The organism is Marinobacter sp. F4206, assembly GCF_019392195.1.
Taxonomy (GTDB): Bacteria; Pseudomonadota; Gammaproteobacteria; order Pseudomonadales; family Oleiphilaceae; genus Marinobacter.
The window spans coordinates 401215-516557 of the sequence record NZ_JAHXKI010000003.1 but is presented as its reverse complement, the minus strand read 5'-3'; the positions used below and the strand labels follow the sequence as shown (position 1 = coordinate 516557).

At 56.4% G+C, this 115343-nt stretch carries 96 protein-coding genes and 2 tRNA genes (2 of these 98 only partly in view); 33 read left to right on the top strand and 65 right to left on the bottom strand.

The genetic code is table 11. The annotated features are described in order from the left end of the window. Both KZO34_RS15530 and KZO34_RS15525 read right to left on the bottom strand, forming a co-directional pair. Positions 1 to 377, bottom strand: partial view of an HAD-IIB family hydrolase gene (locus tag KZO34_RS15530; RefSeq protein ID WP_219477748.1) — the 5' portion only. It extends 427 nt beyond the left edge of the window; the window shows 377 of its 804 coding nt (coding positions 1–377); it begins with the start codon at positions 375 to 377; its stop codon lies off the left edge, out of view. A 12-nt stretch (positions 378 to 389) separates the two neighbouring features. Continuing rightward, positions 390 to 1328, bottom strand: coding sequence for a hypothetical protein (locus KZO34_RS15525; RefSeq protein WP_219477747.1), 939 nt, complete (start codon positions 1326 to 1328; stop codon positions 390 to 392). A 74-nt stretch (positions 1329 to 1402) separates the two neighbouring features. Here KZO34_RS15525 and KZO34_RS15520 point away from each other — a divergent pair, with 74 nt between their 5' ends. Continuing rightward, positions 1403 to 2857: a protein adenylyltransferase SelO gene (locus KZO34_RS15520; protein ID WP_219477746.1), complete on the top strand. Its 1455-nt coding sequence runs from the start codon at positions 1403 to 1405 to the stop codon at positions 2855 to 2857. A 68-nt stretch (positions 2858 to 2925) separates the two neighbouring features. On the opposite strand, the gene KZO34_RS15515 is transcribed toward KZO34_RS15520, so the two are convergent. Then, entirely contained in the window at positions 2926 to 4440 is a 1515-nt protein-coding gene (locus tag KZO34_RS15515) for a fumarate hydratase (RefSeq protein WP_219477745.1), read from the bottom strand. A 31-nt stretch (positions 4441 to 4471) separates the two neighbouring features. Between KZO34_RS15515 and KZO34_RS15510 the strand changes: the two genes are divergently transcribed. Next, entirely contained in the window at positions 4472 to 5035 is a 564-nt protein-coding gene (locus tag KZO34_RS15510; RefSeq protein ID WP_219477744.1) for an enoyl-CoA hydratase-related protein, read from the top strand. 351 nt (positions 5036 to 5386) lie between these two features. Further along, the gene (locus KZO34_RS15505) at positions 5387 to 8254 is read left to right on the top strand and encodes an MECDP-synthase (RefSeq protein ID WP_219477743.1); all 2868 of its coding nucleotides are present in this window, start codon (positions 5387 to 5389) and stop codon (positions 8252 to 8254) included. Positions 8255 to 8797: 543 nt separating this feature from the next. Here the strand turns inward: KZO34_RS15505 and KZO34_RS15500 are convergent. After that, positions 8798 to 11476, bottom strand: a complete 2679-nt coding sequence (locus KZO34_RS15500) for a penicillin acylase family protein (protein ID WP_219477742.1) — start codon at positions 11474 to 11476, stop codon at positions 8798 to 8800. Positions 11477 to 11643: 167 nt separating this feature from the next. Then, positions 11644 to 12714, bottom strand: coding sequence for a CaiB/BaiF CoA transferase family protein (locus KZO34_RS15495; protein WP_219477741.1), 1071 nt, complete (start codon positions 12712 to 12714; stop codon positions 11644 to 11646). A 197-nt stretch (positions 12715 to 12911) separates the two neighbouring features. On the opposite strand from KZO34_RS15495, the gene KZO34_RS15490 reads away from it, so the two are divergent. Further along, positions 12912 to 13931: an AraC family transcriptional regulator gene (locus KZO34_RS15490; RefSeq protein ID WP_219477740.1), complete on the top strand. Its 1020-nt coding sequence runs from the start codon at positions 12912 to 12914 to the stop codon at positions 13929 to 13931. 7 nt (positions 13932 to 13938) lie between these two features. Here KZO34_RS15490 and KZO34_RS15485 read toward each other — a convergent pair whose 3' ends face one another. After that, entirely contained in the window at positions 13939 to 14796 is an 858-nt protein-coding gene (locus tag KZO34_RS15485) for a hypothetical protein (RefSeq protein ID WP_219477739.1), read from the bottom strand. 5 nt (positions 14797 to 14801) lie between these two features. Continuing rightward, the gene (locus KZO34_RS15480) at positions 14802 to 16226 is read right to left on the bottom strand and encodes a DNA recombination protein RmuC (RefSeq protein WP_219477856.1); all 1425 of its coding nucleotides are present in this window, start codon (positions 16224 to 16226) and stop codon (positions 14802 to 14804) included. Positions 16227 to 16721: 495 nt separating this feature from the next. Between KZO34_RS15480 and KZO34_RS15475 the strand changes: the two genes are divergently transcribed. The 4 genes from KZO34_RS15475 to KZO34_RS15460 all read left to right on the top strand — a co-directional run bounded on the left by KZO34_RS15475 (position 16722) and on the right by KZO34_RS15460 (position 20540). Next, complete coding sequence (locus KZO34_RS15475) at positions 16722 to 17102, top strand: hypothetical protein (RefSeq protein ID WP_219477738.1); 381 nt, start codon at positions 16722 to 16724, stop codon at positions 17100 to 17102. Positions 17103 to 17279: 177 nt separating this feature from the next. Beyond that, positions 17280 to 18077: an ATP-dependent zinc protease family protein gene (locus tag KZO34_RS15470; RefSeq protein ID WP_257900441.1), complete on the top strand. Its 798-nt coding sequence runs from the start codon at positions 17280 to 17282 to the stop codon at positions 18075 to 18077. Continuing rightward, a complete protein-coding gene (locus tag KZO34_RS15465; RefSeq protein ID WP_219477737.1) occupies positions 18074 to 19591 on the top strand; it encodes an inactive transglutaminase family protein in 1518 nt (505 codons plus the stop codon). The genes KZO34_RS15470 and KZO34_RS15465 overlap by 4 nt, the downstream gene beginning before the upstream one ends. Position 19592: 1 nt before the next feature. After that, positions 19593 to 20540 carry an alpha-L-glutamate ligase-like protein gene (locus KZO34_RS15460; protein WP_219477854.1) on the top strand — a complete coding sequence of 316 codons (948 nt, stop codon included), beginning with the start codon at positions 19593 to 19595 and terminating at the stop codon, positions 20538 to 20540. Between the two features lie 67 nt (positions 20541 to 20607). Here KZO34_RS15460 and KZO34_RS15455 read toward each other — a convergent pair whose 3' ends face one another. Continuing rightward, positions 20608 to 22197, bottom strand: coding sequence for a BCCT family transporter (locus KZO34_RS15455; RefSeq protein WP_219477736.1), 1590 nt, complete (start codon positions 22195 to 22197; stop codon positions 20608 to 20610). A 257-nt stretch (positions 22198 to 22454) separates the two neighbouring features. Between KZO34_RS15455 and KZO34_RS15450 the strand changes: the two genes are divergently transcribed. Next, positions 22455 to 24098, top strand: a complete 1644-nt coding sequence (locus KZO34_RS15450; RefSeq protein ID WP_219477735.1) for an FMN-binding glutamate synthase family protein — start codon at positions 22455 to 22457, stop codon at positions 24096 to 24098. 115 nt (positions 24099 to 24213) lie between these two features. Then, a tRNA-Pro gene (locus tag KZO34_RS15445) sits at positions 24214 to 24290 on the top strand. Between the two features lie 163 nt (positions 24291 to 24453). Here KZO34_RS15445 and KZO34_RS15440 read toward each other — a convergent pair. From KZO34_RS15440 to KZO34_RS15340, 21 genes are all read right to left on the bottom strand, one after another. Further along, positions 24454 to 24819 carry a MerR family transcriptional regulator gene (locus KZO34_RS15440; protein ID WP_219477734.1) on the bottom strand — a complete coding sequence of 122 codons (366 nt, stop codon included), beginning with the start codon at positions 24817 to 24819 and terminating at the stop codon, positions 24454 to 24456. Next, a complete protein-coding gene (ihfA, locus tag KZO34_RS15435; protein WP_007151838.1) occupies positions 24800 to 25102 on the bottom strand; it encodes an integration host factor subunit alpha in 303 nt (100 codons plus the stop codon). The genes KZO34_RS15440 and ihfA overlap by 20 nt, the downstream gene beginning before the upstream one ends. 3 nt (positions 25103 to 25105) lie before the next feature. After that, positions 25106 to 27478 carry a phenylalanine--tRNA ligase subunit beta gene (gene pheT, locus KZO34_RS15430; protein WP_219477733.1) on the bottom strand — a complete coding sequence of 791 codons (2373 nt, stop codon included), beginning with the start codon at positions 27476 to 27478 and terminating at the stop codon, positions 25106 to 25108. Between the two features lie 63 nt (positions 27479 to 27541). Further along, the gene (pheS, locus tag KZO34_RS15425; RefSeq protein ID WP_219477732.1) at positions 27542 to 28540 is read right to left on the bottom strand and encodes a phenylalanine--tRNA ligase subunit alpha; all 999 of its coding nucleotides are present in this window, start codon (positions 28538 to 28540) and stop codon (positions 27542 to 27544) included. 149 nt (positions 28541 to 28689) lie between these two features. Then, positions 28690 to 29043, bottom strand: a complete 354-nt coding sequence (gene rplT, locus KZO34_RS15420; protein ID WP_008170485.1) for a 50S ribosomal protein L20 — start codon at positions 29041 to 29043, stop codon at positions 28690 to 28692. A gap of 52 nt (positions 29044 to 29095) precedes the next feature. Next, a complete protein-coding gene (gene rpmI, locus KZO34_RS15415) occupies positions 29096 to 29287 on the bottom strand; it encodes a 50S ribosomal protein L35 (RefSeq protein ID WP_088828864.1) in 192 nt (63 codons plus the stop codon). A gap of 94 nt (positions 29288 to 29381) precedes the next feature. Continuing rightward, positions 29382 to 29921 carry a translation initiation factor IF-3 gene (gene infC, locus KZO34_RS15410; RefSeq protein ID WP_219477853.1) on the bottom strand — a complete coding sequence of 180 codons (540 nt, stop codon included), beginning with the start codon at positions 29919 to 29921 and terminating at the stop codon, positions 29382 to 29384. Between the two features lie 2 nt (positions 29922 to 29923). Then, positions 29924 to 31849, bottom strand: a complete 1926-nt coding sequence (gene thrS / locus KZO34_RS15405) for a threonine--tRNA ligase (RefSeq protein WP_219477731.1) — start codon at positions 31847 to 31849, stop codon at positions 29924 to 29926. Between the two features lie 162 nt (positions 31850 to 32011). Next, positions 32012 to 34612 (bottom strand): TRAP transporter permease, encoded by a 2601-nt coding sequence (locus tag KZO34_RS15400; RefSeq protein WP_219477730.1) that lies wholly within the window; start codon positions 34610 to 34612, stop codon positions 32012 to 32014. Positions 34613 to 34697: 85 nt separating this feature from the next. After that, a complete protein-coding gene (locus tag KZO34_RS15395) occupies positions 34698 to 35681 on the bottom strand; it encodes a TAXI family TRAP transporter solute-binding subunit (RefSeq protein ID WP_219477729.1) in 984 nt (327 codons plus the stop codon). Between the two features lie 185 nt (positions 35682 to 35866). Beyond that, positions 35867 to 38251, bottom strand: a complete 2385-nt coding sequence (locus KZO34_RS15390; RefSeq protein WP_219477728.1) for an efflux RND transporter permease subunit — start codon at positions 38249 to 38251, stop codon at positions 35867 to 35869. A gap of 47 nt (positions 38252 to 38298) precedes the next feature. Then, complete coding sequence (locus tag KZO34_RS15385; protein ID WP_257900440.1) at positions 38299 to 39444, bottom strand: WD40/YVTN/BNR-like repeat-containing protein; 1146 nt, start codon at positions 39442 to 39444, stop codon at positions 38299 to 38301. Positions 39445 to 39586: 142 nt separating this feature from the next. Beyond that, positions 39587 to 40975, bottom strand: coding sequence for a DUF1329 domain-containing protein (locus KZO34_RS15380; protein ID WP_219477727.1), 1389 nt, complete (start codon positions 40973 to 40975; stop codon positions 39587 to 39589). 176 nt (positions 40976 to 41151) lie between these two features. Next, complete coding sequence (pepN, locus tag KZO34_RS15375; RefSeq protein WP_219477726.1) at positions 41152 to 43794, bottom strand: aminopeptidase N; 2643 nt, start codon at positions 43792 to 43794, stop codon at positions 41152 to 41154. Between the two features lie 81 nt (positions 43795 to 43875). Then, positions 43876 to 44715: a DUF2797 domain-containing protein gene (locus KZO34_RS15370; protein WP_219477725.1), complete on the bottom strand. Its 840-nt coding sequence runs from the start codon at positions 44713 to 44715 to the stop codon at positions 43876 to 43878. Beyond that, positions 44712 to 45005 carry a YeaC family protein gene (locus KZO34_RS15365; protein WP_219477724.1) on the bottom strand — a complete coding sequence of 98 codons (294 nt, stop codon included), beginning with the start codon at positions 45003 to 45005 and terminating at the stop codon, positions 44712 to 44714. Before KZO34_RS15365 ends, KZO34_RS15370 begins: the two co-directional genes overlap by 4 nt. A gap of 173 nt (positions 45006 to 45178) precedes the next feature. After that, on the bottom strand, positions 45179 to 46033 hold the full coding sequence (locus tag KZO34_RS15360; RefSeq protein ID WP_219477723.1) for a rhomboid family intramembrane serine protease: 855 nt from the start codon (positions 46031 to 46033) through the stop codon (positions 45179 to 45181). 36 nt (positions 46034 to 46069) lie between these two features. Further along, positions 46070 to 47083 (bottom strand): metallophosphoesterase, encoded by a 1014-nt coding sequence (locus tag KZO34_RS15355; protein WP_219477722.1) that lies wholly within the window; start codon positions 47081 to 47083, stop codon positions 46070 to 46072. A 2-nt stretch (positions 47084 to 47085) separates the two neighbouring features. Beyond that, the gene (locus tag KZO34_RS15350; protein ID WP_219477721.1) at positions 47086 to 47970 is read right to left on the bottom strand and encodes an NAD(+) kinase; all 885 of its coding nucleotides are present in this window, start codon (positions 47968 to 47970) and stop codon (positions 47086 to 47088) included. A gap of 113 nt (positions 47971 to 48083) precedes the next feature. Continuing rightward, a complete protein-coding gene (locus KZO34_RS15345; protein WP_219477720.1) occupies positions 48084 to 49337 on the bottom strand; it encodes a DNA repair protein in 1254 nt (417 codons plus the stop codon). Between the two features lie 194 nt (positions 49338 to 49531). Continuing rightward, positions 49532 to 51592 carry an NADPH-dependent 2,4-dienoyl-CoA reductase gene (locus KZO34_RS15340; RefSeq protein WP_219477719.1) on the bottom strand — a complete coding sequence of 687 codons (2061 nt, stop codon included), beginning with the start codon at positions 51590 to 51592 and terminating at the stop codon, positions 49532 to 49534. Between the two features lie 144 nt (positions 51593 to 51736). Here KZO34_RS15340 and KZO34_RS15335 point away from each other — a divergent pair, with 144 nt between their 5' ends. Further along, the gene (locus KZO34_RS15335) at positions 51737 to 52792 is read left to right on the top strand and encodes an AraC family transcriptional regulator (protein WP_219477718.1); all 1056 of its coding nucleotides are present in this window, start codon (positions 51737 to 51739) and stop codon (positions 52790 to 52792) included. 182 nt (positions 52793 to 52974) lie between these two features. Here KZO34_RS15335 and KZO34_RS15330 read toward each other — a convergent pair. Together KZO34_RS15330 and KZO34_RS15325 are read right to left on the bottom strand one after the other, a co-directional pair. Beyond that, positions 52975 to 53051 (bottom strand) — tRNA-Asp (locus KZO34_RS15330). 138 nt (positions 53052 to 53189) lie between these two features. Further along, complete coding sequence (locus KZO34_RS15325; RefSeq protein ID WP_219477717.1) at positions 53190 to 54221, bottom strand: AraC family transcriptional regulator; 1032 nt, start codon at positions 54219 to 54221, stop codon at positions 53190 to 53192. A 259-nt stretch (positions 54222 to 54480) separates the two neighbouring features. Between KZO34_RS15325 and KZO34_RS15320 the strand changes: the two genes are divergently transcribed. Beyond that, complete coding sequence (locus KZO34_RS15320) at positions 54481 to 55356, top strand: MaoC family dehydratase (protein ID WP_219477716.1); 876 nt, start codon at positions 54481 to 54483, stop codon at positions 55354 to 55356. 24 nt (positions 55357 to 55380) lie between these two features. On the opposite strand, the gene KZO34_RS15315 is transcribed toward KZO34_RS15320, so the two are convergent. The 3 genes from KZO34_RS15315 to KZO34_RS15305 are packed head-to-tail and all read right to left on the bottom strand — an operon-like array spanning position 55381 to position 60090. Further along, positions 55381 to 56970: an ATP-binding response regulator gene (locus tag KZO34_RS15315; protein ID WP_219477715.1), complete on the bottom strand. Its 1590-nt coding sequence runs from the start codon at positions 56968 to 56970 to the stop codon at positions 55381 to 55383. Positions 56971 to 57015: 45 nt separating this feature from the next. Beyond that, positions 57016 to 57642 carry a response regulator FixJ gene (gene fixJ, locus KZO34_RS15310; protein WP_219477714.1) on the bottom strand — a complete coding sequence of 209 codons (627 nt, stop codon included), beginning with the start codon at positions 57640 to 57642 and terminating at the stop codon, positions 57016 to 57018. A gap of 39 nt (positions 57643 to 57681) precedes the next feature. Continuing rightward, positions 57682 to 60090, bottom strand: a complete 2409-nt coding sequence (locus KZO34_RS15305) for a Lon protease family protein (protein WP_219477713.1) — start codon at positions 60088 to 60090, stop codon at positions 57682 to 57684. A 221-nt stretch (positions 60091 to 60311) separates the two neighbouring features. Here KZO34_RS15305 and KZO34_RS15300 point away from each other — a divergent pair, with 221 nt between their 5' ends. Together KZO34_RS15300 and KZO34_RS15295 are read left to right on the top strand one after the other, a co-directional pair. Continuing rightward, positions 60312 to 60689 carry a PilZ domain-containing protein gene (locus tag KZO34_RS15300; protein WP_219477712.1) on the top strand — a complete coding sequence of 126 codons (378 nt, stop codon included), beginning with the start codon at positions 60312 to 60314 and terminating at the stop codon, positions 60687 to 60689. A gap of 134 nt (positions 60690 to 60823) precedes the next feature. Continuing rightward, positions 60824 to 61237 carry a YidH family protein gene (locus tag KZO34_RS15295; RefSeq protein WP_219477711.1) on the top strand — a complete coding sequence of 138 codons (414 nt, stop codon included), beginning with the start codon at positions 60824 to 60826 and terminating at the stop codon, positions 61235 to 61237. Positions 61238 to 61508: 271 nt separating this feature from the next. Here KZO34_RS15295 and KZO34_RS15290 read toward each other — a convergent pair whose 3' ends face one another. The 9 genes from KZO34_RS15290 to KZO34_RS15250 form a co-directional block, all read right to left on the bottom strand. Then, positions 61509 to 62258, bottom strand: a complete 750-nt coding sequence (locus KZO34_RS15290; protein WP_219477710.1) for a trimeric intracellular cation channel family protein — start codon at positions 62256 to 62258, stop codon at positions 61509 to 61511. A 209-nt stretch (positions 62259 to 62467) separates the two neighbouring features. Then, positions 62468 to 62794 carry a hypothetical protein gene (locus tag KZO34_RS15285; protein WP_219477709.1) on the bottom strand — a complete coding sequence of 109 codons (327 nt, stop codon included), beginning with the start codon at positions 62792 to 62794 and terminating at the stop codon, positions 62468 to 62470. A gap of 204 nt (positions 62795 to 62998) precedes the next feature. After that, on the bottom strand, positions 62999 to 63982 hold the full coding sequence (locus KZO34_RS15280) for a CobW family GTP-binding protein (RefSeq protein ID WP_219477708.1): 984 nt from the start codon (positions 63980 to 63982) through the stop codon (positions 62999 to 63001). 1 nt (position 63983) lies between these two features. Continuing rightward, positions 63984 to 65480, bottom strand: coding sequence for an amidohydrolase family protein (locus KZO34_RS15275; protein ID WP_219477707.1), 1497 nt, complete (start codon positions 65478 to 65480; stop codon positions 63984 to 63986). 51 nt (positions 65481 to 65531) lie between these two features. Then, entirely contained in the window at positions 65532 to 66023 is a 492-nt protein-coding gene (locus KZO34_RS15270) for a DUF1269 domain-containing protein (RefSeq protein WP_219477706.1), read from the bottom strand. Positions 66024 to 66228: 205 nt separating this feature from the next. Continuing rightward, a complete protein-coding gene (locus KZO34_RS15265) occupies positions 66229 to 66621 on the bottom strand; it encodes a response regulator transcription factor (protein WP_219477705.1) in 393 nt (130 codons plus the stop codon). Positions 66622 to 66658: 37 nt separating this feature from the next. After that, positions 66659 to 67354: a response regulator transcription factor gene (locus tag KZO34_RS15260; RefSeq protein WP_219477704.1), complete on the bottom strand. Its 696-nt coding sequence runs from the start codon at positions 67352 to 67354 to the stop codon at positions 66659 to 66661. Between the two features lie 146 nt (positions 67355 to 67500). Next, positions 67501 to 69321, bottom strand: coding sequence for a sensor histidine kinase (locus KZO34_RS15255; RefSeq protein WP_219477703.1), 1821 nt, complete (start codon positions 69319 to 69321; stop codon positions 67501 to 67503). 85 nt (positions 69322 to 69406) lie between these two features. After that, complete coding sequence (locus KZO34_RS15250) at positions 69407 to 70441, bottom strand: AI-2E family transporter (protein ID WP_219477702.1); 1035 nt, start codon at positions 70439 to 70441, stop codon at positions 69407 to 69409. Between the two features lie 278 nt (positions 70442 to 70719). Between KZO34_RS15250 and KZO34_RS15245 the strand changes: the two genes are divergently transcribed. The 4 genes from KZO34_RS15245 (at position 70720) to KZO34_RS15230 (ending at position 74003) form a co-directional block, all read left to right on the top strand. Continuing rightward, positions 70720 to 71268: an HdeD family acid-resistance protein gene (locus KZO34_RS15245; RefSeq protein ID WP_219477701.1), complete on the top strand. Its 549-nt coding sequence runs from the start codon at positions 70720 to 70722 to the stop codon at positions 71266 to 71268. 122 nt (positions 71269 to 71390) lie between these two features. Then, positions 71391 to 71579, top strand: coding sequence for a phospholipase D-like domain-containing protein (locus KZO34_RS15240; protein WP_219477700.1), 189 nt, complete (start codon positions 71391 to 71393; stop codon positions 71577 to 71579). Between the two features lie 168 nt (positions 71580 to 71747). Next, the gene (locus KZO34_RS15235) at positions 71748 to 72485 is read left to right on the top strand and encodes a DUF3299 domain-containing protein (RefSeq protein WP_219477699.1); all 738 of its coding nucleotides are present in this window, start codon (positions 71748 to 71750) and stop codon (positions 72483 to 72485) included. A 93-nt stretch (positions 72486 to 72578) separates the two neighbouring features. Next, positions 72579 to 74003, top strand: a complete 1425-nt coding sequence (locus KZO34_RS15230; protein ID WP_257900438.1) for a metal-dependent hydrolase family protein — start codon at positions 72579 to 72581, stop codon at positions 74001 to 74003. 110 nt (positions 74004 to 74113) lie between these two features. Here the strand turns inward: KZO34_RS15230 and cls are convergent, their stop codons facing one another. Further along, entirely contained in the window at positions 74114 to 75529 is a 1416-nt protein-coding gene (gene cls / locus KZO34_RS15225; protein ID WP_219477698.1) for a cardiolipin synthase, read from the bottom strand. Between the two features lie 269 nt (positions 75530 to 75798). Here cls and KZO34_RS18860 point away from each other — a divergent pair, with 269 nt between their 5' ends. Then, complete coding sequence (locus KZO34_RS18860) at positions 75799 to 76185, top strand: potassium channel family protein (RefSeq protein WP_374706539.1); 387 nt, start codon at positions 75799 to 75801, stop codon at positions 76183 to 76185. A gap of 36 nt (positions 76186 to 76221) precedes the next feature. Here KZO34_RS18860 and KZO34_RS15215 read toward each other — a convergent pair whose 3' ends face one another. Then, a complete protein-coding gene (locus KZO34_RS15215; RefSeq protein WP_219477696.1) occupies positions 76222 to 77610 on the bottom strand; it encodes a DUF2252 domain-containing protein in 1389 nt (462 codons plus the stop codon). 323 nt (positions 77611 to 77933) lie between these two features. Between KZO34_RS15215 and KZO34_RS15210 the strand changes: the two genes are divergently transcribed. The 4 genes from KZO34_RS15210 (at position 77934) to KZO34_RS15195 (ending at position 82837) form a co-directional block, all read left to right on the top strand. Beyond that, entirely contained in the window at positions 77934 to 78467 is a 534-nt protein-coding gene (locus KZO34_RS15210; protein ID WP_219477695.1) for an HdeD family acid-resistance protein, read from the top strand. 11 nt (positions 78468 to 78478) lie between these two features. After that, positions 78479 to 79735 (top strand): serine hydrolase domain-containing protein, encoded by a 1257-nt coding sequence (locus tag KZO34_RS15205; protein ID WP_219477694.1) that lies wholly within the window; start codon positions 78479 to 78481, stop codon positions 79733 to 79735. A gap of 119 nt (positions 79736 to 79854) precedes the next feature. Next, complete coding sequence (locus KZO34_RS15200; RefSeq protein WP_219477693.1) at positions 79855 to 81111, top strand: serine hydrolase domain-containing protein; 1257 nt, start codon at positions 79855 to 79857, stop codon at positions 81109 to 81111. A 370-nt stretch (positions 81112 to 81481) separates the two neighbouring features. After that, the gene (locus tag KZO34_RS15195) at positions 81482 to 82837 is read left to right on the top strand and encodes a metal-dependent hydrolase family protein (RefSeq protein WP_219477692.1); all 1356 of its coding nucleotides are present in this window, start codon (positions 81482 to 81484) and stop codon (positions 82835 to 82837) included. Between the two features lie 210 nt (positions 82838 to 83047). On the opposite strand, the gene KZO34_RS15190 is transcribed toward KZO34_RS15195, so the two are convergent. The 4 genes from KZO34_RS15190 to KZO34_RS15175 form a co-directional block, all read right to left on the bottom strand. Then, positions 83048 to 83731 (bottom strand): substrate-binding periplasmic protein, encoded by a 684-nt coding sequence (locus tag KZO34_RS15190; protein ID WP_219477691.1) that lies wholly within the window; start codon positions 83729 to 83731, stop codon positions 83048 to 83050. 120 nt (positions 83732 to 83851) lie between these two features. Next, positions 83852 to 84292: an amidohydrolase family protein gene (locus KZO34_RS15185; protein WP_219477690.1), complete on the bottom strand. Its 441-nt coding sequence runs from the start codon at positions 84290 to 84292 to the stop codon at positions 83852 to 83854. Between the two features lie 31 nt (positions 84293 to 84323). Further along, a complete protein-coding gene (locus KZO34_RS15180; protein ID WP_308318834.1) occupies positions 84324 to 84683 on the bottom strand; it encodes an amidohydrolase family protein in 360 nt (119 codons plus the stop codon). A gap of 265 nt (positions 84684 to 84948) precedes the next feature. Continuing rightward, positions 84949 to 85707 (bottom strand): hypothetical protein, encoded by a 759-nt coding sequence (locus KZO34_RS15175; RefSeq protein WP_219477689.1) that lies wholly within the window; start codon positions 85705 to 85707, stop codon positions 84949 to 84951. A gap of 433 nt (positions 85708 to 86140) precedes the next feature. On the opposite strand from KZO34_RS15175, the gene KZO34_RS15170 reads away from it, so the two are divergent. Then, positions 86141 to 86506, top strand: a complete 366-nt coding sequence (locus tag KZO34_RS15170) for a DDE-type integrase/transposase/recombinase (protein WP_308318833.1) — start codon at positions 86141 to 86143, stop codon at positions 86504 to 86506. 159 nt (positions 86507 to 86665) lie between these two features. Here KZO34_RS15170 and KZO34_RS15165 read toward each other — a convergent pair whose 3' ends face one another. The 4 genes from KZO34_RS15165 to pncC form a co-directional block, all read right to left on the bottom strand. Beyond that, complete coding sequence (locus KZO34_RS15165) at positions 86666 to 87136, bottom strand: flavodoxin family protein (protein WP_219477687.1); 471 nt, start codon at positions 87134 to 87136, stop codon at positions 86666 to 86668. Between the two features lie 83 nt (positions 87137 to 87219). Beyond that, entirely contained in the window at positions 87220 to 88977 is a 1758-nt protein-coding gene (locus KZO34_RS15160) for an alkaline phosphatase family protein (RefSeq protein WP_219477686.1), read from the bottom strand. 253 nt (positions 88978 to 89230) lie between these two features. Continuing rightward, complete coding sequence (recA, locus tag KZO34_RS15155) at positions 89231 to 90277, bottom strand: recombinase RecA (protein ID WP_219477685.1); 1047 nt, start codon at positions 90275 to 90277, stop codon at positions 89231 to 89233. A gap of 196 nt (positions 90278 to 90473) precedes the next feature. Further along, a complete protein-coding gene (pncC, locus tag KZO34_RS15150) occupies positions 90474 to 90974 on the bottom strand; it encodes a nicotinamide-nucleotide amidase (protein WP_219477684.1) in 501 nt (166 codons plus the stop codon). 82 nt (positions 90975 to 91056) lie between these two features. On the opposite strand from pncC, the gene mutS reads away from it, so the two are divergent. Together mutS and fdxA are read left to right on the top strand one after the other, a co-directional pair. Next, the gene (mutS, locus tag KZO34_RS15145) at positions 91057 to 93687 is read left to right on the top strand and encodes a DNA mismatch repair protein MutS (protein WP_219477683.1); all 2631 of its coding nucleotides are present in this window, start codon (positions 91057 to 91059) and stop codon (positions 93685 to 93687) included. A gap of 158 nt (positions 93688 to 93845) precedes the next feature. After that, positions 93846 to 94169, top strand: a complete 324-nt coding sequence (gene fdxA, locus KZO34_RS15140; protein WP_219477682.1) for a ferredoxin FdxA — start codon at positions 93846 to 93848, stop codon at positions 94167 to 94169. A gap of 82 nt (positions 94170 to 94251) precedes the next feature. Here the strand turns inward: fdxA and KZO34_RS15135 are convergent, their stop codons facing one another. The 6 genes from KZO34_RS15135 to KZO34_RS15110 all read right to left on the bottom strand — a co-directional run bounded on the left by KZO34_RS15135 (position 94252) and on the right by KZO34_RS15110 (position 101349). Further along, a complete protein-coding gene (locus KZO34_RS15135) occupies positions 94252 to 94884 on the bottom strand; it encodes a LysE family translocator (protein ID WP_219477681.1) in 633 nt (210 codons plus the stop codon). Between the two features lie 36 nt (positions 94885 to 94920). Continuing rightward, positions 94921 to 95955 carry a hypothetical protein gene (locus tag KZO34_RS15130; RefSeq protein ID WP_219477680.1) on the bottom strand — a complete coding sequence of 345 codons (1035 nt, stop codon included), beginning with the start codon at positions 95953 to 95955 and terminating at the stop codon, positions 94921 to 94923. Positions 95956 to 96099: 144 nt separating this feature from the next. Continuing rightward, the gene (locus KZO34_RS15125; protein WP_219477679.1) at positions 96100 to 97050 is read right to left on the bottom strand and encodes a DegV family protein; all 951 of its coding nucleotides are present in this window, start codon (positions 97048 to 97050) and stop codon (positions 96100 to 96102) included. A 109-nt stretch (positions 97051 to 97159) separates the two neighbouring features. Next, the gene (locus KZO34_RS15120; RefSeq protein WP_219477678.1) at positions 97160 to 97993 is read right to left on the bottom strand and encodes a metal-dependent hydrolase; all 834 of its coding nucleotides are present in this window, start codon (positions 97991 to 97993) and stop codon (positions 97160 to 97162) included. 254 nt (positions 97994 to 98247) lie between these two features. Beyond that, positions 98248 to 99624, bottom strand: a complete 1377-nt coding sequence (locus KZO34_RS15115) for a solute carrier family 23 protein (RefSeq protein ID WP_219477677.1) — start codon at positions 99622 to 99624, stop codon at positions 98248 to 98250. A 96-nt stretch (positions 99625 to 99720) separates the two neighbouring features. After that, positions 99721 to 101349, bottom strand: coding sequence for an acyl-CoA synthetase (locus tag KZO34_RS15110; RefSeq protein WP_219477676.1), 1629 nt, complete (start codon positions 101347 to 101349; stop codon positions 99721 to 99723). Positions 101350 to 101501: 152 nt separating this feature from the next. Here KZO34_RS15110 and KZO34_RS15105 point away from each other — a divergent pair, with 152 nt between their 5' ends. Further along, entirely contained in the window at positions 101502 to 103007 is a 1506-nt protein-coding gene (locus KZO34_RS15105) for a sensor histidine kinase (RefSeq protein WP_219477675.1), read from the top strand. Next, positions 103000 to 103653: a response regulator transcription factor gene (locus KZO34_RS15100; protein ID WP_219477674.1), complete on the top strand. Its 654-nt coding sequence runs from the start codon at positions 103000 to 103002 to the stop codon at positions 103651 to 103653. The genes KZO34_RS15105 and KZO34_RS15100 overlap by 8 nt, the downstream gene beginning before the upstream one ends. On the opposite strand, the gene KZO34_RS15095 is transcribed toward KZO34_RS15100, so the two are convergent. Further along, positions 103650 to 105056, bottom strand: coding sequence for an aminotransferase-like domain-containing protein (locus tag KZO34_RS15095; RefSeq protein ID WP_219477673.1), 1407 nt, complete (start codon positions 105054 to 105056; stop codon positions 103650 to 103652). The two genes, KZO34_RS15100 and KZO34_RS15095, sit on opposite strands and share 4 nt — an antisense overlap. A gap of 233 nt (positions 105057 to 105289) precedes the next feature. On the opposite strand from KZO34_RS15095, the gene KZO34_RS15090 reads away from it, so the two are divergent. From KZO34_RS15090 to KZO34_RS15080, 3 genes are all read left to right on the top strand, one after another. Next, a complete protein-coding gene (locus KZO34_RS15090) occupies positions 105290 to 106093 on the top strand; it encodes a PhzF family phenazine biosynthesis protein (protein WP_219477672.1) in 804 nt (267 codons plus the stop codon). 98 nt (positions 106094 to 106191) lie between these two features. Then, a complete protein-coding gene (locus KZO34_RS15085; protein WP_219477671.1) occupies positions 106192 to 107247 on the top strand; it encodes an NAD(P)-dependent alcohol dehydrogenase in 1056 nt (351 codons plus the stop codon). A 46-nt stretch (positions 107248 to 107293) separates the two neighbouring features. Next, complete coding sequence (locus KZO34_RS15080; RefSeq protein WP_219477670.1) at positions 107294 to 108475, top strand: BaiN/RdsA family NAD(P)/FAD-dependent oxidoreductase; 1182 nt, start codon at positions 107294 to 107296, stop codon at positions 108473 to 108475. 25 nt (positions 108476 to 108500) lie between these two features. Here KZO34_RS15080 and KZO34_RS15075 read toward each other — a convergent pair whose 3' ends face one another. From KZO34_RS15075 to KZO34_RS15065, 3 genes are all read right to left on the bottom strand, one after another. Then, positions 108501 to 109457 (bottom strand): hypothetical protein, encoded by a 957-nt coding sequence (locus tag KZO34_RS15075; RefSeq protein WP_219477669.1) that lies wholly within the window; start codon positions 109455 to 109457, stop codon positions 108501 to 108503. A 36-nt stretch (positions 109458 to 109493) separates the two neighbouring features. Then, positions 109494 to 110345 (bottom strand): universal stress protein, encoded by an 852-nt coding sequence (locus KZO34_RS15070; RefSeq protein WP_374706538.1) that lies wholly within the window; start codon positions 110343 to 110345, stop codon positions 109494 to 109496. 77 nt (positions 110346 to 110422) lie between these two features. Beyond that, positions 110423 to 111910, bottom strand: a complete 1488-nt coding sequence (locus KZO34_RS15065) for a SulP family inorganic anion transporter (RefSeq protein WP_219477667.1) — start codon at positions 111908 to 111910, stop codon at positions 110423 to 110425. 289 nt (positions 111911 to 112199) lie between these two features. Between KZO34_RS15065 and KZO34_RS15060 the strand changes: the two genes are divergently transcribed. Further along, positions 112200 to 113480, top strand: a complete 1281-nt coding sequence (locus KZO34_RS15060; protein ID WP_219477666.1) for an MgtC/SapB family protein — start codon at positions 112200 to 112202, stop codon at positions 113478 to 113480. Here KZO34_RS15060 and alkB read toward each other — a convergent pair whose 3' ends face one another. Beyond that, entirely contained in the window at positions 113481 to 114131 is a 651-nt protein-coding gene (gene alkB / locus KZO34_RS15055; RefSeq protein WP_219477665.1) for a DNA oxidative demethylase AlkB, read from the bottom strand. Between the two features lie 178 nt (positions 114132 to 114309). On the opposite strand from alkB, the gene djlA reads away from it, so the two are divergent. Further along, positions 114310 to 115095, top strand: coding sequence for a co-chaperone DjlA (gene djlA / locus KZO34_RS15050; RefSeq protein ID WP_219477664.1), 786 nt, complete (start codon positions 114310 to 114312; stop codon positions 115093 to 115095). Positions 115096 to 115101: 6 nt separating this feature from the next. Here the strand turns inward: djlA and KZO34_RS15045 are convergent, their stop codons facing one another. Beyond that, positions 115102 to 115343, bottom strand: partial view of a methyltransferase family protein gene (locus KZO34_RS15045; protein WP_219477663.1) — the final stretch only. 367 nt of this gene lie beyond the right edge of the window; only the last 242 of its 609 coding nucleotides appear in the window; the start codon falls outside the window, past its right edge; the stop codon is at positions 115102 to 115104.

Here is a 115343-nt window from a genome sequence, read left to right as displayed (position 1 = left end):
GTCACCTCAGCCAATTCCTTCGCCGACATATCCTCAAAGCCCCGAAACCGGGCACCTGCCTGCCTTTGCGCCCCAAGTACCGCAAGGACGTCATCTCTGGATGCCCCAAAATTCATCACCAGTTCATCCGAATTGCCAAAGGTATTGGCAGGAACGATCACCGCTGCACCGTTTTCGACAATGAACGGTGCTTCATTGCCCAGCTCCTGCCGCACCTTCCTGATTTCCGGGGCCGTTTTGCTGGAATTGAGGATTAGCGGAATGCCTGCACTCTCAAGTTTTTCGATGGCCGAACGGGCCGCGTCCCATTGATAGTTCTCGTGATTCAGCAGTGTGCCATCCAGATCAGAAATAATAAGAAGTCTTGGCTTTGTCATTAGAATTCTCCGTTAGGTGAATCGGAACCGCGGCAAACCGAGGGAATGATCCTCAGCCACCTCAATCAATACATCAGCCCTCTCTGGCATCTCCTTCAGACAGGCACGGGTAACGCGCTCGTAGTGCATGATGAATCGGTGCACCTCGTCATCACTCATTATGCGCAGGCCTTGTGCGCCACCATCGGGCTCGCCCTTTTTTGGTGCACTCCGGGATTTCTCGGCCAGCTTGTGTTCCTGGAGGGTGCGCCACTCCAGAACGCTCTCCATCGAAGGCGCTTTCAGCATCACCAGAGTGTCCAGCTGGTCGAACAGCTGGCGATAGGCGCCTTTAAGGCAGTCATTCACGTGTTTGCGCCAGATTCCCCGGGGATCTTCCTCGGCTTCCAGGCTGTTCATGGGCCGATCAAGGGCCTCATCCGGTTCGGCGCGCGCGTCCAGGCACCACCCTTCCAGCAGGATCACACTCGCCGGACCCGTGAAAACCGGCCAGTCCTGACGCGGAACCCGGTCGTCGATCGACTTGTCAAAAGCCGGGATTGGGGTCTGGTCATTTGCTCCGGCAGACCGAAGCTTTTCAATGATCTGACGGCCCAGCTCTATGTCGTGAGTGCCAGGCACGCCGCGGGTGATAAACAGAGGGTGAACGGCGTCTGCAAGTTCGCGACGCTCTGCTCTGGTAAGGTAGATATCATCCAGAGAAAAACTGGCCGTCGGACAACCGCGATGGGTGCTCAGTATTTCTTTCAGAAACAGGGTCAGCGTTGACTTGCCCGTACCCTGGGCACCGTGAATGCCAACCACAACCGCACCCGCGGACTGGCTGCGGAGCGCGACAATCTGGTCGACCAGCGGAAGGATGGTCTGTTCGACTGTTCTGGCGTATTTGCCCGGAAGCGCCTCCTGCTTTATCAGGGCATCGACGGTTTTTTTCAGCTCACGTTCAGACACGTTTTGGTTCCCGACCTTGATGAATCAAGTAAAGCGTTCAGCAGAATTCGTACCAATGGGAGTATAGGCATTTTATGACCAGCAACGTTTTTCGTGTTGAACATCGCTATCTGGAGCTCCCCGACAGTTTCTACGCCCGGGTCAAGCCGAGCCCGCTGCGAGAGCCCAAAATGGTATGTTTCAACCACGCGCTTGCCGACGACATGGGATTCCACACCGAGAACCCGGAGGAATGGATGCAGGTTGGCGCGGGCGCAGAACTGCTTGAGGGGATGGACCCCGTTGCCATGAAATACACCGGCCACCAGTTCGGCATGTATAACCCGGAGCTGGGCGATGGCCGGGGGCTTCTGCTCTGGGAAACCGTGGGGGCGGATGGCCGGCGCTGGGACTGGCATCTCAAGGGTGCCGGCATGACCCCCTACTCGCGCTTCGGCGACGGCCGGGCGGTGTTGCGTTCCACCGTTCGAGAGTATCTGTGCAGCGAAGCCATGGAAGGTCTGGGGATTCCGACCACCCGCGCGCTGTTCATGATCAGCGCGAAGGACCCGGTACGGCGCGAGTCCATCGAAACCGCGGCCGCGCTGTTACGTGTTGCCCAGAGCCACATTCGCTTCGGCCATTTTGAGTTCGCTGCCCATCATGAGGGGCCAGAAACGGTAAAAACCCTGATCGAGCACGTGATCTCACTGCACTTCCCCCACCTGATCAAGCTACCGGAAGAGGAAAGACACCGGCGCTGGTTCGAAGAGGTGGTGGAGCGCACTGCCCGACTGATTGCAGACTGGCAGGCAGTCGGTTTCTGCCATGGGGTGATGAACAGTGACAACATGTCCATTATTGGCGATACCTTTGATTATGGCCCTTACGCGTTCCTCGACGATTTTGACGCGGGCTACATCTGCAACCACACCGACCAGGGCGGCCGTTACGCGTATAACCGTCAGCCTCAGGTGGGCTTCACCAACTGCCAGTACCTGGCCAATGCCCTGTTACCGGTTATGGACGAGGATACGGTGCGCCGCGGCCTGCGCCGTTATGAGATCGCCTACAACGCCCGCTTTCTGCAAAACATGCGGGATAAACTCGGACTGCAGCAGGAGCACGAGTCGGATCTGGGCCTGATCATGGACACCTTCAGCATGCTGCATGAGCACCACATAGATTACACGGCGTTCTTCCGGGCGCTCTCCAATCTTCACGCCCATGGAAATGGTCCCATTCGGGACCTGTTTGTGGATCGCAGCGTGGCCGATGAGTGGCTCAGGCGTTACGAAGAGCGACTGGCGCTTGAAATCCGAGCCCATGGCGAACGGGAAACCGCCATGCGTTCGGTGAATCCCAAGTACATTCTGCGCAACTATCTGGCGCAACAGGTTATTCAGGAGGCCCAGAACGGGGACTACGAACCGATGAAGGCCTTGCTGAAAGTTCTTGAGCGGCCCTTCGACGAACAACCTGACAACGAGCAATACGCCGCTCCGCCACCAGACTGGGGCAAACACCTCAATATCAGCTGCTCGTCCTGACCCAGCAGCCACAAAAAAAGGGTGAAGCCGCGGCTTCACCCTTTTTTATTATTCTCCGGTCTGGAGAATCAAACGGCCTTGGCAGCGATGATCTTATCGTGCCATTCAGCAGGGCCAGTCTGGTGCACGGAGGAGCCGCGTGAATCCACTGCCACGGTGACCGGCATGTCCTCAACCTCGAACTCGTAGATGGCTTCCATCCCCAGCTCCGGGAACGCAACCACCTCGGCATGCTTGATGGCCTTGGACACGAGGTAGGCAGAGCCGCCCACGGCCATCAGGTACACCGCACCAAACTCACTAATCGCGTCGATCGCGACCTGGCCACGCTCGGCCTTGCCAATCATGCCCGTGAGACCAGTCTTCTCCAGCATGGTGTGAGTGAACTTGTCCATCCGGGTCGCGGTAGTGGGACCGGCGGGGCCGACCACTTCTTCGCGTACCGGATCAACCGGGCCCACGTAGTAGATGAAACGGCCCTTCAGATCGACCGGCAGCTCCTCGCCCTTCTCAATCATATCGACCATCTTCTTGTGGGCCGCGTCACGACCAGTCAGCATCTTGCCGGACAACAGAACGGTCTCACCGGGCTGCCAGTCTTTCACGTCTTCCGGAGTCACCGTATCGAGGTTCACGCGACGCACGTTGTCACCCACTTCCCAGGTAATTTCCGGCCAGTCTTCCAGGCGCGGCGGCGTCTGCAGGGACGGTCCGGTGCCATCGAGGGTGAAATGCGCGTGACGGGTCGCGGCACAGTTCGGGATGATGGCCACCGGCTTATTGGCTGCGTGGGTCGGGTAATCCTTGACCTTCACGTCCAGAACCGTGGTCAGGCCACCGAGCCCCTGGGCACCGATACCCAGATCGTTCACCTTGTCGAACAGCTCAAGACGCAGTTCCTCGGCTCTGTTCGACGCGCCGCGCTCTTTCAGATCGTGAATGTCGATCGGATCCAGCAGGGATTCCTTGGCCATCTCCATCGCCTTCTCGGCGGTGCCGCCAATGCCAATGCCCAGCATCCCCGGCGGGCACCAGCCCGCCCCCATCTGCGGGACCATCTTCAGAACCCAGTCCACCACCGAATCGGACGGGTTCAGCATGGCAAACTTGGACTTGGCCTCTGAACCGCCACCCTTGGCCGCAACATGCACTTCAACCGTATCGCCCGGAACCATCTTGTAATGAATGATGGCCGGGGTGTTATCGCCGGTGTTCTTACGCTTGCCGTCCGGATCATCCAGGATCGAGGCACGCAGCACGTTGTCCGGATGGGTATAGGCGCGACGCACGCCTTCATTGATCACATCATCCAGGGCCATCTCGCAGTCCCACTGGACGTTCATACCGATGTTGACGAAGACCGTCACAATGCCAGTGTCCTGACACAGGGGGCGATGCCCTTCCGCACACATGCGAGAGTTGATCAGGATCTGAGCCATGGCGTCTTTGGCCGCCTGGGACTCTTCCTTCTGATAAGCCTCATACACACCATCAATGAAATCTTTCGGGTGGTAGTAGGAAATGAACTGCAGCGCGTCCGCTACGCTTTCAATCAGGTCGTCCTGGCGGATTACGGTGGTCATAGGCGCCTCATCAGCTTGATATCGTTATTTCGTGTCATCGAAAATCAGGAGGCCAGAGTTTACCAGAAAATCGCTCGGGCGAGGGATTCGACGGAGGGCGAAGCCGGTCGTAGCGGCGGTTAATGGCCCTGCGGTCGGAATCGGTACCACCATGCTGCTTCACTGCGACCTGGTGTTCGCCGGCACCAACACTCGATTCCAGATGCCGTTTGCGAACCTCGGGCTGTGTCCGGAAGGTGGCTCCAGCCTGCTCCTGCCCTCCTGGATCGGGCGGGTACGGGCAGCCGAGCTGTTAATGCTCGGTGGCGCCTTCACTCCAGACGACGCAGCCCGCCTGGGACTGATCAACCGCGTCTGCGAGCCGGCAAAGACCGAGGCAAGGGCCCTCGAGGCCTGCTCGCAACTGGCCAAACAGGCACCGGCAGCCATCCGTGCCACGAAAGAACTACTGAACCGCCCTACGCTGAACCAGTTAACGGAAACCATGGTCGCAGAGGGAGAGCTCTTCGCCGAGCGGCTCAAGTCGCCGGAAGCGGCCGAGGCCTTCCGGGCGTTCGTGGAAAAACGGCAACCGGATTTTTCCGCCTTTGAATAAGCCCAACGCCCGGCGGATTTCCTGCCGTCGGGCATAGCCCACATTCCTCAAAAATCCCCATAAAACAGACAGCCACCGGCTCGACAAACGGTTCAGTGCCAACTATTTTGCACAAAGACCAATCTCCAACCGTGCGGGGAGGTTTCAAACAGTCAGAATCACACTTTCGGCTGATCAACACTTGCCATACTGTCGCTATAGTCAAAGCTACAGAAATTGGCTCAAAGCGCTGGCTACAATTTCAGACAACAGATTCAAGCAGAACAGGCCACTGACAACGGGCTTACCGGATCAGACCGGCCCCGTCAGCTGCCGAACATAACGACACAACAACAGGAAAAGGTTCCACCCATGTTCAAGAAAACTCTAATAAGTGTTGCCGTGGCGTCTTCCCTTGGACTTTCAGGCTGCTTCGATAGTGGCGATTCTGGGGCGAATGCTAATCCGGATTACAGGATCAATGACACAACCATTGACAGATCTATTGTCCGACCAATCTATGATCCTAACCCGATCGCCGAAGAACCGGCTTTTCCGATCAACTCGGACCTGATCCTGTTGCTGGGTGCAACTCAAAGTGCCAACTACGACTTTACTGGGCTGTCAACTGGAACCACTCCTGCAGACGATGCTGTTAATCGCCTTTCCGGCTTTTCGACATCCGGCGCATTCACACTTAAGTTTGACGGATCGCTGAACAAAGCCTCCGTCGTTGCAAATGCGACTGTCTTTGTACTTCCACTCAACGTGAATGATGCTGTGGAAGGCGTTCCTGAAGCACTACCGAACACCAATCCTTCTAGCATTAACGAAGCAGATCCGTTCCAAGCTCCAACGTCATGGCCGAGCTTCCGAGCTGATGTAGTCAGCGTTGACGGCGGGACTGATAACGCAATTCGAGTTGTTCCTTTAAAACCTTTACTCGAAGACCAAAAATATCTGGTAGTCGCAACCAATGACATTGTCGGCGCGAACGGAAAACCGATCGCAAGATCCGTGCAGGACGTCCAACTTGCCGACGGGGTTCTTGGTAACTCTGCGCTCGGGAACGTAAAGAGTCTGCTGCAAGCCTCTGACGCCCTCGCCAATGGCTTCTTGGCCGAGGCTATCCCGGATGACACGCCAGAATCCGCTCTTGCGTACACCTTTACGACAAACGCAGATACTGACGTACTTCGGGCGATGATGGCGCCAGCAGAATTTGGTACCGCACTGGGTCAAAAAGTCGGATTTACGGCCCAACTTAAGGCCGTTCAAGACAACTATCCGACACTGAATTTTTCACAGCTGACAACCAAACTAGGCGAACTCGCTGAGTTGGCCGCCGGCCTTGGAACCACTGTAGATCCTGCGGATCTTTCTGCCCAAGAGCTGAGTGCGATAACCGCTCTGGGACAGGCTCAGGCGTTGACGGCTCCCGCCGATATTGAGGCTGCAATCACAGCCGAAGTTGGAGACACACTTCACCTTCCTTCGCCTCGCCCCAACATCATACTCTCGAACGGTGATGCGATAGACCTTGCAACTATCGACAGTCTTGATCTTGCGACGAACCCGATTGCTCAGGCGGCCACACAGATTAAAGTCTCTCAAGGTGCTATCACCCTGCCTTACTTCCAGCACCTGCCAGGTGCGGATGGCAGAGGACTAGTTGACGGCTATTGGAAGGGGAGCACTAGCCTCGAAGCGGATCTTAACGAATCTCTGACAGGTAGCGCCTCCCAGGATGTTTTTCGATTCCTTCGAGACATCGACGGCCAACTCAACGTCAATGGCTACTTCCCCTTCCCGCAGAAACAGGCTGACATAACGGTTCCAACCACCGTTTACTATCCGGATCCTGCAAATGCGCCAGCTGCCTGTGGTGCAGGGACTGATCCGGTTGGTGTCACTATTTTTCAGCACGGCATTACTACCGATCGAAGCGCAGCAATGCTTCCTGCCATCCTGATTGCAAATCAAGCTTGTCAGGCAGTTGTTACCATCGATCTTCCGCTACACGGTCTTGGAGGTTCTGATGCAGCGCCCGGCCAAATTCCCGGCTTAGCCCCCCTGGACGGTGCAACTCTGAATGCAACACTTGATGCGGCAATAGGGTCAGGTAGTCTCCCTCCGGAGCTAGAGGCACAGCTGACGTTGATGAGAAACTCTGACTATGCCGGCGAACGTCACTTCAATTACACGGCCGATGAATCGCTAAACCCGGTCTCAGCAACAAGTATCGGAGAAGTCGAGTCTGGAAGCTTGTTCATCAACCCTCTCAATATGATGGGTAGCAGCGACAACCTCCGCCAAGCGGTTGTAGATTTACTGAACGTTACGGCCACACTCCAGACCATGGATATTAATGGTGACTTCGCTCCAGACCTCGCTGGCTTACCAGTGAACTTCGCTGGGAACTCTCTAGGAGGGATTGTCGGTGCAACGTTCTCAAGCCTGAACAATGATGCCACTCTCAACGCCAGCTTGGACGGAACCCTAAGCTTGGCAAGTGGTGGCACCTTGGGCTATCCGCCGCTTTCATCGGTGGTGCTGCACAATGCAGGCTCACAGGTGACTCGCTTGATCGAAAACTCACCAGCGTTCTCAACACCCATTCTGGGCGGACTGGCAGAACAAAACGTCACCCAAGGCTCCTCGGACTTTGAAAGTTTCTTCTACGTCTTCCAGTCAGTCGTAGATGCAGGAGACCCAGTATCCTTCGTGGAGGGGCTCGGCAGCTCCACGAGCAACCTCCTGCTGACTGAGGTTACCGGGGATACCGTTGTGCCGAATGAAGCTAACGTCAATACTCTAGGCGAGGCATTCTCTGCTCCGCTGGCTGGCACAGAACCGATGCTGGCACTGATCGACCAAGGCATAGACCCCACAGCTGGAAATACACTGGCTGACAATGCTGGATTAAGCATCATGGATAGCAGCACTCCGAACTCAGCGGGTATGCCACTGGCAAGCTTCTTTGATGGTACCAACCCTTGTAGCGACGCCAACCATGGCACTATTGTTTCACCAATTCAGCCCAATGAAGCATGCCCAGGAGGTGTTTCAGACACCACACCGGCATTCACTGCAATGATTGCACACACCGTGGGTGCAATTAGCGGCGGAGCGATTCCTGGTGCCGACGCTGGCGCTGTTGTTGGGGCTGACGTCGCTGCTGCCATCAACGCGTCTCTCGGTGAAAGTGAGACCCTGCCAAAGGCGCTTGACCAAAACTAAAACTGGTCACCCTGAAACGGGTTGCCCCGACCTAGGTCGGGGCTTTTTTGTTTCTGGCATTCCGCCCTGAAATAGGTTGTCGTATGGAGAATTAGCAGATAGGCGAGGTTTTTCCCGCCCGCAAGAAACACATTCAGCTCGATTACGATCTGGACTTCAGGTTGGCAGTTTTCGACCAAGTCGAAAAGGGGAAGTGGCGGTAAGGGAATTCTCAATCAAAATGGTGTAAAGGAGGTGATTGTCAACTTTTCCGGATCCAAGTTTTGTTCGCGAGAAGGCCCCGACGACATTAAATAATAGGCCCTATTCCAAATCCCAAAAGGTCAACTCATCGGCAAAGGCTTGCTCAATCTAACACAGCCCACCGTTAGCAAGCCGATCTGAATACCTCCTAATTCAATAGCCAGTTTTCGTCGTTTTTCAGCAGTGCTCTAGCGTAGGATACGGTATTCTCTAGGGACCTACTAAAAAGTAGTTCCATCCTTCTCGAACAGTTCGCCATGAACACGAGGGCCAACAAAGCGCTGGCCCCGTCAATTCTAATTACTGAGAGATTACGACCTCCCCTTGAGGGAGAACGTTTGCCTCTATTTCTGACTCAGAGAAGAGTAGAGGACGATATTCCTTATTGGAGTACTGTTCGCTCTGATCGCTAAAATAAGGAGACATAGCATCGGTTGACTGAGAGTAGCTCACGAGACCAAACGCCTTCGGTCCATTGTTCGTGAACTCTAGTCCGAAATGCCAACTAGTCCCCCTTGCCATCAGCCAACCGTCAATACCATTTGAGCCGTCCGAAAGCCCCGCAGTATCAGGTAAGGTTGTTGGTGCAACGCGGGGGAATCTAGTGTCCTCTGCATATGCATCCGTCACCACTCCAATGGCATTGAACGCGCCATCAATATTTCCATCACCGCCATGCCAAGGAATACGCTGAGTCTGGAAAACAGGCGTCCCGCCACTACCCGGCACCACCCCTCCAGAGGCTTGATAGTATTGGAGACTGCCCAATGCATCTGTCGGCAGAATACTTTGGGACTGCAATGCCACTACACCATCTGCAAGTGCTAGGAGCATCTTATCGTTGGCTGTACCTGCATTCTCCTGAGAAGGATCAGCAGGAGTTCCTACAGGGTCGTCAGGATTAAACGGTGTTGTTAGGTCGGTGCCAAGATCGCCCCTGTAATTTGCCATGAATACACGGAAAATGTGTGCTCCAACACTGTCTTTATTGTACAAACCATCCCAGCTACCCAATGACTCGCACCAAGACGAGAGGTCGACACCATTCACTGTTGTGCTACCTATGTCATCGCAGCGTTGGAGAAGTTCAGGCAAAAGCTGCTCGGCATACCAAGCTCGATTGTTCCAGATCACTCCAATCAGCTCTTCAGCACTGAACTTTCCGTCTTGGCCTGCTGGTAGCGGTGCACCAGGGAAACCTGCATCCATTGGGTTCTGAAGCATCTTGATGCCCAGTCGGGTACGAGGATTGATCGGTGCTCTCTCATCACCGAAAAGCGGCGAGTAGCCGGTCAGGAACTCGTCCGGGTTCGTAGACCAATAGCTGCTGTTCGAGTTCTGGACCCAGTCTGAGCGCACCAGCTTTGGCTTCTGCTCATAGGGAACCAGCGAACCACAGTCCGTTTCAACCCAGTCCTCTTGAGACAACCTTCCATCCAGAAGTGTCACACCTTGGTCAAAAAGACCGGAATAAGCCTCGCTAGCCGCCCGCCTGAAATTAACCAGCGCAATCGCTTTTTCGGAGAGATTAGGTACGGAGCTACTATCAATATAAAAGGCATTACCCTGATCATCGGCATAGGTGGTATTTGTCCAAAGAGTGGAACCACAGTTCTTGAAAACACCCTGGAACTCATCAAGATTACTTGCTCGACTCATCTGCAACCAAGTGTCGAGAAGCCCCCCGGTATTGGCATTCGCGTCGCGATAAGTGTGCGCTACGAATGAGGAGGTATTTAAGGCGCCATTATCGCCCCATGCCGGTAATTGGCTGCTCACAGCGTTCGCTGCAATCATTGGTCCATATTCGGAGAAGTAGAAAGTCCTCTCCAGAACTAGGGGTTCAGGCATACCGTCCATGCTTACTTCAATTTGATAAGTCTCGGTGGTAATTGGTTTCTCAATTCCATCCTTAACATACGTCAGATCTTCCCCTTGCTTGAGAACAAGTTCGTACCAAGTAAAACGGCGGCTGGTTGTAACGGTGTGGGACCAAGCTAGATTCTCATTGAAGTTGATCAACGGAATTGCGGTTCCCAGAAGACCAGCACCATGAACGTTCAAATAACCTGGAACGGTCATTTGTACCTCATACAAACGCCGGTGGCCGGTGTACGGGAAATGGGGGTTCGCTAAAAGAGCACCGCGCCCTTGCTCGGTCATGTTTTTTCCGATTCCCCAAGCGTTACTGGCCAGCCCCATGTCCGAGAAGTTCTTATTGGACTTGGCTTTGGCTTGAGCAGTTGCAACGACATTCTTGAGGAGAGTCTCCACCTCTTCCGCATTCGCAATCGAACTTACAACGCTTGGCGCCGGGCTTTCTCCTGGGGGCACCGCCAAGAAAACAGCACCAGTCGCAAATAACGCCCCACTGGCATATTGACCAACGATACGATAATGGGCAAGCAGATCCACAGGAGTAATAGGTTTTACCCAGTCCTGACCGGCACATTCCACTGGCAGGTCAGTCGGAGCGGTTTCATTGACGTAACGGTTATATCCGTCAGTGAACCCTTCTATTAGCGCGCGACTTTCGGGGCTTAGTGTCTCAAATTCGGACTCTGCTCCCGCATAAATCTGCTGCGCCTTATAACTGAAGTCATTGATGATGTTCAGCCCTACACTTGCTCCGGGGGCAAATTCGACATCGGGCCCGGGACCGAAATACTTGGCACGCTCGCTACGAGCCTTAACGATCGCTTCAGCCAGCATGCAAACGTTGTCTTGCGCCTGTGCATAACCGTGGCCAAAGGCCGCTGATTTCAGGTTGTCAGCAGTGATATGAGGCACACCGCCAGTAGTGCGCCGAATGGTAGCTTCTAATTGACCGTCAGCAGGGAAGAGATTGGTGTCAACAGAGTTTCCAGCGCCTCCCGATGAACTGCCACCATCAAAACAGCCAGAGAGGAAACCACTGCTCACCAAAATGAGTGCAAGCCCTCGCCCACACCACCATGTGCGTTTATTCCTGATCTTCATAGTGTCATCCTTATACTTGTTCACTACGGTTTCACCGTTGTCGGCGACACTAATAAAGCTAGCAGAGCCCTCTCGTTCGACCAGAAAAAACTGAACAGGAATTCACAAAACCGGAAAACAGGATGGGGCAGCACTTCTCGCTCGATTCGCCGCCCATGAGGGAAGGATTAATCAGAGCCCTTTGTGAACCTGACGGGGAACCCAAGTTGCTTTTGCAGTTGACCATCGCCCCGATCAACCTCAACCACCATGCCCCGCGCCTTCAACTGCGGATGCTCGGCCGCCTCAGCAATCGTCAGCACAGGCTCCACACACGCATCCTGGTCCGCAAAGATTTCCTGCCACTCCGCCAGCGTCTTTTCGGAGATCTTTTCCTTGAGCGCCGCTTTCAGGGCTTGCTGATGTTCCGGATTCTGGCTCAGGGCAAAACTCTTCATCTCACTCAGGCCGAGCGTTTCGCAAAGGCGTGCCGAGAATTGGGGCTCAAGGCTGCCGATGGACAGCCAGCGGTTGTCCCGGGTTCGGTAGTAATCGTAGAAGGAACCGCCATTCAGCAGCGCAGTCTCGGGTGCCTGCTCCTGACCACCGGCCAGGCAGGCGGCACCGGACATGGCATTCAGTGCGAAGGCAGCATCCGTCATGCTGATGTCGACAAACTGCCCTTCCCCGGTCTGCTGTCGCTCAATCACGGCAGCGAGGATGCCCATAACGGCGTGGTGCGAGCCTCCGGCAACGTCTGCCACCTGAATGCCCATGGGTGGTGGGCCGCTGTCAGCGCGACCACAGTGGCTGCTGACTCCGGCGAGCGAGAGGTAGTTGATGTCGTGGCCAGCCCGGTTTCGATAGGGGCCGGTCTGGCCGTAACCGGTGATGGCGCAGTAGATGAGCTTCGGGTTAATGGCCTTGAGTGCTTCGTAGCCAATGCCGAGGCGATCCATAACACCCGGCCGGAATTGCTCGACCACGATGTCATAGTCCAGCACCAACTCTTTCACTTTCTCAACCGCCTCAGTCTGCTTCAGATTCAGCTGCAGGGTTTCCTTGCCCCGTGTGAGATAAGAGAAGGCGGTGCTGATCTTCCCGTCGAAGGGCGGCATTACCTTGGTGAGATCCACCCTGTCCGGCGCCTCTACCCGCAACACTTCCGCGCCCATGTCGGACAGCATCATGGTCGCATAAGGGCCAGGCAACAGGGTGCTGAAGTCCAGGACTTTCAGTGAGGTCAGGGGACCTGCCATGCTGTTCTCCTTTCGTAGTCAGTTTCTTTTTATCGGGTGTAGCAGACTTCCTCATGCTGCACGGTTTTGCCAGGCGGGCCAACTGCCGGTTCCGTCATTCCAATTGGCCGATTCTTCCAGCTCACTGATATCCCTTCGGTTGCATTGTTCTACGGGGGTTTTATGATGGGTCTCGTTTACATGGAATGGCGAGCAACATGTCCAACCTGACGGTTTCAAAGCACTTTGTTCAGGCTGCCCTGGCGGGCGCCGAACAACTTGGCTTCGATACTCACGCAATGCTGCGGGCAGCCGACATCTCTCCGGACCTGCTGCGCATCGAGATGGCCCGGGTCAGCAGTGATCAGTTCAGCCAGCTAATGCAGGTGTTGTGGCATCGGCTGGATGACGAATTCATGGGACTGGGCCCCCGGCGGGCGCGCAGCGGCACCTTTGCAACCATGTGCGCCCTGGTGATCGACTGCCCCACCCTTGAAGCGGTTTACCGCCAGGCGTTCCAGTTCTCACGGCTGTTCGAACCCATGGTGACGATGGAACTGGTTACGGAAGGTCAGAGCGCCCAACTGGTCACCCGGATCGAGGGTGAGATTCACGATCCGTCCTACTTTCTGAGAGAAAGCCTGCTGGTGATCTGGCACCGGCTGGGAAGCTGGCTCATTGGCCAGCCGGTTGAACTGGAGCAGGCAGAGTTCGACTATCCCCGCCCGCCTCATGGCGACGAGTACCGCCACATTTTTCACTGCCCTTTGGTGTTCGAATCCGACCGGACAGCGCTGACGTTTGATAAGCGCTTCCTCACGGCCCCGGTCATCCGGGACAAGTCCGAAATGCGGCAGTTCCTGAAAACCTCACCGGCAGACCTGCTCTCCCGGCCGGATGAAAGCAACACCTTCACGGGCCGGATACGTGCGCTCATCGGGCGGGATTTTTCCAGGCCTTTGCCCGATTTCGAATGGATTGCCTCAGAATTACACACCAGTCCACAAACTCTGCGGCGGCGCCTGAAACAGGAAAATACGTCGTTTCAGGAGATCAAGGATCTGCTCCGGCGGGACATGGCGATCTACTACCTTGGGCGGCAGGAGCTGCCAATCAACGACATCGCCGGCAAGGTCGGGTTCACCGAGCCTTCAACGTTTCACCGGGCCTTCAAGAAGTGGACCGGTGTCACGCCGGGCGCTTACCGGGAAGGTGAACGGGGCAACCTGCAGGATTGATTCCCCTTCAGGACCCTGCCGGGTCCTGAAGGTTGCGGATCAGTCGCCCCAGCGTTTGCGCAATTTCCTGGGTCTGCCGGCGATTCATGGCCAATTGCAGCAGTCGCGAACCGTCTCTGGGATCGTAGACCCAGCACGTGGTGGCGGCCGCTTCACAGGCCCACTCGACCTGGGGATTAATGCCATAAACGGACAAACTCTGGTTTTTTCTGACCACACGGCCGTCGGAATCGCGGCGAATTTCCTGTACGTTGACGGCACTGTCGTCAGTGCTTACCCGGTATTCGATGTCCGCGGGCATATCCACCTGCACAATCGTCTGATCCTCGCGCCAGCCGGCCACTTCCAGCAAACTGTTGAGATGCAGGGACAGTGCTTCACGGTCACTATCCGCCAGATAGAGCTCCCGCAGCGATTCGATCTGTCGATCACCGGCAGGTTCAATCACAGCGATCTTGCCAGCGTCACCGTTGGCTGACTGTGGCGACACCGCCTGTTCACTGCGGGCTTTCTCCACGTCGGTTATCAGCTTGAGCGCTTCCTGATAATGACTCCCGTCGGTACCAGCTGAGGTCACATAGGCCTCCAGCGCTGACTGGGCTTCGTTCAGGTGCTTGGCCTGATACATGACCCGGCCGCGGTAGTAGAAATAATCCGCCGGCTTGTTACCTTCAAGCTGCTGCAATCGATTCAGGTATTCCCCTGCTTCACCCCAGCTTTCGGCAGCCACGGCTTCCTCGGTTGCCAGCATCAGGCGACGCATCTCATGCTCCGGAGCCAATGCGAATGCCTGCCCCGCCAGCAATGTCGACGCGAGAACCAGCCCACACGCCAGCTGACGACCTTTTCCATACGATACTGCCATGACACTTACTCCTGCTGATTATCCGCGCCAATCGCCGGCTCTTCCGTCTCTGACGGGTCCAATTCGTCCTCGATGTCGGGAACATCCCCGGCATCCACTTCCGCCTGGTCCATAATGCCCTTTGGAAGCTCTTTCTTAACCCTGACGCCAAGCTCAACAAACCGGTTCGCCTGGGAGATAAGGTTGCCGCGCCCCCGGGTAAGAGTATTCATGGCCGAATCGTACGTGCCCTGAGCCGTATGTAATTGGCCACCGAGACGCTCCATCGCTTCCACAAACACCCGCAACTTGTCGTAAACCGCGCCGGCCCGCTCCGCAATCCGACGGGCATTCTGGCTCTGCCGTTCATAACGCCAGATGTTCTCGATGGTCCTTAGGGTTGCCAGCAATGTGGTTGGTGTTACCACGATAATCTTTCGCTCAAAGGCTTCTGCGAAGAGGTTCTCGTCCTGCTGAAATGCTGCCACAAACGCGGGCTCGATTGGCATGAACAGCAACACGAAATCCGGCGAATGCAACCCGTTTAACTGACTGTAGTCTTTTTCGCTCAGGGTGCGAATGTGGTTTCTGACCGCCTCGACATGTTCTTTGAGTGCGTTCTCGCGGGCAACTTCATCTTCCTCGGTGACCCATTGCTGATACGCCAGCAAGGACACTTTGGAATCAACGATCAGGTTCCGGCTGTCCGGCAAGTGAACAACCACGTCAGGGCGCAGCAGTTGGTTGTCAGCATCCCGGTAGCTGCCCTGGGTTTCGTATTCCACCCCCTTGCGAAGCCCGGACTTCTCCAGCACCCGTTCCAGAATCAACTCGCCCCAGTTGCCCTGTATCTTTTTGTCGCCTTTCAGCGCACGAGTCAGATTCGACGCCTCTTCGGTGATCTGGCGATTCAGATCCTGCAGCGACTTGATCTCACTTCTCAAGGCCTGGCGATCGCGGGTCTCGGTGGTGTAGACATCTTCCACCCGCTTACGGAAATCCTGAAGCTGATCGCGGAAAGGATTTAGCAGGGTATCAAGGCTGGTGCGGGTCTGCTGGCTGAAACGCTCGCTCTTCTGCTCGAAGATCTTGTTGGCAAGGTTCTCAAACTCCTGTTTCAGCGTATCGCGGTTGCGCTCCAGCAGCTCAAGCTTCTCAGTCGTGGCGCGGCGTTCCTTGTCCAGGGTGACCTCCTGCTCACGCAACGCCACCCGAGCGGAATGCAACTCGCTGGACAGTTCTTCTGAGCGCCGCTGCAGGCTCTCCCGCTCTCCTTCCAGTTGACCAATCCGCGTTCTGCGCCCCTCCAGATCGGATTCCAGGCCGGCAACGCGGTTTTCCAGGCCTGTGGCACGCTGCCGCCAGTGCTCAAGATCCTGCTCGTGTTTTGCCAGCCGGTTTCCCTGTTCCTCCAGGGCCTTTTCCAGATGTTCGGATTGCTGTCGATCCATCGCATTATCGTGCTGGGCTTCCCGAAGCAGTCGCTCGACATCGGCTCGTTCCGTTTCCAGCGTCTCAAGATCAGCTGTCAACCTGCGTTTTTCAGAGGCGGTCCGAACAGCCAACCCCGCCAGCACGCAGACTGCTATCACCATCACTCCCATCCAGCCGGCCATGAGATCCGGCCGGGATACCATCAAATCGGTGACAGCCTCTGGCACTGCACGCACTCCTGTATCTGCTTGTGATTAGTAACGAAAGCGGAATTATGCTCAACGGCCACAGTCTACCTCATCAGCGGAACCTTTTTCGCATCGCCCCGTGGCAGGCACTATGGATCACATTCCTGATCTCGACTGGGTTGCAAATCCACAAACCGGCGGCATCTGTTTGTAGACGCGCCACGTAATATCGTCTACAAGGGTTAAATATCCTTGTGTCTTTAGGCATTACGTTTTTTTAACGGCCTGGAAGACACGAAAAGGATCGCAAACGGAATACGGATTATGCTGAAAGAACTCTGGCGAAAACTGGGAACAGACTTCATGCAAGCGGGCTGCAGGGCGAACGACGCCGATGCTGAGTTGTTTGGCGGCTGCGATTCCGGGCGATTCCGCATCCTGCCCCACATAACGCACACCGGGGAGTTTCACCTTGAACGGCTGACTAACCTGCTGAAAGCCCGCTATGGCAAGAGTTTCGAGCCGTCTGGACGCAAAACCGGAAGCGACGAAGCTATTCGTGATCTCATCAGTTATGCAGCCAGAATTCAGGACCAGGATGTGCAGCGGGAACTCCTGCTGTTCTATCTGAATTGTTCACCGGTCATTCAGGAATTTCTGCGCTCCGAAACCTCTCTCGGGGATGGCAATTTTCCATTCCGGTAATCACTTACGATTGACACGTGAGACCCATTCGAAAAAATTGCCCTCTTAACCAACTGTAAAGCAACTACACAGTTCGGTTGTTGTATACTCCTGCGCCTACTAATCTTCAGTAACATCAGACTGTCCGTCACTTCAGCCATGTACCGGCGTGACCGGCTGTCGGCGCAGGGGTTCTTAATGGGTTTAAAACAGATGCGGGCTGGTTCTTCTCTCTCAGCAGGTCTGCTGGCTGGCAGCATATTATTGCTGCTTGCCGGTTGTTCGTCGGATCGCTACCTGATGGTCCCCAAGCAAAACCTGAACAGCCTGAACACATCGGTGCAGGCCCAGCGCGCCACCCTCGTGACCATGGAAGGCAATGCCACCGTCCGACATGAACAGTTAATGGGGAAACAGCAGGAAACCACCGCAACCATTCTTGACGCCATCAGAACCCAGGTCGAGAAGCCAAGCTGCCCCTCTGTCAAACCCCAGGACATTTGCCCCAGCGCCGATGCATCACGGGGGCTTGCCGATCGATTGAAGGGCAAGCTCATTGTCGGCGAAGTGGAGAGGATCTATCTGGCGGATCCGGGGCAGGTATATACCGCCCGGATCGACAGCGGGGCTGAGACGTCGTCCATTGATGCCCGTAATATCACCCGTTTTGAGCGGGACGGCAGCAACTGGGTTCGCTTCGATGTTCCGGTACCGGGTACTGATGAATTGGTCACTCTGGAAAAAGAGGTTTCCCGACGGGTCAAGGTTGCCCAGGCCAGCGCCGAGAATCCCGAACGACGGATTGTGGTTGAACTCCAGTTCGCAATCGGCGATTACCAGCAGGTCGCTGAATTCTCATTAACGGACAGAGATGATCTGTCCTACGAAGTCCTGATCGGCCGCAACGTCCTGCGCGACGTCATGTTGATCGATGTCGGCAGGGAGTTCGCCACCAAACTTCCCGACTCAATCCTAAGCAACAGGAACGACTCGTGACTCCCCGCTCCCGCTTGCCCTTCTACGTCGCTGTTTTTCTCCTCATTGCCGCAGGCATTTCCCTGGCCATCTGGCGCCACATCGAGTTGGGGATTCCCTGGCTTGCCGGTGAACAGCGCCCGGTCTGGATGATCGAAGCCCGAGTGGATTTTGACGCCAGTGACGGTGCGGTGCTCGCTAGCCTGAATGTGCCGGAGAACCCACCCGGTTTCCGGATACTCTCTGAGCAGGCCGCATCTCCCGGTTATGGGTTCTCGATCATCGAGAAAAACGGAAGTCGCAGGGCGGAATGGACCAAGCGAGACGTATCCGGGCGACAGACTCTGTATTTCAAAACCCAGTTTATCCCAGACGATTCAACGATTGACCGGCCCCCGAGCCAGGAGCCCAAAGCCCGGAAAATGTTCTGGGAGGAGCCCCAGGCCACGGCCGTGCGGGAGATTCTGACCCAGGCAGAAGAACGGTCCAGCACGCCTGAAAGCATGACCCGGGAGTTGATCCGTCTCATGCAGCCAGATACCCGCACCCAGAACACAACCCTCCTGGTGGCCGAGGAAGACTACCTCGAACTGCTGGTCGACATGCTGAACCACTCCGGCATCCCGGCCCGGACCGCCGACGGGTTAAAGCTGGAAGACGCCCGACGCCGGCAATCGCTGATGCCTTTCCTGCAGATATTCAACGGAGAACAGTGGCTGACCTTCGATCCGAACACGGCTGAGCAGGGTGTGCCAGAAAGCCTGCTGTTGTGGCGCCAGGGCTCTGCCTCGCTGCTGGACGTGGTCGGCGGAGACAATTCCGAAGTGAGCTTCTCCATGCTCCGGCAGACGGTCCCCGCCCTGCAGCTTTCAACCATGGAGTTCGATTCCAAAGGGCTTGGCTTCCTCAGTTTCTATGAACTGCCCATCGAGGAGCAGAGCATGTTTCGCATGCTACTTCTGCTCCCCCTGGGCGCACTCATGGTCGCGTTCATGCGCATTGTGATCGGCATCCGTACCTCCGGCACCTTCATGCCGGTCCTGATCGCGGTAGCGTTCGTCCAGACAACCCTGGTCCCGGGCCTGATTGCCTTTCTGTCCGTGGTCTCGATAGGCCTGATGATGCGGGGCTACCTCTCTAGTCTGAACCTGTTGCTGGTATCCCGGATTTCAGCCCTGATCATACTGGTGATATTCATCACCGCAGGGCTCAGCATCATTGGCTACCAGATGGGCTTCAATACCGGAATGACCGTGACCTTCTTCCCCATGGTCATCATTGCCTGGACCATTGAGCGGATGTCCATCCTCTGGGAGGAAGAAGGCGCCCACGAAGTCGTTATTCAGGGGGCTGGCAGCATGTTTGTCGCCATCTGCGCCTACCTCCTGATGAGCGCACCGCTGGCAGGTCACCTGACCTTCAACTTCCCGGAACTGCACTTTGTGATCCTGGGCCTGATCCTGTTGATGGGCCAATACACCGGATACAAGTTGAGCGAACTCAAGCGGTTCACGCCTATGAGGGTCTATGACTGACATGGGCTGGATATCACCGCGACGCCTTAACCGCCTGGGCATGCTCAACATGAACCGGCGCAATGTGGATTACATTGCCCGTTACAATGAGCGGTCCTCTTACCCCCTGGTCGACAACAAGCTCAAGACCAAACTTGCCGTGGCTGAATATGGAGTCAAGACGCCCCGTCTGCTGCAGGTGGTTCGCCAGCAGCATGAAATTTCAGGTTTCCGGCAGTTGGCGGAAGATCTTGGCGGTTTCGCCATCAAACCAGCCAAGGGTTCAGGCGGAAAGGGTATCACCGTCATCACCGGCCGCGATCAGGACGAATACGTCAAGGCGTCGGGATCGAGGATTTCCGCTTCCTCTCTGGAGCGCCACCTCACCAACATCCTCGCCGGCCTGTACTCGCTGGCAGGCACGCCGGATGTAGCCATAGTCGAAAGTCTGGTTGAATCGGTACCCACACTGGCTCGGTATTCCTTCCAGGGCGTTCCCGACATTCGTATTGTGGTATTTCGCGGCTACCCGGTAATGGCCATGCTGAGACTTGCCACAAAGGCCTCTGACGGCAAGGCTAATCTGCATCAGGGCGCTGTCGGTGTTGGCCTGGACATCGGTACGGGCAGGAGCCTGAATGCCGTTCAGTTCAACAAGCCAATAACCCTGCATCCGGACACTGGCCTGGCCCTGGAGAACATCGAGATTGAAGCCTGGGGCGAAATGCTGGAAATGGCGTCCCGCTGCTATGAATCCACCGGGCTCGGCTACATGGGTGTGGATCTGGTGGTGGACGCCCACGAAGGCCCCCTGCTACTGGAACTGAATGCCCGGCCCGGCCTGGCGATCCAGATGGCCAACGGGATGGGCTTGCTGCCGCGCTTGCGGACCATTGAGCGCCTGAAACGTCCTCATTTCACGCCGCAGGAGCGCGCCAATTACGCCATGGAGGTATTCGCCGCGCTCTAGCGCGGGGGAGAGGGGCATAAAAAAACCGGGGCGAAAGCCCCGGTTTTTTTCGACTACGATGAGGCTCTTAGAGCTCGCCTCTCGCAACCAAAAGCTTGCGCTCATGGGTCAGGCCCTTCAGCAAGCCCCACGTCATGATCAGCAGGATTGCTGTAAATGGCAGGCCGGCACTGATCGCCGTCGCCTGGATGGCACCCAGGGCGTCTTCGCCACCACCAAAGATCAGCGCTGCGGCAATCGCACCCTCCATGACTACCCAGAAAACGCGCTGAGCGGTCGGTGCATCAGTCTTGCCACCGGCGGTGATGCTGTCGATAACCAGTGACCCGGAGTCCGACGACGTTACGAAGAACACCAGCACCAGAATGATACCCACGAACGAGATAATGCCGGTCAGCGGCAGGTTCTCGAACATCTGGAACATGGCAAGAGGAACGTCCGTCAGGCCGTTCGCTGCCAGTGCACCGATACCGTTCTGGATCTGTTCCAGCGCCGTGCCACCAAAGGCGCTCATCCATACCACGGTGATCACCGTCGGGATAATCAGTACTGCGGTAACAAACTCCCGAACCGTGCGGCCTCGCGAAACGCGGGCGATAAACATACCTACGAACGGTGACCAGGAGATCCACCAGGCCCAGTAGAATACAGTCCAACCTTGGAACCAGGCTTCGTCTTCACGGCCAAACGGGTTGCTCAGGGGAAGAACGTTGCCAATATAACTGGACGAGGTCACCCACATGGTTTCCAGCACAGTCATGGTGGGGCCGGCGAAAATGATAAAGAACAGCAGAATCCCGGCAAGGCTCATATTGATGTTACTGAGCACTTTTACACCGCCGTCCAAACCACGCAACACTGAGACCAGTGCAACCGCAGTTACACCCACGATGATGGCCATCTGGACATTGATGCCGTCAGAGATACCAAACAGATAACTCAGACCGGATGCCGCCTGCTGGGCACCGAAGCCGAGAGAGGTAGCCAGACCAAAGATCGTGGCGACTACCGCCAGGATATCGATGATGTGGCCAGGCCAGCCCCACACCTTGTCCCGCAGCAACGGGAAGAAGGCTGATCGGATGGTCAGCGGCATGTTCTTGTTGAACGCGAAAAATGCCAGAGACAGGGCAACAATGGCGTAAACCGCCCAGGGATGCAGGCCCCAATGGTACATGGTTGCACCCATGGCTAGCCTGGCGGCCTCAGGGGTGTTCGCCTCGACGTTAAACGGCGTTTCGTACCAGCCGGTGTAATATGCCGTCGGCTCTGCAACCGCCCAGAACATAAGGCCAATGCCCATGCCGGCAGCAAACAGCATCGCGAACCAGGACATCGTCGAGAATTCTGGTTTCGCATCCACGCCGCCCAGCCGGATCTTGCCCACCGGCATAAAAATCAAGGCCAGACACACCACCACGAAGACGTTGGCGCTGAGCAGGAAGAACCAGTCAAATGTTGCGATAATGTCCCACTTTGCCCCGTCCAGAAGCTCTTTGGACTCTGTCGGGAAAATCAGGGTTCCTACCACAAAAAGCACGACCAGTATTGCCGTAATCGGGAATACCGGCGCGTGGAGATCCAGGCCGAAAGGACTAATATTGTCCTGGCCTGCGACGTAATCCGTCTGATATTCGTCTTTAACTACCTCGCCCACGTTTGGAGCCTCCTGAATTGGAAAGTCTTTTTAGGGAATCGGTATTCAAACGTTACAAGCGCGACATAATAATGTTTTGAGTTCAAAACATCAAAACAACCAGACACAGTTCTCCACTGCATCACTTATCAGCATAGACCATGATTAAAGGATCGATGGCTTCAAACCGGGAAATCGACTACAGATTTTGCGGCGTATCGATATACTCTGACCGAAACACGCGCCATCTCGGCACATTGGCCCCATTTGAGGTATCTATGGAGAAAACCACGACTTTTCCGGTTCGCTACACCGTTTACGCACTAAGCATTGCCGGCTTTTTCGCATCGTTGATCGCAAGTTTTTATACCAGCGCCGGCTACCTGTTCGCGTTCATTTTCGGGGTTTTGGCGGCACTGGGAACCTATGATCTACTCCAGAGAAAACATACGGTTAGCCGCAACTATCCTATTCTTGCCAACTTCCGTTACCTGCTTGAAGCCATCGGGCCGGAGATCCGACAGTACTTTATCCAGTCCGATACTGAGGAGCGCCCCTTTTCACGGGAACAGAGAACCATCGTGTATCAGCGCGCCAAGAACGTGCTCGACAAGCGGCCCTTCGGTTCCCAGCTTGGCATGTACGACGAGGGATTCGAATGGATGAATCATTCCCTCAAACCCACCAGAATCAGTGATAGCAATTTCAGAATTCTGATTGGGAAACATTGTGCCAAGCCTTACAGCGCAAGCGTTTTCAACATTTCGGCCATGAGTTTCGGGTCGCTCTCGGCAAACGCCATCCTGAGCCTGAATACTGGCGCCAAACTTGGCGACTTCTACCACGACACCGGAGAAGGCTCCATTTCGCGCTACCACCGGCAACCAGGTGGAGACCTGGTCTGGGAAATCGGCTCGGGCTATTTTGGCTGTCGCCATAAGGATGGCTCTTTCAACGAGGATATGTTTCGGGAAAACGCGAACCTCGACCAGGTAAAAATGATAGAGGTCAAACTTTCTCAGGGAGCCAAACCGGGGCATGGCGGCATCTTGCCCGGCGCCAAGGTAACCCCTGAAATAGCCGAAGCCCGAGGCGTGTCCGTCGGCGAGGACTGCGTGTCACCGGCCAGCCATTCAGCCTTCTCCACGCCCCTCGAACTCCTCGAGTTCCTGGACCATCTTCGAGACCTGTCGGGCGGCAAACCGGTCGGCCTCAAGCTCGCCATTGGCCACCCCTGGGAATGGTTTGCCATCGTAAAAGCGATGCTCGAAACAGGCCGGAAGCCGGACTTTATTGTGGTGGACGGCGGCGAAGGGGGCACTGGCGCCGCGCCTCTGGAGTTTATCAACAGACTCGGCATGCCCCTGACCGAAGCCCTCCTCCTGGTGCACAACACCCTGGTAGGCACAAGCCTCAGGGACGACATCGCCATTGGCGCCGCCGGCAAGATCACGTCCGCGTTCAATATTGCCCGCACACTCGCCCTGGGGGCCGACTGGTGCAATTCTGCCCGCGGCTACATGTTTTCCCTCGGCTGTATTCAGGCCCTGAACTGCCATACCGGCCGCTGCCCAAGTGGCGTCGCCACCCAGGACCCTCGACGCGGCGAGAAACTGGATGTGGAACTCAAAAGCCAACGGGTCTTCAACTTCCACAAGAACACACTGGATGCGCTCCAGAACCTGCTTGAGGCTTCCGGTCTGCGCCACCCCTCCGAGCTGGGACCAGAACACGTGGTGCGCCGTTTGTCCAAGACCGAAGTCCATTCCTACATGGACCTGTTCCCGTACCTCGAGCCAGGCGCCCTGTTTGAGGGTGACACTGGCCATATGGTATTCGACAAGTACTGGCCAAACGCCAGCTCCGCCACCTTCGATCCGCCCGAGTTTATCCTCAAATTAAGAGAGACCAAGCTCCGCTAAAAATCCGGACGCGAAATCCTCAAAGCCTGTTTATTTTTCTGAAAGGCTGGTGTAGACTTCGCTCCCGCTAAGCCACTGAGATAACTCTCAAGTTTCTCAGGGGCCAACAGCGAATCGGGGCGTAGCGCAGCTTGGTAGCGCACCTGCATGGGGTGCAGGGGGTCGTAGGTTCAAATCCTACCGTCCCGACCAGATTCATGAAAAAGGCAGGAGCTGAAAAGCTCCTGCCTTTTTTGTTTCTGCTTCCCAAAGAATCCCGCCACGGACTCAAGTAATCGCTCAGCTAACGCCATTCCCGAGGCACAAAAAAAGCCGAAGAGACCCACCCCTTCGGCTTTTTTACTCGGCGCTGCGGTTACTTCACAGGCGCGTTCAGTACGTCCAGAACATCTTCCAGCTCCGATATCATCTGCCGGATAAGCTGCTTGTACTGGGAGGTGTCGTCCTTCACCTCGTGGCTGCTGAGCTTTTGCTTGGCACCACCGATGGTGTAGCCCTGGTCGTAAAGCAGGCTACGTATCTGACGAATGGTTATAACGTCAGCCCGCTGGTAATAGCGGCGGTTTCCGCGACGCTTAACCGGCGATAACTGTGGAAATTCCTGCTCCCAATAGCGCAGTACGTGTGCCTTGACTGCGCATAGGTCCGCTACTTCACCGATGGTGAAATAACGCTTCCCGGGAATCGCGGGAAGTTCGTTATTATGACTGGGTTCCAGCATACGCTTCTACTTTTTGCTTTAGTTTTTGTCCTGGGCGAAACGTAACAACACGCCGTGCACTGATCGGAATTTCCTCACCAGTTTTCGGGTTCCGTCCCGGCCGCTGCTTCTTGTCTCGCAGGTCGAAGTTGCCGAAGCCCGATAACTTCACCTGCTCGTTGTGGCTGAGTGCGCCTCTGATCTCGTCGAAAAAAGCTTCCACCATTTCCTTGGCTTCGCGTTTGTTAAGGCCCAATTCCTCGTACAACCGCTCTGCCATTTCCGCTTTCGTCAAAGCCGCCATCTCTCAACTCCTCAGTGTTGCCCCCAGCTCTTCGTTCAATGCGTCGATTACACCATTGAAGAGCGAATGAACCTCGTCCTCGGTCAACGTGCGCTCCGGATGCTGCCAGAATAGACTGAGCGCCAGGCTACGGTTCCCCTCGCCAAGACTCTCACCCTCGTATACATCAAATGCACGCAACGCTGTCAGTCGTTCACCAGCGTGCTTTCTGGCCACACGCTCGACGTCCGCAAACGCCACATCGCTTCCGATAATGATAGCCAAATCCCGACGAACTTCCGGGAATTTCGAAATATCTTTGAAATTAGGCACATAACCAGTGACGATCGAATCCAAGAATAGCTCAAACATCAAGATCGTGCCATTAAGTTCAAGATTTTTCTGAACTTGTGGGTGCAACGTGCCCAACCAGCCGACATGCTCGCCATCTCGGAGCAATTCCGCGGTCTGACCCGGATGCAGTGCCGGGTGCTGACTGCCTACGAACTGGATCTCGATACCAAGCAGACGAAACAGGCTTTCCAGATCTCCTTTTACATCAAAGAAATCAGCGGTTCTGCGACCGTTTACCCAGTTTTCAGGATATTGGGCGCCGACCACCACGCCAGCCAACATCTGCTGCTGGTCAATACGCTCACCTTCCTGCTCAAACCGCAAACCGGTTTCGAAAAGGCGGATCCGCCCCTGCTGACGGTTCTGATTGTGGGCAACAGTCTTGAGCAGACCGCTCCAGAGGCTGGTTCGCATCACCGAAAGATCGGAGGAAATGGGATTGGCAAGTGCAATGCCTTCGCGGTCCGGATCAATCAGCTGCTGGACCTTGGGATCCACGAAGCTATAGGTGATCGCCTCCTGATAGCCGTTATCAACGAAGAAATTACGGATTGCTGAAACCGGACGAGTAGCCTCATCCTGCTGACGCAAGCCGAGAGATCCCGTGGGTTCGGTTACCGGCAGGTTGTTGTACCCGTAGATCCGGCCCACTTCCTCAATAAGATCTTCCTCAATGGAGATGTCAGGTCGGAAACTGGGCACACTGATACGCCATCCTGCCTTGAGGAGCTTGTCGATATGGAGGCCGAGACGACTCAGGATCTCTTCAACCGTCGTCCGGTCAATCTCGAGGCCCAGAACGTCATAAAGACGATCGGAGCGCAGATCAACCACCCGATCTTCAGGGAGATGCTGGTCGCTGGCCACTTCAATGATTTCACCGGGCTCGCCGCCAACAATATCCATGAGCAACTGCGTGGCACGCTCCATGGCTTCGCGGGCCAGCCGGCAATCCACACCCCGCTCGAACCGGTGAGAAGCGTCGGTGTGAAGACCATAATGACGGGCCTTGCCGGCCAGAGTAATGGGGTCGAAGTAGGCGGATTCCAGAATCAGGTCGTTGGTCTTTTCACTGACGCCGGAATGCTCCCCGCCCATTACGCCGGCAATCGCAACCGGCTTTTCATGGTCGGCAATGACCAGGGTCTGCTCGTTAAGCTCTACCTCCTGACCGTCAAGCAAGACCAGCTTCTCACCGGCCCTTGCCATCCGAACCACAATGCCGCCGTGAATCTCTTCCCGGTCGAACGCGTGCATCGGCTGGCCCAGCTCGAGCATCACGTAGTTGGTAACATCTACCGCAGCGTCGATGGAGCGAATACCCGAGCGACGCAGCTTCTCCTGCATCCACAGGGGCGACTCCGCCTTCAGGTTTACATTGCGCAGAACACGCCCGAGATAGCGAGGGCAACCGGCCGCCGCCTCGACCCGGATATCCGCAACCTCCGAGTGCACCGCCTCGACTGGCTTAACCTCCGGCCCCTCGACCACCATGCTGTTCAGAACGCCCACCTCGCGGGCAATCCCCTTGATTGAGAGGCAGTCGCTTCGATTGGGCGTCAGATCCACATCGATCGTCACGTCATTGAGTTTGAGGTACTCGGCAACGTCCTGACCGACCGGAGCCTCTGCCGGCAACTCCATCAAGCCATCATGGCTCTCCGAAAGCCCCAGCTCGGATTCAGAACACAGCATGCCCTCGGACGGCTGACCGCGCAGTTTCGCCTTTTTGATCTTGAAGTCGCCCGGCAGTACCGCGCCAACCACGGCAAACGGCACCTTGAGGCCGTCTCGCACGTTGGGTGCACCACAGACCACCTGGACGGTCTGCTTGCCATCACTTACCTGGCACACCCGCAACTTGTCGGCATCCGGGTGTGGTTCAACCGATTTCACCTCACCGACAATGACGCCGCTGAACTGACCTGCGACCGGTTCGAAACCATCCACTTCCAGACCGGCCATGGTGATCTGGTCCATCAATTCCTGGGTTCCGATTGCCGGATTTACCCATTCGCGCAGCCACTGTTCACTGAATTTCATGGTTATTGCCTTGTAGTCCTGATGCGGTTTCGCCTGTTGATTTGAATGCCGTGAAACGTCGGATTAGCGGAACTGGCGCAGGAAGCGCAGGTCGTTCTCAAAGAACATCCGCAGGTCGTTTACGCCGTAGCGGAGCATGGCCAGGCGCTCAACGCCAAGACCGAACGCAAAACCACGGTATTCCTCGGCATCGATACCGCAATGCTCGAATACTTTGGGATGAACCATGCCGCACCCCATGACTTCCAGCCACTTGATGCTGCCATCGGCCTCCCGACCCCACTCGATATCCACCTCCGCAGACGGCTCGGTGAACGGGAAATAGGAGGGCCGGAACCGCACCTTCAGATCGCGCTCGAAAAACACCCTTAAAAACTCTTCCACGGTGCTCTTGAGGTCCGCGAAGCTAACGTCTTTCTCAACCAGCAACCCCTCAACCTGGTGAAACATGGGGGTATGGGTCATATCAGAATCGCAGCGGTACACCCGCCCCGGACAGATCATCCGGAATGGCGGCTTGCCAGCCTCCATGGTGCGAATCTGAACAGGAGAAGTATGGGTGCGCAATAAAGTGCCGGGATTGAAATAGAAGGTGTCGTGCATGGCACGAGCTGGATGGTGCCCGGGAATGTTGAGCGCCTCGAAGTTATGGTAATCGTCTTCGATTTCGGGGCCCTGCTCGACCGTGTAGCCGGCGCGGGCAAAGAACTGTTCGATACGTTCGAGGGTGCGGGTCACCGGGTGCAGACCGCCAAGGTCCTGGCCGCGGCCTGGCAGCGTGACATCGATGGATTCACTCGCGAGTTTCTCCTCAATTGCCGCTCGTTCAAGATCGGCGCGCCGGGCATTGATCGCCTGCTCTACCTGACCCTTGGCTTCATTAATTTTCTGGCCTGCAGCGGGACGCTCTTCGGCGGAAAGCTTGCCCAGTGTCTTTGCCTGCTGGGTAATCTCACCCTTTTTGCCGAGGTACTCAACACGAATTTGATCAAGCGCCTGCAGGCTGTCGGCTTTTTCCACCGCAGCCAAACCGTCCTGAACCAGTTGCTCCAGGTTTTCCATTGACCCTGCTCCAAACCAGAAATGGGAGTACTAATACGAATTCTTAAAACAAAAATAGGGGAAGAGCGTGCCCTTCCCCTATCAGAAGGCGCCTTCATGATGACATGAGACGCCCGGATCGATCAGCAATCGATGAAGAGCTTAAGCGATCACAGGGACGCTTTGGCTTTCTCGACAACAGCGGCAAACGCCTGCTGCTCGTTCATGGCCAGATCGGCCAGAACCTTGCGATCGATTTCAACGTTAGCCTTTTTCAGGCCAGCGATCAGACGGCTGTAGGACAGTCCGTTAGCGCGGGCACCAGCGTTAATACGAGCAATCCACAGAGCGCGGAAAGCACGCTTACGGTTACGACGGTCACGGTAAGCATACTGACCGGCCTTGATAACCGCTTGCTTGGCTACACGGAATACACGGCTACGAGCACCGTAGTAACCTTTGGCCTGATTGAGAATCTTTTTGTGACGACGGCGTGCAACCACACCACGTTTTACACGAGCCATATCTTAATCCTTCTACCTTAATAAACCTTTGCAGGAATGATTCGCGTGCTGTTTAGCCCGCGGTCATACGCTTGATGGAAGCCACATCAGACTTGGCAATCAGCTTGGTACCACGGAGCTGACGCTTACGCTTGGGGCTCTTCTTGGTCAAGATATGACTGGTGAAGGACTGCTTGTGCTTGAAGCCAGTGGCGGTTTTCTTGAACCGTTTCGTGGCTCCGCTTTTGGTTTTCATCTTAGGCATTTTTTAAAACTCCGCATTCTATTTTTAAGAACAACAAATGTGCCCCTGAACGACAAATCCCCCGCAAGCGCGGGGGATCATCACCCGATCAGGTTCACTTCTTTTTTCGGGGCGCCACAATCATGGTCATCTGCCGGCCTTCCATTTTCGGCCGCATCTCAACCGTTGCAAGCTCCTCAATATCCGTCTCGATGCGGGACATGAGCTTCATACCAATTTCCTGGTGTGCCATCTCACGCCCACGGAAGCGAATAGTGATTTTGCCGCGGTCCCCGTTTTCAAGGAAACGTACCAGGTTGCGTAGTTTGACCTGATAATCCCCTTCTTCAGTTCCTGGTCGGAACTTAAGCTCTTTGACCTGCGTCTGCTTCTGTTTCTTCTTGGCAGCCGCCTTGGCCTTCTTCTCGTCGAAGATTTTCTTGCCGTAGTCCATTATCTTACAGACGATCGGATCGGAATCCGTAACCTGGACCAGGTCAAGCGATGCCTCTTCCGCTTGCTTTAAGGCATCCTCAATTGGTACTACACCGACCTGATTGCCTTCTGCGTCAATCAGTCGGACTTCGGTTGCGTCAATATTCTCATTGATCGGCGCCTTTGGTGTACGCCCACCCCGATTCGCTCGCTGTTTAATAATTAGATCTCCGTCTTTGTTTTGCCCTTGCGTTCAACATCTTCCTGTAAAAGCTGCTCAAACGCTTCAAGCGATAGTGTCCCCAAATCTTCGCCTTTACGGGTTCTCACCGCAACGGCGTTGTTGTCGATTTCTTTGTCGCCGACAACGACAAGATAGGGAACCTTGTTAAGAGTATGCTCGCGGATTTTAAAGCCGATCTTCTCGTTTCTCAAGTCAGCATTAACCCTATAGCCCAAAGAATCCAACTTTTTCGCCAGATTCTGACAATATTCACGCTGATTATCGGTGATATTGAGTATGGCAACCTGGGTCGGCGCCAGCCAGGTCGGGAACGCGCCTTCGTATTCTTCGATCAGAATACCGATGAAACGCTCAAACGAGCCGAGTACCGCCCGATGCAGCATGACTGGTGTTTTGCGCTCGGAATTATCGGCGACATACTGTGCGCCGAGACGGCCCGGCATTGAAAAATCTACCTGAATGGTACCGCATTGCCAGACCCGACCGATGCAGTCTTTCAGCGAAAATTCGATTTTCGGGCCATAGAAAGCACCCTCACCTGGCAGTAGCTCCCAGTCAACACCCTCCCGGTTCAGGGCTTCTTCCAGTGCAGCCTCGGACTTGTCCCATACTTCGTCGGACCCAACGCGCTTCTCCGGGCGGGTCGAGAGCTTGTACAGGATCTGATCGAAGCCGAAATCCTTGTAAACATCGTGCAGCAGATCAATGAAGCGGGACACCTCTTCCTGAATCGCATCTTCTTCACAGAAAATATGCGCATCGTCCTGGGTAAAGCCACGCACCCGCATCAGACCATGCAGTGCGCCGGACGCTTCGTTCCGGTGACACGACCCAAACTCCGCCAGCCGCAACGGCAAATCCTTGTAACTTTTCAGACCCTGATTGAAGACCTGGATATGACACGGACAGTTCATTGGCTTGATGGCGTAGTCGTGCTTCTCCGACTCGGTGGTAAACATGTCGTCGTGGAACTTGTCCCAGTGACCGGACTTCTCCCACAGGGCACGGGAAACCACTTGGGGCGTCTTGATCTCCTGGTAGCCATGCCTGTGCAGCATGTCCCGCATGTACTGTTCGATCTCCTGGTAAACCGACCAGCCGTCGGGATGCCAGAACACCATGCCGGGGGCCTCTTCCTGCATATGGAACAGGTTCAGCTTTTTGCCAATCTTGCGGTGATCACGCTTCTCGGCCTCCTCCAGGCGGTGCAGATAGGCCTTGAGGTCCTTCTTGTTGCCCCAGGCGGTCCCGTAGACGCGCTGCAGTTGCTCATTGCTGGTATCGCCGCGCCAGTACGCACCCGCCACCTTGGTCAGCTTGAACGCCTTGAGCTTGCCGGTGCTGGGCACATGCGGGCCCCGGCACAGGTCAATGAAATCACCCTGGCGGTAGAAGGAAAGGTCCTCGTTGCCCGGAATGTCCTCGATGATACGGACTTTATACTCTTCGCCCATTTCGTCGAACAGCTTCACCGCCTCATCCCGGGACAGCACGGAACGGGAAACCGGAATATCCTGCTTGGACAGTTCTTCCATGCGTTTTTCGATCCGCTCCAGATCCTCGTTGGTAAACGGGCGATCGAATTTGAAGTCGTAATAAAAGCCGTTATCGACGACAGGGCCAATGGTTACCTGCGCCGAAGGGAACAGCTCTTTCACTGCCATTGCCAGAAGATGGGCCGTTGAGTGACGGATGATATCGACGCCGTCCTCGTCACGATCAGTGATGATCGCGAGATCGGTGTCGTCTTCAATGCGGTAGCTGGTGTCTACCAGCTTGCCATTCACTCGGCCGGCCAGTGCGGCCTTGGCCAGACCAGCGCCAATGTCGGCGGCGACGTCATGAACGGATACGGGTTCTGCAAAACTGCGATGGCTGCCATCCGGCAAGGTTACGACGGGCATGAAAAAACTCCAGTTGGTTACTCAGCGGTGATCTATACCAGAGATCACGTGATGACGGCGTTCCACGACACAAACCGCGGGCCGATTCGACCGCGAGTCTAACAGAAAAAAACCCGGCAGGTTAATGCCGGGTTTTTACGGATCAGACTGGCTTAAACAGCGTCAGGCCGACTTCGGCTGTGCTCCCTCGCGGGCCCGCCGTCGAAGCTGCCCGAAGGCGAGTAGCGCCAGCAGTATCAGGGCCGGAATAAACATCAGCTCCTTCGGCGGACGTTCTTTCTGAACCTGCACCGCGTCTATGCTCCAACCGAAGCTGATACCCGCCTGCTCCGCGATACTGCCAAAGCTGACGAAGTCGACAACCATCTGCTCACCCTGGGGCGACACTTCCAGCCCCGCCTCGGCCAGTCGCTGGGCCGGTGTCTCCGCCTCAGGTAGGGGCAGTCTGAGGTATTTCGACACCTCCTCGCCATCGATGGACATCCCGGAAGCCTGGACGATGATGGGCTCGCCTGCCGGCACCTCATCGACGTATTCAAGGACTTCCGCCCCGGGACGGTTCTCGGTCGGCGGATAGACCATGTCCCACCAGAAACCGGGCCGGAACAGCGTGAACGTGATCAGCAGCAACAGAATAGTCTCCCACCAGCGGGTCTTGGTGAACCAGAAACCCTGGGTGGCCGCCGAGAACACCAGCATCGCCGTTACGGCGCTGAAGATCGTCACCAGCAAGTCAAACCAACCCGTCAGCCCGATCAGCAACAACTGGGTATTGAAGATGAACATGAACGGCAGGATGGCGGTCCGGATATCGTAGGTGAAACCCTGCACACCCGTTCGTATCGGATCGGCCCCCGAAATCGCGGCCGCGGCGTACGCGGCCAACCCCACGGGCGGCGTATCGTCCGCCAGTATCCCGAAATAGAATACGAACAGGTGCACCGCGATAAGCGGCACCAGCAGGCCGTTTTCCGCGCCCAATGTAACAATAACCGGCGCCATCAGGGTCGACACCACTATGTAGTTGGCCGTTGTCGGCAACCCCATCCCCAGAATCAGACTGATGATGGCAGTGAAGATCAGCATCAGCAGCAGGTTACCGCCGGAAATGAACTCCACAAACTGGGTCATTACAAGCCCGATGCCGGTCAGGGTAACGGTACCCACGACAATGCCCGCGGTGGCGGTTGCCACCCCGATTCCCACCATGTTGCGAGCGCCGGTCACCAGCGAATGGGCCAGGTCGATGCCCCCCTGCTTCAGCTGTGCGCCATAGTTGCCACGCTTGTGGAAAAACGCCTTCAGCGGGCCCTGGGTAATGACAATGAAGATCATGAACACGGTTGCCCAGAATGCAGACAACTGCGGAGAAAACCGCTCAACGGTCAGACACCAGACCAGAACCACCACCGGCAACAGAAAATAGAGCCCGGTCTTAACCGTGGGGCCAACTGGCGGCAATTCGTCCATCGCCTTCTCGGGATCATCCTCCTCCAGCGCGGGGAAACGGGTTGCATAGCCAACCAGACCAACGTAGACCGCCAGCAGCAAGGGTGCGAGCACCCACATGGCGGCGCCACCCAACCAGTCTTTCATCCAACCGATGCCGTAATACACAACAAGCGTAAGGATGCTCAGCCCCAGCAGTATCACGACCCAGTTGAGCATGCGCTGGGCCAGCGTGGGCCGATCGAGGCGCTCGATACCCTTCATGTTGAGCTTGCAGGCCTCGAGATGGACGATATAGATGAGAGCCACGTAGGAAATCATCGCGGGCAGAATCGCGTGCTTGATGACTTCGAGGTAGGAAATACCCACGTACTCGACCATCAGAAACGCGGCGGCGCCCATGATGGGCGGAGTCAGCTGACCGTTGGTGGAGGCAGCAACTTCGACGGCACCGGCCTTCGTAGCCGGGAAACCCACCCGCTTCATCAGCGGAATGGTAAAGGTGCCAGTGGTCACCACGTTGGCAATGGAAGAGCCGGAAATCACCCCACTGAGGCCACTGGATACCACCGCGGCCTTGGCCGGCCCCCCGCGCATATGACCAAGTAGCGCATATGCCACCTTGATGAAATAGTTCCCTGCCCCGGCGCGCTCAAGCAAGGCGCCAAACAGGACAAACAGAAAGACGAAGCTGGTTGAAACCCCCAGCGCAACGCCAAACACCCCTTCAGTACCAAGCCACTGGTGTGACGCCAGCTTGCTCAGGCTTGCACCCTTATGGGAAATAACGTCGGGCATATAGGGGCCGGCGAGGGAGTAAATAATGAAGACCCCGGCAACGATGGTAAGGGGCAGACCCAGCGAACGCCGCGTGGCCTCAAGTAGCAGAACAAGCCCGCCCAGGGCAACGACCATATCCTGGGTATTGGGTGCGCCTGGGCGCGTCGCGAGCTGATCGTAGAAGATATAGAGATACGACGCAGCAAACGCCGCCGCAAGCGCAAGAATCCAGTCGTAAATCGGGACATGGTTGGCGTGCTTGCCGCGAATCATCGGAAAGGCGGCAAAAGCCAAAAACGCGGCAAAAGCCAGGTGAATCGAACGCGACTCCGTGGAATTAAAGACGCCGATTTCGAAAATGTACGGTAGCGGTGATGCTATCCATAGCTGAAAAAGAGACCAGAGCAGAGGGACGACAAAAAGAATAACAGCAGCTGTGCCAGTCGTGGCTCTTCCACCGGATTCGGTCTGAAGAAACTCCTCGACCTTCTGCTTGTCGACATCATTCCCGGCTCTCGGGTCGCTATTGCTCATAGCTGAATCCTGTCGGAGGAAAACGGGAGGGTCAGTGATGGCCGCTGGCAGGGATCACCAGCAGCCATACAGGAACGGTTATCGATCAGTCGATCAGACCAGCTTCCTTGTAGTACTTCGCAGCGCCTGGGTGCAGGGGCGCACTCAAAGCATCGGATACCATTTCCTCTTTCTGCAGGTTGGCGAAGGCCGGGTGCAGACGCTTGAAGCTGTCAAAGTTCTCGAACACCGCCTTGACCACTTCATAAACGACCTCGTCCGGCACGTCGGTGGACGATACGAACGTGGCCGCCACACCGAAGGTGGTCACATCTTCGTCACTACCACGGTACATGCCGCCCGGAATGGTGGCTTCGCGGTAATACGGGTTGTCGGAAATCAGCTTCGCGGTGGCATCGTTCTCAACGTTGACCAGAACGCTGTCACAGGAGGTGGTCGCCTCTTTGATCGAGCCGGAAGGATGGCCGACGGTGTAGAAAAACGCATCGATGTTGCCATCGCACAGAGCCTGGGACTGTTCGGCAGCCTTGAGCTCGGCTGCCAGGGAGAATTTGTCCATGGTCCAGCCCATTTCATCCATCAGCACCTCGGCGGTGGCGCGCTGACCAGAACCGGGGTTACCCACAGAAACCCGCTTGCCTTCGAGATCCTCAAAGGTGGTGATTCCGGAACCCTTGCTGGCAACCACGGTGAATGGCTCCGGGTGCAGGGAAAAGACCGCACGCAAGTCCTTGTTGGCACCGTCGTCCTCGAACTGGCTGGTGCCGTTGTAGGCATGGTACTGCCAGTCTGATTGGGCCACCGCGAGATCCAGCTCACCCTGACGAATCGCGTTCAGGTTGTATACTGAGCCACCGGTGCTCTCGACTGAACATCGAATACCGTGTTCTTTCCGGTCCATATTGACCAGACGGCAGATCGCACCACCTGCCGGATAATAAACGCCTGTCACACCACCCGTGCCAATGGTCACAAAACGCTGCTCTTGAGCCGACACAGAAGTTGACGCGGCGCCAAAGCTGACTGCAGCGGCAGCGGCGAGCGCGGATACCTTTAGTTTCAGTGTCATGTGAGTTCTTCCTTCTTCTGATAGTTGTCGTAAAAAGCCCGTCGTTTCCTGGAGACAAGCTTGTGGTTCGTCTTAGAACATAGACCAGTTCAGATTAGAAATAAAGTGCGACTTTACCGGCTAACCTTTTGACCAGACAACAAAAAAGCCCGCAGAGCGGGCTTTTTTGCAGGTCCCCGAAAGGCTTATTTCGAGGCGCGGGCCTTGGCCAGCATGCGGTCCGGGCGCAGCAGGAAGCGCGCCAGGGCCGGCAACAGCCAGATAGCTCCCACCATGTTCCAGAGGAACATGAAGAACAGCAGGAAGCCCATATCGGCCTGGAACTTGATCGGCGAGAAAATCCAGGTCACTACGCCGAGACCCAGGGTTACACCGGTGAACATTACCGCCTTACCGGTTGAGCGCAGGGTCTCGAAGTACGCATCCTGGAGGGTCTTCCCTTCCAGCAGGAACTTCTCAAGCTTGCTGTAGATGTAGATACCGTAGTCCACACCAATACCGACACCCAGAGCAATCACCGGCAGGGTCGCAACCTTGATACCGATACCGGACACCGCCATGATCGCCTCACACAGGACTGAGGTCAGCCCCAGCGGGACAACGATACACAGCACGGCGCGAACAGAGCGGAACGTGAGCAGACACAGCAAACTCACCACACCGTAGACCATGATCAGCATCTTGTCTTTGGCGCTGGAAATGACCTCATTGGTGGCCGCCTCAACGCCCGCATTGCCCGCTGCCAGCAAGAAGGTGTGGTCCTCGTTGCTGTTGTTGGACGCAAACTCCTCCACCCGTTCTACCACGGTCTGGAGCGTTTCAGCCTTGTGATCCTCCAGGAACACCAGCACCGGCGTGAGACTGCAGTCGGTGTTGATCAGGCCCGAGGGGGCGTTCCGGATAGACGCATTGATGATGGTCTGGTTACGGGAAATCTCGAACCACTTCCAGTTACCTTCGTTCAACGCCTTGGTCACGATCTTGGAGACGTCCGCCAATGACGCGGAGGACTGAACGCCCGGTGTGTTCTGCAACTCCCACTGGAGGCTGTCCATGGCTCGCAGCACATCATGCTGGGTGCACTGCTCAACCGGCGTTTTCACCATCACCACGAGTACATCGGCACTGGTGGAATAGTTATCAATGATGAAGGCATTGTCCTTGTTGTAGCGGGAATCTGCACGCAACTCGGGCGCACCGCGATCCAGGTCACCTACCTTCAGATCCTGCTTGTAGTAAAGGCCAAGCCCAAGACCAATCACCGCGATCAGCAGTGAGATGGGGGCCACGCCAGGATGGGAGAAATACGACAGGACCCGCCACTTGCGATCCTGTTTTTCGCCGTGGTTCTGGACATGACGGACACCGCCCTTGGAAATGCCGACGTAGGACATGATCAGGACGTGCAACACCAGGTTAGTGATGATGACGAAGGCAACACCGATACCGGCTGCGACAGCCAGATCCCGGATCACATCAATTTCAATGAAGAACAGCGTCAGGAAGCCGAAGGCGTCGGAAATCAGCGCCAGCATGCCCGGAATGTACAAGGCACGGAATGCCAGGCGCGCAGCGGTAACAGAATCAAAGCCTTTGGCCGCCTCTACCGCCATGGCATTTACGATCTGAACCCCGTGACTGATCCCGATTGCAAACACCAGGAAAGGAACCAGAACCGAATACGGATCCAGGCCATACCCAAGCAGGCGCAGTGCGCCAAGCTGCCAGAACACCGCGATAATCGACGTGAACACCGGTACCAGCGTGCCGGTGATGGAGCGGGAGTACCAGAACAGCAGCAGTGTGGTCAGCACAATGGTGATGCCCGCAAACCAGGCGATTGACCCGATGCCCTCAATCAGGTCGCCCACTTTCTTGGCAAAGCCGACAATGTGAATCTCGACGTTCGGGTTTTGCGCTTCGTACTTCTGACGAATCTTTTCCTCGAGCTGACGGGAAAACTCCCCATAGTCGAGCGGCTGGCCGGTTTCCGGATTCTTCTCGTAGAGCGGCGCGTACACGATGGTGGACTTGAAGTTGTCCGCGATCAGACGCCCCACTTCGTTGGAACGCAACGCGTTCTGGCGCAGCTGTTCCAGGCTGGTCTCAGAGCCGTCATAGTTATCGGGAATGACAGTACCGCCTTGGAACCCCTGCTCGGTCACCTCTACCCAGCGGACGTTGGACGTCCACATGGATTTGAGCCCCGAACGGTCAACGCCGTCCAGATAGAACACCTCATCAGTGATCTGTTTGAGGGTCTCCATGTACTCGGCGCTGAAGATATCGCCTTCTTCCACCTCAACGGCAATACGGACAAAGTTGCCGAGGTTCTGGAGGTCATCCCGGTGATCGAGCATGTTGATGATGTACGGGTGCTCAAGCGGGATCATCCGCTCAAAACTGGCATCTGGCTGAATTCTGGCCGCGTTGTAGCCCAGAAAAATGGTCAACAGCAAAAAGGCGATCAGGATGACCGCACGGTTGTTAAAAATAAGGCGTTCCAGGAACGGTTCCGCCTTTGGCGTTGTCAGGTAATGTTCGCCCTTATCATGCTTAGGGTTAGACATTCAAAAGCCCCTCTATTTTTCTGTTCGGTTGTTGCCACGTCAGGGCGTTATTGAAGGTTTTTGCCTTTGGCATCGGTCGTTTTCACACCACCTTCACCAACCAGCAGCAGGTTGGTACCCGAAATCGGCACCACACTCATGACTCCCTGTCGGTCGTCGCGCAGGTACTCCCGGAAGGTATCGCCTCCGTTACCGCTGGTAAGAACCGCACCACTGTTGCCGACCAGTACAATTCGGGAATCCTCGGCAAACCCGTCATTCAGAGTTGCAGTCGAACCAGTACTGACCATGGACCAGGACTTGCCAAGATCCGTTGAGTACATGAGCGTCCCGCGCAGACCAAACGCCAGGATTTCATTCACCCGTCCGGTACCAATAACGCCAAACAGGGATCCAGGATACGGGCCTTCGCGACGCTCCCAGCTCTGGCCGCCGTCAATAGAGACATGAATCTGACCAGCTTCGCCGACAATGACCATCGCACCGCCACCGATTCTGGTAACGGCATTCAGGTGGAAATTCTGGGCGTTATCAAGTTTTGGCGACCAGTCCTGCCAGGTCTCACCGCCATCCTCGGTATGGAAGAACATGCCGTAGGCACCGATCACGAAACCGTTCGTGTCATCCGCAAACCAGACATCCAGAAACGGATTGACCGGCCCAATGTCGAGATCTGCCTGCATGTTCTCGAGTGCAAAGTAGAGATCGTCCAGCGCCCATTCGAGGTCGGCTTTTTCATCCTCGGGTGCCGCTTCCACTCGCTCTTCCATGGTCGCAATGGCCTCTTCCTGGCTCTCAATCGCCAGTTCAGCCGCCCGGATGCCGGTAAGCTGAAGCTCCCAGGTTTCTCCGGCATCATCCGAATGAAGTACCACACCGCTGTGACCAACCGCCCAGCCGTGGGTATCGCTACCGAAATCAACCCCGGTCAGCGTGACAGAGACCGGAACCTCTGCCTGGGTCCAGCTGTCACCCTCATCATCGGAATAAATGATATGGCCACGCTCACCAATCGCCACAATGCGGTCGCCGGCGCGCTCGACATCGTTCAGAAGGTTTTCGGGAGCCAGGTCGGTTGGACGCGCTGGTGTTTCGATAACGTCCGCCAGCGCAAATGCAACGGGGGACGCACAGGCCATGGAAAGCCCAAGGCAAGCAGCGCCCAGGGTTTTACACATAAAGCTTGTAGCCATTCGGATTGCCTATAGGTTGTTTTTACGTGTGTCTCTGACCGGTCATTCCGGCTCTAACTGTAAAGATACCGGCAACCTTTCGGATGCCGGTATACCAAGCGCCTATTCCTTCGGGCGCGGGAAACTCCTGATTGTCTGTAGCTTAGCGGACGCTTCGGCGGCGCAGAGATGCCGGCGAGAAATACCGCTTGTTCGGTACGTCATCACTGAATACCCGGGTATTCGGTTCTTCCGTATCCAGACCCTGAACGTGGTAGCGACGGGCCTGTAGGTCGTGGAATGCTTCCAGAGTAGTCCATACACCCGGCAATTCGTAATAATTCTTGAGCACACCCATGCTCACGCGCCACAACTCTCCACGGCCGTCGTACTGGTCAAGAAGGGCTGTGTTCCAGCTGTCTTCGTCAACGTAAAAGCGCCGCTTGGCATAGATGTGCCGCTCGCCGTCCTTCAGGGTTGCAGTCACAACGTGAACCCGATGCAACTCCCAACGCATCAGATCAGGGTTCAGGTGCGCCATCGCGAGAATGTCGGAGTAGGACACGCCTTTCTGAGCAATCTCGTAGTTGTTGTACGGAATATAGATTTCGCGCTTACCTTCGTAGGTCCAGTTGTAACGATCCATGGCACCATTAAAGATGTCGGTGTCATCCGCGGTACGAAGGTTATCAGCCGCCGCGATGGGGGAATCATAACCGAGGTTCGGTGCGCGACGCACGCGGCGCTGACCCGCGTTGTAGCCCCAACCGTTCCGGGGATTGATGATCTGGTTCATGGTTTCGTGTACCAGAATCGCACCGCCGGCCAGTCGGGGGGGAGACTGGGTAAACGACAGGTAGTAGAAGATGACGTTGTCCAGGGAATCTTCACCACCTTCCGGGTTGTAGAAGTTGAAGAAGGCTTCCTGCTGCGACGTCACCAGGGTGTAATCGCCGTTTTGTTGCACCGCCACTTCACTCGCGCGACGGGTCAGGGAAACACCGCGCCAGCGGGTCAGATGGTTCCAGATGACCTGCCAGGCTTTCTGTTCATCGTTACCGCTTAGAATCGGGAACGGATAACCGCCAAAGGCGCCGTCGATGCCTGCACTTTCACCGACAATTTCGGCACTGGTGGCGTTGTCACGGGTGTTGGCTTCAACCCAGTCCGGCACGGAATGGGTCCGGCGAGTCTTGTAGACCGGTATCCGGAACGTGGTTGGATAGGTCTCCAGCATGGCCTTGAGGCCGTCCGTCAGGTGCTCGGAATACTGGTCGGCATTACTGGCATTGATGGTGAACAGCACCTCATCATCCGGGAAAGGATTAGGGTGGTGATCGCCACTGCCGTCGTAGCTGGCCGGGGGCTCGGTGATACCACCATCCCAGGCCGGAATGGTGCCGGCATCGTTGCCGGCCTTCGGGGAACCGAAAGGCGTAAGCTCATTTCCGAGGCGCGCCGCCTGACTTGAGGACACCGCTGCGTATGCCGGTGCAGCGGCGACAGAGAGGGCCATAAGGCCGCCGAGAATAGCGTTCTTATTGTATCTCATTATGTAACCTTAATCCGTCTGGAAGCCTCTGAAGGGCTTTTTATTATTGTCTGATGGGAGTTCAGACTTTCCAACAGATTAGCCGATCGGCCATTATTGTCTATCGACCGAAAGTGCGATTTTGTATCCGGCTGTGACCGCAAATTACAATCCCAGCCGGACCATCACGGGCCTCGTCAGCCAGCAAGGCTCTTGTGAACGACCTCGTAAACGTCCCGGGAAAGACCCGACTTGTCACGAATGCGTTCCAGTGCGGCTTTCATCAGCTCGCTGTACGCCGGTGCAAATTTCTTCCAGCGTGTCAGGGGGGTGACCAGACGAGCAGCAATCTGGGGGTTGCTGTCATCCAGGCGGCAGACCTGATCGGCCAGGAAATCGTAGCCCGAACCGTCCGGGTGGTGGAAGGCCGCCAGATTCTGACCGGCGAAGGCCCCAACAACCGAGCGCACTTTGTTCGGGTTCTTCCAGTCAAACGCCCGGTGCTCCAGAAGCGAACGGATCTGTGGCAGCTGGCCGGCTCGGTCGCTGGACGACTGCACCGAGAACCACTGTTCCACCACTTGCGGATCGTCCTGGAAACGCTCGTAAAACTCCGCAAGCATCCGTTCACGATCTTCTTCGTAATCGGAGTTCACCAGCGCCCGAAGCGCTCCCATCCGGTCGGTCATATTGTCGGCGCTGCGGAATTGACGCAGCGCCAGCTCCCGGCCTTCTTCGTCGTTGATCTGGAGCAACCACGCCAGTGCCGTATTACGCAGACTCCGGCGCGCAATTTGCTCCGGGGTGACCTCGTAGTCGCCCTCTTCCAGGTTGCGGCGATAACAGGCCACCAGCTCATCCCGAAGTGCAATGGCCAAATGCTTCAGGACCCGCTCGCGGGCTTCGTGAATCGCCGGTGCATCTGCACTCTCCGCCAACTCAATCAGATACGCCGTCGAGGGTAGCTGCAGCATCTTGGCGACCAGCGCCTGATCAAGCGACGAATCCGAGATCAGATGGCGATAGGCGCCGACCAGCCGCGCATCGATCGCAGTATCCCTGGGCGCACCGATCAGCGACTGAATGACATCCACCGCCAGGCGCTGGCCGGCATCCCAGCGGTTAAAGCCGTCCGGATCGTGGCTCATGAGAAACAGCAACTGCTCGCGGCTCCACGGGTAGCGCACTCGAACCGGCGCGGAGAATTGACGCAGCAGAGACGGAACGGGGCACTCCTCCAGACCATGGAACTCGAACACATGACGATCGCCGGTCAGTTCCAGCACCCGTTCGGTAGGCGCGTCCCCGGAACCGGCCTCGAGCCGAAGCGGCAGCGGCTCGCCCCTGCTCCCGAGAAGGCCGAGAGCGAACGGAATGAGCTGCGGCTTCTTGTGGGTCTGTCCCGGTGTGTCGGGAATGCTCTGGGTGATGGTCAGCCGGTAGACGCCCTTGTCGGTATCAAACTCGTCCGAAACATCAAGTATGGGAGTGCCCGCTTGCTCGTACCAGAGCTGGAACTGGGACAGATCCCGACCGGAGGCATCTTCCATGGCCCTGACGAAATCTTCGGTGGTTACAGCCTGACCATCGTGGCGCTCGAAATACAGATCACTACCCTTTCGGAACATGTCAGGCCCAAGGAGGGTGTGAATCATTCGCACCACTTCCGCACCCTTTTCATAGATGGTCAGGGTGTAGAAGTTGGAAATCTCCATGTAGGAAGCCGGACGAATCGGGTGTGCCATGGGGCCACCGTCCTCGGCGAACTGAGCAGTGCGCAGTACAGTAACGTCTTCGATACGCTTGACCGTGGGCGAGCCAACGTCCGCTGAGAACTGGGAGTCCCGGAACACGGTGAAGCCTTCCTTGAGGCTCAACTGAAACCAGTCCCGACAGGTGACCCGGTTACCGGACCAGTTGTGGAAATACTCGTGGGCGACAATCGCCTCAATCCGCTGGAACGCCAGATCCGTTGCCGTTTCCTGACTTGCCAGCACGCACGACGAGTTGAAGATGTTCAGGCCCTTGTTCTCCATGGCGCCCATGTTGAAATCATCAACGGCCACAATCATGAAGATGTCGAGATCGTACTCGCGCCCGTAGGTCTCTTCGTCCCAGCGCATGGAACGCTTGAGCGAATCCATGGCATGGTCGCATTTCTCGGCGTTACGCGGCTCCACGTACATACGCAGGTCAATGTCCCGACCCGAGCAGGTGGTGAAGGTATCCCGCTTTTCCACCAGGTCCCCGGCCACCAGAGCAAACAGGTAGCAGGGCTTGGGAAACGGGTCTTCCCAGGTCACAAAATGACGCCCCTCGCCCAGATCGCCCCGCTCCACATCATTGCCGTTGGAGAGCAGCACCGGGTACGCAGACTTGTCGGCCTCAACCCGGGTCCGGAAACGGGACATCACATCCGGACGATCGGGGAAGAAGGTGATGCAGCGAAACCCCTCCGCTTCGCACTGGGTGCAGAACATGCCGGATGACTTGTACAGCCCCTCGAGGCGGGTGTTGTTCTGGGGCTCGATCCAGGTCACGACGGACAACTCGAAGTGCTCGGGCACCGACTCAACGATCAGCTTGTCACCGCGATCCTCGTAGTCGTCTTCACCCAACGTTGCGCCATTCAGGGCAACGGACTCGAGAACCAGGCTGTCGCCGTCGAGTTCAAGCGGAACCGCACCGGCGTCCGACTCGGGATTGCGACGGACAACCAGGGTGCTGTGCACACGGGCGCCATCCTCAAACAGCTCGAAGCGCAGGTCGACGGTATCAACCAGGTAAGCCGGTACTCGGTATTCGCTCAGATAAATGGTCTGGGGCTGGTTGGTGCGCATGGTCTATCTCCAGATTACTCAGCCACTGACTGCCTGCAGTCCGGCAGCCAGGTGTTGTCAGGTCAGGCGGGAATGGGCCGATCAGTCGCCCATCACCCGAAAACGTACTTCGTACCCGGTGAACTTCCGGATATTGATCACACCCGTATCCAGAATGAGGTACTGGCCCTTGATGCCCTCCAGCACACCTTCGACTTCCGGGTTCTTGTCCAGGTTGTGAGTCTTGATCTTTTCAGGCCAGACATCAACCGGGTAGCTGAGCCCAAGCCCCTCTTCATTCACCTCGCGGATCGCATTCTCACCGTGGGCATCCCGCAACGCGGACAGATCGTCTGCAATGAGTTCCAGCATACGCTGTCGCTCATCGGCCAGATTCAGCTCGGGAACATCCCCTTTCAGCATGGCCCGCCAATTGGTCCGGTCCGCCACATGACGCTTGCAGGCCACTTCAACCAATCCGGCAATATAACGGGTCGCAACCCGAACCATCGGAATCGCGTCAACCGCGCCCTGGTCAATCCAGCGGGTGGGGACCTGGGATCCCCGGGTGATCCCCACTTTCAATCCCGATGAATTAGCCAGATACACCACATGCTCCACCATGCAGTGGGTTTCGCCCCACTCCGGCTCGCGGCAGGTGCCGAGGTGATAGTGGCACTTCTCCGGGCTCATGATGCAGCTGTCACAGGCCGCCAACTTGCGGAAACAGGGGTAACAATAGCCCTGATTGAAGCTTTTCTTGGTCGTGCGGTCACAGTTGATGCAGCGGATGACGCCCTCGAAATCGAGACGAACCCGCTTGCCAAGGAATTCATTCAACGGGATTCGGCTGTCCCCCACCGCAATCGTATAGGCCACCGGTGCTGCCGCTTCGACGGGCATTTTCCGGAGCCGGCCGGTTACGTCAATCAACTCGCTCAAGACTTGACCTCGACAAACTGATCGGGGTCTACGTTGTCTTTGCCAGCATTGGCTCGCTGAACCGATGGATCACAGGCGGTACCAGCCTTGCTGCCACGGTCAATGTAGCCGGTGCGCTCTTCTTCCGGGATCTGATGCAGGTTCTCGTAGTAGATGACCGCCTGCAGGCTGATCTCCCGCTGCTCCGGAGTGAGCTTTCTGCCGTCCGGCCATTTTCCAAGCTCAATCGACTGGCGCAGGCTCCGGTAAACATTGGGATCCAGGCGCTCAATCAGTTCATCGTAAGTCATTCGGTTCTCCCGAAACGCGTTCAAAAAAAAGTGTTCAACCGTTTGACAGATGCAAACGATAACGATTATCATTTATTCACCAAATGACGACGGTCGTATCATTTGGTCTCTCTCATCAGGAGCTAAATGCTCTTTTTATGCCTCGCCCTCGGGCGGGGCTTTTTTTTGTGCCGTCATTGTCTTTTTACGGGCAAAATGAGCGCCAGGGCCACCCCGCTGACAAACCCGCCCAAATGAGCTTCATTGGCCATGCGGCCCAGCCCCAGCAATTCGGTAAACGGCGTGAAACCAATCACCATCCAGACCACGGCAAACGTCACAAGAGCCGGAGGAAAATGAAATCTCGGAACCTTGCGCTGACTCAACCAGCAATAGCCGAGAATGCCGTACACCACGCCCGACAGGCCGCCAAACAAGGGTCCCGAAACCAGGTACTGAAGTCCATTAGAGAAAATACTGGTCGCCAGGAACAGCGTAATCAGCCGTCCGCGCCCGTCAAACCACTCAATCTGGCTCCCCAGAAACCACAGCATCACCGCATTGAAGATAATGTGGGTCCAGCTGAAATGCAGGAAATCGGGGGTTAACAGGCGCCAGACCTGCCCGCTGGCGAGGGTATTGGCCAGAGCGTCCATGCGGCCCGCCATGGTACTCCAGTCAAAGTCCCGGGGGTCGATCACCATCAACGCCGCCGCCAGTTCGTTCCGACCCATCGCCGTGACCCAGACCATGATCACCGCAAAGATGATAAGACCCAGCACCACGGGCGCATGCCGGGCCGAAGGCTGCCAGCGCCCACGAACAAAGACCGGGGAATGCTGCTGGCGTTCCACGGCGTCTCGCAGCTCCGGCTCAGCCAGGAACCGATCCAATGCCGCCAGAACCGGTTCGGCATGATCCGGATTTTCCAACCACAGAACCTGTTGGTCGTTTTCTTCCGTGATCCGGTGCGCCACACCCTGCCCGGTCAGCCAGCGACTGAAGCCGGCGAGATCCACCGTGGTATCCAACTGCTTCACGCGGTACACAAAAACCTCGCCTATCGGTGTAATGACTCCGTTGACTCAACGGGCAATGCTGTCTTCGGTGCCGGGATAGCCGGCCTGCTCCGGGCGGTCAACATCTACCCACACGAACTTGTCCGGGGAGAGCACGGTCTCACCGTCCATGCGGTAGGCCACCAGCTTGCCGTACTTCACCGCACTGTAGTCAATGCAGGCAACGTTGGCCTTGAGCGGGGCCGGTTCGCCTTCCATCCAGTAGTGCCCTACAAACACGGGGGGTGCATCCAGCGGGTAGCTGATCAGCTGTTTACGTTCGTTTTCAGTCAGCACCATGCGCGCCACCTCCGGCGGCAGGGGATCCGGCTGGAACACCACATCCGCGTATGTATGCGGGTCATCCGCCCAGAACTTGGTCCGGAAAAACTCCCGAACATAGCCGTCCCGGCCGGTGATCGTCGTTCCCTCGGGCAAGCGCAGATCCGTTCCTCGCAGCAAGGTGTCCATAACCTGCCCAGCGAACGATTCGATGGCCGCCGAGGCATGCAGGAAATCCTCGTCGATGCAGGCACCACCCTGGGTTCGTTTGAACTTTTCGATCAGCTCTCCATCCCAGCAGGCATGAACGACCCGGAAGTCTTCCTCCTCAATAAACAGGGGGATGGTATAAAACCAGTCCAGGAACTCGTTCCATTCATGGGGGTAGGCGTCAAACTGATCAAGGGTCTCCCGGATCAACCGGTCATGCCGGGCATTGTGCTCACGCAGCCACTTCTTGCCGCTGCCGGCACGGGCACGGGTACAGTAGCCCAGCGCGTTGTATTCGTGATTGCCCATCACAATCCGGGCCGAGCCATGCTCTACCATGTCCCGCACCAGATGCAGGGCTTCACGGATTCGGGGCCCGCGGTCGATGATGTCGCCAATGAAAACAGCCTGGCGCCGGTCGTGCTGATATACCCCGTTCACCTTCCGGTAGCCCATCTGTTCCAACAACCGGACCAGCGTATTGGCGCAACCGTGGATGTCGCCGATGATGTCGAAACCGCGACTTGCGGTGTGTCTGTTAACAGCCATGATCAACTCGCTGAAATTTCACTCGCCCAGCCAAGTTTGTCACGGCAGGTGGCATAGAAGTTGTGATCGGTGGGGTGGATCAGCCGGATTTTGAACGGTTTCTTGGTGATACGGATGATGTCGCCCGGCGCACAGGCGATATTCATCTGGCCATCAAACGAAATCTGCGGGTAGGTTTCGTTGGTTTCTCCGATCACCAGTTTAATCTCGCTCTTTCCGTCAACAACGATGGGGCGGCTACTGAGGGTGTGGGGAAACATGGGCACCAGAACGACAGCATCGAGCTTCGGATGCATGATTGGCCCACCAGCCGAGAGCGAATACGCCGTCGAACCGGTCGGCGTGGCGACGATAAGGCCATCGGAGCGCTGGCTGTAGACAAAGTGGCCATCGATAAACAGATCAAAGCCGATCATCCGGGTCGACTTACCAGGGTGGAGTACCACATCGTTCAGAGCGGTTCCAAAACCCAGCGGCTGGCCATTGCGCTCAACGTTGCCGTCCAGCAGAAAGCGCGTCTCTTCCACGTATTCGCCTTCCAGAACCTTGCCCAGACGTTCCTCCAGATCGGAAGGAGAAATATCGGTAAGGAAGCCGAGCCGGCCGCGGTTAACGCCCAGCAGGGGGATCTTGGATTTGGCCAATTCCCGCGCGGCGCCCAGCAAACTGCCGTCGCCACCCACGACAATGACCAGGTCGCAGATTTCACCCAGCAGCTTTTTGCTGGCGACCTGAAGGCCATGACCCGGCAGCATGCCAGCGGTGTCTTCCTCGAGAATGACGTGGTAGTTGTTGGCAATCAGGTATTGTTTGAGCTGACGCAGCGATTCAACCACCTTCACGCTGCCCAATCGGCCGATGACGCCAATGTTCCTGAACTGATCCATGAGGCTTCCTGTGGTGTCGGGATGCGGTGGGGCCGGCCAGATCCGGTAGCCCCGTGACAATCTGGCTCACAGTTTAACGAAAGTCACCCCGATACTGAAAAAAGATCGACACTTCAGGATTGATGCTGCTCACAACGATCGTCGATGCCGGACCGGAACTCGCCCGGCTGGCTGACTCGCATGATCGGCTCACCACAGACCTTGCCATCGTTCCCCGCATGCTGGCACACCGGGTTCTCATAATGTTCAAGCCACTCGCGATAGGCCGGCTCGTTCATGCCACAGCGATCTGCCGCATACGCCACCGGACTGGTGAAGTAGGTTTCGATATCATCAAACGGCAACGTGATGTGGCCGACACCGGGGTGGTACGCCACCAGGAACACCGCCTGCTTTTTCAGGTGGTCCATGATGGAGTTTTCCGCCGGCTCCTGGTTCTGGAGATCATGGTTCTCCTGCTCGAGCGCCACGATCCGCTCATCCCGAAGCTCCAGCTCACGCTGTTTCCGGTCAAGCTGCTCCCGAAGGAGAACCAGTTCGGCATCGGTATTGGCGTCATCACGCTTTCTTTCCTCACCGCCGGAGGCAATCTGCTCCTGCATGGTCAGGTACTGCTCATTGCGCTCCGAAAGGCGTTTTTTCAGCTGTTCATTACTCAGCCGCTGCCGTTCATATTTCTGCTCCATATCGGAGAATTCACTACGCAACGTCTGCAGTTCCAGGCGATGCTCTCGCTGGATCTCGGACAGGGAATCCCGATGGACACTCTGGATAGTCTTGATTCGAAGGCGCTGTTCCCGGATCAGCTGGGCAAGCCGGGCCCGGTCAGCAGCGTTCGGCGCGTCTTCCTGTGACTCCGGTGCGGCGGGCGCCGCATTCAGTACCGGAATGTCTTCTTCCTGGGCCGGTTCAGGTTCTATTTTTCGGAATTTCAGAGAGTTGGAATCAACGGCCTTACGAATAGCCTGGAAGTGATTGTTGCCGGGCGTCATGTCCGGGTCCCACAATTCCTGGGCGTAGCGGGGCTCCGGGCATTGACTGCGACACACCAGCCGAATGGGGCCTCCCCCCATGTCGGGACCTTTGGCACCCCGCTTGGCAAGCTCTTCTATAGGCACGTTCCAGTTGCTGTCCGCCCGTCCCTCTTCGTCGAACCAGATTCGGAAAAACACCAGGGACTGCACAAGAAGATCGCCACTCAGCTCGACCAGAACCGCTTTGACATCGGTTTCGGCGAGGTCCGACAGACCTACGTATCCGTCCAGAAAAGCGCCAAACTCGCTGGCACGCATCTGGCGCGCCACGTGGCTTCCATCCACGAAAAACACCGCCGCATAACCATCAGTCGCCTGGTCGGCAGATACCATTTGTGACTCTCCTAGCTCCTAAAGATTCGACACTCACACGATGAAGTCACAAAGAATGTTCCATCGGTTTCCAATGCCGGCAAGCCCCACCCTGCCGGTTAACCGGGGGGCGGAGCTGCAAACTGACAGACTCAAGGTTACTAGTCTAGCCAGTCAATCTTCGGTGCACAGGGAAAAACTGCAACGTTTTGTGATCAAAGCTCCGCAGCGAGGCGGCTTCCCTGATCAATGGCCCGCTTGGCATCAAGCTCCGCTGCCACATCAGCGCCGCCAATCAGATGCACGGCCACGCCGGCGGCCTCGAGGCCGCCCTGGAGCTCGCGCAGCGGCTCCTGCCCAGCACAGACAATGATCGTATCCACCGGCAGCACCTGATCTTCACCTTGCTCGGCGCCTTTCGGGGTAACGGTGATGTGCAGCCCCTGATCATCAATCTTGCGGTAACTGACGCCCGGCACCATCTGAACCTGACGATTCTTGAGTGATGTCCGATGGATCCAGCCGGTGGTTTTGCCAAGATTCTTGCCGACTTTGGATGCCTTGCGCTGCAACAGGTAAACCTCTCGCGCAGGCTCCGGAACTTCTGGCGCAACACCCTGGATACCGCCACGGTGCTCGACACTCAGATCGACCCCCCACTCGCGCATGAAGTGTTCGGTATCCAGAGCGGCCGACGTGCCCTTGTGCACAATGAACTCGGAGACATCGAAACCGATGCCGCCGGCACCGATCACTGCCACTTTCTGACCAACGGGCTTACGCTCAAGCAAGGCATCGAGATAGCCAATGACCTTCGGGTGATCAATGCCCTCAATGTCCGGCGTGCGCGGCTCAACGCCGGTTGCCAGAACGACGTCATCAAAACCGCCGGCCTTGAGATCATCCACATTCACCCGGGTATTCAGACGAACGTCCACACCGTGCTTGTCCAGCATGACGCGGAAATAACGCAGTGTTTCGTAAAATTCTTCCTTTCCAGGAATCCGCTTGGCCACATTGAACTGGCCGCCGATTTCGCTACCGGCGTCAAACAGGGTCACCTTATGCCCACGCTCTGCCGCAACGGACGCAAACGCAAGGCCCGCCGGACCGGCACCGACCACCGCAATTGACTTGGGTGCAGCCGTCTTGACCCAGGTAAGCTCGGTTTCATGGCAGGCACGGGGGTTAACCAGGCAGGACGTCAGCTTGCCACTGAAGGTGTGGTCCAGGCAGGCCTGGTTGCAGCCAATACAGGTGTTGATCTCTTCGGCGCGATCCTCTGCTGCCTTGAGTACCAACTCCGAGTCCGCAAGGAACGGACGTGCCATGGACACCATGTCCGCATCGCCGTCCGCCAGAATTTTCTCGGCAACATCCGGCATGTTGATACGGTTGGTGGTTACCAGCGGGATACTCACCTCGCCCTTGAGGCGGGCAGTGACCTTGGTAAACGCGCCACGAGGCACAGAGGTCGCGATGGTCGGCACCCGCGCCTCATGCCAGCCGATGCCGGTGTTGATGATGGTCGCGCCGGCCTTTTCAATTTCCTTGGCCAGATGAACCACCTCTTCCCAGGTGCTGCCATCCTCGATCAGGTCGAGCATCGACAGGCGGTAGACCAGAATGAACTTCTCGCCCACCCGTTCGCGTACACGACGGACAATTTCGATCGGCAGGCGAATCCGGTTCTCATAACTTCCGCCCCAGCCGTCGGTACGATGGTTGGTGTGGGACACAATGAACTGGTTAATGAAGTAGCCTTCCGAGCCCATGATCTCGACACCGTCGTAGCCCGCGCTCTGAGCCAGGGCCGCACAGTCGGCATAGTCCTGGATCTGCTTCTCGATGCCGGCCTCGTCCAGCGCTTTCGGTTTGAACGGGTTGATCGGCGCCTGAATCGCAGACGGCGCCACCAGTTCCGGCGAATACGCGTAACGGCCGGCGTGCAGGATCTGCATGCAGATTTTGCCATCCGCCTCATGCACCGCGCGGGTGATGACCTTGTGCTTTTCCACTTCGTCGTCGTTGGTCATCTTGGCGGCGTGTTGGAACACCCCACCTTCCACGTTCGGCGCAATACCACCCGTCACAATCAGGCCAGCCCCGCCACGGGCACGCTCCGCGTAAAAGGCCGCCAGGCGCTCAAATCCGTTCTTCGCCTCTTCCAGGCCGGTATGCATGGAGCCCATGAGGGTCCGGTTCCGCAGTCTGGTAAAGCCCAGGTCGAGCGGTTCGAGCAGGTTGGGGTATTTGGCGACACCGGGGGTAGTCATGACAGATCTCCTCATCATCAAGGTTGGCGGACCTCTGAGGGGCCCGACTCGTTATATGGCCCTAAATTACCCGGCCAACTTGCCATCAACAATATCCCCTAATAACATTCTATTATCTTTAAGTGACATGTCGGACAACGATGAATGATAAGCAGGCAGAGAACCTCAGGCCAGCAGCCCCGCAACGCCCTGGGCAACATCAGCGTGCTGCACGCCTCCGTCCTGTTGCGGGCTGCCGCTGCCGAGGGTGCTGACCCTGACCAGCTGATGTCCAGCTTCCGATTGGGCCGGGAAACCCTGGATTCTGCCGCTGCCCGAATCAGCATTCCGCGCTTCATGCGACTGGGCCATGCCGCCATCGCACAAACCGGCAACCCCGCCCTGGGCCTGCGCATCGGGGCGCTGACCCGCCCAGTCGACGCCGGCATCGCCGGACTGGCTGGACAGTCAGCGGCCACCGCAGGCGAAGCGCTCGACACTCTCATCCGCTACTCCCTGCTCACCAGCCAGAACAGCCGGGGTGCCCCATCCATCAAACCGACAGAGCGCCGAGCCCTTTTCTACTCGATCCGCCCTTACAACGCCTTCAACTTCTTCGTCGTGGATTCGGTGCTTGCGGCCTGGACCCAGTTTGTTCGACATATCACGGGGCAGTATGAAGTACTTGAACGGGTCACCATCGAGTACCCGTCCATTGGTCAGGACGACCTGTTTGAGAGCTGGTTTCGGTGCCCGGTTCATTTTGGCGCCGATGAAAACGCCATCACCGTGAAGCCGGACACCTGGATCCAGGCAACACTTCAGGCGCAGCCAGCGGTGCACGAAAAACTGTCGGAATTGTGCGAGAGGGAGCTGCAACAGATTCGAAAGGGCTGGACCACCGGCGACCGGGTAAAGAACCTGCTGACACCATTGTTCAGGGGGGAAAGCCCAAGCCTGGAAACCATTGCCAGCAAACTGGGCGTGGCGCCGTGGACGCTGCAACGGCAATTATCAGCGGAAGGAACGGGGTTTCGCGAACTGGTGGACGAGACCCGGAAACAGCTGGCGCGGGATTACATACGGGAAACAGAGACGGCACTATCGGAAATCGCCTGGCTTCTTGGCTTCGCCAATCCGGCGGCTTTTCACAAAGCCTATCGGCGCTGGTTTGATATCAGCCCCGGTGAACACCGGAACCGGTTGAAGGCAGAACGCTAGATTTCGGTAGCGTCATCCCACCCCTCATCATCATCAAACTCTTCATACTGGCTTTCGATCAGCTCTTCTTCATAATTCGACATGAATCAATCCTTGTTTGCTGCGTACAGCAACAGGCTATCGACAAATCATGACAGAGGGATGACAACAAAAAGGATACTGACTTGCAGGGAGGGGGAAAATGGCGGAGCGGACGGGACTCGAACCCGCGACCCCCGGCGTGACAGGCCGGTATTCTAACCAGCTGAACTACCGCTCCGCGATGGTCATCACGTCTTGCCCGGATCGGGCGGTGCAGTCAGGGGTGTGACTGCTCGGTGACAACGAGGGCGCATTATAAAGAGGCCCCCGTTTATGTCAACGCTTTTTCTGAAAAAAGTTCCGGAAAGCGTTTCTGCTAGAGCGCATCGACCATCGCATCCTTGCCCTGGGCGGTTTTGCGGTATTCTATCGGCGTCATTTTCGACCAACGCTTGAAGGCCCGGTAGAAGGTACTGGGCTCGGAAAATCCGGTCAGGTAGACGATCTCGTCGATCGACTCGTCGGTGGTCGCCAGCAACTGGCGGGCAAGGCGGTAGCGGAAATCGGCCAACACCTGGTTGAAGCTGGTCTCTGCTTCCGTCAGCCGAGTGCGGAGAGTCCGGGGCTTAATCCCAAGACGCTCGGCAACGGCGTCCAGGGTAACCTCGCCGCTATCCAGCAACTCGGCAACAATTCTCTCCACCTGTCCCACAATATCTTTTTTTTCAAGACGAGCCACCTGCTCGCTGGCGAATCTTTCGTGCAAATCCAGCAACTCCGGTTCGGCATGAGGAGAGGCATGGGTGAGCATCTTCGCCGGAAAATACAGCCGGTTTTCCTTGGCGCCAAAGACCACATCGCAGCCAAGAATTTCAGCCACACGCGCCTGCCCCGTCTCCCTCTGGTGTTCAAACTCGACGCGGGAGGGATAGAACGAACCATCGGTGATCGAACGAAAGAAGATAATTACTCCCTGCACAAAGCATTCATTGAAGTGCTTCTGGCGACTGACCTCATCCGAGGCCGCATCGAGGACCATGCAGGCATCGTCCCCTTCAATGAAGAAGTCCGTGTTGGCGGCATCACTCAGCAAACGCTGATAGTTCTGGGCACGCCGGAGGCCCTCTCCAAAGGTAGGGCTACTGAGAAAAAGATACTCCAGCACCTGCCCCTTGTAGGCGGGCAGCAGCTGGCCCAGATGGAGTCCCACGTCCGGATCACCCGATACATCTTCAACGGCCTGCCAGAAGTAAACCTGGGCGCTATGGGGAGTGCGCAACTGCTCGGTGTAAACGTAATTCTCATCTACGCCCAGACGACTGAAAATGGCATTGGTATCAATGCCTTTCTTTTTCATCGCCTCGTAGATCAGGCGCAACATCACTCCCGCGTCACGAAGTTCCTGCATAAGATCCCGCTTTTTTTATTTGTTTAATACCACTTTGACCCGGCGGACAATCGCCGGGGCACGCCAAGTCAATGCCTGATCTCCCCGGGTTTGCCAGAGTTAAGGCTCTTGAACTGAACCATCTAGGACTAACGTCTGATATTAGAGCATATCAGGCCACAGACGCACAGTTGTACCAGAATGGAAAAATATCCGGTACTTACGTCACCAAATCACGACTACATTTAAAGGCGAAATCCTGCGCCGGGAGACAACCTCTATGCCCGATACCCTCATCTACCACCACACCCCACCAAGCCTGCTGCCCTTATATGCCCGGGCCTTGATGCCGAAGCCGGTTAAGGACAAAGACGATGTGACCATACCGGCGCTGTCCGCAAGGCTTCTGGGCGCCAGCACTTCCAGCGATGCCCTGGTGCGTTATGAAAAGATCTGCGGTTTCACCCGGAGTACCCGGACTCCCTTGACCTGGCCGCATGTTATGGCGTTCCCGCTCCACCTCAAGCTGCTGACGGATAAGGCCTTTCCACTGCCGCTCCTGGGCCTGGTCCACCTGCGCAATACCATTACCCAGTACCGTGAAATCGGCGCGGGCGAAACGCTTGATCTGAGCGTGCGTCTCGGCAAACCGGAGCGCACCGACCGGGGTATCGAGTTCGACCTGATAACCGAGGCCTACGCGGCAGGCAAGCTGATCTGGGAAGAGTCCAGTGTCACCCTCTTCCGGCAAGCAGCAAAAGAATCCGGGGCCCGCAGCAAGTCCACTCCTCCGGAACTTGAGCAGTATCCCAACACTCTCAACGTTAACGCGCCGGAATCCATTGGCCGCCAGTACGCCCGAGTCTCGGGCGATAGCAATCCCATCCACATGCACGCGCTCAGCGCCCGGGCATTCGGCTTCCCTAAAGCGATCGCCCACGGCATGTGGAGCAAGGCCCATGCACTGGCGTTGCTGGAACAACAGGAAGGTTGGAAGTCAGGCGCCTTGCGGGTGACCTGCCAGTTCAAGAAGCCACTGTTCCTGCCCGGAACGGCGCAACTGAACTGGCAGTCGGGCCGGTCAGGCTGGGACTATCAACTATTGAACTCGAAGGGCGATGCCCCGCATCTCAGCGGCCGCATCGAATGGCTGTAACAAAGGCCCCCGGAAGTCTGGCGTTCAGGCTTCCCGGACGCTTGAGGCAGGCTCGGGAGCACAGGACGCTCCGTCTGCGCCAGCGACGGGCAGAGTGAAGTAGAAGCAGGCGCCCCCATCTTCGGGGCGTTCGAAGCCAATGTCCCCGCCCTGGGCCTGAATCAGGGAGCGGCAGGTGGCCAGACCGATCCCCATACCTTCGTCCTTGGTGGTATAGAACGGCAGAAACAGCTTGTCCTCGGCGTCCGCCGGCAAACCCACGCCGTGGTCGCGCACCTGTACCCGGACGCAACTCGAACCCAACAACTCGGCACTCACCTCAACCGGAGTCGAGGCGTTGGCACTTCGCGTGGCTTCCAGCGCATTGCGGATCAGGTTCAGGGCGACCTGCTGAACCTGGATCGGATCGGCTGCCACATCCGGCAGCGAGTCAGGCACCGACAGCTCAATGCCGCCCTCGTTGTTGCGCATATCGACTTCCGCGAACTGGCGGGTGTCCTCCAGCAACGCCGGTACCGAAATAATTTCCTTACCGGTCGCAGGCTTCTTCATGAAACGACGGATACGGCGGATAATCTCGCTGGCGCGATGGGACTGGGCCTCGATCTTGTCCAGGGTCTCACCCAGCAGACCGAGATCGGGCGCCTCCTTGCTCATCATGCGTTTGGAAACCCGGGCATAGTTGGTGATGGCTGTAAGCGGTTGGTTCACCTCATGGGCAAAGCCGGCTGCCATCTCTCCCATGGTGGTCAGTCGCGAGGCGTGCGCCAGCTGGTCCCTTTGCTCCTGCACCAGTTCACGAGCCTCTTCCAGGGCCGCCTCGCTCTCAAGTTCGGCAGTAATGTCCCTGAACACGACCACAGCGCCATGCAGTTCGTCGTTATCGAGCTTCGGAGTGGACCGGTATTCAGCGGGAAAACCACTGCCGTCCGGCCTCGACATCCGGATGTTACGCTGATTCTCTGCCATGCCCTGGCAACACGTGGACTGAACAGGCAGCCCGTCGGGACCGTCACCGCAGGTCGCGAAATGCGCCTCGAAAAAATTGCGACCAATCAGCTGGTCGACCGGACAACCCATGATTTCCGCCGCGGCCGGATTGGCAAATTCGATAACGCCGTTCTCATCCAGGCCGTAGATGCCTTCACTGATGGAATTGAGAATCCGCGCCTGATCACCCCGCAGTTCCCGGTTGCGAGCCTGCAACTCCCGCTCGAGACGGATGACCCGGGCGTGGGTTTTAACCCGTGCAATCACCTCAAGGGACTGGAACGGCTTGGAAATGTAGTCGGCGCCGCCGAGGGAAAAGCCCTTCACCTTGGCCTGCAGGTCGTCCAGGGCAGACAGAAACACCACGGCACAATCCGCCGTCGCCGGATCCGCCTTGAGGCGCTCACACACCTCGTAGCCGTCCATGTCCGGCATCATGATATCCAGCAGGATCACTTCGGGTTGATGGCGGTGGGCCAGGTCCAGGGCCTTTTCACCTTCGTTGGCGATCAACAGGCGGTAGCCCTTGTCTTTCAGGGTCTCATAGAGGACTTTGAGGTTCTGCGGATTGTCATCCACAAGCAGAACCGTCACCTCCGAGTTCTCACTGACAACTTCAGTCATATAAACGGGGCCGGTTAAAAAGGTCACCGTATGATGCCGACAGGATCACCGGGCGTCGATAAGGTCCTTTACGGACAGGACCATACGAACCAGGTGCGCCAGGGAATGGGTTCCCATCTTGTGCATGACCCGGGAGCGGTGAATTTCAACCGTCCGCTGACTGATTTCCAGTTCGATCGCGATGACCTTGTTGGCCTGCCCCGCAATCATCCGGTCCATGATCTCGTGCTCGCGGGGAGTAAGGCTTTTAACGCGACGAATGATTTCCTGTTTTTCATCAAGGGTCTTGCGCTGCTCAAGGTCCTGCGCCAACGCCGCCTCGATTTTCTCCAGCAGAGCCTCTTCACGGTAGGGCTTCTGGATAAAGTCCACGGCACCCTCTTTCATGGCGTCCACCGCCATGGGGACATCGCCGTGTCCGGTCACGAAAATGATAGGCAGAATGGAATGCTTTTCGTTCAGCTTCTTCTGAAGCTCCATGCCATCCATGCCTGGCATGCGGATATCCAGCACGATGCATCCGGCCATCTTGTCGGAATAGTCCTTGAGAAAGGACGTTGCACTCTCATAGGTTTTCACCGGTTTGCCGTCGGATTTCAGCAGCAGCTCCAGTGAATCACGAACCGCCTCATCGTCCTCTACCACGTATACCGTCTGCTGGATATCAGTCATCTGTGTGTTCTCTCCTGTCCACTTTCTTGTGATGTCCGGTCAGTGAATTGACGGATCTTTATGATCATCCCGGGCGTTCTCCTGGCGCTCATGCTCCCGCATTTTCTCCAGCCTTTGCTGGATAATGCCAAAAACGCTCTGTTTCGGGTACCTGCCCTTGTCGTCCGCCTTGCCGGCAGGCTTGCCTAACAAGAGGGTGACAGCCTCTTCCAGCCGGCTGACGGAATAGACAGCAAACCGACCCTCACGCGCAGCCTTGACCAATTCGCTGTCCAGCATCAGGTTCTGAACATTGGTACTGGGCACAATAACGCCCTGGGTACCGGTGAGACCGCCTTTTAACTGGCAGGTTGCAAAGAATCCCTCAACCTTTTCGTTCACTCCGCCAATGGGCTGAACCTCACCGAACTGATTAACCGAGCCGGTAATGGCCAGATCCTGCCGGACCGGGATCTCGGCCAGCGACGAGATCAGGGCGCAGAGTTCGGCCAGGGAGGCGCTGTCACCATCCACCTCTCCGTAGTTTTGTTCGAAGGTCAGGCTGGCAGAAAGGTGCATCGGGTCAGTGATGGCAAAGTGCGAGGCCAGCCAAGAACTTAGAATCATCACGCCCTTGGAGTGGATGTTGCCGCCCAGCTTCACATCCCGCTCAATATCCATCACCGCCCCATCTCCATAGTAGCAGGTTGCGGTGACCCGGTTGGACAGCCCGAATTCGAAGCCACCAGTGGACAGCACCGACAACGCGTTCACCTGCCCGATGCAGGTGCCGCTGGTGCTCACCAGCGTCGACCCATCGCGGATGGAATCGTAGAACTGGTCACGAATACGGCTGCTGCGGTATTTGGCACTTTCCAGCGCCCGCTCCACGTGCACATCCTGAATCAGTTTGGCGCCCGCCTGACGCGCCCAGAAGTCGGACTCGCGAAGCAGATTGGCAATATCGGCAGCGTGCAGAGAAAGGCGATCCTGATGCTCCGCCATCCGCGAGCTGTGCTCAATCACCCGTGCCACCGCCTTGTTGGAACAGTGCAGCAGCTTCTTTTCACTGACCAGGCTGGCGATGAACTTGGCGTACAGGAGCTGACTGTCATCGGAACGGTACATCTCATTCTCGAAATCCGCGGTTACCCGGAACAATTCGGCAAACTCCGAATCGTATTCCTGCAACAGCATCCAGGTTTCCCGATCCCCGAACAGCACGATCTTCACATCCAGAGGCACCGCCTCCGGTTCTATCGAGATGGTGCCGGAGAGGGTCAGCTCGCGTTCCAGTGAATTAATCTGGATGGATTTGGATCGCAACGCACGCTTGAGACCATCCCAGACAAAGGGCTGCTCAAGCACCTTGATCGCATCCATCAGCAGGTAGCCGCCGTTAGCCCGATGCAGACTGCCCGGCCGAATCAGAGAGAAGTCGGTGAATACGGTGCCCTTGTAGGTCACGTTCTCCACGTACCCGAACAGGTTGTGGTAGGTCGGGTTATCCTCGACCACCACCGGCACTTCGTTTGTCTTCTGGTGCACCAGGAGGTTCACCAGATAACGCCGGGGCATTTTCTTATCGAGGGAGGCATAGGCGATGGCGGCCTGTTCGTCGTCATCGTCCAGGAAGATATCCAGGTTTTCGGCCAGGTCAGCCCGTACCGATTCAAAGAAGGAAACCACGTCGGGGAGGTCTCGGTACTTCTCCTCAAGCTCGTCGATCTGATGGCCCGAAATCCCCTCAAGGGTCTCTTTGTTGAGCGCCTGCTGCTTGTCAGCGTATTCTTGTTCCCAGTCCGCCAGTTTGCGCAGCGCCTGCCTCAGCTTCTTTTCCAGCTTGTTGATCGAGTCTTCAAACTTGTCGCGCTGTTCCTCGGTCAAGGCCTGAAAGGACTCCGCCGTATGCGGCTCCTCCCCGTTCATGGCGACGAGGCGGTAACCGCCGGGTGTGGTCACCGTCAGGCTGACTTTCTTGCGCTTGGCCTGGGCGGCCACCTTCTCCAGTTCGTCTTCCTGCTTCTTGCCGTATTCGTTCTTGAGCTGCTCGGAGCGTTCCAGGAAGCTGTCGCTGTCGAAGGTCTGCGGAATCACCTTCACCAGCCGGCTCATCAGTTTTTCCATGTCCTGCTTGAGCTGCGTGCCCTTACCCGCTGGCAGCTGAAGCAGCCTCGGGACCCGTGGCTCCTCGAAGTTAGCAACGTAGCACCAGTCGTGACTCTGCTGATCCGTATCCACGTGGTGTTCAAGGTAGCGCAGCATCATGGTGCGCTTACCCAGGCCATTACGCCCCACCGCGTAGACGTTGTAGCCGCCATGGGGCATTGCCAGGGCAAACCGGACGGCCTCCTGGGCACGGTTCTGGCCAACAATTTCGGCCAGCGGCTCCAGTTGCCGGGTGGTTTTGAACGGCAAGTCTTTCAGAACACAGGATTTGTAGAGCTGGTGCAGAGACAGTGACTTCAAGGTACGGTCCTGTAACGGTTGAATCATTGGCCGGTCATTGTAGATTCTGCAGCCGCCCCTGTCGCGTTCCCGCACAAGTTTTCTGCCCGGCTGGCAGCCCCTTACGGAAGTGTTAGCCAGTTCACACTTTCATGAACGGTCATTTTTCAGACAGATGTCCCAGAACTACACTTCCTCTCCCTGGCCACATAAAGACAAGAAAACGCAATGGACGCACCTTTATGACGAGTCATTCGACCGATCGCAGAATCAAGGATCGCTATCCAGCGTCTTGCCTTCAGGTTCAATTACGGGAGCGGGGCTTTTTCGGACGCGCCAGGCAGGCCATGACCGTCACCTGCCTGGATCTGAATCGTTATGGTATGGCCGTGCTCTGCCCCCGGCCGATGGACCCGGGCACTCGACTGTTCATGGATTTCGACGGCAAATACATCCGGGAAACCCGGGTAGGTGCCCGCGTTGTGGAGTGTCAGCCGTATCAGGCCGGCTATCGGATCAGCGTTCAATTCAGTTACTGCCTGGACAAAAAGGGATACTCACGCGCCGCAGACAACGCCTTGTCCCGGATCGAAGGCTTCTACAACCGATTGGCCAGCTGAAACTTCCTGAGAGCGAACAACGCCGCAAGCTGCCCTTTCTTGATCACCTAACCTATACTCCATTAACTCACATTGATCAAAGAACGGGACGCATAGAAGGCCCTATGCGTGCGAGTTACAGCGGGAAAACGAGCATGGCGACCAAGCCGCGCAGTTCCAATGATCTTTCGGAGGAACGCACCGACCTCTCGTTGGAGCGCACCGCCCTGGCTGCCACGCGCACCCTTCTGGCTTGGATTCGCACCGGACTGTCACTGATTGCCTTCGGTTTCACCATCTACGAATTCCTCAAGGTATTTGCATCAAGGCCAATGACCGATGCAATCAGCTCCCATGGACCGCGACGTATTGGGCTCTTTTTGATTGCCCTGGGTGTGATCTCAATAGCCTTTGGAACCTTGGAATACTGCCGGATGATCGCGCAACTAAATCAGTTAACTTCACGTCCCTATCGGATGATAAACGCAAGTGCAATCATGGGTTTCTCTATTGGGCTGCTCGGCGTGTTTCTCTTTATTACCATTCTTCTGAATACCGAGGTAATCTGAGTTTTGCGGCGGCATCTGCTGGATGAAGGGTGCAACTTATTGTTTTGGATCTTCCACCGATTCCTCAGATCTATCGAAAAACTTCTTTTGTATGCTTTGATTATTTTCGACAAAACCGCTTCGAAGACACTGAACCCATCGGCGTATTCGATGCCAGGCCTCACATCGCGCAACAATTTCAGAAGCTTTACAAAGAACCCCAGGAATTAGACCCGCCCTCTGAATCAAGACAGCCCAACCTTCCATTTCAGTCCGAACCGTTCATTTGCAATCATGTGTTTCCTGGGTTGGTGGTAAGCCACTCAGGAACTTGAATTTTCCAATGAATAACGGCGGCTCGCATCAAGAAGATTCCAAACGTACAGACAGTGCCGATGAGTGGGCCGAAATCAGGAAAATAGACAAACAGAATATAAAATGCGGTGCAGCCCGCGGCGACTGGTACGGCGTAAAGCTCCCGATCCATCAGCAGAGTCTTATTGCCCGCCAGCACATCGCGTAACAGGCCACCACCAATAGCCGTGGTTATGCCCAACAAGATTGGGCCCAGAGGCATCGCAAATTCAGCAATCATCACTTTCTGGGTGGTCTGAACCGCGAACAGGGAAATGCCCATCCCGTCGACGTATAACATCAAGGAATAGATTTCTTTTACCGTCATCGTCTTATTGACAACGAACGCCGCCAAACTCGCAGCCAGGCTCACCCAGACGTAAGCCAAATCCAGCGCCCAGAACACCGGCACACCAAGAATCACGTCACGTATCGTGCCACCGCCAATCGACGTAATCAGCCCCAAGACGCAAGCGCCAAAAATATCGACACCCTGGCGGGCAAGGGCCAGAACTGCCGTTACAGAGAATGCGACGGTCCCGGCCATGCCAACCACGTATTGAAGCCCGGTAACCTTAAGAACCGCGTCAAGATTCGCCTCTGGATCGGTAACGGGAACGGCCGCCAGCACCAAACCGCCAAAACAAATCAATGCCATCACCGTAAGAACACACTTTCGGATGCGCATGACATTGCCCCCAGTTCCAGGTTTTGAAGGCCAATCCAACCTACAACAGCTCTTTTACTAAAATACCCGTCATTAAGCGCCCCTTTTTGTTAGTGTAAACATTGATCTTTACGTGCCGAAGATGGGGCAATTTTTGGCATCTCCGGCACGTTCTCCAATGAGGGATTTGATTTCATAAGGGCAAACGCCCTCACTGTCCCTCTCAAGCGTCAGTCGACGAGATCAAGAGCTTCGTCGTATTTGTCGAGGGCTTTATCGTAGTGCTTATCGGCCTTGTCTAAATTGCCATCTGCCCACTCATCAATCGCTTTCTGCAACTCCTTGTTGCCATCGTCCAGCAGCTTACCGGCTTTGACTTCGGCGTCAGCCTCAGCCTTCCCCAGGTGATCAGCGGCGATAGCAAATTTATCAAGTGCTTTGCTGTAATGGCTGGCAGCCGAATCGGCATTACCCTCTGCCAGAGCCTTGTCGGCCTTCTGACACTGTCTAATGCCCTTGGACGCATCGGCCCAGGCACGATAGATCTGGTAGTTCATACCCATGCTCTTTCTCCTCATTGATCCGCGTTCATCACTGTTACTTGCATTCAGATCCCACGTTAAAAAAACTGGTTTGAGCAACCGGCACGCCGTAGCGCGAAACGCGAGTACAGCACCCATGCCTGAGCAAACATTTTCGGCTTTTTTCGAGCGAAACCGGGCATCGCACTCGAAAACACGAACTAATTGCCAATCGCGCGTCTAGACAGACTCCCGTATCGACGCCCCGGCCAACTGCTCCTTCAGCCAGACCGCATCCACACCACCCCGCGCTCCTATAAAGACAATCTGTGTGGCCGGCCGGCGTTCGCCCCAGGGCTGACCAATCGTCAGTGCGGCGCGCTTTCCGGTTGCTTGAAGCACACAGGGGTGTTCCGGCTTCTCCGCCAAATTGATGATGCCTTTGACACGAAACACCGTTTTTGGCAGCCGCCTGAGCAGAGTATGTAATCTTTGAACTGGCAAAGGGATGTCACTTTCAAAGGTGTAGGTATCAAAGGGTGGTTCATCATGACGCCGGGCGCCGTCGTTATTGCGTAAGACTGCACCCCGCTCCAGTTCTGCGGCGCCTCCGATATCAAACAGCAATTCCAGCGGAACCCGGCCATGGACGGATTCAATAACCCGCGCGTGCGGCGCGAGTGTTTGCAGCCATTCCATCGCTCGACGGCGCCCACCCTCATCGACCAGATCGGTTTTGTTCAGGATAATCACATCGGCCGCATAAACCTGACAGCGGGCGAGGTTCAGCATGTCGCCTTCCAACGTCGGTGCCAGCTCAGCATCGACCACTGTGACGACGCCCTCCAGCGGAGCAAAGGGCTTGAGGTCAGGATCATTGAAGGCATTAGCAACCTCAAACGGGTCCGAAACCCCAGATGTCTCGATGATAATGTGATCAGGCTGAGGCCGGCGTCGCACCAATCGCGCTGCAGATACCTGCAAACCGGCACTGAGGCTGCAGCAGATGCATCCGTTCGCAAGGCTGATCACCTCGCCTTCACGATTTTCAATCAGTGCCTCATCGATGTTGACGGCACCGAAATCGTTCACAAGCACAGCAATCCTCCTGCCATGTTTGCCAGACAGGATGTGATTGAGAAGGCTGGTTTTGCCCGCGCCGAGAAAACCGGTGATGATCGTGACGGGAACCGGTTCCAGCTGCGGTGGGGCTGTCGCATCCACGTCAAACCTGCCTTCGTATCGGACGGCCAGGCTTGGCGTCACCAATGCGCTCGCCTTCCTCAATGATCGGCACGCCATTGACAACAACGTGTCGCTGGCCCGACGATAGTTGAGCGGGCGCGACGAAGGTCGCGTTGTCTTTAATGGTGTTCAAATCGAAAACGATCACATCAGCGTCGCAGCCCACCTGTAACCGTCCTTTTTTCTTCATCTGAGGAACAAATTCCTCAAGAACCTGCGCTGGTATCAGGGTGGTTTTGCGTACCGCATCCAATAGCGAAAGTACCTGGCGCTCCCTCACCCAAATAGCAAACAACCTTGAGAAACACCCTGCACTCCGCGGATGAGAAAATGCATCGTCAGGCAGCGGCCACACCTCACCCTCCAGGAATGCACCGTTCGCGTCAGACCATGGGGTACAGTCCGAGGCGATGGCGCCGCCCGGGTACAGAACCGCTTTGTCAAGCAGCTTCATGTCATCGGGCTCTTCCTCTTCGTGAAGGAAATGAAACACCACGACACTTCCCGGCCCACTGCTCTGGAGTTCCTCAATTTTTTCCTTCGTCAATGCCTTACCCCGAAGCTCCATCGCACTGTATTCGTCGCCCCCGAAACGGGTCAGCCACTCGGGACCACGAAAGAACTCCGCGCCAATGGCTGTGCACAGCGCGCCATAAGTGTAGGCCTCGACGGTGATCGGTATGTTCCGACTCTCCGCTCGCTGAAGTAACTCGGTCGCATCGTCCAGGTCCCTCCCGCAAACGCTGTTAATGTGGCAAATGTGCATGTGAGCACCGGTAATCGCCGCAAGGCCAATCTGCTCGCCCAGTGCCTCGAAGGAACTGCGCGGCTCCAGTGTGCTCATGTAGCGGTCATGGGTGAAGGTTGCGACGCCGTGCTTGAACGCCAATTTAGCAAGCTCATAATACTCCTTACGGCCCATGCCCGGCGCATAACCGGCATTAACCGACACGCCAATTCCTCCCTGATTCAGGCCCTCTTCGACCAGGTCAATAATTTGCTCCAGTTGCTCCGGAGAGGGCACGTCTGTCTGCCAACCGCTCAGGGAGAAGGCATTTTGAAACCACTTGAGTGTTCCATCCGGTTTGCCCGCTTTAGGCTGCAAGACCTGCACCCGGGCGAAACTCCAGGCTGAACCAAGGCCGTAGTTTATTGGCCGTCCCTCCTTCGCCATGCGCTCATAGGCAACATCTACCGGGAGCAAGCCCGACTCAAGCTCCAGTGCTGTGGTTACGCCATCAAACGCCTGAACCCAAGCGGCCGGCAATTGCTGGGCATGGCTGTGGATGTCAATAAAACCGGGTGCAACGATGTGCCCTGTGGCATCCAGTGTTTTGACGCCTTCCAACGGATCTTCGGATACCGCTGCAATCTGCCCATCTGTGATGCCAACGTTGCGCACCGCTTCCAGCTCAGTTTCCGGGTCGACCACCCGACCACCACTGATAACCAGATCAAATTGTTGTGTGTTTCCCATGGTGGCTCTCCCCAAAGGTTACAGCGTGAAGTCAATGTTCTCTATATGCGCCTATACGCTCTCCAAGACCTGACGAAGGGCTTCTTCACTATCTTTCTTGAGCGATGTTCTAAGCACCTTGCCTTGGCCGGCAAACTCCTTGAGCCCCTCCAGCACCTTATCTGTGGTGGCTTTTCGAATAAGCACGAACAGTCCGGAGCTTCCCGGCGTGAAGCCGCTCGCTACCTCTTTCATCATCTGATCATCAATTCCAATATCCGAGAGTTTTCCTGCAAGCGCTCCTGAACCGGCACCGATGGCCGCGCCCAACAGAGGATTGAAGAAAATCAGACCGAACAGGACCCCCCAGAAGCCGCCGTTTACAGCTCCCGCGGCTGACAGGTTCATCGACTGGTGGAGTTTGACTTTTCCCTTCTCGTTCTTGGTCACCACAACGCAATCATCCATCTCGATAAAGTACTCTTTCTGCATCTTTGCTAACGCTGCCCGCATGTCGAAGGCTGTTGTCTCATCGTCGAAAATCACTGCTACCAAGTCGCTCATTGGATTCTCCTTTCTTTCATTCGGCAGGACAGGCGTCGAGACCCGCTTCCACAGTGGCTTCGTCGAGAAATCCGGCCGCACCAAACGGAGTATTGCGGTGTTCTGGGCCGCCTCCTGTGAACCGATCATGCGCTGGTGCTGCTACAGCAGTCGGTTAGTTGTTGGCCAGAGTAGTTTCGAACACAAACAGCGAACAAGAGTCCCTTTAGGGACCTGTGGAAACGGAAATCAGGTCTCTGATAACCGAGAGCAGCACCTCAGCCACTTCTTGCTTGTGCATGAAAACCATCCTGGAACTGTCCACTTCAGCCCCATAGGCTGACACTGCATCTTCCTCCGCAGACAGAAATATCACCGGTGCGGATATGCCTTCATCGCAGAGGCGTCGATAAAGATCGATCCCGGACGTGCCGTTCAGTTGAATATCGAAAATAAGACAATCAAATTGCGGGCGTTTCTTGTCTTGCAAGAACGCCCCTCCGGAAAGAAAGGTGACCGGTTGGTAATCGGCAGCCTGTAATAATCGAGCGAGAGAACGGCACATGCTCTCGTCATCGTCGACGACTGCAATGTAGGTTTTGCTGGGTGGGCTACGCATACTGGAGATTACGGTAAACCCGAAGCGGAGGAACTGACTAGCGTCCCCTTGGGGACCCCTGGATTTTCAGGGCACCTGCCTCGCCTTTGAGCGCGTTGGCGGTAACATCCTCGAGCTCGACAGTGATGCCAAGCTCCATCGACAGCCTCGCCAACTGTGGGACTGAGGCAACATTGAGTTTCCTCATAAAGTTGGTCCGATGACGTTTAACCGAACGCTCATCAATGCCAAGGTCCCCGGCAATCTGTTTATTCAACCGGCCCCGTAAGACATGCAGAAGCACCTCTTTTTCACGAGGCGTTAATTTTGAATAGCGATCAAGTAGCTGGGCCTCACGATGACGCTTTTGCTTGTTTTCAGCATCGTGTGCCAATGCACGCACAATGGCCGCCAGCAGTTCATCCTTGGGCATTGTTTTCAATAAAAAATCCTCAGCACCATTGCGAATGGCGCTGACGCTGGCATGGATATCGCGGTGGCCAGTAAAAAAAATAATGGGCAGGGGGTTTCCAGATTGCGCGATCTGCCGTTGCATGGTCAGGCCATCCATGCCGGGCATTTTCAAGTCGGCAATCACACAGCCGTGGCTGACTTGGGGACAGTTCTCGAAAAATTCGGATGCTGAACCGTAGGCTTCTACAACGTAGCCCTCAGCCCGCAAGAGTCGGGAAATGCCCAGCAGGAAGGAGTCGTCGTCATCCACGACGTACACGGTAGGCGTTAATCCGTTCAAAGGAATTATCCTTGACCAGACAGGCTTGTCTCGTCGATGCCGCTTCGGTTAAGGAGAGTAGTATACGACCTTGGCAAAATCAAAACCCCCTCGCCCGTGTTTCTCAGCTCACCGCAACGTGCCGCTGGAACCTGCCTGGGGCTTGATCAGGCTATCTTCAATGTGAAACGAAAACGCGCACCACCCTGAGGCAGATTTTCAGCCGAGATTTTTCCTCCCTGGGTCTCCAATATCGTTTGCGATAACGAAAGCCCCAGCCCGATCCCCTGGGCTTTCGACGTCACAAATGGTGTGAACAACCGGGGAAGCAAGTCCCGCTCTATTCCTACCCCATAATCGACAATGGCTACTTCTACGGAATCGTCCCCGGATCGGTATGCGCTGATAAGGATTTGAGCCCGATCTCTTCGCAATTCATCAGGTAGTAGTGCTATGGAATCAAAGCTATTCGACAAGAGATTTAAAAAGACTTGCTGTAACTGAATGCGATCACCCGTCACTGCGGGTAAATCCGGAGATATATCCAGCGCATAGTGCATATTGCGTAACTGGAACTCAGTTTTCAGCAGCTCAATGACCTGACCAACAAGCTCGTCGACCCTGATCGGTTCAAACTCCAGATGTCCGCACTTCAGCATCGCGCGCATGCGCTCAATCACGGAGGAAGCACGTTGTTCGTCCTTCTTGATATCCCTGATGATCTCTGTTATTTCGTCTAAGTCTGGCGGATCCCGTTGGAGAAATAACTCCGCAGCTTCGGAGTTACGCAGAATCGCGCCGAGCGGCTGATTGATCTCATGGGCGAGAGCTGACGACAGTTGCCCCATGGTGGAAACCCGCTGCATATGAGCCAACTCTATACGCTCTTCCTGCAGTTGGGCTTGAACCCTCTTTTGCTCGGTAATGTCGATTGAAACACAGCGAACGAGTAGCGAATGATCTTTGGCATCACGTTCGACTCGGCCGCGAAGTGCCATCCAGCGAGGAGAATCCGACCCGGTCAGGCGAAATTCCAGATCAATCTCCTGTTTGCGTTCCACTGCCTCGAGCAACGCTGTGCGCACCTTATCGACATCTATCGGATGCACCTTCTGAAAAACGCGATCGATGCCAGCGCTGAAATTCTCTGACACTCCAAGCATTTTTTTTCCGACGTCGTTGAACCAAACCTTATCGCCATGAAGATCCCACTCCCAGAGCCCCAACTTGGCGCTCGCGACAACGAGCCCCATACGCTCCTGAGTTTGTTTCAACTCCTTGGCCAAATCATTCCCGCGAATCAAATCTGTTCCCAGTTCATAAGCCATTCCAACCAGGACAATCAGGATCAGGAGCCCTTGCATATAGGGCACAATAAGCAGGGAGTGACTGTTCATTTGGGAGATCGCAATGCCCAGCAATGCCGATATGGTAATAGTGACACTGATAACCATGCCTCGGCGCCCAAGCCCCTCTCGGCGTAGGCTGCTGGATGCATCAAGGGCCAGTAACACAAGCAATACAGGTGGGACACCAAGAAGATACGCCAAAGGCCGGTGACTGCCGACCGGAACCGCTATGGTTTCCCCGAAGACACTGGCGAGCTTCAAACCGGAAATCTCATAAAAGTTCAAGTTGGGACTGACGAGAAAATTGGCAGCTAACAGGGCTACTTGCGAAACAGCGAGTAAACATAACAGCCATGATCGTGTTGGATTCATGTGGAAACGGATAAAAAAGCCCAATGCGATCAACATGACGGCGATGGGCAGGTGCATCATCCAAAGCCAGTACCCGATGTTTTCCGGAGTCTGGGCATACATCATTTTCAACTCGATAAGGATGGTGGCGGCAGCCATCAGGGAGGCAAGGGAAAATGCGAGGTTTGCCCAGGAGATGCGGGATTTGAACCAGACCAGAAAATGCACTGCGGCCAGGGTGAGGCATCCTCCCCCGGCGGCTGACCAAATGATGGTGATCCAACTCATGGATTAAAGCGTCCTGCAGCCAGGCCTTGGGATTGATACGTCCGGTCCAGTTCAGTGGGCCAGGGACTTTGTACACGCCACAAGGCTAAGGGAATGTATTGCTCGAATCCTCGTCGTCAAGCTTTCCGTCACTTGAGAAAAGAACGGCGATCCATCGTGTAGCAGGGATTTCAGCGCAAACGACCATAACCACCACCATCATCGGCACCGCCAGGAAGGCGCCAATGCCGCCCCAGAGGGTCGCAAAAAAAGTCAGCGAAACCATGACCATGAACGTGCTGAGGTTAAGCGAGCGGCCCTGCATCGACGGTTGAATAATGTTCCCGATAATCTGGTCGGCCACCCCATATCCGAAAAGGACGATCAGGAATGGCGTAAAACTATCGAATTGGACCAAAGCAACGAGGCACGGAAGTGCTACGCCGATGAATGCGCCAATGTTCGGAATGAACCCAACAACGAAGACGGTGAACGCCAGGAGCGGAGCGAAGTCCAGGCCAATCGCGGAAAAAATCAGAAAGGCAACCGTGCCGCTCATTGCGCTGGTAACCGCATTGACCCACATATACTGCTTGACCCCATCCGCGATGCGATGAAGGATTTTCGTGGCCGTTTCTGCCCCCTGTTTTGTCGCTGCCATTCGGGGAATTTTCGCGACCCACTTTGTGCGTTCAGAGATCAGAAACACTAGATACAGCGAAATCAGCGCAACGAGCGACAGCGCTCCTCCCAGTTGACTAGCTGCCCCAGCTAACCAGGGCGTCAGATCGATCCTTGAAATCCCCCGTTCAACGGCATCGACAATACTGGGGCCTAAAATGGTTTCCAATTGACCCGCCAGTAGCGACAAACGCTCCTGGTATCGTGGCAACGCCTCCTGCACGTTTGCCGCAGAGTCGGAGACCACAATCCCAAAAAACAGAATTCCAGAAATGATCATCACGGCGCTAATGAGATGCGCCAGCCAAACAGGTGGTGACCAGCCCAGGAGCCGAATGTCGCCAATGCGATCCACCAGTGCAGACGCCAAAATAAAGATCAGGCCCGTGATTGCCAATGGAATAAGAAACCCCCGCCCATACCAGAGCACGCCAACCACGATCGGCAGAGCTACAGTCATCTTGAACCAAACAGATTCTGATCTGGGTGACGATGGCTTCGAGTTCATAGCAGTCCTTGACGATACTTGCTATTGGTTTTCTGCTGGCATGGTGGAGCTTTTAGTAATAGCCAACTTTTCGCTAACCTGCATTGCACAATGAGTCGCATTCAGCAATTCAAAGAATCTATGACTATCATTGAGAAAGGCCTGTAGGGCTAGGCGGAGGCGATCTTGGCTGGTGCCATGCACCACACAGGGCGCCACCTGGATAGATACACGCGACAAAGGGGCCAGTCGTGAGAATCAACCATTCGACCAAATATTTCTGGTTAGGGCTGCTAACCATGGCGCTGGGTGTCGTTGTTCTATTAAATGCCGTCTTTGCATCTGCTGCCATCGTCTATGTGACGGGAATTTTTCTTTTGCTTGGCGGTGCTTTTCAAATTGCCTTGGGGTTTGGGAACGACGAGACCGGGCGCAAGCTATTGAACTGGGGTCTGGGCGCGCTCACTGTATTTCTCGGCTGGTCCTTCATGGCTAATCCCCTGGCAGGAGTCATTTCTCTCACCACCCTCCTGCTGCTACTCCTGGCGGCAAGTAGTTTCGTTCAGATTGGGTTTGCCTTTCGTGTAAAGCAGATCAAGGGCACTCAGTTCTTTTGGCCCCTCCTACTAGCAGGATTGATTTCCTTGGCATTGGCCATCGTTCTTTTGGCCTCGCCCGGAGCCACGATGGCTCTGCTCGGCGCTTTGCTTGGGCTGCACATGCTGGCAGCTGGAGCCAGTCTGACTATCATGGGGATGTTTATCAGGAAGATCTCGGACCAAAGGCCCACAGTACCTTGAGGCCCCTTTGAGCCCTTGCAAAAAAACACTCCAGATCGCGTTGGCCTCAGTAAGCACCATGGCGCGACGGGTATCAAAGCGATCGGCGGCTGTCGGAACTTGATCTCGTCCGAGGCAACGCCGTGGAGTTGCTGGTCGATGGCGAGGCCACCTTCGACAGCATCCTTGAGGGATTCGCCACCCAGATGGAAGCCATGTTCGAACAGGACTTTGACCACTCAGAGCCTATCGATGCTGATAGCCTGGAAGATCGGCCCATCTGGTGGCGACTGGGGGTAAAGTTATCGAGGCTCGCATCACCCGTGCTATAGATTTTCCGGACCAGGTACACAATTCAGACGATGAGCGGTTATTTTTTGACCATATCAGATTTGAGTCTATATTTTTTTGAGGTGCTCCAGAGTTGAGTTGTCTGAGTCTAACGCATTGGCGCTGAGTACTACGCTGTTCTAATTTCCGGATCCACTAAGGAGGATTCGATGACAGTCTGTAACAGGTTCGCCCGTGTCCCTCCAAGCATCGCTCTGTCCGCCCTGCTCTTCATGGCACCATTGAGCGCCGAACCGACCAACGTGCGATGGAGTGCTCTCTCCCCTTCGGTACCCGCCTTAGAGGATCCGTTTAAGGCGATGCCAGCCGAACAACTGGACAGTCTGCGCCGTATCCTCCGCATCGAGACCGCAACGGACACTCCACGCCCGAAAGTGCTTGAAGAAGCCGCGTCTCTGCGTCAGAAACTGGCGGGCGAGGGGCTCGATGTCGACGAACTTTTCGCGAAGCGGCTCGAGATCATGAAGCAACGCCAGTGGGCGGCGGAAAAGGTGAGCACTGATGTGCTCAATAAAGCCATTCGTTTGTCGGGTTACGTGGTCCCACTGACGTTCAACGACGAAAAAGCCGTTGAGTTCCTGCTGGTGCCGACGATGGGAGCCTGTATCCACACACCGTCCCCGCCCGCCAATCAGGTGGTCCACGTCGATTACCCTGAGGGCATCCTCGTCAAAGACTTTCGTACAGCCGTTCGGATCGAAGGAACCTTGAACGACGCATATTCGGTGCAAACCGTCCGATATTTCGATGGCCAAACCCAGGTGGCAGTAAGCTACCAGATGCTACCTGACAGGGTTGCACCTTACCAAACGATAGAAAGTTACCGCTCTCTTCTGGAGAGGAAAAAACCAGCACCCAAGGAATCAGAAGCCAGGCTCGATGAATGAGCTTATAAAAGTGGACACATTGCCTTTTTAAAACAGAACGATCCTCGCTGAGGAGAAGGTGAAGTTAAGAGACGTAAAAGGGAAACGTTTGCGATGGCAGCTAGCCAAATCAAGACCGTCGCTGGCTTGATTCAAAAAATCAACATGGATTCAGAGGATACGACGATGAATACCAAGCCTGAGATTTTAACGATAAAGCGTTTTTGCCTCTTATTGCTAAGCTTCGGTGCAATGTCAGTGTTCGCGGAAGATGCCCCCGTCAGAACACTGTTCACCAATGTCCATGTGTTCGATGGTGTTCACGAAGAACGGATCGAAAATGCCAACGTACTCATAGAAGACAACCTGATCGCGGCGGTATCTTCTGAGCCTATCGAGAGCAGCGGCGCCACCGTAATTGACGCAGGTGGTCGTACCATGATCCCCGGGTTGACCGATATGCATTGGCATATGGCTCTGGCTGAGTTACCCATGGAAACAATAATGTTTGGAGGGGACGCCTATGAGGTTGGAATTCGAATGGCCCATGCCGCCCCCAGAACCCTTATGCGCGGATTTACTACCGTTCGTGACATGGGTGGAAACACGTTCAGCCTTAAAAAACTCATTGATGCCGGAGAAGTCGTTGGGCCCCGCATTCTTCCTGCAGGGCCAATGATGAGCCAGACGGGCGGACACTTTGACTATCGTTTGCCCAATCAGGTGCCGGATAGAGCAGGTCTAATCGATTACTGGGGAAGAGTCGGCATGAACGCCATTGCTGATGGCGTACCCGCCGTTCGCCAGCGAGCACGTGAAGCATTTATGTTGGGAGCAACCCAGCTCAAGATCGCCGGCGGCGGAGGTGTTGCTTCTACCTATGACCCGATCGATGTGCGCCAGTATTCCTTTGATGAAATGCAAGCCGCCGTTGACGTTGCCGAGAGTTACAACAGTTATGTTGGTGCGCACATCTTCACGGATGACGCTGTTCAAATGGCCGTAAAAGCGGGAGTCAAAAGCATCGAGCATGGCATGCTTATCGGCGAAGATACTTTGGAACTCATGAAGGAGAATGATGTTTGGTTGAGCATCCAGCCCATCTTGAATGATGAAGACGCAGACGAATTTCCAAACCCTGAATCCAACAGAAAGTTCGCAGAGGTAACCAAAGGCACCGATGCGATATATCGGTTGGCAAAAGAAAAGGGGGTAAAGATAGCGTTTGGAACCGACCTTTTCATGAGTAAAGAAGCCGCTGCCAAACAGGGGAAGTTTCTCGCCAAACTGAGTCGCTGGTTCACACCTTATGAGGCCCTGAAGATGGCGACTTCGGACAATGCTGAATTAATGGAATTGTCCGGTCCCCGGCACCCCTATAAGGAAGGCCCATTGGGTGTTATACAGGAAGGTGCGTATGCGGATCTCATTCTCGTCGATGGGAACCCTCTTGAAGATCTGAACCTGGTGAGTGACGCGGAGGCCAACTTCGATTTAATCATGAAAGATGGCAAGATTTACAAAAACAGGCTGCAATGAGGAAAGAACGACGCTGCCTTTGTCAGACTATTAGCAGATGCCTTGATCGAAAGAGGCTCCTGGTGTCTGCTGACTTGTTTCCGGGATTCAAACCCACTGCACTCGGCGGTTCACTGAATAGGTGATGTTAACCGGGCCATTTGCACAGCGAACCTGAACCACCAGGGGCGGCCTGATAATTCGTTCGAAGGAACAGGACGCGAGTGTGTAAAGTCAGACAAAAACATCTTCTCAACTTGATCGATGAAGCCTGGATTATTCGTGATGGCCGCCGTGATTTCGAAATTCAATCGAAATGACCGGTTGTCAAAATTTGCGGTGCCGATGGTAGCCGTACGGTTGTCGATTAACATTACCTTCTGGTGCAGGAAGCCGTCCGTATAGCGGAAGAACCTCACACCGGTGCGCCCCGCATTCTCAAGATATGAAAATGCAGCCAGGTAGACCAAGTAATGATCGGGCATGTCAGGAATCAAAATGCGCACGTCAACACCCCTTAACCCGGCTAACTGAAGGGCGTGGAGCACAGTCTGATCAGGGACGAAGTATGGACTGGCTATCCATACCCGTTCCTGGGCGTCATTGATGGCATGGGTAAACATCAGGCTCGCGCTCTCCAGTTCATCAGCCGGACCGGTGGGTAGGATTAACACGCCGCTGTCTTCTGTTTGGGATCCGTGAGGTATCCAGTTCAGTTCGATAAGCTGGTCGGTGGCCCAGTGCCAATCTTCCAAGAAGGACAGCTGCGCGCCCAGTGCCGAAGGCCCTTCGATGCGAACATGCGTATCGCGCCAATGACCAAAGTTTGGGTCTCCGCCGAGGTATTCGTCGCCTACATTATGACCGCCAATCCAAGTAACCTTGCCATCCACCACAACTACCTTGCGATGATTCCGGAAATTCAGTTGGAAACGATTGCCCGGCCCTTTCCGGGTATTAAATGCCGAAACACTGATACCGGCCGCTCTCAAGTCATTGAGATAGGATTTTGGCAGGCGATGACTTCCCACTTCATCGTAAAGAAAAAAAATTCGGACGCCCGCCGCTGCCTTAACCAACAGGCTTTCTTTCACCCTCCTTCCAATACGGTCATTTTTCACAATAAAGAACTGGAACAAGATATACTCTTCCGCGCTCTCGATCCCTTTCAGAATGCTGTCGAACGTTGCGTCTCCGTCAATAAGAAGATCAACCGCGTTGCCTTTCAGCATCGGCTGGTCCGCAAGACGCTCAGCAGCGAGAAGAGTTGGAGCCAGGTCCTTTTGCGTCAGCCGAAACCGTTCCACTCGCTCACGAGTATGAGCAAGGAGGTCTTCCCCACGTTGCTCAGAAAACCTGCGCCTGGTGATATACCCCTCAAAGCGACTGCGCCCCAGGAACCAGTAAGCCGGGACTGCAATATACGGGAAGCTGACTAACGAAAGCCCCCAGGCAATTGCGCCCTGCTCCGTTCGCGTATACATGACCGCGTGAATGGCGCTTACAACGCCTATCCCGTGAACAATCGCAACCAAAATTCCAAGCACATGCCCAGCCCTCGTTGTTCTCGGTTAAAGGTGTCAGACTCGGCCCAGATCAATAGTGAGCCGGTTATTGGCTTTTTGGCCGTCCTGATATTGGTAGCCTAACCCTTCAGGAGCCGCCAGGCATTAACAGAGAACTCCCGTTTAGCCGTTTTTAGATCAAAGCGGATTATCAATCACACCTGGAAAGCTAACGGCCGCTGCTACCGGCAACTCAAGGAATCTATGACTATCATGTGGAGAAGCCTGTCAGGCTAGGCGGGGGCCAGCCAATGATATCGATCTCATTGATTGTAAATAGTTATCGGTTACTCAAAACGGTTGTTCGCGGCCTGCATCGTGATGCTGAGTTTCGAGTATTGCTGTTCTTCATCACTATCCTCGTGATTGGTGGCACCCTTTTTTACCACCACGTAGAAGGCTGGTCCGTTCTCGACTCTGTTTACTTCTGCATCTCGACCATGGCCACGATTGGCTTTGGTGACTTCGCCCCGTCCAGTCCCGCCTCCAAAGTTTTCACGATCATTTACTCCATACTGAGCATTGGTTGCTTCGTCGCGCTCTGCTCGAAAATCGCTGTGATAATCGTGAACGATAGCCTTCAAACTGCGAAAAGAATCAAGGGAAAAAGAACCAAACGAAGTGATTCCGGACATTGAAGTTCTCGACCCATCGCCGGGAAAAGCCAGGCTCCCTCAACAGTCGCTTTTAGCAGAAAGTCGGCCAGTATCGATCGCACGTTCATGGTCTGCATGGTCGGCAACATTCAAGTCAGCGTACCGATCAGCGAAATCGGCGAGAACATAGTCCGCGGTTTCATCGTCACCAAGGTAGCCGCTGATCATGGCGGCGTCACCGGTTCGGGCATGGGCCAGTGCCAAAGCCTTTCCGCAGTGACTCGCATAACGCTTCAGCTCATCTGACGTCATGCTATCGATATTTGCGGAGCCTTTGCCGTCCCACAACTGTCGGATGTAGAAGTCAGCCCTGGAGCCATTTTCGCGCTTATAGCTAGACCACCCCAGAAGAATGTCGCCGGTCGACTGCATCAATCGCTGCCCACGCACCACTCGTTCCCCAGCTTGGGCGAACCCGGCATCACCTACATAGGGCTCGAGTACCGACTGTGTGGCCTCTTTGAACTGCATGAAGAGAGGTTCACCCTGATCTGACTCGAGCAACAGAATAAAACAACGTGTTCCGACGCTGCCAACGCCAACAATTTTGTGCGCCATGTCGACAAACCGATAGCGACGGATGACCGCGGCCCGATGAGGTGCCAAGGTGGCCAGGTAGGCGTCGAAAAATTCTTCAAGTCGTTCGCGTCCGATTGACTCGAGGCTATCGTCAATCCTTACAATAACCGGCGGATCAGCGACGATCCGGCGCTGTCCGTTTACAACCTCGGTTAGCTTGTCTAAGGCGCGCAGGCTGGTCTTCCTCGATGCCTTGGCGATGGTTTTCTTCGCCTGTTTCTGCTCCTTGTGGCCGACCTCATTGAGGAGCGAATCAACCTCCAAGCGAAAATAGTGCAGGTCCAGAGGGCTTATCAATATGGCCTGCCCCATTGTCTCGCGATACCCTCGTACAGCTGCCCGGGTCGCCGAGCCGATTTTCTTGATTGGCAGGTTCAGGCCCTGAGCCGCGATCGTAACGCTGGTCGCCAAACGCTTCAGGTCCCACTCGAAAGGCCCTGGCGCCGTCTCGTCGAAGTCGTTCACATCAAATACCAACCGACGATCAGCACCATTGAAAAGCCCAAAGTTTGCCAAATGGGCGTCTCCGCCCAACTGAACGCAGATATTAGTGGACACGCCCCGCGAAAGATCAGATGCCATAATTGCTGCGGCACCACGATAGAAGGCAAAGGGTGAAACCCGCATCCGACCGTGACGGATGGGGACGAGTTGCTGAACTCTCATCTGGTCTTGCCCGATGAGAATCGCGATGGGGTCAGGACGGTGCTTGATCCCTTCGACTTCAGCGTGGTCTTCCAGCGGCACAACCCGGCGCAAAGCAAGGCCCTTAGCTTTGCTTATGGCTAACATGTCATTGGCAACGCCGAGGCGCTTTAATTTTCCCACGTGGTGTACCCCCGAGCCAGCTGCCAGGACTCATAAGCATAGGCTATGGTGGCCACTTTATGCCGTTTTTTCTCGGTGCTCGCTTTTGTCCAGACGAGCGCCAAAAGTTAAAGAACGGTTCGAAGGGCTATATATACCCTCATGTTCTAATGAGTGCCCTACTCAAATCAGGCGTTCACTGCTAAGTTTATACTAGTCTTTTTGTCCAGATTGACGTGATGAAAAAACTGCAGTCCAGAAACTACTTCCGGCTGTTGGGGGAAGGCATATCCGAAACGTCTGAGCGACTGTCGCTTCCTCCACAAGGCACGGAGACATGGACCATGACACTCATCAATTCAATTAACCAGGATATCAAGAAGGCAAAATTAATAGGAATTTGTCTCGTGGTTGCCGGCATTCTTTGTTTGCTGGCGCCCTTCGCGGTAGGCCTGTCGATTACCTGGATCGTCGGAATTTTCTTACTTGTTGGCGGCATCGCACAACTTATTGCGGTATTCCTGGCCAGATCTTTCCGGGACAATCTGATGCCTTCGATATTAGGGGCAATTGCTTTTATCGTTGGCTGTTACCTGACGTTCAGCCCCGCTTCATCACTGGGCGTGTTGACCCTGATTCTCGCGGGATATTTTTTGGTAACCGGCGCAATGGAAGCCATATGGGCGTTCTCGGCAAGGCCTGCGACCGGATGGGGATGGTTGTTTTTTAGCGGCGTTATCACCTTCATACTTGGCCTGATGATCTGGATGCAGTTCCCGCTATCAGGCGTTTGGGCTGTAGGTACGCTGGTTGGTGTGCATTTGATCCTGAGCGGTTGGATCTTTTTTGCCATTGCGGGCTCTGTTCAGCAAGCCTGAGGGAGCGAGTCATGCAACAGACAACTGCCACGCAAGAAAGAACGCTTCTCGAAGAATTCCAGAACGGTTTCCCTTCCAAACTTGAAAACCAGACCCGCGCAGCCGGTTACATGGGATTGTTCGCAGGCGGTGATGTGTCCGCCTATTTCAACATGCGCGCATCGGAATTCATGAATACCGCCGTGTTGCCATCACGTCAGCCGGTGATGCCTTTAGGCAGTCGCCCGATGCCGGAGATCGGCTCAATCAAAGCCGAAACCATCAATGACGGAGAAATGACACTCGATCAGTTTCTCGCGAGATCCGATCTTTACGCTCAAGGCTACCTCGTCGTTCACAAGGGCGAGATCGTGTACGAACAGTATCCGCGGATGAATCCGGAAGACGCCCATCTGTGGATGTCCTGTGCCAAGCCGACGGCCGGACTGATCGTTGATATGCTCATCAGCGAAGGCAAGATCGATGAAAACCAGCCTATCACCACCTACCTGACCGAGTTCAAGAACACCGACTGGGATGGCATCACCACGCGGGACGTCCTTGATATGGCCACCGGCATGGATCTTGAGGATACAACCGAATCCCGGTTCGATCCCGATAACGTCGCCAGGCGGGTGTACGAGGCGGAACTCGGCTTTTCAAATGTCAACCGGGGGGTCGAGCTGTTAGCGGACGTGCTTAAAAGCACCAAGGCGAAGAGCAAACCCGGACAGGCGTTTGAGTATGCGTCCGGTCTCACGCAAGTGCTGGTATTACTTGCCGAGGCCGTGGAGGGTGAGCGCTGGCCGCAGATGTTTGATCGAAGAGTCTGGTCGAAAGTGGGCGCAGAGTCTGCGCTACAATTTCACCTGACGCCCGACGGGATTGCGGCCGCGCATGGATTGGTCTCAAGCAATCTGCGGGATTTCGCCCGCTTCGGCATGCTGTACACGCCCAGCTGGAACAAAATTGCGGTCGAAAAAGTGGTTTCTGACGAGATCCTGGCGCGTATTCGCAGTGAGGTCAGAACCCATGATTTTATCATGGCCGGGTTCGACGGCCCGGTGTTCGCTGATTATCACGGAACGGACAACTTTATTGCCAACAGTCGCCAGTGGGACCTTGTATGGCCAGACGGTGACCTCTGGAAAGGCGGCCTCATGACACAGGGGCTCTACGTGTCACCAGCGCGGGATTTGGTGATCGTCTACTTCAGTGTCAACAACGACGACCATTCAACCCATCGCTTCGCGCGCCCTATCGCCACTTCGGGTCTGTTCGATCACTGAGTGCTCTGCCCTCAGTGCGCAATGTGCGCTCGGTAATCGCCCCCGAACCTAAAAGAAGAAGCAACGTGCCAGTCGAAAGTATCCAGGGGCCTCCAAAATCCAGCATAAGGAGTCTTGCCATGCAACAGTCTGCCGCCACGCCAGAAAGAACACCGCTTGAAAAGTTCCGGCACGGGTTTCCAATGGAGCTTGAGAAGCAAACCCGTGCTGCGGGCTACAATGAATTGTTTTCAGGGGGCGACGTATCCGCTTATTTCAACATGCGGACCTCGGAATTCATGAATACCGCCGTGTTGCCATCACGTCAGCCGGTGATGCCTTTAGGCAGTCGCCCGATGCCGGAGATCGGCTCAATCAAAGCCGAAACCATCAATGACGGAGAAATGACACTCGATCAGTTTCTCGCGAGATCCGATCTTTACGCTCAAGGCTACCTCGTCGTTCACAAGGGCGAGATCGTGTACGAACAGTATCCGCGGATGAATCCGGAAGACGCCCATCTGTGGATGTCCTGTGCCAAGCCGACGGCCGGACTGATCGTTGATATGCTCATCAGCGAAGGCAAGATCGATGAAAACCAGCCTATCACCACCTACCTGACCGAGTTCAAGAACACCGACTGGGATGGCATCACCACGCGGGACGTCCTTGATATGGCCACCGGCATGGATCTTGAGGATACAACCGAATCCCGGTTCGATCCCGATAACGTCGCCAGGCGGGTGTACGAGGCGGAACTCGGCTTTTCAAATGTCAACCGGGGGGTCGAGCTGTTAGCGGACGTGCTTAAAAGCACCAAGGCGAAGAGCAAACCCGGACAGGCGTTTGAGTATGCGTCCGGTCTCACGCAAGTGCTGGTATTACTTGCCGAGGCCGTGGAGGGTGAGCGCTGGCCGCAGATGTTTGATCGAAGAGTCTGGTCGAAAGTGGGCGCAGAGTCTGCGCTACAATTTCACCTGACGCCCGACGGGATTGCGGCCGCGCATGGATTGGTCTCAAGCAATCTGCGGGATTTCGCCCGCTTCGGCATGCTGTACACGCCCAGCTGGAACAAAATTGCGGTCGAAAAAGTGGTTTCTGACGAGATCCTGGCGCGTATTCGCAGTGAGGTCAGAACCCATGATTTTATCATGGCCGGGTTCGATGGCCCTGAATTCGCTGAACGCGTTGGAACCGAGGACTTTATTGCCAACAGTCGCCAGTGGGACCTCGTTTGGGAGGACGGAGACATGATGAAATTTGGTTTGATGGCGCAGGGACTTTATGTGTCACCGGCGCGAGATCTGGTGGTTGTTTACTTTAATGTGAATAACGGCGATTTATCCTGCCACCGTTATGTTCGACCGATAGCGACCTCCGGCCTCTTCGATCGTTAAGACCTTGATTGACGGTATCCTGTGCCGGGCGACTCCTGAGCGGCGTTAGCCCGGCACCGCATCACCCATTCCAAGTTCTCGTTTTCTGGCTTTATGCCCTTCGCTAACTGCCAATCGATCTGGCCCCTGAATTTAATCCGAGTTCGTTGACCGAGGCGTCCGTCTACATCCTGGCGTTCTTGAACTCACAGTGAGCGAAAAAAAAAGCAATCCCGGGCTACTTGTCTAGACTATATTCGTTGGGCAGAACTTGTCCGCAATAAATAACCTGCAGTGTGTCATATCCTTTGCCGCCGTTTGCGATGTCCCGGTATTTGGCATGGTTATCCATCGGCTTTTCTGTCTTCAAAGCACATGTGGAGATGACACAATGAAACGAGCGTATATCTTGTCTAGTCTGTTTGTTGTTTCGATTCTGGCAAAACCAGTTCTTGCTGCAGATTCAGCGACTGAGGCCGAGTCCACCCCAAAGCCTCAAACAATCATCACGAATGTGAACATTTTTGATGGGCTTAACGAAGACCTTATCGAAAACGCCAATGTGGTCATCACAGGCAACTTGATTTCCGACATTTCGTCCGATGACGTCCAAATTGAGGGAGCAACAGTCATTGATGGTGGTGGGCGTACAATGATTCCCGGGCTTAGCGATGTCCATTGGCATATGACAATGGCTGCGGTACCGCAGGCCGTGATCCTGACTGGGGACGTCTACGAGATTGCAGCCAGAGCGGTCCCGACCGCGGAGCACACGTTGATGAGGGGCTTTACCACCGTTAGGGATATCGGTGGCAACAGTTTTTCACTTAAAAAACTGATTGATAGCGGAGTCATCGTGGGCCCCCGCATGCTGGTGGCCGGTCCGCCGCTTAGTCAGACTGGGGGGCACTATGACTATCGCCTGCCCCATGAGATCCCAGCGGAAAGCAATCTGGATTACTGGGGAAGGACCGGCTTTTTCGTCATCGCCGACGGGTTGCCGGAGGTTCGTCGGCGCGCCCGCGAGGTCTTCCGAATGGGGGCGAGCCAAATCAAAATCGCGGCTGGAGGTGGGGTCGCCTCAATTTTTGACCCCCTTGATGTTCGCCAGTACTCACTGGAGGAAATGAAGGCCATCGTCGACGTCGCGGAAAGTTACAATAGCTATGTCGCGGCTCACGTCATCACTGACGAGGCGGTCAGAATGGCCGTTGAAGCAGGAATCAAGACCATTGAGCACGGTATGCTTGTAACCGAAGACACGCTCAAACTCATGAAGAAAAAAGGAGTCTGGTTGAGTACGCAGCCGCTGCTGGACGATGAAGATCGCATGGTATTTCCAACCGAGTCCTCGACAAAGAAATGGTTGGAGGCAACATCAGGCACGGAAAAGGTCTATCCACTTGCTAAAAAAATGGGAGTGAAGATTGGATTCGGAACGGACGCTATCATGGATCCCGAAATGGCTGCTAAGCAGGGTAAGTTTCTTACCAAATTGAGTCGCTGGTTCACGCCCTACGAAGTGCTGAAAATGGCCACCTCCGACAATGCCGAACTCATGGAAATGGCAGGGCCGCGCCATCCTTACCAAGAGGGTCCATTGGGCGAAATCACCGAGGGCGCTTATGCCGATTTGATTTTGGTGGATGGCAATCCCCTGGAAGACCTCAACCTCGTGGCCGATCCGGACAACAACTTCGACTTGATCATGAAAGATGGCAAGATCTACAAAAACACACTTGAGTGAGCGTGCATAGGTTCCCGCGGGTTCGACCATGCTCAGAAAAACCCAGCTTCCGGGCGGTTCATTAAATCAGGTACTTTGCCCGCGGGATGTTTGGACGCTTCTTCAGGCAGGCTATTTCTTAGTTGTCGGCAAAGTAGGGACTGTTTGAGTGATCTTGGCGGCTACGTTGGAGGGTAGGTTTCTCGGTGACGCTGCCACCTACACTTTTGATTAGCCGTCTTGCCCGCATTCATCAACAGCGAGCTTTAACTTGGCAGTAAGGCCCGTCTCCCGATGTTTGCGGGCAATATAGAACGATACCCCTAACCGCCCTGCATGCTGCTGGAAATATGGCTCTGTGTAATCTTCCATAAACCCGGCAACAAGCGTTTTAGGTATTAACACCGCATCAGCGCGTCCTTGCTTAAGCATTTCTGGAGCTTGCTCCCACAGGTTTACAAAAAAAACCTCCGCGTATTCATCCTTGAGAAGCACCCGCAAGCCCGCAAAACTCCTCAACATGACGAACGATAGGCCAGAATCTTCTTGAATCGGCCCCAGTTCCCTCAATGAGAGATACACATAGTCGACGTGGTACAAGTGCCCACCAAAATCACCGTATTCATCACGGCTGGGCTCACGAACCAGAGGCAACGTGACATCAACCCTACCCTTATCGAGCTCATACAGAGACCGCTTTAGTGGCATGAGAACAAACGTGAAGTTCTCTCCGGTGTGATCAAATACGCAGTGATACGGTGGTGAGCCGGCCCCCACCAAGTTTCCGTCTTCGACATCAAATCTCTCTGGCACGCCAACATTGACGGCGACTATGTAGGGATCGGCGTAAAGCTGTTGGTTCGAATACAGCGCGAGCATTCCTAATAATCCCAAAAAACGCCGCACGTTGTGCATTTGATGTTTCCGAGGAGTTGTCGAGTAAGTGACTTCAATTTTCTAGATTGTACCCCAAAACCCCACAGCTGAGAGGATAAGGATGCACGCGGAAACGCAGCAATCCGGCCATCTCACAAGCTAAATTTCATTCTTATAGATCACACCGTCTTTAATTATCACATCAAAGTTTCCTTCCGGATCATCGACGAGATCCAGGTTTTCCAGAAGGTTGTCATTCACCAGAATCATGTCCGTGTAGGCTCCCTCTTGGATCACGCCCAGAGGACCATCGGGATATGGGGTTAGCGGGCCGGATAGCGCTAAAAGTTCTGCGTTATCGCAGGTGGCCATTTTCAGTGCTTCGAACGGGGTGAACCATTTTTGCAGCTTGGCCAACTGCGCACCCTGCCGCTTGGCAAGATCCGGACTGAACAACGTGTCCGTGCCGAAGGCAATTTTGACGCCCAACTCCTTAGCCGTGCGATAGACGAAGTCGGTGCCATCAGTCACGAACTTGTACTTGGCTTTCGGTGCTTCGTTCAGGTCAGGAGCATCCTCATCGTCCAGAAACGGCTGCATGCTCAGCCACGCGCCCTCCTCCTTGATTCGCTCATAGCTTGATCTGGGTGGCGCCTTGCATCAGGTTTTCGCGGACACGCTTGATGACTTCGGGCACGCCATCGGCGATGTAAAACTGGTCGGCTCTCTCGAGGGAATGCAGACTATTGGGCGTGGCCGGTACATCGCGCGTAAACCGGAAATCCATATGACCGCCAGTTTGTGAGATTGCAGGCCCCGAGGGAAAGAGCCTTGGCCCCTCAATGAGACCCTGATCAGTTGCCCGTGCGATGTCGAACATAGGGCCTGCGGCTTCTCGTACGGTGGTAAAACCTCGATACAAAGCATTGCGCTGGGCCCGCGCAGCCAGAAGGTTCCAGTACCCTTCGTTGGTCGTCATGACTTGACCAATGGTGGCCTCGGCATAAAGACCATGCCAATGGGCGTCAATCAGGCCGGGGATGAAAGTGCAATGGCCTCGTGGGCGAAGCCATAGAGAGGAGTAACGGCAATTGCCGCGGATAGGCAGATGGTTAGGGTTTTGCGTTTCATGTCTGAGGTCCTTGAAGGTTTTTAAAACTTAAAGTGGCTGAACACCACTGGTCCGTTTGTTCAAGCTATGCCCCAGACCTTACAAGTATCGGCCCGTGCTTTTTTGGTTCGGTGCCTCACACAAGTCAGAAGTTCAGCACCTTGTAACCTACCTGAATCGACCATTCAGCGGGCCGGTCTCCGCCAAGCAGGATGCCGGGTTTGACGAATACCTGGCTGTCTCCGCCAAACGCCCTGCCCGTCAGCATCCCAAAGGTAATTTGTAGGCTGCCGAAGGTCACATCGGACTCCCAGTCGTGAATCACCGCCGGATCGTAGGTCATGTAATACTTCGGATTTGCAAGCTTCGGCACATAGTAAAAATCGAATGTCGAGACATTCACGTCGACTCCCGCATCGTTGCCGCCCTCCAAACCGAAGGTCTGTACCCAGGCAGGAGCGAAGATCGCCCCGCCATCCAAAAACCATGCGTAAAAAACTGAGGTTTCGCCCGCGAATTGGCCGTAACCGGCGTAGTCACTCTCCGCCGTATCCGTAAACAACTCGAACGTAAAGGCAGAGCCATTTCGGTCGGAGAGATAAAACACGTCAATGTACGTGACGCTGATGTCGCCCAGCACAAATTCGTCGCCAACGCGATCGTCCACGGCTGCTGCGTCTTCAGCCTCTCCGAGGCGCGGGCGGGCATTAAAGGGACTGTCCGATCCTGGGACTGTGAATTTGAAAGCTCGTGTTCCCGCCTCACCGAAAGGCTGGGTATAGAAGGCCTCGAATAGCCCTGTATTAAGATCGGAATTGATTTCGTTGTACTGGTATTGAATGCCAGCTTGTGTCGTAAGCAGGGTGGGGTTGGTTCCGTTATTGATCTCTTCGCTGGTATCCACACCTTGAGCCATAGCAGAGGTTGATACCGCCAATGAGATGGCTATAACTAAAAGCAAAGTGGCACATCGTCGTGCGTCGGAGACTGTGTTTCTAGTTTTGTTTTGGCTGCTTATCGGTAGCTGTTCAGTACGCCTGCAACTTCGACTGAGCCGTTTCTGGGCTTTGTTGAGCCACTTACAACTGGGGCTCCAGAAAAAGGTCTCGGCGCACAACGTACGATCATTATTCCAGGCTATCATTGGGCAGGTCATTCTAATCCCTCCGTGGCGTTCGGGAGCGACTAAGCTATCCAGCACTTCCGGTGTTTTTCGGGCGTACTTCTTTGCCCGGTTATAGCCGCTAAATAAAAATAGTCGTGAACTATATCCAAATCCAGAATTTCCAGTTTTAAATGATCCGAATTTATGGGCTTCCAATCTCCCTGAACCGGGAATTCGAACCCACGAAGGCTTCTTATGCTTGGCCTCAGTGGTGGATCTGTTCGTCCGTCAGGTTGCCGGTTGGTCAATGAACCCCCTAATGTCGACGGGCCTGGTCATGAATGCCGTACTGATGACCTCCTGGAAGCGACGACCGGCCCAGGAGGTGCTAATCCCTTACGATCAGGAATCGCAGTACACCAGCCGAGAGTGGAGAGACTTCCTTGTGGGGCATCAGACAAGGGCCAGCATGAGCCGTTTCGGCTACTGCCACGACAATCCCGTTGCAGAGCGCTTCTTCTCGCTACTTCAGACCCCGCGTGTAAACCGGATAATCTACCAGGATCGAAATGCAGCACGACGGGATAACTTCGACTAAATCAAGATGTTCTATAACCCAGCTCGCCGGCATGAAATTAACGTCGGGCTGCACCCCGTGGACTTCGAAAAACAGAATTTTGTGCAACTGTCAGACGTCGAGGATATTGGGGCCTTGCCACACTAGCGCCGCCGAAACGACACGCAAGACTCTTAGAGCTTATATTATTCCAGCATCCAGACTTGCGGCCATTGATAAACCAAGCTCTTCACATTGAGCAATAAAGTCAGCTCGAAATTCACCACGCAAAACGAGCGGCTCCTGAACTAAACGCCAGCGAAGCCCCTTGGTTATCGATTCAATGGCCCTGCGAGTACCTGCACCATCGTGCCCTGCACGGACGTAAAAACTGAACGGCAAGCCCTGCGTTTTATCTAGGCAGTCGTAGTAACAGCGATCAAATACGTCTTTGATCAATCCAGCCATGTAGCCCAGGTTTTCAGGGGTCCCGAGTATGATCGCATCGCAGGCGAGTATGTCTTCCGGGCCCGCTTGCAGCGGCGCGAGCACTCTGACATCAACGTTCTCGATGTCTTCGTGGCAGGCGCCCCTCTCCACCGCCTCGCGCAGTTTGAGGGTATTTGGGGAGGGCGCATGGGCCACGATCAATAACTGTTTCCTGTTCTCCACTGGCTCTCCCGGACCGATTCACCGCATTGAGGCCCTGCCATGACTGAGTGCACGCAGGGCAGCCCGGGATCAGTGTAACAAAGTCAGTGCCCCAGAACTTCCGGTAACGGCTCACCCACGGCCCCCGAGGGTGCTTTTGCGCCAATCAGGGATGACAGGGTCGGGGCAATGTCATACGGCGCTATTGGTCGACTGACGGTTTGGGCCTTCAGGCCGTATCCGGAAAAAATCACCGGCACATGGGTGTCATAACGCCAGGGTGAACCGTGAACAGACGCCACCTCCAGGCCGTCAAAATCGTTGATGAATACATTGGGATTGAACACCACATAGATGTCGCCCGAGCGCTTGGGGTGAAAGTTATTCAGGACGGCACTGATGACTGGAACATTCGGGAACGCTCCCGACCGAAGGGCCGAACTGGGTATAGCTACGGAAATACCCTCAAACTGCATCAGCGTGTCGGCAAGTGTCTGTTCGATTGCCGCTTTGTTCAGACCTTTTTCTTTGATCATCTCATCATTCAGATACAGGTAGGGTTGGAAGAACGCCTCTATGAGTTCCTCACCAATGCCAAACTCCTTCTTCAGGGCCTCAATGGCCGGCGTCTTGTCGAGCGCCTCGACATCGAAATAGCTTGCACCGGACACACCAAGTTCATTGAGATGGCCGGGGACTTCGGGCTGTCCGTGATCGGCCGAAAGCACCACCAATGTGTCCTCAAGGCCAACGTGCTCATCAACGACGTTGAGCAGGTCAGCCAGGGTACGATCCAGGCGAGCCATATTGTCCTCGGTTTCCAAACTGGACGCGCCGAAAACGTGACCGACATAGTCGGTTGCGGAAAAGCTGACCGCCAGGAAATCCGGTACCTCGTCCTGCCCCAACCCCTCAGCTTTCATCAACGTGGTTGCAAAATCGAGGGTTAATTCGTCACCGGCCGGGCTGAGCGTCAGTCGGGTCGTCATATACTTGTCGTCGGCTGAGCCCCAGGCGTGCGGGAAGGTCCGCCCGAAACCCGGAAAATCGGTTTCGAAATCCTGATCATCAGACCCACCAAACTGGTAAGCATTCGGTTCCAGGAGTAGCTCCCAGGCCTGGTCCGCGTATTTGCCAGCGGGCTTGCCCGCGTTCCAGTCCGTCACCCACTGCGGGTACTCGTCATAGTAATAGGTGCTGGTAACAAACTCCCCGGTGGCCTTGGAAAACCAGAAGGCTTTTCCGGTCTGCCCAGCCAGGGTAACCGCACCTCGATCTTTCACAGAGACGCCAAAGATCTTTGACCGCCCATTGAAGTGAATCGCCAATTCATCACTGAACGTCGACGTGAGGATGGCGGTTGGTGACCGGCCATCCACCTTGGCTGCCTTCTGGGTCGGATCGATTTCAGTCTGTTTATCCACATCAGCACCGGCTGTCAGCAACCGATAGCGTGCATCTTCGATGTTGTAGATCAGTCGTCCCAACTCACGATCAAACCAGACGTTTCCGATCATCCCGTGGCGTGCGGGTACTGTGCCAGTCGCCAAGGATGTGTGGCCAACGACAGTCTCTGTGTTTGCGTGTCGATAGTTGGCGTTGGAATAGGTGATTCCGTTGTTCCAGAGGCGCTTGAAGCCATCGCCTCCTAAGACTGACGCGTAACGCTCGGGCAAATCGGCGCGAAGAGCATCCACCGTGATTTGCAGAATAAGCTTCGGGGGGCCGTCTCTTCCAGTTTCCGCAGCGACTGCTGCGCCGGGCACCAGACCGACCATCACGGCGGAAAACGCAGACGTGAACAAGAGGAACGACCAGCTGTTCCGGAACGGTTTCAGGAAAGAGGAATAAAGCCTAATCATGGGAGCTCCCTGATTTGGTTGAATGTCCTTATTAACCAAACAATCACCACCACGGCTCAGCGTTGCTACAGAGTCACTGCCCAGATTGTGTAATGTCGGTATAACACAGCTCCGGCTTTTTTCAAGCTGACAGCATTCACAGCGAGGGAGGTACAACCCAGCAGAAGGGGATCGAGAATCAGATAGGAAGAACTGAAGGGGAGCAGCGGCAGCAGGGAGCGCTCCTGCTGCCTATTTCAGAATTGACAGTGGCTTAAAGCAGCTCTCCGTTGGCTTCAGCCGGCGCCTCTTCGGCTTTTTCCTTTTTCTCTGGCTTGGGCATCAGCTTGTCACGGACCTTGGCTTCGATTTCCGTGGCCATATCCATGTTTTCTTCCAGGAACTTGCAGGCATTGGCCTTGCCCTGGCCAATCTTGTCGCCGTTGTAGGCGTACCAGGCACCGGATTTGTCCACGAAGCCTTCCTTCACACCCATGTCCAGAACCTCGGCCATATGGTAAATGCCCTTGCCGTACATGATCTGGAATTCGGCCTGCTTGAACGGTGGAGAGACCTTGTTCTTGACCACTTTCACGCGGGTCTCGTTGCCCACTACCTCGTCACCGTCCTTTACCGCGCCGATGCGTCGGATATCCAGACGAACGGAAGAGTAGAATTTCAGGGCATTACCCCCAGTTGTGGTCTCCGGGCTACCAAACATAACGCCGATCTTCATCCGAATCTGGTTGATGAAAATCATCAGGCAGTTGGCGTGCTTTACGTTACCGGTCAGTTTACGCAGAGCCTGGGACATAAGGCGGGCTTGCAAGCCCACGTGACTGTCGCCCATCTCGCCTTCAATTTCCGCCTTGGGCGTCAGTGCAGCCACAGAGTCCACAATGATGACGTCCACCGCATTCGAACGCACCAGCATATCGGCGATTTCCAGCGCCTGCTCACCGGTGTCCGGCTGGGACACCAGCAGGTCGTCCACGTTGACGCCAAGTTTTTCGGCATAGACCGGATCCAGGGCGTGCTCGGCGTCAACGAAGGCGCAGGTCTTGCCCTGTTTCTGGGCTTCCGCAATCACCTGCAGGGTCAGCGTGGTCTTACCGGAACTTTCAGGGCCGTAGATTTCACAGATACGACCGTAAGGCAGGCCGCCAATACCCAGGGCCACGTCCAGCCCGAGAGAACCGGTGGAAACCGCAGGAATCGCCTCGCGGGGCTGGTCGCCCATTTTCATCACGGCACCTTTGCCGAACTGACGCTCAATCTGGCCCAGTGCTGCGCTCAGTGCTTTCTTGCGGTTGTCTTCCATAGTGCAAAACCCTCTGTCGCCGTAGCGGCCGGCGATCACTCAAGACCGGTCGCGGAATAATGGTTCGGGAACTTGTACAGCAGATACAGCAAATTCCCTGTATATTTGAACAGTATTAAAACATAACCCGATGAGGAGACCAACCCCTCTTTTACGAAACTGATTTGATTGCGGCGCGCACTCTGCTGACGACCGATCAGGACGTCTCCAGAAACGCCCGGACCCCCTGCAGCGCATAGAGAACCGCCTGGCGACGGACCTGGTCCCGATCTCCAGAAAAGTGTTCGACGACCGCTTCGGTAGAGGTCGCATCATTACCCCAGGCGAACCAGACCGTGCCTACCGGTTTCTCCTCACTGCCACCGCCCGGGCCTGCAACGCCGCTGATGGCGACAGCCACATCCGCCCCGGTGGTCGCCAGCGCACCCGCGACCATTTCGCGAACGACCGGTTCGCTGACCGCACCGTGATCCTCCAAAGATTTGCCAGTCACCCCCAGCAACTCCTGCTTGGCCTGGTTGCTGTAGGTCACCAGTCCGCCAAGCACGTAGGCCGAAGAGCCCGCCTTGTCAGTCAGTGCCTTGGCCACCCAGCCGCCCGTGCAACTCTCGGCCGTGGCTATCATACGTCTCTGCTGCTCCAGCAGTTCGCCCAGACGCGCTCCCGCGTCGAACAATTCCTGGTCACCGGCGGTCATAATGATCTCCTTCGTTTCATCCCGGGCGTTATTTTCTTACAATTCACGCCTTCATCCAAAGCAAGGCAATCCGGACCCGTCCATGTCAGCAGCTCAGAACGATCTTTCCAAGCACACGCCCATGATGCAGCAATACCTCAAGATCAAGGGCCAGCACCCCAATGAGCTGGTGTTCTACCGCATGGGGGATTTTTATGAGCTGTTTTACGAAGACGCCAAAAAAGCCGCCGAGCTGATGGACATTACCCTGACGGCGCGAGGGCAATCCGGGGGCAACCCGATTCCCATGGCCGGCATCCCTTTCCATTCCTCTGAGGGGTACATTGCCCGGCTGGTGCGGGCGGGTCAATCCATCGCCATCTGTGAGCAAATTGGCGATCCGGCCACGAGCAAGGGCCCTGTCGAGCGCCAGGTGGTAAGAATCGTTACGCCCGGCACCTTGAGCGACGATGCCTACCTGGAAGATCGCCGGGACAATCTCCTGGTGGCAATCTACAGCCATCGCGAACAGTTCGGATTCGCCTCCCTGGATATTTCCAGCGGTCGGTTTGCTGTCTCTGAGCTGGACGACCTGGAAGCCCTGCAGGGCGAACTCCAACGCGTGCGCCCGGCCGAGATTCTGATCAGCGAAGACTTCCCGTACGAAGAGGTGCTGGAAAGTTTCACCGGGATCCGTCGCCAGGGCCCCTGGCTGTTCGAATCCGATACCGCACGACGAGTGATCACCCATCAGCTGCAAGTGCGAGATCTCACCGGGTTCGGGTGCGAGGACCTCACCCTGGCGATCTGCGCCGCCGGTTGCCTGCTGCAATACGCCAAGGAAACCCAGCGCACGGCCCTGCCCCATATCCGGAAACTGACCCGGGAACGCCGGGACGAGGCCGTCATCCTGGACGCGGCCAGCCGCCGAAACCTGGAAATTGACACCAACCTGATGGGCGGCCATCTGCACACCCTGGCCTGGGTGATGGACCGCACCGCCACCTCCATGGGCGGACGCGAGCTCCGGCGCTGGCTGAACCGGCCACTGCGGAACGTGGACGTCGTGGCACAACGCCAACAGGCGGTATCGGCACTGTTGGACGGTTTTCACTATGAACCAGTGCACGACCTGCTGAAGGCGGTCGGTGATATTGAACGGGTACTCGCCCGGGTTGCTCTTCGCTCGGCGCGACCCCGGGACCTGGCCCGTCTCCGGGATGCGTTCCAGGCACTGCCGGACCTTCAGGAGACGCTAAAACCGGTCAATTCCCATCACATCGTAAAACTGGCCACCATCATCAGCGAATACCCCGAGCTGTCTGACCTGCTGGAGCGGGCCATCATCGACAATCCGCCCGTGGTGATCCGGGACGGCGGCGTGATCCGTGAAGGCTTTGACGAGGAACTGGACGAACTCCGCAACATCAGCGAGAACGCCGGCCAGTACCTGCTGGATGTGGAAACCCGGGAACGGGACCGTACCGGCATCAGCACGCTCAAAGTGGGTTACAACCGGGTACATGGCTACTACATCGAGATCAGCCGCGCCCAATCCGATCAGGCTCCGGTGGATTACATCCGGCGCCAGACCCTGAAGAACGCCGAACGTTTTATCACCCCGGAACTGAAGGAATTCGAGGACAAGGCCCTGAGCGCCAAGAGCCGTGCTCTGGCCCGAGAAAAAGCACTGTACGATGAGGTCCTGGAAACGGTCGCTGAACAACTTGCACCACTGCAGGATGCCGCCCAGGCCCTGGCTGAACTGGACGTCCTGAGCAACTTTGCCGAACGGGCCACCACCCTGCGCTTCGCCGCACCGGAATTCAGTGAATCACCGGGCTTTGATATCGAAGAAGGCCGTCATCCCGTGGTTGAGCAACTGCTGGACGAGCCGTTCGTGCCCAACGATCTGCTGATGGACACCCAACGCCGCATGCTGGTGATCACCGGCCCCAACATGGGTGGTAAGTCCACCTACATGCGCCAGGCCGCCCTGATTGCCTTGCTGGCCTATACCGGCAGTTTCGTCCCTGCGAATCGGGCGGTGCTGGGGCCGGTGGATCGCATCTTCACCCGCATGGGCTCCTCGGACGACATTGCCGGCGGCCGGTCGACCTTCATGGTGGAAATGACCGAAACCGCCAACATTCTCCACAACGCCACGGAATACAGCCTGGTGCTGATGGACGAAGTCGGCCGCGGTACCAGCACCTTTGATGGCTTGTCGCTGGCCTGGGCCACCGCCGAGCACCTGGCGAAAAACATTCGCTGCTACACCCTGTTTGCGACCCACTACTTCGAGCTGACCCAGCTTGCGGATGACCTCACGCACGCCGTGAACGTGCACCTGACCGCCACTGAACACGACGACAGTATCGTCTTCCTGCACAACGTCCATGATGGCCCGGCCAGCCAGAGCTATGGCTTGCAAGTGGCCAAGCTGGCAGGTGTGCCCCAGGACGTCATCCGCAACGCCAAAGGCCAGCTGGCGCACCTGGAAGGCAGCGCAACGCCGACGGCACCGGCCAGCCAGGCCCCGGCAAACAAGGCTCCAGAAAGCCTACCCGCTTCATCCGGACGAACCAGTGATCCGATCATGCAAGGGGACATGTTTGCCAGCCTGGAACCCAGTGCGGTGGAGGAAACGCTGAAGTCCCTCGAACTGGATGACCTCACTCCGAGGGAAGCCCTTAACCGGCTTTACGAACTGAAGGAATTACTGGTCAAATAACGGGAATATTCCAGAATATGGGCCGAGGTAATAAGAATATAGCGGTCCAATGCTTGCGGGTCTGAAGGGCGCTCCCTACAATATCGCGCACTAAAACATAACCATGGGGCTGACTGAAAGCTCCCGATGAGATTGACCACTGGACCAGGGATCTGACTATGGCGTTTATCGTTACTGATAACTGCATCAAGTGTAAATACACGGACTGCGTGGAAGTCTGCCCGGTAGACTGTTTCTACGAAGGCCCGAACTTTCTGGTAATTGATCCGGACGAGTGCATCGACTGCGCCCTGTGTGAGCCCGAGTGCCCGGCAGAAGCCATTTTCTCCGAGGACGAGCTGCCCGCCGATCAGGTCCAGTTTGTAGAGCTCAACGCCGATCTCGCCGGTAAGTGGCCGAACATTACCGAGAAGAAGGACCCGCTTCCGGATGCTGAAGAATGGGACGGCAAGCCGGACAAGCTGCAGTACCTCGAGAAATAAGGCGCCGCCTGAATGCAAAAAGGGAAGCCCCAGGGCTTCCCTTTTTCTTTGCCGGTTCGATTGATACGACCTTCAAAGCTGCTCAGCTGCTCGCCAATTTCGCCCCCATGGCGACAAAAAATCCGCCGGTGGTGGCATTCAGGGCACGTTTCACCCGCGCGCTGGCCCCCAGCCCTTTGAACCGGACGACCACAAAGGCTAGCCCGCACTGCCAGAGCATGGCCAGCAGGAAGTGCACACCCGCGAGAATCAACGACTGCTGAAAGGCGTTGCCGGCAGGGTCCACAAATTGTGGCAATAACGCCATGTAGAACAGCGCCGTCTTGGGATTAAGCACGTTCGACAGCAGCCCTTCCCGGAACGAAATGCCGGTGGCCACCCGCTGTTTCACGACCGCGGGCTGCTCAGCCTGCTGCCTGCCGTCCCTTGCCCATGCCTGACGGAGCGATGCAATCCCCAGCCAGACCAGATAGCAGGCGCCGGCCCATTTCAGCGCAGAGAAGGCCCAGGCGGTCTCGACCAGCAGAATGGAAATACCCAGCGCAGACAGCGTCGCATGGATGAACAACCCGCTGCAGATGCCGACGCTGGTTATACAGCCATCCCTCAAGCCCCCGCGTCCGGTATTACGCATCACCAGTAGCGTGTCAACACCGGGTGTTATCGTGAGCAGAGTAATGGCGATAAGGTAAGCCCAGAACAACTCTGTAAACACTGCATGCCTCCGAGAAGTGGCCGGCGCCGGACTTGATCAAGCCTGCGGCTCAAGTATCTTCCGTGCCGCCGCCGAATTGTAAAAGCGACTCAATCTGCGGCGCACCAGGGCCTCAACATAGCCCTGTTCCCGCAACACGTCCATAACCGGAAGTGCGTAGGCATCGATTTCAGCCATGATCACCTCCCGGGTAACGCCCACGTCGTTGAGCAGATCGGTGATGGGGCGATCACCGTATTTGGCAAACAGATGCTCCACCACGGCGCGGGAACAGCCTTCAAAATAGGCGGTTTTGCGGAACTGCAGCCAGAACTCGTAACCCAGCACCACAAACTCCTGTAACTCGACATCTCCGAGACCCTCGCGCAGATCGGCAATGGTCCTGCCCTCCACCGAGACCCAGCCCGCCATGACGCTGTCCCGGAGCTCATCATCAGACAACGCCCTGTTCAGGAACTGCTCGCTGCGGGCGATCAGACCCGGCAGACTATCGGACAACCAGATCTTGATCCGCCGTTCAAAGGTTTCATCCAGGCCGGGCACTGCCCGGTTCGCCATCTTCTTACCGAATTTCATCATCGAGCCGACACCCGGCACCGACTTGGTAATGAGATTGTCCTCGTAGAGGTAGTTCACGAGGCCGGCGTATACCACGTTCGACACCAGCTCCTGATAGACCGGATGAGCCATGATCTCACTGATGATCCGCTCCCGCTGCTGGCGCAACTCCAGGGCCTCCTCCACGAAACCGGTTGCCTGGTCCCGGCTGATGATTTCTCCCAGCGTGGTCCGCTCCTGCACCGGTGCGTTCATTACCTCCGTGGCCATTTCCGCCGCCAGTTCGGGAATGCCGGCATCCAGCTCCATGTTCACAACGATCCGCTGGATCACACCCATCACCTGATCCACAGAGCTCAGCCGGTTCAGGGTGATTACATCCGCCTGCCCAAGAAGTTCCGTCACTTCGCGCTCAAGGAACTTGCGCAGCTTTGCCCCCTTGAGCGACGCCAGTTCATGCTTTACGTGCTGCTCAAGCAGCCTGTTGGCGAGATCCGCATTGCTGTTGCCCATGGATTCGACTGTCCTGTTCATGAAAGGTTTGAGGTAGGAGTACGAGGCTAACACGGCAGCGTGCAGGTGGAGTTCGCCAAAACTACCGGGTGACGACCGCGGTGCGGCAAATGCCGGTCACCGCGTCGCACCGTAGAGGACGGATTACTGGAAATCGTTAAAGGTATGCGGTTCAGCTGCCAGAGCCAGGCACAGGCTTCCCGGACCCACATAAATACTGCTGGTGATTCCCATCTGGGACAGCAACAGCTCAACACCATTGCGTTCACAGGCGTCCCGTAGGCGGTTGAGTCCCGGCAAATCCTCTATTTCGGTCCAGGTCAGACCACAGGACAGACTGACATACGGCGTGGCCAACCCCGCCTCAACCCTGGCGGCGGCGTAGTTCATCACCTTCTCCACGGCCACATCGAAACTGCGGGTCTTGGCCACAGGCTGACCTTCCGCACCCTTGCCAAAAATCACCGGCGTTATATTGAGCGTCTTGCCCAGGAAGGCCACCAGTGCCGAAACGCTCTTGTCGCCGCGCCGCCGGGCCCGTTCCCGGATGTAGTGCAGGTCACGGGGGATGACACAGGTGTATATCTTGTCCGAGAACGTCTCGACCTCATGCCGGAGGGCGTTTTTCGACAGTTTCTGGTCAATCAGCTTCAGGGTATGGGCGGCCAGCAGGCCCTGGCCGGCGAAAATCTGCTTGCTGTCGATCACCCGCATCGAGAATTTTCCCTCGCGGCCAGCGGCCCGGCGAGCGCCATCGTAATTGGCCAGCACGCTGTTCATTGCCTCGGTGGCATTCTCGAATATCAGGCTGCGACTGCGGGTGACGGTTTCGCAAAACGCCACATCAAACTGAGTGACAATTTTTTCCATGAACAGGTCGTGAATCTGCTTTGGCGAATAGGCCTGGGTCTCGGCCTGATGCCCTTTCTGCAGCAGCCCGCTCTGGTAGAACTCCTGGGTCCTGACCGGATCATGCTCGTCGATGTAGGTCTGGCCATCAATCACGGCGGTGACGGGAAGAATAAACAGATCGTGCTTACGACTGAACTCGTAAGGTAGATCGCACGCGGAATCGACGATCAAACCAACTCGCATGGTGAGGCCTCCAGCTTCGGGCTTTCCTCGTTGGGAGCGCCCTTTTTTGTCGTTATTTTTGAAGGCAACCAGTTTTACACAACCCGTTCAGAATTTCAGCATTGCGCCATCACTGTGCGGATGGCGCCGCCTCCAATTCCTTCAGGTTCTTCGCCAGAAGCCGACGGTTGTCCTGCTGCCAGGGATGAAAGCCCTTACGGAAGTAGGCCAGAAACTCCGGCAGGCACTTGCGGATAACGCCAGGTTTGCCCCACAAGAAGTTCAAGCCGCCGAGCCAGGTGCCCAGGCTCCAGAGTTTGCCATCCGTCTTCAGCAGACTGCAGGTATTGAGGAAGGTGTATTTGAAGAAGTTCCAGGTAACAAACAGGAACACAATCCGCCGCAAGCGCTCATCGCCCACACATTGCTGGTAGACATCGAACGCCACCGATTTGTGCTCGGTCTCCTCAATCGCATGCCAGCGCCAGAGGCGCGCCATTGCCGGGGTCGCGCCCTCCATCCATTCCGGATGCCGGAGTATGGCGTTCGCCAGAACCGCTGTGTAGTGCTCAGCGCCACAGGTGCCCGCGAGCTGGCGGCTGGGCGGGAGATTGGCCACCCACTTCATATGCCGCGCAAATCGCTCGTCAATGGCGTCAATGTCGTAGCCCCTTGCTTTCAGGGCCTCGTTGTAACTCTTGTGTTCACGGCTGTGCAGCGCTTCCTGGCCAATAAAGCCCCGGATTTCAGCCTGGAGCTTGGGATCATCAATACGATCACGGTACAGCCGAACGGCGTTGATGAACTGCTGCTCGCCATCCGGAAACTGCAGGGACAGGGCATTGAAGAAGGCGGTTCTGAAGGCATTGTTGCCGTGCCAGAAAGACTTCAGGTCTTCGCTGACGTCAAACCGGATATGCCGGGGCTGGACCGACACCCCTTCAGGCGTGGAACTGATGGTCATGGCTGCCTCCTGTTGTTATCACGTTTTGTCGTGTTGTTATCGGTTACGAACAGCGGTTAAACATTCACCAGCCAGGCCAGTTTAAACCTGAAAACAAGGCAGAAGGAAGGCGTCGAGGGTCAGAATTCGACAAATTGTCACGAAATGACATTCTGTCATCCATCAGGGAATGAGCAAAAAAAGGGAGGCATTACGCCTCCCAAAGGACACACAGGGGGTGGACTGCCTCCGGTCCGACATCAGAGGCAGTTGGGTCAGTGTTCGTCAGCGAGGTCGGCGCCCGGCGCTTCCGGATCAGCGGTAAAGCCCAGGAGCTTGGTTCGTTCAATCAGCAGGTAAAGCACAGCGCCCGTAGCAAGGCCCCAGCCCGCGCCATAGACCGCCAGCACAACGCCCATCGTGCCGGCGATACCACGCTCGGTGTTGTTCTCCAGCTGCTCGAGACCGACCATCAGACAGATGTAACCGGTCAACAACAGGGTCAGGGACAGGGCGATGGGCAGGACCGGCTGAAAGAAACTCACCAGTGGCAGCACGAACAGGGCAATGAATCCGGTAATCCAGAAAGTGCCACCGCCGCTGTAGATCGAGTCCATGGCATTGCGACCGTACTTGTAGCGCTCGGCCATGGTCGCGGTAACCGCCGTCCAGATCGGGCCGGCAAGGCCGGGATACGGGGCCAGGAACGCGTGCATGCCATTACGAATTGCCGTTACCAGGTGAACCCGGTCAACGCTGCTATCGATGTTCTCGTCCTTTCGAAGATGATCGACGCGGCTCATCAGGGACTGGCCGACGACAATGTCACCGAAGGCAATGACGTAGGCGATGACGGCCGTCGGAATGGCATACAGGAAGACACTGGCGTCCGGAAAGCCGACGGCGAAGGGCAGGTAATTCCAGAGCTCGCCAAAAGCAGGTCGGGTGATGCCCCACTCCACGTTCGGCACGGCGTACTCACCGGTCGCAAATCCAACCAGAATCGCTACAACCATACCGGGCACCATGCCGTAGTTGGCGATCTTGCGGGCAATGCTGCTGGTCTCCACAAAGCCTTTGAATGAGACCGAAAACATCAGGTACAGGCACACCAGGCCGCCGATAATCAGTGAGATCGGGGTGTTGGCCAACCGTCCGCCGGCCTCGATCTCACCCATCAGGGCCGCTATACCGGCACCAATGATGATGCCCCCTTTCATGGATCGGGGAATCAGCTCCACCAGCTTGCTTCCCAGACGGGTAACCCCGAGAACCAGGAAAATAATGAACACCAGGAACTGCAGGGCAAACAGGGCCTGAATCGCCTCAGGGCCCGGCTCATAATCACTCAGGAACAGCAGCACCACAGGAATACCCGGGGTAATCCAGCCCGGCACCAGCGGAACGCCCAGCAACGCCGGCAGCATGAAACCGATACCACAGATCACCACGTAGGCCAACGCCACGTCGTAAGGTACGCCCAGGTACTTCTCCAGCAGCGGAATCATGGCCAGACTGACCACGAACATGATCAGCGCCTGAACCATCTCCGCAAACTCCCAGCGGTAATGAACGAACGGCAGGCGAATCTTGAACGGACCGGCGGGCCAGTAGGGCTGCTCGTCGCCGTTATTGCGGTGGAACATTTGCATAATAGGGTCTCCGGGCGCACGCGGAGCGTGAACCAGATAGCGTTGTTTTTTCGGGGTGAAGAGGCTGTGCCGGGACCGGCACAGCCGTTCAGGCAATCAGTCCAGGTCTTTGGCCTGATCCCTCAGTACGAACTTCTGGATCTTGCCCGTGGACGTCTTGGGCAACTCCGAGAAGACGACGGTCTTGGGCACCTTGAAGCGAGCCAGGTGCTCACGACAGAAGGTGATGATGTCGTCCTCACTGACCTCTCCCGATTCCGGCTTGAGGGTGACGAACGCGCACGGCGTTTCTCCCCACTTCTCGTCCGGTCGGGCCACGACGGCGGCTTCAAGAACGGCAGGATGGCGGTAGAGGGTGTCCTCAACCTCGATAGTGGAAATGTTCTCACCACCGGAAATGATGATGTCCTTCAGGCGATCCTTGATCTCCATGTAGCCATCCTCGTGCCAGACGGCCAGGTCACCGGTGTGGAACCACCCGCCCCGGAACGCCTCTTCGGTGGCCTTCGGATTCTTCAGGTAGCCTTTCATCACGGTGTTACCGCGCAGGAAGATCTCACCGATGGTTTTGCCGTCTCTGGGCACCGGTTCCATGGTGTTCGGGTCACCCACCATGGTGCCTGCCAGGGTGTGATAACGAACGCCCTGGCGGGCCTTCTTTCTGGCCCGGTCGTGCAGCGGCAGCTGGTCCCATTCCGATTTCCAGGCACACACGGTCACCGGGCCATAGACCTCAGTCAGACCGTAGACGTGGGTAACCTGAATGCCCATTTCCTCAATGGCTCCGATTACCTGCGCAGGCGGCGCCGCACCGGCGGTCATGGACTTCACGTCGTGATCAATGCCGGCCTTGGCAGACTCCGGCACGTTCAGCAGCGCATTCAGTACAATCGGGGCGCCACACATATGGGTAACCTGATGATCACGGATCAGTTGCAGAATCTTCTCGGGATCGACCCGGCGCAGGCACACGTGGGTTCCCGCCATGGCAGTAATCGTCCAGGGAAAACACCAGCCGTTGCAGTGAAACATCGGCAGCGTCCAGAGGTAGACCGGATGCATATCCATCGACCACACCGCCTGGTTGCCCAGTGCGTTGATGTAGGCGCCACGATGATGGTAGACCACCCCTTTCGGGTTACCGGTGGTGCCGGAGGTGTAGTTCAGTGAAATGGCATCCCACTCATCCGCCGGAAAATTCCACTGGAACCCGGGGTCGCCTTCCTGCAGAAAGGCCTCGTAATCCAGATCGCTGACCCGAACGCCTTCACCGTATTCGGGGTCATCGACGTCAATGACCAGCGGCTTGTCCTTGAGGCGGCTGACGGCGTCATTGATGACATCGCCAAACTCGCGATCGGCGATCACCACTTTCGCCTCGCCGTGTTCGAGCATAAAGGCAATGGCTTCGGCGTCCAGTCGCACGTTCAGGGTGTTCAGTACCGCGCCGACCATGGGGACACCGAAATGGCTCTCCACCATGGCGGGGATGTTCGGCAGCATGACCGCGACGGTATCGCCCCGGCCGATACCTCGCCCTTTCAGAGCGGAGGCGAGACGAACGCAACGCTCGTAGGTCTGGGCCCAGGTGTACCGGATGGCACCGTGTATGACCGATGGGAATTCCGGGTAAACACTGGCGGTACGTTCGATAAAATCAATCGGCGATTGAACGGCGTAGTTGGCATCGACGGGCGCAAGGCCCTGATCAAAAATCGAGGTCATTGTGGGGTCCTCTGTGAGCACTGTTGTTCTTATGGCGTATTCAGGAGAATCGCTAAAGCCGCTATACTTCGAGCTGGCCAAAATAGTATTTGATAGACCAAATACTAGAAATTACACCAACGTATTATAGTATAAATACCATAAAAACCGCGATGATAAACTCTCCACCCGTAACCGTATTTAGTTTGCCGGACGCCGACCCGCAACCCGGACTGGTCCTGAATACCGATTGCGAGCTGCTGCTGGTCAATCGTGCAGCCGGAGAATTGACGCATCGCAACAGCCTCACCGACACCCTGGACCTGCTGCCGGTCAATACCTGTGCGCTCGTGATGTCGGCCCTTAATCAGAATAGGGCCATCGAAAATGTGGAAGCCAGGATCGGCGGGACCATTCTGCTCTGGACCTTCATCCCCGACCCGGAAGCCGGACAGATTCTCATTCGGGGCCGTGACGCTACCGAGGAGGTCCGCATTCACGATGAGGCCACCCGCTCCAGCCGGCTGTATCGGCTGATTACCGAAAACACCACCGACCTGATTTCCCGACATGCGCCGGACGGACGCTTCATCGATGCCACACCGGCTTCCTGGCGACTGCTCGGCTACTGGCCGGAGGAACTCCGGGGCAAATCCTTGGAGGGAATCTTCAAGGGTCACTCCGTCGCCCAGAAACTGACGGAGACCCGCAACCGTCTTCGGGACGATGGCTACGCCACTATGACCGTGGATATCCTCCACCGGGATGGCACCCGGCGCTGGTTCGAGATTGCGAGCCGGGCCATTCGGGAAACCTACACCGGTGCCGTGATTGAGGTCGTCAGTGTCTCCCGGGACATCACTGGCCGGGTCGAATCGGAGGAAAGCAACCGCCGCCTCGCAGACGAACTGGCTCACGCCGCGCGGCTGGCGACCCTCGGGGAACTCGCTTCCAGCATAGCCCATGAGATGAACCAGCCTCTGGCCACCATCGTGAATTTTGCCGGTGCCAGCCAGCGCTACCTGAAAAATGCCCAGACCAACCCGGAATGTCTGAACCGTGTGGACGACGGCCTGCAGAAGATTGTTCATCACGCCAATCGGGCATCGGAAGTCATCAAACGACTACGGGCGTTCCTGCGCAAGGGGCAGAAACGCACCGGGCCGGTTTCCCTGAACGACGTTGTCGCCAACGTTACCCGGCTGTGCCAGTGGGAAGCGGAAAAAAACGGGGTCCGGATTACCCAGCGACTCGCCCGATGCGCGCCGGTCATCACCGCTGACCCGGTGCTTCTGGAGCAAGTATTGATCAACCTGATCCGCAACGGTATTGAGGCCAATGTCGAGGCCTGTGACCAGTTAGCCGGTGACGCCGTCTCTTCGGTGGTTATCAGCAGCTGCGTGAATGACGCGGGCGAGACCCTGATTCAAGTGACTGACCAGGGCCCGGGGTTGGACGATCAGGGGATCCGGCAGATGTTCCAGCCTTTTTACACCAGCAAGCCTCAGGGACTTGGGCTGGGGCTTTCCATGAGCCGCTCCATTATCGAGGGCTTTGGGGGGTTTCTGGACGCTATCCCGGCAAGATCCGGCGGTCTGTCCCTGATTTGCCGGTTCCCGCCTGCCACCTGCACCAAACCCACTACTGCACGACGCACGGAGACTCATCCAGATGACTGACACCTCAGCTGCTGATTCCACAACCGTTTACGTGGTTGATGACGACGCCGGCATGCTGGAATCCACCCAGTGGCTGCTGGAGTCGGTCGGCCTGCGGGTGGAAGCCTACAGTGATGGCCGAAAGTTCCTCGATGCGGTGAGCAGCAAGGGTGCCGGATGCGTGGTTCTGGATGTCCGCATGCCCGGCCTCGGTGGTTTGAATGTGCAGGAGGAATTGCAGAAACGGGGGTTGGACCTGCCCATCATTTTTGTGTCCGGTCACGCCGATGTGCCCATCGTGGTCCGGGCCTTCAAATCGGGCGCGTTCGACTTCATCGAGAAGCCGTTCAACGAACAGCTGCTGCTGGACAGTGTCCAGCAGGCACTGCAGGAGCACCGTCAGACCAGCCATCGGCAACAGGGTGACGAATCCACCGAAAACCTGCTTGAGACCCTCACCCGCCGGGAGCGGGATGTATTCCTGCCGCTGGCCCAGGGCTATACCAGCCGCGAGATCGCCGAGCAGCTGGATGTCGGGGTCAAAACCATCGACCTGTACCGCGCCCGGGTCATGAAACGACTGGGCGCCGAGCGATTGCCCGATGTCACCGGCCTTGCCATCGCCGCCGGTCTGATTGACCCGCTGGACCTTCGGGCCAGACTCTAGCCGGCGGACTCCCGCGCCAGCGTCCCGAGTCGGGCCACGGCTTGTTCAATGCGCTCGGTCCAGGGATTGGCGCTGTTCAGGCGCAGGCAGTTGTCGTATTTATTGGTGGTTGAAAACATCAGCCCCGGCGACACATTGATGTTCTCCGCCCGTGCCTTCTGATACACCTCGGTTCCGGAAATACCATCCGGCAACTGGACCCACAGCACAAACCCACCCTGGGGCCGGCTGACGGCCGTGCCCTCCGGAAATGAACGGGTGATCGCCGCCCGCATTCGCTCGGACGATTCCCGGTAATGCTGCCGGGCTGAACGCAGGTATCGATCGTAACTGCCCTGCTCCAGGAAATGCGCGACCGCCAGCTGCGGAATGGACGAGGTTGCCAGGTTCACAAAATACTTATGCTGCCGGGCACTGGCCATGTAGCGGCCGGGCACCATCCAGCCTAGCCGAAGCCCCGGGGAAATGGTTTTCGAGAAGGAGCTGCAATAGATCACATTGTCAGTGCGATCAAAGGCCTTGGCGGGCCGGGGCCGGTCTCCGGCGTGGTACAGATCGCCGTAGATATCGTCCTCAATCAGGGGCACCGCCGCCGCGGCCAGCATCGAAACCAGCTGCTTTTTGCGTTCGTCCGGCATTCTCGCCCCCATCGGATTGCTGTGGTTGGTGACCACCACGCAGGCCTTGAGCGGCCATTGGTCGAGCGCCAGTTGCAACCCTTCCAGACTCAGCCCGTCTGACGGGTGGGTCGGGATCTCAATCACCCGCAGACCGACCACCTCCAGCGCCTGGAGGATTCCCGGAAATGAGGGCGTCTCAACGGCAACGATGTCGCCCGGCTGAGTCACGGCCCGAAGTGCCAGAATGATGGCTTCCTGGGCGCCGTTGGTCGCCAGCACATCGTCCGGCGTGATGGGCACGCCCAACGTTGCCATGCGCTGGGCAATCTGGCGTCGAAACGATTCCTTGCCCGGAAAGGCATAATCCAGGGTTTCCAGACCCCGACGTGCCGCCCACAGGGTGCTTTGCTGAATCTGGCGCAGGGGCAGGAAATCGGGGTGCGGGATGGCTGTGGCCAACGGCACCATGCGCTTCTGCTCGTCCACGCACAGATCGAGCGCCATTTCCCGGGCAGTCACCGGCACGGGCTTCGCGCGGTGCTTCTGCATCACCGGCTCGGGCGCATCCAGAGCCGGCAGGCGAACAAAATAGCCGCTGCGCTCACGGGCATCCAGATATCCCCGCCCCTCCAGAGTCTGATGGGCCTGCAAGACCGTGGAAATACTCACGCCGAACTGCCGGCTCAGCACCCGCACACCCGGCAGTCGATCCCCGTCCCGATAGACACCATCCTGAATCAGCGCCTGCAACTGATCAGCCACCTGATTGTATAGAACGCCCATGTCAGCCACCTCATTCTCAAGCTCCGGACACCCATTGCACCAGATTCAGAACCAAACGGAGCGGTACAGTTCGCCGGGAATGTGATCAGTACAGTTTGATTTTCCACACCCCTGTACCGGTTCAAAATCAGATTATCTGAATCTGTTACGCCTGTCTGCAGTTCCGCACAATAGCCCCATGAACCAACGCCGCAATGGCGTTATGCTGATTTCACGCACAGGGAGAAGAGACTATGCCCCATTCCATCTACCAGGTAGACGCCTTCACCGACCGGGTCTTCGGCGGGAACCCCGCCGCCGTGATGCCGCTCGAGCAGTGGCTGCCAGACGAGACATTGCTGGCACTGGCCAACGAGAACAACTTGTCGGAAACCGCGTTTCTGGTCCGGCTACCGGCACATGATGAAGCCGATTTCCACATTCGCTGGTTTACGCCGGGTGTCGAGGTGCCGCTTTGTGGCCATGCCACCCTGGCCAGTGCCTGGGTGATCTTCAACAAATTGGGCTGGACCGGCGGAACAATCCGCTTCCACTCCAAAAGCGGCCCCCTGGGTGTTCAGCAGGATGCCGGCGGCTGGCTGACACTCGACTTCCCGAACCTCGCCTTTGAGGAACGGGAAACCCCGATGCTGGTGCGAGAAGCCCTCCCCGGTGTGCCGGAAACCGCTTTTTTTGTCCCCAACGACACCAACTACATGATCGTCCTGGACAGCGAAGCCGCAGTGCGCACGGCCCGACCGGATCTTCGCAAGCTGAAGGCACTGGGCAATCAGGGCCTGATCGTGACGGCAAGGGGAGATGAATGCGACTTCGTCAGCCGGTACTTTGCCCCGGGGGCGGGCATTGACGAGGACCCGGTCACCGGCTCTATCCACAGCGTGCTGGCGCCCTACTGGGCCGAGGTGCTGGGCAAAAGCAGACTGGACGCCCGACAGGTTTCAGAACGGGGCGGCGTCCTTCGCTGCGAACTGAAAGGAGAGCGTGTCGCGATTGCCGGCCAGGCGGCCTTCTTCATGGAGGGTTGGGTTCAGCTATAGATACAGGGCCCGATTACACAATGGCAATGTCCAGCGGTGAGAGATGTGGCACCAATCAGAGTATATATGGGCTTACTTCCGGAAAAGGAGCCTGAACCATGACAGCAACCAAGGCATTCGCGGCACAATCTCCCACCTCCGGCATGGCCCCGCACGACATAACCAGAAGGTCGTTGCGCAAGGACGATGTCGCCATTGAAATCGACTATTGTGGCGTCTGCCACACGGACATCCATTTTGCTCAGAACGACTGGGGCGTGACCCAGTACCCGGTCGTCCCCGGCCATGAAATCGTGGGTCGGGTTACCGCAGTCGGTCCGGGCGTCAAAAACTACCGGGAAGGCGATGTCGTCGGCGTAGGTTGCATGGTCGATTCCTGCCGCACCTGCTCCGCCTGTAAAGCCGGCCTGGAACAGTATTGCAGCGAAGGCATGACGGGCACCTACAATGGCGAAGACCGGTACGATCATTCCATTACCTTCGGCGGCTACTCCGAACGGGTCGTTGTCAGTGAACGTTTCGTGGTCCGGATCCCGGACAAGCTGGACATCCAGACTGCCGCGCCCCTGCTCTGTGCCGGCATCACCACCTACTCGCCGTTGCGGCACTATGGCGTCAAAGCCGGACACAAGGTCGGCGTGATCGGGATGGGCGGTCTTGGCCACATGGGTGTGAAGTTTGCCAAGGCACTGGGCGCCGAAGTCACCATCTTCACCCGTTCCGAAAGCAAAGTCGCCGAGGCCAAAAAGCAGGGAGCGGATCACGTGGTGATCTCCACCGATGAGGACCAGATGGCCGAAGTCGCAGAAACCTTCGACTTCATGCTGGACACCGTGCCGGTTCAGCACGACCTGAACCCCTACCTGAACTGCCTGACCTACGATGGCACCCACATCATCGTCGGACTGCTTGAGCCCATCGAGCCGGCCCTGGAGGCAGGCGCGTTGGTGTTCAAACGCCGGGTTCTGGCCGGCTCGCTCATCGGCGGCATGCCGGAAACCCAGGAAGTCCTGGATTTCTGTGCCGAGCATGACATCAGCTGCGACGTGGAGATGCTCGACATCCACAACATCAACGACGCCTACGAACGGATGAAAAAGGGCGATGTGAAGTACCGGTTCGTTATTGATATGGCAACACTGAAAAACAGCTAGCGCCATCGCGTATAATGCCCGCACATTTATCAGTGTGCGGGTACTCATGGGTTCGGACTACGACGTAATCATTATTGGCGCGGGGGCGGCTGGCCTGATGTGCGCAGCCACGGCAGGCTACCGAGGCCGCAAGGTACTGGTGATCGACCATGCCAACAAACCGGGCAAGAAAATCCTGATGTCCGGTGGGGGCCGTTGCAACTTCACCAACCTGAACAGCACCCCGGCCAATTTCCTGTCCGACAACCCGCACTACTGTATTTCCGCGCTCAAGCGGTACACGCCCCAGGATTTCCTGGAACTGGTGGAGCGGCATGGCGTGGAGCACGAGGAAAAAGCGGCAGGACAATTGTTCTGCAAAGACAGTGCAAAGGACATCCTGAATGTCCTGCTGACCGAATGCGAATGGGCCGGGGCCGACATCCGGCTGAAAACCTCGGTATCCCGCGTGCAAGGCACCGATTCCGGATACACACTGGCCACCAGCGCCGGCACCCTCACCTGCGAATCCCTGATTGTTGCCTGTGGCGGGTTGTCCATTCCCACCATGGGTGCCACCGGATTCGGTTACGAACTTGCCAAACAGTTCGGGCTCAAAGTCCTGCCTACACGGGCCGGCCTGGTGCCGTTTACCTTGCAGCCGGAACTGAAGGAGCAGCTATCGCCCCTGTCCGGCGTGAGCTGTCCGGTGGATGTCTCCTGTCATGACCAGCATTTTCGCGAGCCCATGCTGGTGACCCATCGCGGCCTGAGTGGGCCTTCAATGCTGCAGATTTCCAGTTACTGGCAACCGGGTGACGAATTGACAGTGAACCTGTTGCCCGTCAACCGGATTCTTGAAGACTTGCTCGCACTGCGCAAACACAAGCCTCAGTCCACCGTCGTCCACTACCTTGGCCAACACCTGCCAAAGCGCTTTGCATTGGCTTACAACGACTTGCACGGCTGGACAGGCCCCCTGCAGGGCTACAAGAACAGTGATCTGGAGCAGGTTGCCCGTGCCCTTGGCCAGTGGCGAATCAAGCCCGCGGGTACCGAAGGCTACCGCACGGCAGAGGTGACCCTCGGTGGCGTGGACACGCGGCAACTGTCCTCGAAGACCATGGCGGTGCTGGAGCGTCCGAACCTGTACTTTATCGGTGAAGTTGTCGACGTAACGGGCCATCTTGGCGGCCACAATTTCCAGTGGGCGTGGGCGTCGGGCGTGGCGGCAGGCAACGCTGCCTGACTTCCGGCCCCATCAACCCGGCCGTTTACGGCCGATACGGGAGTGCCTGGAGTGCTCCGGATTCTCGGATTAACACCGCGCGCTGGCGTTCTACCTCGCCGACAAACTCCACGCTGATCTCGTCGCCGTCGTCCAGATCGGCGCGTGCCCGAGCCTGGGCGCGATCAAGGTTTGCCAACGCCTGTCCGCGATTATCCGCCAGCGACAGGTTGTCCAGAAGCATCAGCCAGGGAGTCGATTTGCCGGGGCCGGCCTGTTCGATGCGGTCAAGGTAGGCGTCTTGATCGGCGCCGGAGACCAGGGCGTAGTCATAGAGCATCTCGGCGGCTGAGAACATCAAATCCGGCTCACAGGGTCCGCCAAGGTAGCGCTCCATGGCTCGGCTCAGATGATCGTCCATCCGCCCGTTCCTGCGACGCCCGTAGCCGTCTGCGATGAGCTCGGGCATGGTGCACAGAAAATAGTTACCGGCGTAGTAGGCGCTGGTTTCTCCATCCACGGCGATGAGGGGGCGCTCCGGCAGGTTGGAGCGTTCAAGAAAAACAGGATACAACCGGGCGGCGAGCTCGTAGAGCTTTTCCGCCTCACCCAGGTCCGCATCGCCGCTAACCACCGCCTCGGCGGTATCTGCCAGACGGTTAAAGTAGTCTCCCCACAACGGGTATTCCTGACCGGTAGCCGGACCCGACTGGGCCAGAACCAGAAAATCATCCCCCACCGCCCGTAGTTGGATGGCTCGAAGGCCAAAGGCGTCTGCGTTCGCCGGCACTGAGCCGGAGGGTAGTTCCCCCAGCGCCTGCGTAATCCGGCGGATATGGCGGGAATAGTCCGGATCAACGGTGCGCTCGCCGCCCGCGGCCTGCTCCGAGCGGGGCTGCGACGGAGGTTGCGGTACGGACTGGCAGCCGGCCATCGCCAACACCAGAATCAGGGTGATGGATGCCGGGAACCGGCGACCCGGGTTACAATTCACTCCTCCCAATCCATCCCCTCCTGAAACCGCGCGGTTACGGACAGACTAGCGAAGAATCACCAGTGGCTTTTCAGCCGTTTTCAGCATGGTCGTGGTGGTACTGCCCACCAGGAACTGACGGATTCTGGAGTGACCGTAAGCGCCCATGACCAGAAGATCGATATCGTGTTCTTCCTGGTAGGCGTGCAATGCCGGTTCCACATCTCCCGCCCGGATCGCCAGGGTGATGTCGGATTCCAGGCCCGCCAGCATCTTCTCTGCTTTCTTCAACTGCTCCCAGCGGTCGTTGGTGTCGGCGCCGATCATCACAAGGTGCAGCGGCATGCCTTTGAGCACCGGGCTGCCCGCCAGCAGTTCCACGCCCTTGAAAGCGGTGGCGCTACCGTCGAACGCCAGCATCGCGCTCTTCGGCGCCGTGAACTCGTCCGGAACCAGCAGAATCGGGCGGTGCATGCTGCGGATGACGGTTTCAAGCTGGCTACCGATGTGGATATCACGATCGGAGCTGCTTTCTCCGTGCAGACCCATGACCAGCAGGCGGGTCTGGCTCTCAAGTGCCAGCAGTGACTCGGTCAGATCGCCATGGCGCTGACGCTTGGCAACGTCCTCAATACCCGACGCTTTCACCCGTCGCTCGGCCTCGTCCAGCATGTGGTGGCCGTGCTCCAGAGCGAGTTTCGAGCGTTTACGATCCAGCTCTGCCAGCTCATCCAGCAACTGTTCGCGACTGCCCAGACCAATGCTTCCGGCCAGGTCCGGTTCTGCCGGATACCGTTCCTCGTCCAGAACATGAAGCAGTGTGACGGGGGTTTGCATGTGCTGGCTCGCCCAGCTGGCGTAGTCACACACTGCCGGTGCAGCGCGGGAACCGTCAATACAGGCCACTACTCGTAACATCTCAACCTCGCCTTGCTGATCGTTGTGGTTGTTATTCTGACTGCGATCGTCACCGGTTTCTTTGGAATGCGTCATGTTCAGTGCCCCATCAATTGATCGACCGCTTCCGGCTTGTCGTGAACGCCAAAGCGATCAACGATGGTGGCGCTGGCCTCGTTGAGACCGATCACTTCAACATCGGCACCTTCACGGCGGAACTTGATCACCGCCTTGTCCAGTGCGCCAACGGCGGTGATGTCCCAGAAATGGGCCCGGCTCAGATCAATCACTACATTATCGACTGCTTCCTTGAAATCAAAGGCCTGTAGGAGTTTTTCCGAAGAGCTGAAGAACACCTGGCCGACAACCGTGTAGGTGCGGGTATCCGTCTGCTCATTCAGGTCGGAGCTGACCATCATGTAGTGGCCGATCTTGTTGGCAAAGAACAGCGCCGCCAGCAACACGCCAGCCAGTACGCCAAAGGCCAGGTTGTGGGTCGCCACCACGACGATCACCGTCACCAGCATGACGATGTTGGTGGACAGCGGATGGTCCTTGAGATTGCGGATCGATTCCCAGGAGAAGGTACCGATCGATACCATGATCATCACCGCCACCAGCGCCGCCATGGGAATCTGCACCAGCAGGCTGTCGAGGACCAGCACCATGATCAGCAGGAAGACGCCAGCAGTCAGTGTCGACAAGCGGGTGCGGCCGCCGGATTTTACGTTGATGATGGACTGGCCAATCATGGCACAACCAGCCATGCCGCCAATCAGGCCCGAGCCGATATTGGCAATACCCTGCCCCTTGCACTCACGGTTGCGGTCGCTCTCGGTGTCGGTGAGATCGTCGACGATAGTCGCTGTCATCATGGATTCCAGCAGACCCACCACCGCCAGCGGCAGCGAGTACGGCAGGATGATCATCAGGGTTTCAAGATTCAGCGGCACATCCGGCCATAGGAAAATCGGCAGGGTATCGGGCAGCTCACCCATGTCACCCACCGTCCGGATATCCAGCCCCAGGGCAACGGCGACCGCCGTCAGGACCACAATACACACCAGCGGTGAGGGCAGAATCCGGCCCACCACCGGTATAAGCGGAAACAGATAGATGATACCAAGCCCTGCCGCCGTCATGGCGTATACGTGCCAGGTGACATTGGTCAGCTCCGGCAACTGGGCCATGAAGATCAGGATCGCCAGCGCGTTGACAAAACCGGTGACCACCGAACGGGAAACAAACCGCATCAGGCTGCCCAGTTTCAGGTAACCTGCGACAACCTGAATCACACCGGTCAGCAACGTTGCCGCGAGCAGGTACTGGAGGCCGTGCTCCTTCACCAGCGTCACCATGAGGACCGCCATGGCCGCCGTCGCGGCCGAGATCATGCCCGGACGGCCGCCCACAAACGCAATGATAACTGCGATACAGAAGGACGCATACAGGCCGACCTTGGGATCTACACCGGCGATGATCGAGAAGGCGATGGCCTCGGGAATCAATGCCAGCGCCACCACGATACCGGCGAGAAGATCACCGCGGATGTTGGATAACCATTGGTTTTTCAGGGTATTAACCATGTTGAGTTCCGTTATTGGTAAAACAGGGACAAAGCTATCGGGCCGTCACCCGGGGTGATTGCGAAAAATCCCGAATGTAAGAGGTAAAACAAGGACTGGCGCTAGGGTGGACTGGTTTTCACAGGGTTCCGGCGAGCTTCAATCAAAAAGGGTTGCAAACAAGGGCCGCGAAGCTTATCAGATTCGCCCCCGACAAGTAAGGTAAGGGATGCCCAGTGCATTTCCCGCAAGCTTCTTGCCGAGCTACAATTTACCCAGACTTACACCGACTTAGGAACTACCGTGTCTCATGGATGATGTTGCTGCGCAGTTCATCACGAACAATCAGACCACTCTCCACCTCGCCGTTGCGCTTTTGCTTGGGGCAATCATAGGCCTGGAACGGGGTTGGGACGCCCGCGACCAGAAATCAGGGGAGCGCATTGCCGGTATCCGAACCTTTGCCCTGGTGGGACTGCTGGGCGGGTTGTCAGCCGTACTCGCCGACGCCATTACGCCCTGGGCATTTCCGGTCCTGCTGATCAGCGTGGTTGCGATGGGCCTGGTGGGGTACAGCGAACGCCTGGCCCACATCCGTAATTTCAGCATCACCGGGATGGTGGGCATGGTGCTGACCTTCTGCTTCGGTGCGGTGGCCGTAGCGGTGGATCCGGTTATGGCGACGGCTGCGGCCGTTGTCACGGCCATCATCCTGGATAACAAGGAAGACATTCACGGTTGGGTCTACAAGCTCAAGGACCACGAACTCGATGCGGCTCTAAAACTCCTGCTGATCTCGGTCGTGATGCTGCCGTTGCTGCCCAATCAGGAAATGGGGCCGGGCGGAGTCCTCAATCCACGGGAAATCTGGTGGATGGTGGTGATGATCGCCTCCATCTCCTTTGTCGGCTACTTTGCCATCCGGGTGGCGGGCACTCGGCGGGGCATCCTTTTCACCGGTGTTTTTGCCGGCTTAAGTTCCTCAACCGCCCTGACGCTTCACTTTGCCCGTCAATCCGCGCAATTCCCTCAGCTCAGTGCCCAATTCGCCACCGGTATTCTGATCGCCTGCGGCACCATGTTCCCCCGGATTCTGGTGTACTGTTTTGTCATCAACCGGGATCTGCTCCCCAGCCTGATCTGGCCGGTGGCGACCATGACGGCCCTGCTCTATGGCCCGGCGTTCCTGATCTGGCGGCGCCACTCGGATCGGCCGGAAGTCAATCAGCCCCCCCTGAACCAGAACCCCCTGGACCTGACCTCAGCCCTGCTGTTCGGCCTGCTGCTCATGGCCATCCTGCTGCTGGGCGAATTTCTGACCGGCTGGCTGGGCAATGCCGGCATCTACATGCTGGCCGCCAGTTCCGGCATTGCCGATGTTGATGCCATCACACTTTCCCTCACCCGGATGTCGACGACCAACCTGGACATGCACGTCGCCATCGTCGGCATCGTCATCGCCGCAGCCACCAATAATCTGGTCAAAGCGGGCATGGCTCTGGCCATTGGTACCCGGCAGGCGGGCCTGTTAGTGGGCATTCCGATGGTCTTGTCGCTGGTGGCGGGACTTGCCGTCGCCTGGTTCCAGTAATCAGCGGGCCCGGCGGAAAGTGAGATTGTAGCGGCAGGCGCCGGTCAAAGGGTGACTGCCGGTTTTCAGGCGCAGGACACCGTGATAGCGCAATCGCGACGGGCCACCCCAGACCACCACGTCGCCATGGGCCAGTGTAATATTGACCGGGCGTTCGTTTCGTTTCAGCCCGCCAAACTGGAACACCTGGGGCAAGCCCAGGGAAACCGACACGATGGGCTGCTCAAAATCAGACTCATTCTTGTCCTGATGGAGCCCCATTTTGGCCCCGGGTTCATAGCGGTTGATCAGGCAGGCGTCGGGGCAAAAATCCCGGTAGCCGGCGGCGTCTGCCGCTTCCCGGGCGAGCCGCTCAAAGACGTCGGGCATTGACGGCCAGGGCTTCCCGGTACAGGGATCTGCTGACTGATAGCGATAGCCCCGGGCGTCCGTCACCCACCCCAACTCACCACAACAGCTCATGGCCACCGACATGGTGTGGCCACCGGGCGTCTGCATGTGCCTTAAAGGGGCAGATTCTGTCACCCATTGAATCGCGGCCATCACGGCGTTTTCCCTCTCCTTCGCGAACTGCCGTAGCACCACCGCACCATCATCGATGGTCTCAGAGCTCGGCTGAACGGGCAGATCATCAAAAAGATCAGCAGTCATTGTTCGCTACCTCGCGCAGGAAACAGTGTTTCAGGGTCCCAGCTGCCACTGTACATCAGCGAGGATCACCCATGCAGTCGAATCGAGGGATCTCACCGAATGAAAGCCTGTTCATGAACCCGGACTGAAAAACCCGTATATTCTAAAGACTGTTTTCTTACGGATTAAGGACCTATTGATGCTCTTGGCTCTGATTTTCGGTGGTTTGATCGGTTATGCGTTTGGCAAGTTTCCCGGTTTTCTGATCGGTGCCGCCATCGGCGCATTCATTTTCAACCGCCTGAAAAGCCGCCTGATCGGCAAACTCCACAATATTCAGTCCGGTTTTGTTGAATCGGTTTTTGCCGTGATGGGCGCACTGTGCAAGGCCGACGGCGTGGTCTCTCAAGATGAGATCAAGGTGGCGGAAGCCATGTTCGTGCGCTTTCGCCTCAACGACACCCAGAGAGCAAAAGCCAAGGCCGCCTTCAACCGGGGCAAGGCTCCGGACTTTGATCTGGACGCCGAACTTGCCCGCTTCCTGCAGATGACCGGGCGCCAGCCTGCCTTTCTTCAGATGTTCCTGCAGGTACAGGTTTCTGCGGTTGCTGCGGACGGCGTTATCCATCCGGCGGAACACGCCATGCTGGTCCGGATTGCCCGCGGTCTGGGTCTGCCCGAGAGTCAGGTGGATCAGCTTGAGGCCATGCTGCGTGGCGCCCACAGTGGCCAGGCAGGTGCCGGCGCCGGGCAGCGTTCCACGGGCCAGCAGATTGACGATGCCTACAAGGTTCTGGGCGTTTCCCCCTCGGCCAGCGACGATGAGCTCAAAAAGACCTATCGCAAACTGATGAGCGAGAACCACCCCGACAAGCTGGCTGGCAAGGGATTACCCGAAAGCATGCGGGAAATGGCGGAAGAGCGGACAAGGGAAATCAGCCACGCTTACGACGTCATCAAGGAAGCCCGCAAGAAAGCGGGTTGAACGGGTTTAAAACCAGCGAGGCACGCGCGCCCGATAATCATCGTAGGGCGCGCCGAATTTGCTCGACAGGGCCTTTTCCTCCTCCCGGGCCTGACGGGTAATCACCAGAACACCGGCAACCAGGCAAACCAGAGAAAAGACGCTCGGCAAGGCCAGGAAGAACCCGAACTGGCCAGTTATCACACTGATGAACAGCGGATTCCGAGAACGGGAAAATGGTCCGCTGGTCAGCAACGTGCGGTGGTCGT

What these genes read in the sequence shown, in the direction of transcription:
- KZO34_RS15520 (WP_219477746.1), top strand. Translation starts at nt 1,403, where the DNA reads ATGACCAGCAACGTTTTTCGTGTTGAACATCGCTATCTGGAGCTCCCC.
- KZO34_RS15515 (WP_219477745.1), bottom strand. Translation starts at nt 4,440, where the DNA reads ATGACCACCGTAATCCGCCAGGACGACCTGATTGAAAGCGTAGCGGAC.
- KZO34_RS15505 (WP_219477743.1), top strand. Translation starts at nt 5,387, where the DNA reads ATGTTCAAGAAAACTCTAATAAGTGTTGCCGTGGCGTCTTCCCTTGGA.
- KZO34_RS15500 (WP_219477742.1), bottom strand. Translation starts at nt 11,476, where the DNA reads ATGAAGATCAGGAATAAACGCACATGGTGGTGTGGGCGAGGGCTTGCA.
- KZO34_RS15495 (WP_219477741.1), bottom strand. Translation starts at nt 12,714, where the DNA reads ATGGCAGGTCCCCTGACCTCACTGAAAGTCCTGGACTTCAGCACCCTG.
- KZO34_RS15490 (WP_219477740.1), top strand. Translation starts at nt 12,912, where the DNA reads ATGTCCAACCTGACGGTTTCAAAGCACTTTGTTCAGGCTGCCCTGGCG.
- KZO34_RS15485 (WP_219477739.1), bottom strand. Translation starts at nt 14,796, where the DNA reads ATGGCAGTATCGTATGGAAAAGGTCGTCAGCTGGCGTGTGGGCTGGTT.
- KZO34_RS15480 (WP_219477856.1), bottom strand. Translation starts at nt 16,226, where the DNA reads ATGGATCGACAGCAATCCGAACATCTGGAAAAGGCCCTGGAGGAACAG.
- KZO34_RS15475 (WP_219477738.1), top strand. Translation starts at nt 16,722, where the DNA reads ATGCTGAAAGAACTCTGGCGAAAACTGGGAACAGACTTCATGCAAGCG.
- KZO34_RS15470 (WP_257900441.1), top strand. Translation starts at nt 17,280, where the DNA reads ATGGGTTTAAAACAGATGCGGGCTGGTTCTTCTCTCTCAGCAGGTCTG.
- KZO34_RS15460 (WP_219477854.1), top strand. Translation starts at nt 19,593, where the DNA reads ATGGGCTGGATATCACCGCGACGCCTTAACCGCCTGGGCATGCTCAAC.
- KZO34_RS15450 (WP_219477735.1), top strand. Translation starts at nt 22,455, where the DNA reads ATGGAGAAAACCACGACTTTTCCGGTTCGCTACACCGTTTACGCACTA.
- KZO34_RS15440 (WP_219477734.1), bottom strand. Translation starts at nt 24,819, where the DNA reads ATGCTGGAACCCAGTCATAATAACGAACTTCCCGCGATTCCCGGGAAG.
- ihfA (WP_007151838.1), bottom strand. Translation starts at nt 25,102, where the DNA reads ATGGCGGCTTTGACGAAAGCGGAAATGGCAGAGCGGTTGTACGAGGAA.
- pheT (WP_219477733.1), bottom strand. Translation starts at nt 27,478, where the DNA reads ATGAAATTCAGTGAACAGTGGCTGCGCGAATGGGTAAATCCGGCAATC.
- pheS (WP_219477732.1), bottom strand. Translation starts at nt 28,540, where the DNA reads ATGGAAAACCTGGAGCAACTGGTTCAGGACGGTTTGGCTGCGGTGGAA.
- rplT (WP_008170485.1), bottom strand. Translation starts at nt 29,043, where the DNA reads ATGGCTCGTGTAAAACGTGGTGTGGTTGCACGCCGTCGTCACAAAAAG.
- rpmI (WP_088828864.1), bottom strand. Translation starts at nt 29,287, where the DNA reads ATGCCTAAGATGAAAACCAAAAGCGGAGCCACGAAACGGTTCAAGAAA.
- thrS (WP_219477731.1), bottom strand. Translation starts at nt 31,849, where the DNA reads ATGCCCGTCGTAACCTTGCCGGATGGCAGCCATCGCAGTTTTGCAGAA.
- KZO34_RS15400 (WP_219477730.1), bottom strand. Translation starts at nt 34,612, where the DNA reads ATGAGCAATAGCGACCCGAGAGCCGGGAATGATGTCGACAAGCAGAAG.
- KZO34_RS15395 (WP_219477729.1), bottom strand. Translation starts at nt 35,681, where the DNA reads ATGACACTGAAACTAAAGGTATCCGCGCTCGCCGCTGCCGCTGCAGTC.
- KZO34_RS15390 (WP_219477728.1), bottom strand. Translation starts at nt 38,251, where the DNA reads ATGTCTAACCCTAAGCATGATAAGGGCGAACATTACCTGACAACGCCA.
- KZO34_RS15385 (WP_257900440.1), bottom strand. Translation starts at nt 39,444, where the DNA reads ATGGCTACAAGCTTTATGTGTAAAACCCTGGGCGCTGCTTGCCTTGGG.
- KZO34_RS15380 (WP_219477727.1), bottom strand. Translation starts at nt 40,975, where the DNA reads ATGAGATACAATAAGAACGCTATTCTCGGCGGCCTTATGGCCCTCTCT.
- pepN (WP_219477726.1), bottom strand. Translation starts at nt 43,794, where the DNA reads ATGCGCACCAACCAGCCCCAGACCATTTATCTGAGCGAATACCGAGTA.
- KZO34_RS15365 (WP_219477724.1), bottom strand. Translation starts at nt 45,005, where the DNA reads ATGACTTACGATGAACTGATTGAGCGCCTGGATCCCAATGTTTACCGG.
- KZO34_RS15355 (WP_219477722.1), bottom strand. Translation starts at nt 47,083, where the DNA reads ATGGCTGTTAACAGACACACCGCAAGTCGCGGTTTCGACATCATCGGC.
- KZO34_RS15350 (WP_219477721.1), bottom strand. Translation starts at nt 47,970, where the DNA reads ATGGATCAGTTCAGGAACATTGGCGTCATCGGCCGATTGGGCAGCGTG.
- KZO34_RS15345 (WP_219477720.1), bottom strand. Translation starts at nt 49,337, where the DNA reads ATGGTATCTGCCGACCAGGCGACTGATGGTTATGCGGCGGTGTTTTTC.
- KZO34_RS15340 (WP_219477719.1), bottom strand. Translation starts at nt 51,592, where the DNA reads ATGACTACCCCCGGTGTCGCCAAATACCCCAACCTGCTCGAACCGCTC.
- KZO34_RS15335 (WP_219477718.1), top strand. Translation starts at nt 51,737, where the DNA reads ATGATAAGCAGGCAGAGAACCTCAGGCCAGCAGCCCCGCAACGCCCTG.
- KZO34_RS15325 (WP_219477717.1), bottom strand. Translation starts at nt 54,221, where the DNA reads ATGCAGGAACTTCGTGACGCGGGAGTGATGTTGCGCCTGATCTACGAG.
- KZO34_RS15320 (WP_219477716.1), top strand. Translation starts at nt 54,481, where the DNA reads ATGCCCGATACCCTCATCTACCACCACACCCCACCAAGCCTGCTGCCC.
- KZO34_RS15315 (WP_219477715.1), bottom strand. Translation starts at nt 56,970, where the DNA reads ATGACTGAAGTTGTCAGTGAGAACTCGGAGGTGACGGTTCTGCTTGTG.
- fixJ (WP_219477714.1), bottom strand. Translation starts at nt 57,642, where the DNA reads ATGACTGATATCCAGCAGACGGTATACGTGGTAGAGGACGATGAGGCG.
- KZO34_RS15300 (WP_219477712.1), top strand. Translation starts at nt 60,312, where the DNA reads ATGACGAGTCATTCGACCGATCGCAGAATCAAGGATCGCTATCCAGCG.
- KZO34_RS15295 (WP_219477711.1), top strand. Translation starts at nt 60,824, where the DNA reads ATGGCGACCAAGCCGCGCAGTTCCAATGATCTTTCGGAGGAACGCACC.
- KZO34_RS15290 (WP_219477710.1), bottom strand. Translation starts at nt 62,258, where the DNA reads ATGCGCATCCGAAAGTGTGTTCTTACGGTGATGGCATTGATTTGTTTT.
- KZO34_RS15285 (WP_219477709.1), bottom strand. Translation starts at nt 62,794, where the DNA reads ATGAACTACCAGATCTATCGTGCCTGGGCCGATGCGTCCAAGGGCATT.
- KZO34_RS15275 (WP_219477707.1), bottom strand. Translation starts at nt 65,480, where the DNA reads ATGGGAAACACACAACAATTTGATCTGGTTATCAGTGGTGGTCGGGTG.
- KZO34_RS15270 (WP_219477706.1), bottom strand. Translation starts at nt 66,023, where the DNA reads ATGAGCGACTTGGTAGCAGTGATTTTCGACGATGAGACAACAGCCTTC.
- KZO34_RS15265 (WP_219477705.1), bottom strand. Translation starts at nt 66,621, where the DNA reads ATGCGTAGCCCACCCAGCAAAACCTACATTGCAGTCGTCGACGATGAC.
- KZO34_RS15255 (WP_219477703.1), bottom strand. Translation starts at nt 69,321, where the DNA reads ATGAGTTGGATCACCATCATTTGGTCAGCCGCCGGGGGAGGATGCCTC.
- KZO34_RS15250 (WP_219477702.1), bottom strand. Translation starts at nt 70,441, where the DNA reads ATGACTGTAGCTCTGCCGATCGTGGTTGGCGTGCTCTGGTATGGGCGG.
- KZO34_RS15235 (WP_219477699.1), top strand. Translation starts at nt 71,748, where the DNA reads ATGACAGTCTGTAACAGGTTCGCCCGTGTCCCTCCAAGCATCGCTCTG.
- KZO34_RS15230 (WP_257900438.1), top strand. Translation starts at nt 72,579, where the DNA reads ATGGCAGCTAGCCAAATCAAGACCGTCGCTGGCTTGATTCAAAAAATC.
- KZO34_RS18860 (WP_374706539.1), top strand. Translation starts at nt 75,799, where the DNA reads ATGATATCGATCTCATTGATTGTAAATAGTTATCGGTTACTCAAAACG.
- KZO34_RS15210 (WP_219477695.1), top strand. Translation starts at nt 77,934, where the DNA reads ATGACACTCATCAATTCAATTAACCAGGATATCAAGAAGGCAAAATTA.
- KZO34_RS15205 (WP_219477694.1), top strand. Translation starts at nt 78,479, where the DNA reads ATGCAACAGACAACTGCCACGCAAGAAAGAACGCTTCTCGAAGAATTC.
- KZO34_RS15200 (WP_219477693.1), top strand. Translation starts at nt 79,855, where the DNA reads ATGCAACAGTCTGCCGCCACGCCAGAAAGAACACCGCTTGAAAAGTTC.
- KZO34_RS15195 (WP_219477692.1), top strand. Translation starts at nt 81,482, where the DNA reads ATGAAACGAGCGTATATCTTGTCTAGTCTGTTTGTTGTTTCGATTCTG.
- KZO34_RS15190 (WP_219477691.1), bottom strand. Translation starts at nt 83,731, where the DNA reads ATGCACAACGTGCGGCGTTTTTTGGGATTATTAGGAATGCTCGCGCTG.
- KZO34_RS15185 (WP_219477690.1), bottom strand. Translation starts at nt 84,292, where the DNA reads ATGCAGCCGTTTCTGGACGATGAGGATGCTCCTGACCTGAACGAAGCA.
- KZO34_RS15160 (WP_219477686.1), bottom strand. Translation starts at nt 88,977, where the DNA reads ATGATTAGGCTTTATTCCTCTTTCCTGAAACCGTTCCGGAACAGCTGG.
- recA (WP_219477685.1), bottom strand. Translation starts at nt 90,277, where the DNA reads ATGGAAGACAACCGCAAGAAAGCACTGAGCGCAGCACTGGGCCAGATT.
- pncC (WP_219477684.1), bottom strand. Translation starts at nt 90,974, where the DNA reads ATGACCGCCGGTGACCAGGAATTGTTCGACGCGGGAGCGCGTCTGGGC.
- mutS (WP_219477683.1), top strand. Translation starts at nt 91,057, where the DNA reads ATGTCAGCAGCTCAGAACGATCTTTCCAAGCACACGCCCATGATGCAG.
- fdxA (WP_219477682.1), top strand. Translation starts at nt 93,846, where the DNA reads ATGGCGTTTATCGTTACTGATAACTGCATCAAGTGTAAATACACGGAC.
- KZO34_RS15130 (WP_219477680.1), bottom strand. Translation starts at nt 95,955, where the DNA reads ATGGGCAACAGCAATGCGGATCTCGCCAACAGGCTGCTTGAGCAGCAC.
- KZO34_RS15125 (WP_219477679.1), bottom strand. Translation starts at nt 97,050, where the DNA reads ATGCGAGTTGGTTTGATCGTCGATTCCGCGTGCGATCTACCTTACGAG.
- KZO34_RS15120 (WP_219477678.1), bottom strand. Translation starts at nt 97,993, where the DNA reads ATGACCATCAGTTCCACGCCTGAAGGGGTGTCGGTCCAGCCCCGGCAT.
- KZO34_RS15115 (WP_219477677.1), bottom strand. Translation starts at nt 99,624, where the DNA reads ATGCAAATGTTCCACCGCAATAACGGCGACGAGCAGCCCTACTGGCCC.
- KZO34_RS15110 (WP_219477676.1), bottom strand. Translation starts at nt 101,349, where the DNA reads ATGACCTCGATTTTTGATCAGGGCCTTGCGCCCGTCGATGCCAACTAC.
- KZO34_RS15105 (WP_219477675.1), top strand. Translation starts at nt 101,502, where the DNA reads ATGATAAACTCTCCACCCGTAACCGTATTTAGTTTGCCGGACGCCGAC.
- KZO34_RS15100 (WP_219477674.1), top strand. Translation starts at nt 103,000, where the DNA reads ATGACTGACACCTCAGCTGCTGATTCCACAACCGTTTACGTGGTTGAT.
- KZO34_RS15095 (WP_219477673.1), bottom strand. Translation starts at nt 105,056, where the DNA reads ATGGGCGTTCTATACAATCAGGTGGCTGATCAGTTGCAGGCGCTGATT.
- KZO34_RS15090 (WP_219477672.1), top strand. Translation starts at nt 105,290, where the DNA reads ATGCCCCATTCCATCTACCAGGTAGACGCCTTCACCGACCGGGTCTTC.
- KZO34_RS15085 (WP_219477671.1), top strand. Translation starts at nt 106,192, where the DNA reads ATGACAGCAACCAAGGCATTCGCGGCACAATCTCCCACCTCCGGCATG.
- KZO34_RS15080 (WP_219477670.1), top strand. Translation starts at nt 107,294, where the DNA reads ATGGGTTCGGACTACGACGTAATCATTATTGGCGCGGGGGCGGCTGGC.
- KZO34_RS15070 (WP_374706538.1), bottom strand. Translation starts at nt 110,345, where the DNA reads ATGTTACGAGTAGTGGCCTGTATTGACGGTTCCCGCGCTGCACCGGCA.
- KZO34_RS15065 (WP_219477667.1), bottom strand. Translation starts at nt 111,910, where the DNA reads ATGGTTAATACCCTGAAAAACCAATGGTTATCCAACATCCGCGGTGAT.
- KZO34_RS15060 (WP_219477666.1), top strand. Translation starts at nt 112,200, where the DNA reads ATGGATGATGTTGCTGCGCAGTTCATCACGAACAATCAGACCACTCTC.
- alkB (WP_219477665.1), bottom strand. Translation starts at nt 114,131, where the DNA reads ATGACTGCTGATCTTTTTGATGATCTGCCCGTTCAGCCGAGCTCTGAG.
- djlA (WP_219477664.1), top strand. Translation starts at nt 114,310, where the DNA reads ATGCTCTTGGCTCTGATTTTCGGTGGTTTGATCGGTTATGCGTTTGGC.